The organism is Tateyamaria omphalii, from assembly GCF_014651375.1.
Classification (GTDB): domain Bacteria; phylum Pseudomonadota; class Alphaproteobacteria; order Rhodobacterales; family Rhodobacteraceae; genus Tateyamaria; species Tateyamaria omphalii.
In genome coordinates this window covers 57,672-171,802 of sequence record NZ_BMWT01000004.1, presented here as the reverse complement: position 1 = coordinate 171,802, position 114,131 = coordinate 57,672, and the positions used below count along the sequence as shown (strand labels likewise).

Sequence of the window (114,131 nt, the reverse complement as noted above, 5' to 3'; positions counted from 1 at the left end):
ATAGTCATAGAGCTCAACCCCGGCAGGCGAGCGAAAGGGCATCATGCGGTAGGCATCGGTGTCTACCTTGTCGATGACAGTATCGGTGAAATCCGGATCAGTATTCCCGATCAACGCGTCGCCCCGTTCCACAAGCCAATCCAAATCAGCGTCAGGCACGCCGAGGATGCGGCCCAACATCAGCATGGGCAGGCGTTTGGCAATCTTGTCGACGGCGTCGAACTCGGAATGTTGCAACGCCTCGGCCACGATCTCCTGCGCCAGCTCGCGGATCAGGGGTTCGAACTGGGCGACGACCGGCTTCGCAAAGGCTGGGTTCACGGCGCGCCGGGTCACGGTGTGTTCAGGTGGGTCGGTTTCCTGAAAGGTGCGGCGGGCGAGGTATTCCTCGCGGCTCTGATCTTCGATCCGGATGCCTTGGGCGCTGGAAAAGGTGTTCGGGTCTTTTTGCGCGGCCATGATGTCGGCATATCGGGTGAGGGACCAAAACCCCTTCTGGCCTCCAAACGCCTCCGTCCAGTGCAAAGGGGCCTGTACCCGCATCTGCTCGAACGTCTGGTGCGGCACCCCATCCACGAAACTGTCGTGATCAGCGAGGTTTTTCATGGCGTGCCTCCGAAAAAGCGGGTGGCCCATTCAGCAAACAACGGGCCGTCATTGGTGCGGGTCAGCGTGGCCTCGGCATTGGCCACTTCATCGGCGCTCAGGTACGGTTTGGTGTAGTTCAGCACACACCGCATGAACGGGTCGGAAAACTCCGGATGCGCTTGGGTGGTGAAGATATGGTCGCCCTTGGCAAAACCGGCCACCGCGCATTTGGGCGAAGTGGCCCATCGCGTACACCCATCGGGCAAGGCCGTCACCGCGTCATGGTGAAACTGGTACAGGCCGACGGACGGCATGGCGGGCTGCATCCACGGCAAGGTTTCCGAAACCTCGATTTGATCGATCCCGATGTTCCAATCCTGCCGGGCCACCGCTCCGCCCAACGCCACAGCAATCGCCTGATGTCCGAAACACGCGCCGAGCAGGGGCTTCTTCGCGGCATCGCAGGCCCGGATGAAATCGTAGAGCGGCGGCAGAAAGGCCAGATCATCCAACACACTCAACGGTGAACCTGTGATCAGATAGGCATCCTGCTCCTCTACATCCTGCGGCACCTCGCCCCCGATGGTCATGTAGACGCGGTAAGTGAACCGCTGTTCCTGCGCATCGAACAGATCGCGGAAGCGGTGCGCGTCATCGGGAAAAGCATCGCCAACCTCGACCGACCGGTCATGGTTCACTTGCAGGATACCGAGCTTCAGGCGGGGCATATGTGTTCTTTCCAAAGGCGGGGACGGCGCAAACCGCCCCCGGCTGGTTCAGCGACCGAGGATCTCGTTGATCTCGGCTGACTTGGCACGGTCCGCTTCGATGCGCGCCTGCGCCTCGTCCTGCCCTTGCCAGTAGACCGCGGCCCCCGTCTCGGCCATCAGCGCCTGCGCTTCATCCGAGGCCATGGTCTTGGCCGCGACTTCGGCAATGGTGTCGATCACCTCTTGCGGCGTGCCCTTGGTCACGAACAGTCCGTTCCACAACTCGACATCGTTGACACCGGATTGGGCAGCGATGGTTTCGACCCCGTCGAGCTTGGCGATGGGCTGCGCACCGATATTGCCCAGCACCTTGATGTCATCCAGGCAGGGTTCGATCAGCGCGAGAGTTGTGTTGATCACATCGGCATCACCCGAAGACAGCGTGTTGCAGTCCAGCAGATCAAAGGCGCTGTCATCTGCGAACTCGAACCCCATCTTGGCCGCTGCAGCCATGGACACGGCCGTGGGCGTCAGGCCCGCACCGAAATGGCCCAGCACCACGTCATTGTCCTGCGCATGGGCGGCCAGTTCAGCCATGTTCGAATAGGGGGCACCGCCGGATGCGGCCAGTACGAACGGGTAGGTCAGGAAGATGCCCACAGGCACAAAGCTGTCTTCTTCGATCCCGATATCGATCTGGGGTCCGACGATCGGCACCCCGATCACGAAGGACCCGATGACCGACCCATCATTGGGCGCATTCAGCACTTCCAGCGCACCGGGGAACGGGCCATCCCCGCCGCCGGGACGGTTCACGACCGACGCAGGTTGCCCCGTCGCTTCGGCCATGTCGGCGGCGATCATGCGCGTCAGGATGTCTTCGAAATCACCTGGGGGCCACGGGACAATGAACTGCACCGGACCGGTCGGATACTCTGCCAACGCCGGACCAGTGAGGGCGGCCAAGGCGAAGGCCGCTGAGGTCAAAAGCTTTTTCATGTTACTCTCCCTGAGTTTGTTTTTTGCTTTTGTGGTTAATGTTCAAACCTCTTCGTGCGGAGGCTTTGGGCGATCGTGATACCAATCACGATCAGGATGACAACAAAAAGCGTGCCCGACACAGGCCGGTTGACCAGATCGAAGACGGTCTTGATCTGTCCCGCGCCCGCCGTCAGCTTCTCGATCATGATAGAGCCAAGGACGAGGCCCAGTACGATGGGCACCAGCGGCCAATCAAGACGGCGCAGGATAAAACCCAGATACCCGAAACCAGCGGCGAACATGCAGTCGGCAAAGGAGTTGCGGATGGAAAAGACGCCGACGAAAGCGAGGATCAAGATGAACGCGCCCAGCAGGCGGTTCGGCACATAGATGATGCGCGCGATCCATTTCGTGGACACCAGCAGTGTCAGGATGACCAAGACGTTGATGATCAAAAGCGCGATGAAGAGAGAGAACAGGAAGTCCGGGTTGTTCTCGAAGATATCCGGGCCGGGTTTGATGCCCGCATCAAAGAACACAACCATCATCATGGCCGTCAGCGCCTCGCCGGGCACGCCCAGCGCCAAGAGCGGCACCATGGCGGCAGCGGGCACTGCGTTGTTGCTGGCCTCAGACGCAATCAACCCGTCGGGCGCGCCACGCCCGAACTTACCCGGCTCTTTCGACATGGCCCGTGCTGTGGAGTAGCTGAAGAACTGCGCCACGAACTCGCCCACACCGGGGATGATACCCATGATCGTGCCATAGCCTGCGCTGATCGTGGCCACGGCCGGATGCTTCTTCAGCTCTCCGAACCCGCGCAGCAACCCACCTTTGAGCCGTGCTTCGGGTGGATCAGCATCCTTGCCCGTCAGCAGGAACAGTGCCTGTGAAATGGCAAAAATACCCACGATCACGACGATCAGGTTAAAGCCCGGATACAGGTATTCGACCCCAAAGGTATAGCGGTCGATCTGCTTGAGCGATTGCCGCCCGACCAGTGCAATGAGAAACCCAAGCCCAAAAAGCAGCGCAGCGATCCCCATCGTCTTGCGATGCGCTGCAATCAGCAGAACGGCACCCAAGGCCGCGGCCATGAAGATATCGCGCTGCCCGAACAGCGCGCCCAGATCCCGTAGATATGGGCCAAACAGCATCAGCGCGCCCAGCCCCAGCAGGATAGAAAAGCATCCCCCAAAGAAAGACGCGGAATAGGCCAGCGACAGGCCCCGCGCCGCCTCGCCCCGACGCGTCATGGCATAGCCGTCATAGGTGGTCAGCGCATTCACCGGCGTGCCCGGCGTGTTGATCAGGATGGCCGGGATCGCGCCGCCATACATGCTCGACCCGTAAACACCCAAGAGAAGCACCAGCGACACCAGATCATCCAGAAACACGGTCGCAGGCAGAAGGATCGCAATGGCGATGGCAGGCCCGATCCCCGGCACGGCCCCGATGGCCAACCCACCGACCGACCCGATCAGGATCGCCACCAGCACAGGCAAGCTGGCAAGGTTATCAAGGCCGGCCCAGAACGCCTCCATCAGAACCACACCTGCATGAACGTCTCCATGCGCTGCGGCAGCAGGTCATAAAGCCAGATGTTGACGGGTGTCTTGATCTGCAACCCAGTGCGAAAGACCAGAACGATGGCGAGGCTCGCCGCAAGGCAGATGCACATCCAACGCGCGCCGCGATAGCCAAGGCGCCACGGCAAAAGCGTGCCAAGCAGCAGGGTGGACACCAGATACCCAAGCACTGGCACGAGCAATGTGTAGGCCACGAACCAAACCACATATTCCAGCGCGCGCAGCCACTGACCCAGTTCATAGGCCACGTCGGTTGGCTGCTTGAACCGCTGCCGCCACGCCTGTGCCCGCCACGCCCCGCGCAGGTTCCACAGGGCAGCAGGTACCAAAACCGCCAGACACATCAACGGCGCCACCCAGCTTTGCTTGAGGATGCGGCCCAAGCGCGCCGTCCGTCCCTCCGGCTCGGTTACGCCAAACTGGTCCATCCAGTAGCGCGCCATGTTCTGCGGCAGCTTGCGGTCCTCCCACCCTGTCTGGGTGAAAAAGAACACCAGAAAAAACAGGGCCAGCACCGCCATGAACAGGGAAAAGATCGGATCCCCTCGCCCACGCCGGAAATCCGTAACGTCGGTGACATTGATCCTGGTGTCCGGCGGGCACGCGCTGGCAAAAGCGCGACCCGTGGTCTCTGACCGGATGGGCCGCACCACCGTTGCGCTGCGTGGCGCTGGGGATGCGACCCGAGACTTCAAGCCGCCTCGGCCATGGCCTTCAGGCCTGTTTCGGTCGCGGACAGTATTTTCTGCACATGCCCCGCATCAATGACCAAGGGCGGAGAGAAGATGGCGTTGTTGCCCGATACCCGGATCATCACACCGTCCTCGTAAGCTGCCTTCTGGAACACCAGCGGCAGCGCCTTACCCACGGGGGTCTTTTTGCCACGATCGCTGACAAGTTCGATGGCACACATCAAACCCTCGCCACGGACGTCCCCGATGTGATCATAGCGACCAGCAAGCGCATCAAGCCCCGCCTTCAACTCGGCCCCACGCGCGCTCGCGTTTTCCCATGGCCGGATACGTATCGTCTCTTCCACGGCCGCAACGGCGGCGGCGGCCCCAACGGGGTGACCGGAATAGGTGTAGCCGGAATCGACGGAACCCACCCCGCTTTCATCATCTTCAAAAACCGCCGCGACGTGGTCCGCGATCATCACGGCGCCAAAGGGGAAGTACCCGTTTGTAATGGCTTTTGCCGTACACATCAGGTCCGGTTGCACACCCCAGTGGCGCGATCCTGTCTCGTCCCCTGTACGACCGAATGCGGTGATCACCTCATCCGCGATCAATAGGACACCATGCTTGTCGCAGATGTCCCGAACCAGCGGCATGAAGCTGGGATGCGGCGAGATCACTCCCCCTGCCCCCTGCACCGGCTCCATCACAAAAGCTGCAATGGTGTTGGCGCCCTGAAAGGCAATCTCTCGCTCCAGCATTCCCGCGCTCAGGCGCGCCAGCTCAGCCGGATCATCAGTGCCGAATGGATTGCGGTAGAGATACGGGCCCGGAATGTGAAAACAGCCGGCCATGAGCGGCTCATACGTGTTGCGGAACTTGGCATTGCCATTGACCGACGCACCGCCAAAGTGCGTGCCGTGATAGCCCTTGTCCAAGCTGATGAACTTGGTCCGTGCCTCATCTCCCCGGATGCGGTGGTATTGCCGGGCCAGTTTCAACGCAATCTCGATGCTGTCGGACCCGCCACTTGTGAAAAAACTGCGGGTCATGCCATCCGGGCCAAAAAACTCGGCCAGCAAGTAAGCCAACTCAATCGCCTTGTCGTTCGATGTGCCGCGGAAGGTCGAATAGTAGGGCAGCGCATCCAACTGTCCCGCAATCGCGTCCTTCACTGGCTGACAGGAGTAGCCCAAGTTTACGTTCCAAAGCCCACCGACGGCATCAATGCTGCGATGGCCGTCCACGTCGGTGATGAACACGCCATCGCCGCCTGTTAGGATCGTCGGCGGGTTCGCCATGCTGTCGGCGGGGTGCGCCATAGGGTGCCAGAACTGGCGGGCGTTGTGTTCCTTCAGAAAGTTGCTGTCCTTCATGACGCAGCCCTTTCACGGCTCGGGGTCCAGAGGTCGAGGATATGCGGCGGCACCACGCCGCCCATGGCTTCGGTAATGTCCCGTCCACGCTGCATCAAAAGCCGCGCCAGCCGCGCTTCGGTCCCCTTACCGCCCCGTCCCGTGGGATACGCGATCGAACAGGTGGCGAAAGCACGGGAAGCTCCATCAAAAACCGGGATCGCAACAGAAGAGACGCCAAGGCGCAGGGCATCGCGGTTCCGGGCATAGCCAAGGCTGGCGATCTGTTTCAGCTCTGCTTCAATCTCACGCCGATCTGGCGCCGGAGTTCCCGGCAGACATGTACGCGGATCGGCAATGGCAAGCTCCAGAAGACCACCCGGAGAAAAAGCAAGGTAAGCTTTGCCAGATGCGGTGGCAAAAAGGGGTGGCAGACCATATGCGTCAAAGGCAACGCGCACTGGGTGGTCATGTTCCTCAGCGTGATGAACGTGGACCAGATCGAACCCTTGCACGCGACTGACGTGAACCAGTTCACCAACATCACGGCTCAACACGTCAATCACGCTGCGCACCATCTCGACCTCCGGCACGGTGCGCGCGCGGATCCCCGACAACCGGGTCAGCGCAGGGCCAAGCCTGTAGGCACGGGTCGCCGCATCTTGCTCCAGAAAGCCCGCCCGTTCCAGGGCCACAAGGTGCCGATGCACCGTCGCTTTGTCCCGCCCGGTCAAACGCTGCACGTCCGACAACCCCAGCCGGGGATGCGCGTCACTGAACAGGTCCAAAAGACCAAGAGCCTTTGCAATGGTGGACATGGGATCAAGCTTGACGCACCTGCAATCCCCTTGCAATATATTTTTGCATCCAAGGGTTCATTATATGAACCATTGCCAAAAAAGGACGGCTATGTCTGCGCTTCAGGACAATATTGCAAAACTGGCACCACATCTGACCCGGATTGGTGAAACCGGCATTCTCAATCACATCGCGGGCAAGGCACAACCTGCCGCCACAGGAGACTGGTTCAACACGACCTCGCCCGTCGACGACAGCCAGATTGCGCGCGTGGCCCGCAGCAGCTCCGCAGATGTGGATGCCGCGGCCCAAGCAGCCAAGGCCGCCTTCCCCGCATGGCGCGACATGCCGGCATCTGATCGCAAGCGCATACTGCACGCCATCGCTGACGGGATCGAAGCCCGCGCCGAGGAAATCGCCCTTAGCGAATGCTGGGACACAGGTCAGGCCCTGCGCTTCATGTCCAAGGCGGCACTGCGCGGTGCCGCCAATTTCCGCTTCTTTGCAGACCGCGCGCCCTCGGCACGCGATGGGCAAGCGCTGCCATCGCCCACGCTGATGAACATCACCACCCGCGTGCCCATTGGCGCCGTAGGGGTCATCACACCGTGGAACACGCCGTTCATGCTCTCCACATGGAAAATCGCCCCCGCCCTCGCCGCAGGCTGCACAGTCGTCCACAAACCCGCCGAACTCAGCCCCTGGACTGCTCGTATCCTGATCGAGATCGCAGAAGAGGCAGGCCTGCCACCGGGCGTATGGAACGTCGTCAACGGCATGGGCGAAGAGGCGGGCAAAGCCCTGACCGAACACCCCGACATCAAGGCCATTGCCTTTGTGGGCGAGTCCAAGACAGGATCGGCCATTATGGCGCAGGGCGCGCCCACTCTGAAACGCGTGCACTTCGAGCTGGGCGGCAAAAACCCGGTTGTGGTCTTTGATGACGCCGATCTCGACGCTGCACTCGATGCCGCCATCTTCATGATCTACTCGCTCAATGGCGAACGCTGCACCTCATCCTCACGCCTGCTTGTGCAGGACACCATTGCGGATGACTTCGAGGCAAAGCTCGCAGCGCGCGCCAAGGCCATCAAGGTGGGCCACCCGCTGGACCCGGCAACCGAAATCGGTCCCCTGATCCACCAAGGGCACAGGGCCAAGGTCATGGCCAGCTTCGACATGGCCACGACCGAAGGGGCCACAATCGCGGCGGGCGGCACGCGCGTGGGCGACACCGGTCAATTCGTGGCACCAACCCTGTTCACGAACGCCACCAACGACATGAAGATCGCCCAAGAGGAAATCTTCGGTCCGGTCCTCACCTCCATCCGTTTCAAAACGGAAGAAGAGGCGCTGCAGATCGCCAACGATACGGCCTACGGACTGACAGGCTATGTCTGGACAGCTGATGTGACCCGCGCCATGCGGTTCACCGATGGGCTCGAAGCTGGCATGATCTGGGTGAACTCTGCCAACGTCCGGCACCTGCCCACACCGTTTGGCGGCATGAAAGCCAGCGGCATCGGGCGCGATGGAGGCGACTGGTCATTCGAATTCTACATGGAACAGAAGCACATCGGCATCGCCACCGGTGACCCGAAAATCCCACGTCTGGGTATCTGATGCTTCTTCTGGCTCCAAATACCACAGGGAGTTTGAGGGACAGCGTCCCTCATTCCCAAAAATGAATCGCGCGCGGCGCAGCCGCCCCATTTAGGAACAGCCGATGCCGATCCCCCCGCCCGAGCTTTACCCGCCCTTCAACATCGTGCGGCTTAGCCACGTGGAATACCGGGTGACAGACCTCGCAGCATCGCGTGCCTTCTACGTGGATACGCTGGGCCTTCAGATCACGCATGAAGATGATCAATCGATCTACCTGCGCGCGATGGAGGAACGGGGGCACCATTGCATCATCCTGACCCAAGCGCGCAGCGCCAATGTCGCAAGGCTCGGCTTCAAGCTCTACGACCACGCCGATCTCGACAAGGCCGAGGCATGGTTCCGCGAACAGGGCCGCCCCACGGACTGGATCAACCGCCCCTTCATGGGCCGGGTCCTGCAAACCACCGATCTGTGGGGAATACCTCTCGAATTCTATGTTCAGATGGACCGGCTGCCGACAATGGCACAGAAATATGCGCTCTATCGAGGTGTCAAACCGCTGCGCATCGACCACTTCAACCTGTTTTCATCCGATGTGGACGGGGCCGTGGCCTTCTACACGCAAATGGGGTTCCGCACGACGGAATATACCGAAGATGCAGAGACCGGTAAAACATGGGCGGCGTGGATGCACCGCAAGGGCGGCGTGCATGACATCGCCTTCACCAACGGCACTGGCCCACGCCTGCACCATTCGGCCTTCTGGGTGCCCAACCCGCTCAACATCATCGACCTGCTCGACCTGATGAGCACGACCGGCTACCGCGAAAACATCGAACGGGGTCCGGGGCGGCACGGCATCTCGAACGCCTTTTTTCTCTATGTCCGCGACCCCGACGGACACCGAATCGAAATCTACTGCTCCGACTACCAGACCGTGGACCCCGACCACGAGCCAATCAAATGGGATCTCAAGGACCCGCAGCGCCAAACGCTTTGGGGTGCCCCCGCCCCGCGCAGCTGGTTCGAAGAGGGCAGCCTGTTTGATGGCGTGGACACCTCTGAACCCCTTCTCAAAGCACAGCCCATCGTGGCACCCTGACCCTGGCGGAGGACACCTCCGCCTTACCCCGTAAGGCGCACGTGCCGTGCGCCCCGCCCGAAAGGACGAGACCATGAGCTGGGACGATTTTGCCAAACACGCCAAGGATGCAGCCGATTGGGGGGTGAACTACCACACCACCCTCCGCGACCGCCCGGTACGCGCGCAAACAAAGCCGGGAGAGATCGCCGCACAACTTGCGGACGCACCGCCCGAGGATGGCACCGATCTGGCGGCGATCATGGAAGACTTCGAACGCATTGTGATGCCCGGCATCACCCATTGGCAGCACCCGCGCTTCTTTGCCTATTTCAACTCCAACGCCGCGCCCGCGTCGGTTCTGGCCGAATTCCTGACCTCCATCATCGCGCCACAATGCATGCTCTGGCAGACCTCTCCGGCCGCGACCGAAATGGAAACCCGCATGATGGCCTGGCTGCGTCAGGGTCTTGGCCTGCCGGATGGCTATCAAGGCGTCATTCAGGACAGCGCCTCATCCGCTACGCTCGCTGCCGTCCTCACCATGCGCGAACGCGCGCTGGAGTTTCGCGGCAATATCGAAGGGCTGCACGCGCAGCCTCAACTCCGCATCTATTGCTCGGATCAGGTCCACACCTCCATTGACCGGGCCATCTGGGTCGCCGGCATCGGACAGGACAATCTGGTCAAAATCCGCACAACGGGCGATCTGCGCCACATGGACCCACTGGACCTTGAAGCCGCCATTTCTGAAGACAAGCAAGCAGGTCGCATCCCGGCCGGGATCATCGCAGCCACTGGCGCCACCGGCATGGGCGCCTGTGACGACCTTGAAGCAGTCGCTGCCGTGGCCGAAGAACACGGCATCTACACCCATCTCGACGCGGCATGGGCCGGTACGGCCATGATCTGCCCCGAATTCCGCGCCCTCTGGACCGGCGCCGACCGATTCGACAGCATCGTCTTCAACCCGCACAAATGGCTGGGCGCGCAATTCGACTGCGCCGCGCATTTCCTGCGTGACCCGGACCAGCTGCGCCAGACCCTCGCCATCCGCCCCGAATACCTGAAAACCCACGGGGCCGAGGACATCATCGACTATTCCGAATGGTCGATCCCACTCGGCCGCCGCTTCCGCGCGCTCAAATTGTGGTTCCTGATGCGGCACTACGGGATGGACGGTCTGCGCAGCCGCATCCGCAACCATGTCAAATGGAGTCAGGCCCTATGCGAACGTCTACGGGCACAGGATGATTTCGAGGTCGTCACAGAACCGATCCTGTCACTCTGGACTTTCAAGGTTGCTGGCGCGTCAGACGACGACACCCAGCGCCTTGTGGATGCCATCAACGATGACGGGCGCATCTACCTGACCCAAACGCTTGTGGACGGGCAAAAGGTCATCCGCTTTCAGGCCGGACAGTTCGATTGCGAGGAACGCGATTTCGACACGGCCTTTGACACGATCACCGAAATTGCGAGGGGTCTATGAAATTCGCCACCTACACGATGGCGGGCAGCCAATACTATGGCGCCGTGACGGATGGCGGGATGATCCCACTGTCGCCAAACTTCCCGCAGTGGATCACCTTGCGACACGTGATCGAAAATGACGGGCTGCACGCCCTCGCGAAAGCCGCGCAAGGCTGCACCGCCACGCATCACGATGTCACATATGACATCCCCATCCCCAACCCGGAAAAGATCATCTGCGTCGGCGTGAACTTCCCCGACCGCAATGCCGAATACAAGGATGGGCAAGAAGCACCGCCCAACATGTCCCTTTTTCCGCGCTTCCCGCGCAGCTTCACCGGGCACAACCAACCCGTCATCCGCCCTCCGGAAAGTGAGAAGCTGGACTACGAAGGCGAGATTGCCGTTGTGATCGGCAAGGGTGGACGGCGCATTGCCGAAGCCGACGCCTATGACCACATCGCCGCCCTCACCCTATGCAACGAAGGCACCATTCGCGACTGGGTGCGCCACGCCAAATTCAACGTCACGCAAGGCAAGAACTGGGACGCCTCCGGGGCCATGGGCCCATGGCTTGTCCCTTTCACGGCCGCCGCGCAACTGGACGACATTCGACTGACAGCTCATGTGAACGGCGAGCTACGACAAGACGACCGCACCAGCCGCATGCTCTTCCCGATCCGCCGCCAGATCGCCTACATCTCGACCTTCACCACACTTGTTCCCGGCGACATCATCGTGACGGGGACACCCACGGGCGCAGGGGCACGCTTCGACCCGCCCAAGTTCCTGAAACCCGGCGACGTTGTCGAAGTAACCGCCGAAGGCATCGGCACCCTGCGCAGCGAGGTCGTGGATGAGACCTGAAGACCACAAGGCCGCAGCACAGGCGCTCATCAAAGCGGAACAAACCGGCAAACAGATCGGCCTTCTGTCCGTCGCGCACCCGGACATCACGATGGACGACGCCTATGCCATTCAAGGCGAAGTGGTTGCGGCCAAAGTTGCCGCGGGCGACCCGGTCATCGGCTGGAAAATCGGGCTGACAAGCCGCGCCATGCAGATGGCACTAAACATCGACATCCCCGACAGCGGCGTGCTGACACGATCCATGCAGTTCGACACCGGCGCGACCATTCCCACAGGCCGCTTCATCCAACCACGGATCGAGGCAGAGATCGCCTTTGTCATGAAATCCGATATCGGTGGCGAACACGTGACCCGCGATGAGGTGCTGGCGGCAACGGATTACGTCGCTCCGGCTCTCGAAATCCTCGACACCCGCATCCTGCGTGCTGACCCAACCACAGGCCAACCGCGCAAGGTCTTCGACACTATCGCCGACAACGCTGCGAATGCGGGCATCGTCATGGGCACCGAACGCCACCCGCCTGAAAACCTGCGCTGGGTGGGTGCCATTATGACAGTGGGCGACACGGTTGAGGAAACAGGACTCGGGGCAGGCGTGCTGAACGATCCGGTGGAAAGTGTCGTCTGGCTTGCGCGGCGCATGGCGCTCTATGGCAACACGATCAAGGCGGGCCAGGTGATCCTGTCCGGCAGCTTCATCCGACCCATAGAATGCCCACCCGGCACCGATATCCACGCGGATTTCGGCAGCTTCGGACGTGTCGATCTGAGCTTTAGCTGACCCGCGCCAACAACCGCGCAGCACAGCCGCCCAACGCGACGGTGTCCGACACAAAGAGGAAGGCGGGAATGCGGGCAAACTGCCCGTCGAAACTGTCGTCAGCCCGCAAAGGCGCCAGAACCCGTTGGCGCCGCTCTGGCGCCATCAGGAACTTCGCCAGCGACCCGTTGAAATACAGACCAGCCCGCGGGAAATAGGAATAGGCCAACTCGCGCACCATCAGACCAAAGGCCTCGGTGCAAACCTCCAGCGCCTCACGGGCGCGCGGATCATCGGATTTGGCCAATTGCTCAGCACTGTCCACATCCACACCGATGACATGCGCCAGGCGCAACAGACCCACACCGGAAAACAGGTTCTCAACACTGTCGAAACGCGATGTGTCTGGCATGTGCGCCCCAAGAACTGACATCACGTTGGCTGGAAGGCTGGCATGACCCTGCTCAGAGGTGAACACCGTCCCGCTTTCCATGTTCACGGCAGATACGTTGAACCCCGTACCCAATCCAACCACCAGCGCCTGTCCGGCGCCGCCAAGGGCAGCACCGTCATGCAAGGGTTCAACCGCATCGGGGGCAACGGTCGGCACCGCTTGCCCCAGAGCTTCGAGGTCGTTCATCAGAACCACCTCGTCCGCTCCGAACGCAGCGGCAAGGGCACCCGCATCGAAATCCCAGTTGCGATTGGTCAGACGTGCACGATCGCCCGCCACAGGGCCAGCCACTGCGATCACAACGTGCGACGGCACAGACCGTCCGTCCAGGTAGTGGGTCGCAAGATCAAGGAAACTGCCGAAATCGGCGTTGGGACATTTCACAACCGTGTCCGCGATGACCCCTTCACGGCCCACGAACGCCAGTCGCGTATTTGTTCCACCAACATCGGCGACCAGGCCAATGGCCTGATCGAGCTTCCCTGTGTCTTGCATTACGATTCGCCCGGTTTCTTACCCAAGATGATCATTCCGAGCAGGTCATCGTCCGTCACGTCGGCAACGTCAACAGTCCCCACCAGCTTTCCGTTTTTCATCACGGACGCCCGGTCACACAGCTCCATCACGTCATGGATATCGTGGCTGATCAGGAAGATTCCGATGCCCTCGGCCTTCAACTGCTGGATCAGTTCCGACACCATCTGTGTCTCGTGTGGACCAAGGGCCGCAGTCGGTTCGTCCATGATCAGAATGCGCGCGTTGAAGTACACGGCGCGCGCAATCGCCACGGACTGACGCTGACCACCTGACAAGGCGCTGACCGGGTCCTTGAACTTTTTGAAGTTCGGATTGAGCCGCGCCATGATCTTGCGGGTCTCGGCCTCCATCGCGTCGTCATCGACAAAGCCCATGGCGTTGACCAACTCGCGCCCCAGAAACAGGTTCGACGCGGCATCAAGGTTATCGGCCAGCGCAAGCGTCTGGTAGATCGTCTCGATATTGTAGGTCCGCGCGTCACGCGGGTTGTTAATGGTCGCCTTTTCACCATTTATCCGGATTTCACCGGTATCCATGGCATAGGCACCAGACAGGATCTTGATCAGTGTCGACTTGCCCGCACCGTTGTGGCCGAGCAGCCCCACAACTTCGCCCGGTTTCAGGTCGACCGACACGTGGTCCACCGCCTTGATCCCGCCAAAGCTGATCGAGATGTCCTTCATTTCGACAAGAGGTGTTGTCATATCAAAGTCCTCCCTCAGACGCCTGCGCGACGACGATAAACGATGTCGACCCACACGGCGAAGACCAGCACGAAGCCCACCACGATGTTCTGCAGCGGGGCATCTACACCAACCGAGGCCATGCCCGATTGCAGCGATTGCATGATCAGTGCACCGATCACGGCGCCATAGATCGTGCCCGCGCCACCCGACAGGGCCGTGCCCCCGATGACCGCGGCGGCGATCACGCGCAGCTCGTCCAGCGTGCCAAGACCCACATCAACCGCATTCAGGCGGGCGGATGCGATGATCGACGCGATGCCGGTCAGTGCCCCCATCAGGGCAAAGACCTTGACCGTCAGCAACCGTGTGTCGATGCCCGACAAAGACGCCGCCTCGGGGTTGCCGCCGGTGGCGTAGACATAGCGACCAAAGCGTGTGCGTGTGGCGATGATGGTCATTACGATGGTCACGGCCAGCAGGATCACCACCGGAATGGCGACACCGTGGTTCCAGACCATTCCATCGGTCAGTTCGATACCACGGGCTTCGGTCATGCGACGCATGGCACCACGTGGGATCGGATAGCTGTTCATGATCCAGACAAAGGCGATGATCAGACCCGCGGCCATGGCCATCAGGATCCCTTCGGCCCAGACAGGTTTGACGGTAAAGCCATGGGTCGCCTTGCGACGGCGGCTCATCAGCATGATGCCAACCGCGACTAGGGCTGCGATGGTGCCGAACACCCAGCTCAGCGTCTCGCCCAATGTCCCTTCGGCCCCGCCACCCAGAAGGCGGAAGACAGGATCAAGCGGCGCTTGTGTCTGGCCCTTGGTGACCCACCACATCGCGCCGCGATAGATCAGGAAACCGCCCAGCGTCACGATGAAGGCGGGTACGGTCAGATAACCGATGACCCAGCCCTGCATCGCGCCCAGAACAGCGCCCATCAGGATGGCAGCGATCACGCCGATGACCCAGATCATCGGATGACCAAGCCCCAGCATTGACGGCAACCACTGCACCTGCAGGGCGGCAACTGTCATGCCGATAAAGCCCAGAAGCGAGCCCACGGACAGGTCGATATTGCGTGTGACGATCACGAACACCATACCCGTCGCCATCACGGCAACGGACGCAGTCTGAACACTCACGTTGAAAAAGTTGCGCGGGGACAGAAAGCGCCAGTCGGTAAAGAAACCGAATACGAGCCAGATGACGACAAGCGCCCCGATCATCCCCAAAAGCCGGGCATCAAGGCCCAGCTTGTCCATCATTGATTTGGCCTGGTCGTCCATGTCCCCTGCCCTTTGTTACCCGGTTTCTGCGGCACAACGCATCCGTCCGTGGGAAAGCCCCCGGTCAAATTGTGTCGCAATGTCTGGTGAATGTCTTTGTTCGCCCCGACACGCTGTTGCGCCGGGGCGAGATATCATATGGCCTTACTGGCAAACTGCCAGCGACGACCCGGCGCACAGCGCGTCTTTTTCGATCCAGCCTGCGTCCAGAACGACGTTCAGGTTGTCCGCTGTCACCGGAACCGGCTCAAGGAAGATCGAGGTCATTGTGGTGCCACCGGGCGATGTCCAATCGGCTGCGCCGTCGACATCCTCACCCTTGGCCAGCGACACGGCGATCTCACCTGCGGCTTTGCCCAGTGCGCGTGCGTCTTTCCAGACGGACACAGTCTGCGTGCCGGTTGCAACGCGGTTCAGAGCGGCATGGTCACCGTCCTGGCCGGACACTGGAATACCTTCCATGCCCTGCGCCGTCAGAGCGGCCACAACACCACCCGCGGTGCCGTCATTGGAAGCGACAACCGCATCAACCTTGTTGTCGGCGGCCGTCAGGATCTGTTCCATGTTGCGCTGCGCGTTCGCAGGCACCCAGCCATCGGTATAGGCTTCGCCAACGATGGTGATGTCACCGGCGTCGATGGCCGCTTGCAGCACTTCTTGCTGACCGCCACGCAGGAAGTCCGCGTTCGGGTCGGTGGGCGAGCCCTTGATCATAACGTAGTTGCCCTTGGGCTGCGCAGCCAGAACGGCGCGAGCCTGCATACGGCCAACTTCAACGTTGTCGAAGGTCAGGTAGAAGGCACGCGCGTCTTCGATCAGACGGTCATAAGCGACGACAGGGATCTCTTCGTCGGCTGCGGCCTGAACGGCTGGGCCAATCGAGGACGCGTCTTGCGCCAGAATGATCAGCGCGTTCGCACCTTGCGCGATCAGCGATTCAATGTCTGCCAGCTGCTTGGCGGAAGACGATTGCGCGTCAGCGGAAATGTAGTTTGCGCCAGCGGCGTCCAGTGCGGCCTTGATCGCGGCTTCATCTGTTTTCCAGCGCTCTTCCTGAAAGTTCGACCAGCTCACGCCCACGGTCACTGCATGACCGTCAGCCAGAACCGGCGAAGTAAGCATTGTGGCAGCCGCCAGGGCGCCAAGTAGCGTGCGTCGTTTCATAGGTGTCCTCCCAAAGACATGCCCGTCCGTCACGATTTTGCGGCGGGTGACCCATTGTTAGCAACTTAAATTCGAAAAGCAAATTAAATTGGACAGCTTTCAAAAAAACCGCCATCATCGTTACCAAGGGTCGCAGGCATCGCCCCGCGACGGGAGGAAAAAAGAGAATAAAATCATGGTATTCGGTCATCAGAAGATCGAAAGCAGACGGCTGCTTTTGCGCGAGATCGCGCAGCGCGGGCCCGTCCCACGCATCGATCTTGCGGAACACACCGGCATCAGCCGGGCCACAGTTACGTCCGTCACGGCCGACCTTTTGCGCGGCGGGTTGATCGAGGAAGTGCCCCGCGAATCACGCTCCGACGAATCGGCACGTGGCCGCCCCCGGGTCGATCTGAAGATCGCTGGCGACGCCCATCTGATTGCCGGTCTCAAGGTATCCGACCGGTCCATTTCGCTGGTTCTGATGCGGTTTGACGGCACCCATGTTGCCGACCATGAATGCCCCATCCCGACGGGGCGACTGACACCAGATGATCTGGCCACACATATTCGCGATGGGCTGGCGGCACTGGCTGAAAAGGCAGGCCATGATCGCGGTGATATTTCAGGCGTGGGCGTCGGGCTGGCGGGCGTTGTGGATGCGGATCACGGGCTGGTCTACTGGTCGCCATCGCTGGATCAACGCAACGTTCCCTTCGGTGACGTATTGCGCGACGCGCTTGGTGTGGCCGTCTACCTAGACAACGATGCGAACCTCGTCGCCATGGCGGAACTGACCTTTGGACTGGGCAAATCCCACTCGGATTTCATCGTGATCACCATCGAAAGCGGTGTGGGCATGGGCATGGTTCTGGGCGGCCAGCTCTATCGTGGCACGCGGGGCTGCGGGGCCGAATTCGGACATACCAAGGTGCATCTGGACGGCGCGCTCTGCCGGTGTGGGCAACGCGGCTGCCTCGAAGCCTACGTGGCTGACTACGCCCTGGTGCGCGAGGCTTCCAGCGTTGGCGGTATGAGCCTGACGACGCCGACCAGCCAGGCGGTCAGCACAGTCCTGAAAGCGGCCAAGGACGGCGACGCAACCGCCCGCACGGTCGTCGAACGGGCGGGCAAGATGTTTGCCATGGGCCTTGCAAACCTCGTGAACATCTTTGATCCCGAACTGGTGATCCTTGCTGGCGAGCAAATGCAGTTCGACCACCTCTATGCCGACACGGTGATCGAGGAAATGCGCAAGAGTATCGTCGAAATCGACAAACCCGCGCCCGAAGTCGTGGTCCACAAGTGGGGCAACCTGATGTGGGCAAAAGGGGCTGCGGCCTATGCGCTTGAATTTGTTCAGGACACGGCTGTGGAGGCTCTGGAAGATGCGTGACGGGGCCGGATTCTTCAAAAAATCTGCTCACGGGCAGGTGTACGCTGCTGTACTGCGCGGTGGGCTCGCCGCCCTTTTGCTCTGCGCATCCCAACCCCTTGCAGCAGACGTCCGCTTTTCCCCGATCGACATTCCAAACCACGTCTACGATGGGGGATGGGAACACTTTGTCGGCGGGGGCCTCGCCGTTCTGGACTGCAACGGCGATGCCAGACCCGATCTGGTTGCGGCTGGCGGATCAAACCCGCCCTTGTTGCTCAAGAACATATCTGACGACACCGTGACCTTTGAGCCGATACAGGACCCGGCACTCGATCTGACTGGCACAACCGGGGCCTATCCGCTGGACATCGACAATGACGGTCACCTCGATCTGGTTATGCTGCGTGTTGGCCCCGATACCATCTTGCGGGGGCAAGGCGATTGCAGCTTTGAACCAATGCCCTTTCACTTCGATGACCATTGGAGCACGGCCTTTTCAGCCACTTGGGAGGCGGGCCAGACCGCGCCGACACTCGCCTTCGGTCATTACGTGGACCGCAGCGATCCCGACGGGCCGTTCGAAGCCTGCGACATAAATCACCTGTGGCGCCCGGACGGGGCGACCTATGCAGTAACTGACCTCAGCCCAGGGTTTTGTGCGCTCTCCATCCTTTTCACCGACTGGTCCCGCACGGGCCGCGCTGACCTACGCATGTCGAATGACCGCCACTACTATATTCGCGACGGCGAAGAACAGCTTTGGGCGATGGAAGAGACACCCCGGCTCTACACAGAAGCGGACGGCTGGGCGCGCCACATGCTGTGGGGCATGGGCATAGCCGCGCGCGATCTGGACCGCGATGGACGGGACGAGGTGTACCTCTCCTCAATGGGCGATCAACGGCTGATGAAGCAGGTGGGTGACGGTCCGGGGTTTCAGGATGTGCCTTTTGACATGGGCACCGCAGCTCACCGGCCCTACACGGGCGGCGACGGGCGACCTTCAACCGGCTGGCATATCGCCTTTGGGGACGTGAACAACGATGGTTTTGATGATTCGTTCATCGCCAAGGGCAATGTGCAGCAAATGCCGGGCTTGGCAATGGACGACCCGAACAACCTGTTGATTGGTCAGACAGATGGCAGCTTTGTCGAAGTCGGAGACACGGCTGGGGTCGCATCTATGCACCGGGGGCGCGGCGCGGCCCTTGTCGATTTCAACGGGGACGGGTTGCTTGACCTTGCCGTCGTCAACCGGCGCGCACCGCTTGAGATCTGGCAGAACGTGAGCGAAGCAACAAGAAACTGGCTTTCGGTGTCTGTGATGCAGGAAGGCGCAAACACCCAAGCCGTCGGCGCGTGGATCGAGGTCGATGACGGAGCAACCGTTCAAGCACGCGAGATCACAGTCGGAGGTGGTCATGCAGGTGGTGTGGCGGGGCCGCAGCATTTCGGGTTGGGCGATGCTGAGACGGTACGGTTGCGCGTGCGATGGCCGCATCAGGTTTGGAGCGATTGGCAGAATGTGCAGGCCAACGCCACAGTTGTGTTTGCCCAGTGAACCAAGGGGCTCTGCCCCTCGGCCTGTGGCCTCACCCCTTGGTATTTGCAGTCAGAAGAAGCCGGAACCTCAGTTATTGATCCACCGGTAGACCACTTGGCACCGATGTCGGCACACCCAGCGCACCACGGATGCTTTGTGGATCAGTGAGCGCGTTCAGAAAGGCGAGGATATCGTCCACCTCGTCATCCCGAAGTGCGATTGGCGCCAGATCGTTGGCCGCCGCGATCCGGTCCATCTCGGCCTCGTCGGACAGCACGCGCAAATCGTCAGCATCGAAGCCCGGCATGATCGCCTGAGCAATGTCGTAGCTGCGCAAGCTGGACACAGGGTCAAGATGGTGACGCACGACGGCTTCGAGCGTGGCGTAAGCCCCGCTATGTCCGTACGGTGCTGTTTGCGCAACGTTGCGCAAGGGCGGTGTACGGAAGGCATAGGCGTCTTCCGGATCGCCGGTCACCCGCATTCTGCCTGTATCCTGCGCGTGGCTTTCAAAACGGGCGGCCTTGCCCGGCCCGATCTGTGGCATGGCAATGGCGTGGAAATCATGGTCCGTCTGGAAGCGCCCGGAGTGGCAGGTCGAACATTGCGCCTGGCCATAGAACAGGTCCATGCCACGCATGGCGGCAGGCTCCATCTCGGTCCCGTTGCGCAGATAGAGGTCGAATGGGCTGGCAACCCCACGCCATTCAAAATCAAGGAAGGCGGCGACCGCATCGGAAATGTCAGTGAAGTGGATGGCCCCTTCCCCGATCACCTCATCAAAGCGAGCACGGTATTCCGGGATCGCCTCGATCCGTTGCGACAGCAAATCCCATGCCCCGCCCGGACCGGTGATCAACCCCTGGCGCACCGCCTGAGAAACCTCGTTCTCGCTATAGTGCCCAGCCATCTCATCCGCAGACAGCACCGGAAACATGGATTGGGCGGACAGGGCCGAGGCAAAGCCCATCTCCATCTCCGATCCCAACGGCGTCCGGATACCCGAGGGCCGACCGGCATCCTCCTCCAAGCGACCATCGTGGAAAAACACCGTGAATTCGGTGGCCCCAAGATTGAACAGCGGCGGCGCATTCCGTGGAATGCGCTGTTCGGGCAAGTTCTCCGGGTCCGCCACCCGGTCCGGGCCAAGCCCCTTGGCTCCGTCCCCCAAACCCAGCGACACCCCGTCACCGGTGGCAAAATTCGGATGGTGACAGGTGGCGCAGCTCACCGTCTTCGACCCGGACAGGATCGGATCGTAGAACAGCAAACGCCCCAGTTCGACCTGCGCACTATCGACCGCTGGGAACACAGGTTCCTCAAACGGCAAATCGGCGGCCCACAGCGGGGCCGCCATCACCGCAAAGGCAAGCGCCTTAGACGAAACGCGAGACATAGTTCTCCAAAATCTCCTGCCGACCCGAATGGGGCTGCGGTTCGATCCCGTCGGAAATCACACGATCCGAAATCGACGCCAAATCGCTACCCAGCATCGCCTGTGCTTCGGCACTCTCCCAACCCGCGTACCGAGCCTTCAACGCGTCTTCCAAACCACCATCCTCGATCATCGCAGCCGCAGCTTTCAGACCCCGGGCGCAAATGTCCATGGCACCGACATGGGCGGCAATCAAATCCTCGGCATCCAGCGATTGACGGCGCAGCTTGGCATCAAAGTTCGTGCCCCCCAGCCCAAGGCCACCCGCCTTGAGGATATGGTAGTAGACCAACGCCACCTCGGGCACGTTGTTGGGGAACTGATCCGTGTCCCAGCCGGACTGATAGTCGTTGCGGTTCATGTCGATAGACCCCAGCATTTCGTCAGACGCGGCCACCGCAATCTCATGCTCGAACGAATGACCGGCCAGAATAGCGTGCCCCTGCTCAAGGTTCAGCTTCACCTCATCCTCCAGCCCGTACTTGCGCAAGAATCCGATGCATGTCGCAGCATCGAAATCGTACTGATGCTTTGACGGCTCCTGCGGCTTGGGCTCAACCAGAATCTGACCCTTGAACCCGATCTTGTGCTTGTATTCGACAACCATCGACAGGAAGCGGCCCATGTGGTCCAGCTCCTGCCCCATGTCGGTGTTAAGCAGGGTCTCGTAGCCCTCGCGACCACCCCACAGCACATAGTTCTGGCCACCCAGCTTCAGGGTCGCATCCATGCACCCTTTCACCGTGGCGGCAGCATAGGCAAACACATCCGGATCGGGGTTGGTCGACGCACCAGCCATCCAACGGCGGTGGCTGAACATGTTGGCCGTGCCCCAGAGCAGGCCCACGCCCGTCTCTTCCATTTTCGGGCCAAAGTAGTCCGTGATCTCGTTCAACCGGTCGAGGCTTTCGGAAAACGTCGCCCCTTCGGGCCGCACATCCGCGTCATGCCAACAGAAGTAAGGCACACCAAGGCGCGCAAACATCTCGAACGCCACATCGGCCTTCATCTTAGCGCGGCCCATATCGTCCTGCGGGTGCCATGGGCGGATAAAGGTCTGACCGCCAAAGGGATCGCCACCTTCCCACGCAAAGGAATGCCAATAGGCAACGGCAAAGCGCAGGTGGTCCTCCATCCGCTTGCCCATGACCATTTCGTCGGGGTTGTAGTGGCGGAAGGCCATCGGGTTGGTGCTGTCCGGGCCTTCGAATGTGGCGGGTGGGACGGCGTCAAAGAATCCAGTGGTCATGGCATGGCTTTCAGTTTGGGGTAAGCGCCTGAAAAGGCAGAATAAGCATCGTCATAGGCCGCAACGAGGTCGGCCTGCGGGTGAATTACATCAGCAATCGGCGGCTTGGTCATCACGGTTGCCGGGTCAGCGCCGGTGTCACCGCACATGGCAATCCGGGCAGCACCCAGGGCCGCACCGAACGCGCCCTCATCGGGCCGCTCCAACGGTATGTTCAGGGTCGTGGCCAGCATCCGCGTCCAGTAGTCAGACCGGCTACCGCCCCCGATGGCGAGGGCAGAGGGCAGGTGCGCACCCGTGGCCTTCAGCGCCTCAAAGCTGTCGCGCAGGGCAAAGCTTACGCCGCTCATCACCGCATGGGTCAGGTCTTCGGGGCCCGACGCGATGTCGAGGTCGGTAAACCCGCCACGCACCTGCGCGTCATTGTGCGGTGTACGTTCACCCGAAAGGTAGGGATAGAATTTCACGCTGCCCGGTGCTGCCAGCGTATCACCCAAGGCGGCTGATAACTCACCCGCCCCCTGCCCGGTGATCCTGCTCAACCAGTTCAAACTGTCGGTTGCCGCCAGAACCACACCCATCTGATACCAACGCCCCGGCACCGCGTGGCAGAAGGTGTGCACCGCACTGTCCGCATCGGGTGCATAGCTTCCGCGCCCTGCCAAAACGACGCCAGACGTGCCAAGGGACACAAAACCATCCCCCTCACCCAAGGCGCCCACACCACAGGCGGCCACGGCATTGTCTGCGCCACCCGCGACAACCTTGCAGCCTGCAGGCAGGCCCAGATCAGCCCGCGCCGCCTGCACCTCACCCACAATATCCGTGCCTTCCAGAAGGTCTGGCATCTGGTCACGGGACATGCACCCAAGGGCCAGCAGGTCATCCGACCACGCCCGCGCACCGACATCCAGCCACGCGGTGCCCGCCGCATCCGACATCTCGGTCGCATAGCGGCCCGTCAACCACCACAGCAGGTAGTCCTTGGGCAACATGACCCGGGCCACCCGGGCAAATATGTCGGGTTCATTCTTTGCGACCCAGGCCAGCTTGGGTGCGGTAAAGCCGGGGAATACGATGTTTCCACTCACAGCGCGCGCGATCGGGTCGGCATCCAAGGCCGCCGCCTCGACATGGCTGCGCGTGTCATTCCAAAGGATACAGGGGCGCAGCACGGCACCAGCGCCATCAGCCATGACCGCGCCATGCATATGACCGGAAAAGGACAGCGCCCTGATGGCACCATACGCTGACGGATGCTCTTGCCGCAACGACGCCAGCACAGCGGCGATACCCGCAACCCAATCGGCCGGGTCCTGTTCGCTCCACCCTGCATGCGGGTTCGACACGTCATAGGTCGCATCAGCACTGCCAACGGCGCGGCCATCGCCATCCACCAACAATGCCTTCACGCCCGACGTGCCCAGATCAAGTCCGAGATACATCGACATCCTCCCTTGAACGTACATTTGCTCCATTTAATTCGATTGTCAAACTAATTATGATGTACGCCCCTCAGTTTCTGGATAACACAGAAATGCACCCGTACATTTCAAACCACACAGCGCGGTGCACCTCCATGTGTCCCACCTTCTCTGTTCCAAAAAATCCTCCCCGAAGGGCCCCTTCCCACCGGGTCGCCGGACCGATATATCGCACCCAAACATGCAAGGAGTCCGGCATGACCTTCGACCGCTCGATCAAGATCGCCCCATCCATCCTCGCAGCCGACTTCGCCAATTTTGGCGCGGAATGTGCTGCGGTCGAAGCGAAGGGTGCGGATTGGATTCATGTGGACGTGATGGATGGCCAATTCGTCCCCAACATCACCTTTGGCCCGGCGACGTGTGCCGCGATCCGCCCGCACATCAAGGGCGTGATGGACGTGCACCTGATGATCGCACCGGTCGATCCTTACATCCAAGCCTTCGCCGATGCCGGGGCCGATGTCCTGACCGCCCATATCGAGGCAGGGCCCCACATCCACCGCACGCTGCAGGCCATTCGTGGGGCGGGCATGAAGGCAGGCGTTGCCCTCAACCCCGGCACCCCAGCCGCAGCGGTCGAAGAGGTGATGGACATGGTCGACCTGATCTGCGTGATGACCGTGAACCCCGGCTTTGGCGGGCAAAAATTCATCGACATGACGGCCAAGATCAAAGCCCTGCGCGTGATGATTGGTGACCGCCCGGTGCACATCGAAATTGACGGCGGCGTCGATCCGACCACTGCGCCTTTGGTGGCAAAGGCAGGGGCAGACGTTCTTGTCGCGGGCTCCGCCGTATTCCGTGGCGGCTCCGTGGGTGACCCGGCTCCCTATGGTGAGAACATCCGCAATATTCGCGCCGCGGCTGAGGGCGTCTGGACCTAGTCCAACTGGTCTGAGAACGTCTCGATCAGCTTGTGTTTCAGGATTTTTCCGGTGGGTGCAGCGGGCAGGCTTTGCGCCAACACGTAGCGTGACGGGCGTTTGTACCCTGCCAACCGGTCCTTGACGAAGGCGCGCAGATCTTCCTCTGAAAGCGCGCTGCCGTTCGGAAGCTGAACAAAGGCCAGCACCTCTTCATCCCCGTCCTTCGCTCGCCCGACAACGGCGGCCTGCACGACATCCGGGTGATCGTTCAGCGCAGCCTCGACCTCGGGTGGGAACACGTTGAACCCACCGTGGATGATCAGTTCTTTCGCCCGGCCCAGAATGTGCAATTTACCCTCTGCATCAATCTGCCCAAGGTCGCCTGTCCGCAGCCATCCATCTGTGTCCAACACCTTCGCTGTCTCATCGGGGTTGCGGAAGTAGCCCTTCATTACGTGTGGCCCGCGGGTCAGCACTTCTCCCCCGGGGATGGCCTCATCAATCGCGATCTTAATGCCCGGCAGTGCGGGTCCAACCGAGGTGTCCGGATCGCCAATCCTGTTTCGGGTGGCCGCCGTTCCCGCGGTGCTTTCGGTCATGCCATATCCGTTCTGAATTGCGACCCCATAGAATACTTCGGCCTCACGTTTCCAGGTGGGGTCCAACGGTGCGGCACCGGAGGACACATAGCGCAACGTGTCAGAGCCCAAATCCGACAATCCCAACGTCTTGGCGTGTGCCATAAGAAGGGCGTGCATCTGAGGGACCGCAGAAAACAGGGTGATCCCGTCCCGCAGCGCATCGAACACATCAGCAACGACAAAACGGGGCACCAGCCGTACCGGCGCGCCGGCGTGGATGGCGGCGACGACAACAGAACACAGCCCGAAGACGTGGGTTGTCGGAAGAACGCCATAGATCAGATCATCATGTGTCATCCCGCGCAACTCGGCACTGGTTCTGCCACCGAAACAGACGTTGGAATGGGTGAGCATGACGCCTTTGGGATCACCCGTTGTTCCTGTGGTATAGAGCAGGACGGCGACGTCTTCGTCCCCGGCGAAACTGTCCCCGCGGGGACAGTGTAGAGCAAGCTCACCCCATATGCCGGATATGGTGCCAGCGTCTATATCTGCGATTTCGTTCTGTGCGGTGATGCTGTGCTTCGCAGCATCTGGCGAGACCTGTGTTGTGAAGAACACTGCCTTGGGTTCGGCATGAGCATCGACGCGGGCCAGTTCGGCAGGCGTTTGGCGGGCGTTGATTGGAACAGCGATGGCGCCAAGCAACCACGTGGCAAAGAGCGCTGCAACCTTGGCGGCGCAATTTTCGGAGACGATCATCACGCGGTCGCCTTGCGCGATGCCTTTGCCGCTAAGGACTTCGGCGATTTCGTCTGCGGCAGCGCCCAGCTGAGCATAGGTCAGGTGAGCGCCGGTCGCGTCCTCCACCGCCAGTGCATCCGGTCGGGTTGCGACCTGATGGGCGAGAAGATCATAGACGCTAGGCACCTTTCACCCGCTTGTAGACGCCTGTGGACGTGGCAAGGACGGTACCATTTTCGTCCTCCAATCGGCCTTCGGTAAAGATCGTGCTGCGCCCGCCGCCAGACACTTCGCCCGTGGCCACAACCACTCCACCGCTTGCTGGGGCGAGGTAGTTGGTGGTCATGGTCAACGTGGCCACCTTTGTGCTGCCATCGTCGTTGCCGGTTCGTGCCGCGGCAAAGCCCATGGCGTTGTCGAGCATGGCGGACATGATGCCGCCGTGCAGACCGCCGTGGCGGTTGCCGTGCTGCGCGCCGACATCGAGCCAGCAGCGCGACACGCCGTCCGCTTCCCTTATGTCCACGACGTAGCCGAGCAGCGTCTGCGCCCCGGTTTCGTCGCGGATGATGCCCGGCCCGTTTGGATCGGCATCAGGCGGCAGAGAGTGCAATGAACCGCTCCAGATGGTAGTCCGTATCGCCGAACCGGTGGTCGGCCATGATGATCCGCTTTGCGATGTGGGCCAGTTCGTATTCCTGCGTCATCGCAATGCCACCATGCATCTGGATGGCTTCCTCGGCCACGAGCCGCCCGATGCGCCCCATCAGGTTCTTGCTGGCGGACAGGTGCAGATCGGCGTCCCTATCCGCAACATAACCCGCAGCATTGATGACGGCCGAGCGTGCCTGCTCCATCTCGGTCAGCAGGTCGGACATGCGGTGGGCAAGAGCCTGGAATGTGCCGATGGGCCGCCCGAATTGCTTGCGCGTCATCAGGTAATCCTTGGTCAGCGCAGTTGCCGTGTCCATGGCGCCCAGCGCCTCGGCACATTGGGCGACAATGGCGAGGCGGTTGACCGCCTCAAAATCGCTGAGACCGAGGCCCAAGGCGGTGCCAGGTGTGTTGTCCAGCGTAACTTCTGCCGCGCGCCCTCCGGCAAGAAGCGGGTAACCCTGGATATCGAGACCTGCGGCCCCCTTGTCCACGAGGTAGAGCGCGATGGTGTCGCCATCCTTGGCCGAGACGATCAGGTGATCGGCGGCTTCGGCATTCATCACGACGGCCTTGCGGCCTGTCAGCTTGCCATCGCTGGCCGTCGTGTTGACGTGGTCGAGATCATAGCGGCTGTCAGGCTCACCATGCGCGACCGCGAGGTGCAGCGCGCCACCAATGACCTGTTCGACCATATCGGCCTTGCCTGCGGCGGCGAGCAACCGGCCCCCGATCAAGGCCGAGTCCAGGACGGGTTCGACAACACCTGCACGCCCCAGTTCCTCGAACACAACGGCGATATCAAAGCCTGCGCCGCCAAAGCCGCCCTGATCTTCGGTGAACAGCGCACCGAGCACGCCGAGTTCGGCCAGTTCCGCCCAGATGTCGGGTGAGAAGCCGGTATCGGACTCAAGGATTTGGTTGCGCCGTTCGGTTCCGTATTGTTCCCGCAGGTAGCGCCGCAGAGTGTCCTGCAGCATTTGCCGCTCTTCGGTTAGGTTGAAGTCCATTATGCGCCTCCGCTCATGGTCACTTTGGCGATGATGCCGCGTTGGATTTCGTTGGAGCCGCCGAAGATCGACAGCTTGCGGTTGTTGAAATACTGGCCTGCAACGGGGCCTGCATCGAACGGGTCGGGGATCCGGTCATTGGCGCCCTCGATCGCCTCGGACGCAAACGGCATGGCGTGGGGGCCGACAGCGCGGCGCGCGAGGTCGTTGATTTCCTGACGCAGGATCGAGCCTTTGACCTTGAGCATGGACGCTTCCAAACCCGGCGCTTCGCCTGCTGCCGCTTTCGAGATGATGCGCAGGTTGGTGGTGGCCATGGCGCGCAGGTCAATTTCCACCTGTGCGACGCGGGCCGCGAAGTGGGGGTTTTCCAGAAGCGGCTTGCCGTTGTGATTGGCGGCCTTGGCGATGCGTTTGACCGCCTTCAGCCCGGCCTCGCTCGACCCGACACCGCCGAGGCCGGTGCGTTCGTGCGTGAGCAGGTACTTGGCGTAGGTCCAGCCCTTGTTTTCCTCGCCCACGAGGTTTTCGACGGGTACTTTGACGTCCGTGAACCAGACCTCGTTCACCTCGTGACAGCCGTCCAGCAGGATGATGGGGCGTACTTCGACGCCCGGTGTGTCCATGTCGATCAGGAGGAAGCTGATCCCTTCCTGCTGCTTTGCATCCGGGTCGGTGCGGACAAGGCAGAAGATCATGTTGGCGAATTGGCCCAGCGTCGTCCATGTCTTTTGCCCGTTGACGATATAGTGGTCACCGTCCCGCACCGCCTTGGTTTTCAGCGAGGCAAGGTCGGAGCCTGCGCCCGGTTCCGAATAGCCCTGGCACCACCAGTCAGTGCCATCCAGCATGCGCGGCAGCCAGTGGTCCTGCTGTTCTTTGGACCCGAATTTCTGCAGGACGGGGCCAAGCATTGAGAACCCAAAGGGGACAATGCGGGGGGCGTGGGCAGCGGCGGCTTCGGTGTCGTAGATGTGGCGCTGGACGGCGGACCATTCGGCGCCGCCGTATGCCGCGGGCCAGTTCTGGGCCAGCCAACCACGCGCGTTCAGGATCGCATGCCAGCGTTCCATGTCGTCCTTGGTCAAGTCCCGATCCAGCCGGACCTTTTCAGCGATGTCTTTTGGAAGATCATTCTGCAGGAATGTGCGGATCTCTTCCTGGAAGGCCAGTTCTTCGGGGGAATAGCTCAGGTCCATATCTCAGCCCTTTTTGTTCAGGTCATCGAAGGTTTTGTTGTCGGCCACCAGCTGTTCGAGCAGCGGGGCGGGTGCCCAGAAGTCGGGGTCTTCGGCGGCGTAGGATTTGATGTCGTTGAGGAGCGGCTCAAGCCCCACAATGTCCGCCCATTTGAGCGGGCCGCCCCGGTAGCGAGGGAAGCCGTAACCGAAGAGCAGTGTCATATCGACGTCGAGGGGGCGGCGGGCGATGCCCTCGCCCACGACCTTGGCGCTTTCATTGACCATGGCCGCCATGTAGCGACGCACGATTTCCTCGTGGGTGAAGTCCCGGGGCGTGATACCGAGCCGCGCGCGGTCTGCCTCGATCATTGGCAGCACGTCGGGGTTGGGCACGCGCGCCTTCGGGCCAGCGGCATAATCGTAGTAGCCTTTGCCCGTTTTCTGGCCGAAATGGCCCTGTTCGCAGAGCGTATCGGCGTAGGTGGCATCGCGTTTGGGGGCGTACCCTTCGGCCCGTTTGCGTTTGCGCACGGCCCAGCCGATGTCGAGACCAGCGAGGTCTGCCACGGCGAAGGGGCCCATGGCGAAGCCGAAGTCTTCGAGCGCTTCGTCTATGTCGTAGGGCGAGGCGCCGTCGAGGATCATCTGGTCGGCGGCGGTGCGATAGGTGGCGAGGATGCGGTTGCCGATGAACCCGTCGCAGACGCCCGCGCGGACGCTGATCTTGCCCAGCATCTTGCCCAGCGCGAAGCCGGTGGCGGTGACATCGGGCGCGGTGGCGTCACCCACAACGACCTCAAGCAGCTTCATCACATGCGCTGGTGAGAAGAAATGCAGGCCCAGCACGTCAGCGGGACGCGACGTGGTGGCGGCAATTTCGTCGATGTTGAGATAGGATGTGTTTGAGGCGAGGATGGCGCCGGGTTTGCAGACGCGGTCCAGCTCGGCAAACACCTTTTTCTTGACCGCCATGTCCTCGAACACGGCCTCGATCACCAGATCGACGTCCTGCAGCTTGTCGTAATTGGTCACGACCACAAGCGTGTGCGTCAGGATCTGATCGTGCTGGTTTGGGGTGATCTTGCCCCGTTTCACAGCGCTAGACAGGTTGCGCTCGATCCGGTCGCGGGCGGCCTGCCCGGCCTCGGCGCTCATTTCCAGCATCGTCACTTCCAACCCGGACAAAAGGGCAGCCGTGGCAATACCGGCCCCCATCGTGCCGCCGCCGATCACACCGATGTGCTGGATGCCTCTTGGTTTGACCTCTTTCAGCTCCGGCAGGTTGCCCACCGCGCGTTCCGAGAAAAACGAGTGGATCATGCCCTGCCGTTGATCCGTTTGCATGAGGTCGTAAAAAATCTGACGCTCGGCCTTCAGCCCTTCGGCAAAGGGTTTTTCGACTGCAGCCTGCACCGCACGCACGCACCAAGCTGGCGAAATCTGACCGCGGCCCTTGGCCAGAATGGTTTCGAACGCCCGGTCCCAATCGATTGCCGCAGGCGGGTCCATTTCGGATATCGGGCGGCGGCTTGCGCCTTCATTCAGCAATCGCTGGGTATAGGCGATGCCGTTGGCCTTTGGATCGCCGTCTTCGATCACGTCGATGATGCCCAGTTCATGGGCCTTGCCAGCTCCGATATGCCGGCCAGTGGTCATCACATCCAACGCCGCCTCAACCCCTGTCAGGCGTGGCAGCCGCTGTGTCCCGCCAGCACCTGGGATCAGACCCAAATGCACTTCGGGCAAGCCCACCTTGGCCGAGGGCACCGCGATGCGGTAGTGGCAGCCCAGCGCCACCTCGAGCCCGCCGCCCAAACTGACACCGTGCATGGAGGCCACCACGAGAAGCGGTGACGCTTCGATCCGATTGATCAGGTCAGGCAGGTGCGGCTCAAGCGGGGGTTTGCCAAATTCGGTGATGTCGGCACCGGCAAAGAACGCACGCCCTTCGCCCACGATCAGAACGGCGCGCACGCCATTGTCGGCCTCGGCTTGATCCATGCGGTCCCACAGGCCCTGGCGCACAGCATGGCTGAGCGCGTTCACAGGCGGGTTCTGGACCGTCAGGATGGCGATGTCGCCTTCTCTGGAATAGGCAATCTTGTCGCTCATGGGTCCTCCGCTGGTTCTGAAACACGCGCATAGGTCCTCCACCCTGCGCATGTTTCAGCCTAGGCGTGCACAGAAAAAGGGCAAGCGATTCAAAACACGCCGCAACGTCACTTGGCGCCGATCCGCTCTTCATCTTGCCAGATAAACTCTCCCCGAAGGGCCGCTTTCCACTGGCCCGCCGGTTGCCTAGCTGTCGCGTCGGTAGATGAAACAACGACCAGGAACCGCGCCATCCGGCAGGGGCTGTTCGACCAGATCGTCGAAATACATCCGATCTGACGACACCATCAGTCCGCCCAACGCCAGCAACGGAGCGATGATGGGTGAGACTTTCTGCGCAAAGAGATCGTTCTTTTGTGCATTGTGTCCGCCCAGATCGGCGTGGATCAGAACCGCCGTAGATCCAAAGCGTTCAAGCGCCTGCGGCAAGGTTTCAAAGACGTCGCCCAGCAGAACCATGTCGTCGGGCGGCGTACTGTCAGGGTGGGAAGCCACCGCCCGTTCGAATACATAGATGTCACGGCCCGGCATGATGTGCCGCATGTGATGGTAGGTGCGCCCATTGCCCAAGCCCAGCTCGAACACCGGCCCGTCCATGTCCGCGATGACGTTCGCTGCGTGATCCAGACAGGCCCGTTGGGACACCATACGGTCGACAAAAAGGTCAAGGCGGCTTTGTTGCATGATCATTTCCTTTGCTTTTGCCCTAGATGGGGCAAAAAGTGATCAAGCGGTAGCACATTTGCGCGGCTTTCCCGTGTATGGACGTGATGGATGGAATCGGGTTCACTGATTTCAAGACCTGTGCGCGAAAAAAGGACCATGAATGGCCCCGCTTCTGGAAGTGAAGAATCTGTCGATCGGCTTTGGCTCGGCTCCTCCGGTCGTGGCGGGCGTCAACTTCTCGGTCGCGAGCGGTGAGACGCTGGCGCTGGTTGGTGAGAGTGGGTCTGGCAAGACTTTGACCTGTCGGTCGGTCCTGCGCATTTTACCGAAAACAGCGCAATTGCGTCAGGGGTCGATCATTTTCGGAGAAGGTGACGCGCGGACCGATCTGCTCGATTTGTCGAGCTACAGTATCCGAAGCATTCGTGGCAACCGTATTTCAATGATTTTCCAGGAACCCATGCGGTCCTTGTCTCCGCTACACCGCATTGGCAATCAGGTGTGTGAAGTATTGACCCTGCATCGCAACATGTCGGCGGCAGAGGCCAAGCAGGATGTGCTGGCAACATTCGAACGCGTCGGGTTCGCGGACCCTGAACGCGCTTTCCGCGCCTATCCTTTCGAGATGTCGGGCGGGATGCGGCAGCGCGCCATGATCGCGATGGCCATGGTGGCCAAGCCCGATCTGCTGATTGCGGATGAACCCACCACTGCCCTGGATGTCACCACGCAGGCGCAGGTGTTGGGCCTGATGAAAGATTTGCAGCGCGACACAGGCATGGCGATGATCCTTGTCACCCATGATCTGGGTGTCGTTGCCAACATGGCCGACAGCGTGGTCGTCATGAACAAGGGTCATGTCATGGAAAGCGGTCCGGCCCCCGTTGTTCTGGGCGAGCCGGGCCATGGCTATACACAAAAGCTGTTTGCCGCCGCCCCGATGATCCCGAAGGACCCGAAGCCATCCGAGCCTTTGCCAGCCGAAGATCTGATCCTTGAGCTGAACAACGTGTGCAAGACATACACAGTGCGTGCCGGGGGCTGGCGCGAGAAGAAGAAGGTGCATGCCTGTGTGGACGTCAATCTGAAGCTGCCCCGTGGCAAGACGCTGGCCGTTGTGGGCGAAAGTGGATCGGGCAAGACCACCTGTGCCCGCATCGCGCTGGGGGCAGAAGTGCCGGATGACGGGTCAGAGGTGCTGTTTCGTCCCGAGCAAGGGGCCGATCCGGTTTGCATCAATGCGCTGAGCCGTTCCGACAAGGTGGCCTTTCAGCGGCAGGCGCAGATGGTGTTTCAGGACCCTTATTCGTCGCTGTCGCCGCGCATGCGGGTGCAGGAGGCGTTGACTGAGCCGATGGAAATTCACCGCATTGGCAACCGAATTTCCCGACGCGACAAGGCAGCCGAGATGCTGCGCTGGGTGGGCTTGAACCCCGATATGCTGATGCGCTACCCGCACGCCTTTTCCGGTGGGCAGCGTCAGCGGCTGTCCATTGCCCGTGCGTTGACCTTGGACCCTGTTCTACTGGTCTGTGACGAGCCGACCTCGGCCCTTGATGTGTCGGTGCAGGAGCAGATTCTGAGTTTGCTGGAGCGCATACGGGACGGGATGGGGCTGAGCTATCTGTTCATCAGCCACGACTTGGCCGTTGTCGCCCGCATTGCCGATGAGGTGGCCGTGATGCGTCAAGGTGTCGTTGTTGAGCAGGCTCCGCCGGAGACGCTGTTTTACAACCCGCGCCATCCGTACACCAAGGCCCTGATCGCGGCGCAGCCCGAGCCGGATGTGCAGCGTCCGATTGACTTGGCCGAGGTGTCGCGTGGCGCCGGATCGCCTGCAAGCTGGCCAGATATGTTTCGCTTTGAGGGGCTGGAGGCCCCTGACCTCATCCAGATCGAACCCGGACACAAGGTGCGCTGCCATGTTTAGACGTTTGACAGCTATTGTTCTTGCCGGCGCCATCGCTCTGCCCGCCCTGGCCCGGCCCATCGTGCAAGAAAGTGCGTTTTGGGCACCAGAGGTGAAGAAGGGGCAGATGGATGCGGCCGCGGACCGCGTTCCGGAAGTGCCCCTTGTTGTCGATCTTGAGGCCAAGGGTCGGCAGTTCGGAACCCAGGGCGGCACGTTGCGCACCATGGTCACGCGCACCAAGGACGTCCGCCAGATGGTGGTCTATGGTTACGCCAGGCTGGTCGGCTATGACCACAATTACCAGCTGAAGCCCGATATCCTGCGCGATGTCGATGTCGAAGAGGGGCGCATTTTCACCCTGCATCTGCGGCCCGGTCATCGCTGGTCGGATGGTGCGCCCTTCACCTCGGCTGATTTCGAATATTGGTGGAAGCACGTCGCCCAGAATGCGGAACTGAGCCCAAACGGCCCGCCCGAGATCATGCGCCTGGGCGAAGATATCGCCACGATGACCTTCCCTGATGAGGTAACGGTCGTCGTAGAGTTTCCGGAGGCAAACCCCAACTTCTTGCAGCTGCTGGCCCAGGCCAGCCCGCCCTTCATTTACCGGCCTGCCCATTACCTCAAGCAGTTCCACGTCGCCTTCAATACCAAGGAAGCGATGGAGGAGATGATCGACGCCAAGCGCGTGCGCAGTTGGGCGCCACTGCACAACAAGCTCGACAACCTGTACAAGTTCGACAATCACGAACTGCCAACCTTGCAGCCATGGAAACCGGCATCGACCGGGGCGGCCATGCGGCACCTGTTCGTCCGCAATCCCTATTTCCACCGCATCGATGCGCGCGGTGTGCAACTGCCCTATATCGACGTGGTCGAGATGGACATCGTGGGATCGGGCCTTGTGGCGGCCAAGACCAATGCGGGCGAGACCGATCTGCAAGCTCGGGGGCTCGACTTTCGCGACGTGTCGATCCTGAAGAAGGGAGAGGCAGATGGCGCGCCGTACCGCACCTACCTGTGGTCCAATGGTGCAGCGAGCCAGATTGCCATCTATCCCAACCTGAACTTTGCCGATCCGGTCTGGCGCGAGGTTATGCGCGACGCGCGGTTCCGGCGCGCCCTGTCGCTGGGTATCGACCGGCGGATGATCAACCGCGCGCTGTATTTCGGCCTTGGCAAGGAAGGCGGAATGACGGCGCTTGCCAAAAGCCCATTGTTTGATCCCGCGAACCTGACCCAATGGGCCATCTATGACCCGGACACCGCCAATGTGATGCTGGACCAGATGGGCCTGAACAAACGCACCCCAGCGGGCACGCGCCTGTTGCCGGACGGTCGCCCGATGGAGTTCGTGATTGAAACCGCGGGCGAGCGGCAGGAGGTCGAGAACGCGCTTGCGATCATCACGGACACGTGGCGGGATATTGGCATCAAGCTGATCATGCGCCCGCTGGACCGGGATATCCTGCGCAACCGTGTCTTTTCCGGTGTGACCATGGCCTCGGTCTGGTTTGGCTGGGACAACGGATTGCCGCAACCAAGCACACCACCAACCTACCTTGCCCCGACGGATCAGGTGTTCTTTGCCTGGCCGAAATGGGGCCAATACTACCAGACCCATGGTGCGGCGGGCGAACCGGTGGACCTGGAGGCGGGCAAACGTCTGATGGCGCTGAGCATGGCGTGGCAAAACACCGAAGACCCCGTAGAGCACAGGGAAATCTGGCGCGAGATGCTTAAAATCCACGCCGACAACCAGTTCGGCATCGGTATCCTGAGCGAGGCCCCGCAACCAGTTGTCGTCTCTGACCGCCTGCGGAACGTGCCGGAACAAGGCAAATGGGCATGGGACCCCGGCGCACATTTCGGCGTGCACCGGATTGACGAATTCTTTTTCGCAGACGCTGAACAGATCGCGCAGGTGAGCGAATGATGTTCATCCGCTATGCAGCCTACCGGCTGTTGACGATGGTGCTGACACTGATCGTCGTCTCCATCCTGATCTTCATCATTATCAACTTGCCCCCTGGCGACTACCTGTCGAACCAGATCGCCGAGTTGCGCGCCACGGGCCAAGCCGAAGGTGTCGCCAAGGCAGAGTTCCTGCGCACCGAATACGCGCTCGACCGCCCCTTGTGGGAGCAATACCTGATCTGGGTGGGCGTTGCCCCCGGCCCCCAAGGGTTCTCCGGACTGCTACAAGGAGATTTTGGATGGTCATTCGAGTTTGATGCGCCGGTTGCCGACATCGTTGGTGACGCACTGTGGCTGACCGTGCTGGTCAACCTTGCCGCCGTCTTGTTTGTGTATCTTGTTGCCCTGCCCCTTGGCGTTCTGGCCGCGGCCCGGTCGGCCACATGGGTCGACTACACCACCGCCTTTGTCGGGTATCTGGGCCTTGCTACGCCGAACTTCCTGCTTGCGCTGATCCTGTTTTATTACGGCCACAAGTATCTGGGCCTGCCCATCGGCGGTCTGATGGCGCCCGAATTCGAAGGCGAGCCCATGAGCCTTGCCAAGGTGCAGAGCGTGCTTGTGCACCTGATCGTGCCGACCTTTGTGATCGGCACATCCGGGGCGGCCGCCATGATGCAGCGCCTGCGGGCCAATATGCTGGATGAGTTGAGCAAACCCTATGTCGAAACGGGGATGGCAAAGGGTTTGGCCCCGGCCAAGTTGCTGACCAAGTATCCGCTGCGCATGGCCTTCAATCCGTTTGTGGCCGATATTGGCAACCTGCTGCCCGCCATGGTGTCGGGGTCGGTTCTGGTGTCCGTGGTGCTGGGGTTGCAGACCATCGGACCGGCCTTGCTGACCGCGCTGAAGTCGCAGGACCAGTTCCTCGCCGCCTTTGTGTTGATGTTCGTGGCACTGCTGACCCTTATCGGCACGATGATTTCGGACCTCTTGCTGGTGCTGCTTGATCCGCGCATCCGCTACGGCGCACGGGAAGGATAAGACCATGAGCACCCTGCCCGACGGCCGTTTCATCGACGACGCCCCCTATGATCCTAATGTGGACCTGTCCGCCCCCGAGCGGTCCGACATGGATGCGCCCAACTGGGTTCTGGTGTGGCGCAAGTTCCGCAGGCACAAGCTGGCATTGGTGTCCGGCATCTTCCTGTTTCTGGCCTATTTGGCGATCCCGTTTGCTGGGTTCATCTCGCCCTACACTCCGAATGAACGCAGCGCCGATCACCTGTATCATCCACCGCAAGCCATCAAGTTCTGGCACGAGGGGCAATTTGTTGGCCCCTTTGTCTATCCAACCATCGGGAGCGCTGATCTTGAGAACTTCCAGTGGGTGTACGAGACGGACACCTCGCGCCCAATGCCGCTTCAGTTCTTTTGCGAGCGGACGGAATACAAGCTGTTCTTCCTGATCCCCGCCGACAAGCACCTGTTCTGCGCGCCCGAGGGAGCGACCGTGTTTATCTTTGGCTCGGACCGGCTGGGGCGGGATGTGTTCTCGCGCATCTCCTACGGCGCGCAACTGTCGCTGACCGTGGGTCTAATCGGCATCACCGTGTCTTTTATCCTCGGCATCGGGTTTGGGGCCATTGCGGGCTATTTTGGTGGTTGGGTCGATTGGGTCGTGAACCGCGCCATCGAGATTTTGCGATCCTTGCCAGAACTGCCCTTGTGGCTGGCCTTGTCCGCCGCCGTGCCGTCAAATTGGGGGCCGGTATCTGTCTTTTTCATAATCAGTATCATCCTCGGCCTGCTGGATTGGCCGGGGTTGGCAAGGGCGGTCCGAAGTAAATTCCTCTCGTTGAGAGAGGAGGAATATGTGCGGGCGGCAGAGATGATGGGGGCGAAACCGTCGCGGGTCATCCGGCGGCATTTGTTGCCAAACTTCATGTCGCACCTGATTGCGTCAGCCACCTTGTCGATCCCGGCAATGATTTTGGGCGAGACGGCTTTGTCCTTCCTTGGTCTTGGTTTGCGTGCCCCAGCTGTGTCATGGGGGGTGATGCTGAATGATGCGCAGAACCTGGCGAGCATTGAGATTTACCCGTGGACAGCCATTCCGATGCTGCCGATCATCATTGTCGTTCTGGCCTTTAACTTCCTTGGTGACGGGCTGCGCGACAGTCTGGATCCTTATAACGACTGATGCGGATTGAACGGATCAAGGCGCGGGCGGTGATGGCACCGTTGGCGGTGCCCATCACGACGGCGCAGGCATCGATCCCTGCGGCACCCCTGGTGCTGGTGGATGTGGAGACGGATCAGAGTGTCAGCGGAAGCGCCTACATCTTTGGCTACACCCCACTGATGCTGAAGCCGCTGGTGACCTTTCTGACGGACCTGTCAGAGATGCTGGCTGGGTCCCCAGCTCATCCGGCGGATGTGGATCGACAGACCGCATCGCAGTTCAGGCTGCTGGGGAGGCAGGGGATGGTGGGCATGGCGCTGGCCGGTCTGGACCTTGCGCTGTGGGATGCGCAGGGCAAGGCGGCGGGCCAGCCCGTTTGTGCCTTGTTCGGCGCCACGCCGCACCCCGTGCCGTGCTATGACAGCCAAGGCCTGTTTGTACCAGGTCGCGATGAAGCGCTGATCGAAGCATCGCTGGCGCGTGGATTCACGGCCATCAAGGTCAAGCTGGGCTTTCCGACAGTGGCCGAGGACGTGGCAGCCTTGCGCGTGGTGCGCGACATGATCGGGCCCGAACGGAAGCTCATGCTGGACTACAATCAGGCCTTCGATGCGCCCGAAGCAATCGCCCGCATCCGCGCCCTTGAAGCGGCCGGGTTGGACCTGACATGGGTCGAAGAGCCGGTGCCCGCCGAAGATTTGGCGGGCTACCGATCCGTCCGTGCTGCTGTGTCCACCACCATTCAATCGGGTGAGAATTGGTGGCATCCAGCGGACGCGGCGCGCATGGTCGGAGCCACGGACTACGCGATGCCCGACATGATCAAGATCGGAGGGCTGAGCGGCTGGTTCCGCGCCGCTGCCATGGCCGAGGCTAAAAGCGTTCCCGTCTCAAGCCACCTCTTTGTCGAAGCGTCGGCCCATGCATTGGCCGCCACACCCAATGCACATCTGCTGGAATGGCTGGATGTGGCGGGCGGGGTGATGACCGAATCCTACGCGGTTGAGGATGGCTGCGTGACGGCCCGTGGACCCGGCCTTGGCATCAATTGGGATGAGAATAAGGTCGCGCATCACCGCGTGGAGTAGCGCCGCATCACCCGAAACAATCGAATAAAATTCCGCCTAAAGTCGCCATACTCTCAACAAATTTGCCGCCTATCGCAGTGCCCAAGACACGACGCGCGAGGGCGAGATGGACGCTTTTTACGAACTTCTGGACGGATTCACCGGGTTCCTGTTTGACTGGAATTCGCGTCTCGCGTTGCTTTACCTCTGCCTGACTGTCGCATTGGTTTATGTGATCTGGCGGGTGCGCGGGCGGCCCACATCTTTCACGGCCTTCCTGCTGCCGCGCGCGGTCTATACGCACAAATCGAACCTGGTCGACATCCAGATCTTCCTATTTAACAAGCTGCTGACAGTGTCCGGGTTCTTTGCTGCCGTGACGTTGACGCCGATTGTGACCGCAGGCGCACTGACAATGATGCTGGACGCAACAGGAGGCGACCTAGCCCCCGCCGTAGGTCAGGGCGAATGGGGCAAGCTGGCGCTTGCCACCATGATCATGATCCTGACGCTGGATTTCTGCAAATATTGGGCGCACAGGCTGCACCACGAGAACGCGTTCCTGTGGCCGTTCCATGCCTTACATCACTCCGCCGAAGTGCTGACGCCCCTGACTGCGAACCGGAACCATCCGGTGTTCATCGTGATCCGCTTGTTCATCTATGCCGTTGTCGTGGGATCGGTGCAGGCGTTGATGCTGTTCCTGTTGATGGGCAAGATTGACGTGCTGACCATCGGCAGCGTGAACGCGGGCTACTTCCTGTTCAACGCCTTCGGCGCCAACCTGCGCCACAGCCATGTCTGGCTGAGTTATGGGCGCGTGATGGAGCACATCCTGATCTCGCCGGCGCAACATCAGGTGCACCACTCGAACGACCCCAAGCACTACAACAAGAACTATGGTGAGGTGTTCGCCTTTTGGGATCTGATGTTCGGGTCGCTCTACGTGCCAAAAGAGCATGAAATCCTGAGCTTTGGCCTGTCGGATGAAAACGGTGTCCCGATAGAACAGCCACACCCAACCCTGCGCGCCGCCTTGCTGCACCCATTTGTCGAGGCATGGGAAGCACTGACCAAGGGGACAGATGATCCCTCTGCGCCGCAGAACCGTGAGACTGCGCAATGACACGTGGTCTGTCCCTGTGGCTGGACGCGCTGCGGGTGGCTGCCACCCTGCTCGTGGTGTTTTCCCATGTCGCCTATGCGCGGTTCACGCGCGGGGATTACGAGTTTGTCCGTGATCTGAATGTCGGCAGTGATGCCGTCATCGTCTTCTTTGTCATTTCGGGGCTGGTGATCGCCTTTGCCGCAGAGCGGGACAAGACGCTTGGCACCTATGCGTTCAACCGCTTGACGCGGCTACTGTCCGTGCTGTTGCCCGCGCTTGCGCTGACATTCATCTTGGACCAGATCGGGCGGCCCATGGATGTATCGGCCTATCCAGATCGTTTTTATCAACCCCTTCCCTTGTGGGAGATGTTGGCCCGCGGGCTTACCATGTCCAATGAGTGGGGCCTGTTTGAACGGGTTCGGTTGGGCACAAACGGCCCGCTTTGGTCGTTGAGTTATGAAGCCGCATATTATGTTTTGTTTGGCGTGGCCGTGTTTTGTACGGGTGTGCGCCGGGTTGTCCTGCTGGCGGCGCTGGCCATCGTCTTTGGCCCACGCATCCTGCTGCTGATGCCCGCATGGTTGATGGGCGTCGCTGTCTGGCATTTCGTCAAATCTGGCGGGGCGGCACAGTTGAGCGCTGCAACAGCACGCATTCTCGCTTGGGGTGGTCCGTTGGCTTACATCCTGTGCCAGACCCTGAATGTTCCTGACATCCTTGCGAACGTGACTGCCGCAGCCTTCGCCCCCGGTCACTATCGGTTCATCCTCGTCTTTTCAGATGAATTCATCTGGAACACCCTGATTGGCCTGATGACCGCCCTTCACGTCATAGGTATGGCCCGACTGGCGCAAGGCTACCAAGGCGCCCATCCACATCTGCGCTGGTGGGCCGGAGCAAGCTTTTCGATCTACGTGGTACACTACCCTGTTCTGCACCTGATCGACGCGGCGTTCCCGACCGAAACCATGTCGCGCGATGCCCTGCTGTTCTTTGGCTCTGTTGCCGCCGGGTTGGTGTTTGCACAGGTCTTCGAACGCCCAATTGGGGCCGTTCGTCAAGCTGTTCGAAACGTTGGAGCGCTGTTGCCTGTCACCGGTCGTCGGCAAAATCCGCCGCATCCTCAAGCAACTCTTCTTCCAGAGACGCCTGCGCAGCAGCGGTGATCGCCTTGCGGTCTTCTTCGGTCAGGTCATCGGCTTTCTGCCCATCGGCCAGCCGCACTGTCACCTCACGGTGTGCAAACTTGATGCCCTCGCGTTCAAAGAGTGCGCGGATTTCCTCGTAGACCTTTTTGCGCACCAGCCATTGATCGCCTGGTTTGGTCATGAACTTGACCCGGATGATCATGGCGCTGTCCTGCATTTCGATCACGCCCTGCGACTTGAGCGGCTGGATGAAGTTGTCCCCGATGACCGGATCATCCAGCAGGGCGACCCCCAGCTTCTTGATCAGCTTGCGGACGTGTTCGACATCGGTGTCGTAAGTCACGCGCAAGGGCAGCTTCATGATCACCCAGTCGCGGGAGTAGTTCGTCAGCACCTGGATTTCGCCAAAGGGGATGGTGTGCAGCGCGCCCAGGTGATGGCGCAGTTGGAAACTGCGGACGCTGATGTTTTCCACCGTGCCCTTGACCCCGCCTACGTCGATGTACTCGCCTTTGCGGAAGGCGTCGTCGAACAGGAAGAACGCGCCGGAGAAAATGTCACGCACCAGCGATTGCGAGCCAAAGCCGACAGCCACACCTACGATGCCGGCACCAGCAAAGAGCGGACCGACATTCACCCCCATTTCCATGAGCGTGATCAGCAGCATAGACAGGACAATGACGATCAGGACAAAATTGCGAAACAGCGGCAGCAGGGTGGCAAGGCGGGATGCGGATGAACCGCCGCCTTCATCGCCCAACTCCACTTCCTGCACATCGCCCTGTTCTTCCCTGATCTTGTCGTCAATCCAGATACGGAAGGCGTTGTAGGCAATGTACCCAATGAACAGGATCACGATGATGTCGAGCAGTCGGTCGGTCCAGCTTTCCCCCATCATGGGCGCATCGGGGCTCCAGATCGTGACGAAAGCATAGATCCCGGCGACAAAAGCGAGGATGCCCGCAACCCTTTGTGCCAACCCTTCGAACGTGCTGATCCGAGGGCCTGTGGTCACCGGTGCCGAAACGGGTTCAGCGGCGATCTGGGTCGTTGCGTTGTGCTCTCGCACCAGACGCGCACGGGCGAAACTGCGCTCGATAAAGAAATTGATGACACCAAAGACCACTATGATGGTGGTCAGAATGGCCCATGCCGCTGCCAGAAGCGGCACGCCTTGAGGATCACCAATGACGAGGTGATAGGTCTGGTCACCCCATGCAAACAGGAAATACAACACGGCCAGCGGCCCCCAGACCCGCGCCAGCGTGCGCAGAACCCAGGTTGAATCCGACGGCGCCTTGCCGTTCAGGATCGCACCGGTGATTGCGCGGCCATTGGCGATGACCAGCATGATATTCAGGCACATCACCATCAGGCTGAGCAAAGAGAAGAGAAACACATGGACTTCGCTGTTCAGGCCCAGTTCTTCGATCCAGACGCCGAAGAGGATCGCAAAAAACCCAAAGGCCGCAGCCCCCGACAACCACAGATGCAGTTTGCGCGCGTCGCCATCACTGAACAGCGGGATGCGATACTGTGGCAGATAAGGCGACAGGATCATACGCCACAACCCCGCCACAACCCGAGCCGTGAAGTACCCGATATTGATCAACGTGACGGTGAATTGCATGGCCGCGTCCTCGAGCGGACCAAAGATGATCGCCCCAAGCAGATACGCCACGGCCATTGAAACGAGCGTTCCGACAATCCCCATAAAAAAGCGGAACACGAGGAAGGGCATCTTTTCGACGTAGCCATCCGGCGCGTCGTGAATACGGGCCACGACGAAGCGTTTGGCGATACGTTTTCCAAATATCTGCGCTTCGAACACCATACCGGCAGCGAAGAGCGCCATGCTGATCAGAAGAGCCTTCACGTAGGCAAAGATCGTGCCATCCGGGCTGGTCGCTCGCAGGATATACGCCACCTCGTTGAAAGCTACAGGCAGGTTGAGCAATCGGTCCACCAACGCCGTGCGAAAGGCCACCGCTTCGTCCTGGATCGCCATCAGCGTGGTGCCGCTGCCCGGTGCCTCGTCGAACGTGGCAGGTGTGCCGGTTTGGGTGATCACACGCCCATCGCTGTCGATGACAATGACGTTGACGCCATTCTGTGCAGCACTTTCCATTATATCTGTGATGTCGCCCGGGGCGGTGTCAGTCGCACTGGCCCCCGGCAGCAAACTGCCCAGACCCTGGGCGTGCAGCAATGTGGGAAACAGGAGTGCAAAGCCGATCAGGAGTGGCAGCAAGAGGCGGGAAAGGGAGTATGTCATATGCGATATCGCAGAGCTTTCAGATTTCAGCGAAGCTACGCGACCGCAGGTACGAAGACAATTGCATCTACCTGGACGTGAACATTCGCGACTGGTCTGATACGCGCCAATTTTACAAAGCGTTCCATTTTTGCGATAGCGCGAGCATAGGTGTTCCGCAGGTCAACTGTTGCTGTCTTGGGGAATGCAAACTCTGTGCTATACGCGTCAGAGGGATTCTCTGAGCGTCAAGGATGGTGACGTATGAGGAGACGGGGAAAAGAAGACGACAATGACCCATTCCACTCCTGTTTCACCGACCGCGGTTGGTGCCCGTCCGGGACGTGTTGTGCTGTACAGCCACGATACGTTTGGCTTGGGGCACCTGCGACGCAGCCGCGCGCTGGCATCGGCTCTGACCGAGTCCGGGGTTGCCGAGAGCGCCATCATTCTGACGGGCAGCCCTGTTGCCGGGCGGTTCACGTTCCCACCGGCGGTGGATCACGTGCGCCTGCCGGGTGTCAAGAAACTGGCCGATGGCAGCTATGTCAGCCAGACCGAAGGCATGGATATCGAGGCGACAACCGCCCTGCGCTCTGCGCTGATCGATTCCACCATCGACCAATACGAACCGGACCTTCTGATTGTAGATAAAGAACCGACCGGGTTTCGCGGGGAACTGCTGGACACCCTCAAGCGCCTGCGTGAACGCAGCAAGACCCGCATCGTTCTGGGTCTGCGTGACGTATTGGACGAACCCGACGTGCTCGCCGCTGAGTGGGCCCGCAAGGGTGCTGTTGAAGCAACCGAAGCCTTTTACGACGAAGTATGGGTTTATGGCATGCGCTCGGTTTATGATCCGACTCAGGGTCTGCCCTTGTCTTCTGCGGTTCGCAGCAGGACGGTGTGGACCGGCTACTTGCGTCGCAGCATCGTGGATGCCGCTGAAGTTCCGGATACACCATATATCCTTGTGACCCCCGGCGGTGGCGGCGACGGTGCCGCGATGGTCGATCTTGTTTTGTCGGCATATGAACAGGATCCTGACCTGCATCCTCATGCCGTTTTGGTCTATGGTCCGTTCCTGTCCGGCGAAGTGCGCGAACGGTTCGAAACACGCGTCGAAGCGCTTGGCGGTCGCGTCACCTCAACCGGTTTCGACAGCAAGATCGAGCCGCTGTTTGCGGGGGCCGAAGGCGTGATTTGCATGGGTGGCTACAATACGTTCTGCGAACTTCTGTCGTTTGATCAACGCGCGGTCATCGTGCCCCGCACGAAACCCCGCCTTGAACAGTGGATCCGCGCCCATCGGGCCGAGGAACTCGGGCTGGTCCGGAATCTGGATCGCTTCCGTGAAGGGCTGACCACAGACGCAATGGTTTCGGCCATCCGCGCCCTGCCCCACCAGAAACGTCCGTCCGAAGCAGGTGCTGATGGCCTTCTGGATGGCTTGGACGTCGTCAACGCACGTGCGCGGGCCCTTATGCAGCATTCGTTGACCGACGCCGCAGAATGACATCCAAATCCCCCCGCCTTGCCATCGCTGTCAAAGGCTGGCCGCGTTTGTCCGAAACCTTCATCGCGCAGGAACTGGTGGCGCTGGAAGAAGCGGGGATCGATTTTGCCATTTGGTCCCTGCGCCACCCAACAGACAAGAAAACCCACCCCCTGCATGATCGGCTGAAGGCCGAGGTTCACTACCTACCGGAATACCTCGGTGACGAACCTATGCGCGTGTTGCGTGGCTTGTTATTCGGGGTAACGCATCGCGCGTTCTGGCCCGCCTTGCGCCAGTTTCTGCGCGATCTTGCGCGCGACCGGACCCGCAACCGCGTGCGTCGCTTTGGACAGGCTTGCGTGATGGCTCGCGAATTGCCTGCGGACACCACCGCCCTATACGCCCACTTTCTGCATACCCCGTCATCCGTTGCACGTTATGCCGCGATGCTGCGCGGCGTGCCGTGGTCCTTTTCGGCCCATGCCAAGGACATCTGGACCTCGATCGATTGGGAACTGCAAGAGAAGCTGGACAGCGCAACTGCCGGGGCCGCTTTTGGTGCAACCTGCACGGCGCTGGGGGCAAAGTATTTGAACGGGTTGTCTAAGGACACACCTGTTGATCTTGTCTATCACGGTTTGGACCTGTCACGCTTCCCGCCCGCCCCTGAACGCACCCGGCGCACCCCCACCGACCCGTTTCACATGCTGTCTGTGGGCCGCTTGGTCGAGAAGAAGGGTTTTGATCGGTTGCTGGACGCGATGGCTCTTTTACCTGCAGATATGGACTGGCATTGGACCCATATTGGTGGCGGAACCTTGGCCGACGCCTTGCAACAACAGGCTAAACGTCTGGGATTGTCTGACCGGATCACTTGGCACGGCGCATGCGACCAACCCGAGGTGATCGATGCAATGCGACAGTCCAACCTATTCGTGTTGCCCAGTCGTGTGGCCGCGGATGGCGACCGCGATGGCCTGCCCAATGTGCTGATGGAAGCGGCAAGCCAGAAGCTGCCAATTCTGAGCACCCCGATCTCTGCCATTCCGGAATTCATCGATGACGGAGTGCATGGCATCCTGAGCGGTGATGATCCCGTAACGCTGGCCGACGCGATGGCACGCGTTGCACACGACCCGGCGCTGGGTGTTTCCATGGCCGAGGCTGCACATGCCCGCCTGCATGCGGATTTCACCATGCAGCCCGGCATCGCACATCTTGCCCGGCGCTTGCGCGCCATCATGGGCGCTGCGTGACTGTCGCTTTCTATGCACCGCTGAAGGCACCTGATCATCCGGTGCCGTCAGGTGACCGCACCATGGCGCGCGCGTTGATGACGGCACTGAAGCATGCCGGATTTGTGGCGACTGTCGCCTCGGACTTGCGGATCTATGACCGCGTGGGTGACACCGCATTGCAGACCGATCTGGCCGCGCAGGCAAAGAAGGAAGTTGCGCGCATCCTCTCCGGTCCCGATGCCGGAACCTGGCAATGCTGGCTGACCTATCACAACTATTACAAGGCCCCGGATTTGATTGGCCCACCGGTTGCCCGGGCCTTGGGCATTCCATATGTGCAGGTTGAAAGTACACGCGCACGCAAACGGCTGACTGGACCATGGGCCCGCTTTGCCCAGGCGGCGGAAGCTGCCAGCGATCAGGCCCATACCATCTTCTACGTGACAGCCCGTGATGCGGAAACGCTGCGCCGCGATGCACCGGCTGGTCAGGTTCTGACCCATCTGCGCCCGTTCCTTGATCGCAAGGAATTGCCCGCGCAATCGGACTATTCCGGTGCCATGCTGAGCGTTGGGATGATGCGTGCCGGAGATAAGTTGGGATCCTACAAGCTGATCGCTGACACGCTGGCGCTGCTGGATCCTGCGCTGGACTGGCACCTGGACATCGCGGGCGACGGCCCGGCCGAAGCCGAGGTTGCGACCCTGATGGCCCCGTGTGGCGCGCGTGTGCGGATGTTGGGGGCGCTTCCAGCAGAGGCATTGCAATTGCAATATGAACAGGCCCGCCTGCTATTCTGGCCCGGCGTGAACGAAGCGTTCGGCTATGCCTATCTGGAAGCGCAGGCGGCTGGATTGCCTGTTGTCGCCCAGGACCGACCGGGGGTGCGCGACGTGGTGGCCGGGATGCAACCCGCCGTCGCGGAGGGACCACATGCGATGGCCGCACGGTTGACTGATATGCTGACCAATCGGGCAACGATGGAAACCTTGGGCGCTCAGGCCCGCACGCAAATTGGAGAGCACCATCTTCTGCCCGCTGCCGCTGGAACACTGCGCGCGGCCATCGAGGGAATGACATGATCCGTCTGGCACTTTTGCGTCACGGTCACACCGCATGGAACCGCGAGGGTCGCTTGCAGGGCCGCAGCGATATTCCCCTTGATGACACAGCGCGCCGCGACTTGGCGGGCTTCCGGTTGCCCGATGATTTCCAGAACGCCGATCTGGTGTCGAGCCCGCTGGCCCGCGCCACGGAAACCGCCGAACTGGTCGCCGGACGCACGCCACGTGTCGAACCCTGTTTGATCGAAATGAACTGGGGCGATTGGGAAGGGCGCCATGGTGCGGAGTTGTCTGCTGATGCGACCACTGGATTTCGCCATATCGAAGACTGGGGATGGCACTACTGCCCTCCGGGCGGCGAAAGCCCGGACAGTCTGCGCGCGCGCGTGCGGCCGTGGCTGGACGGGCTGATACGTGACACTGTGGCCGTCTGCCATATCGGTACAATGCGCGTGTTAATGGCCATGGCCACCGGATGGGACTTTGACGGGCCAGCGCCATTTCGGATCAAACGAAACCGCTTGTTCATCCTCCAAGTCGATACCGGCACACTGACACTGTTGCCCGACGCTCAACGGTTAGAGGCGCGCTAATGGAGGTCACGATTGTGGTCACACATCTGCTGGGCACCGGGCATCTGGCGCGGGCACTGACCCTTGGCCGCGCCTTTGTTGCCGCCGGTGATACTGTGACGGTGATCAGCGGGGGCAAACCTGTTCCGCATTTCGACAGCGCGGGCCTTACCCTTGTGCACTTGCCGCCGTTGCAATCGAACGGCACTGATTTTTCGACACTTCTCACCGACGCGGGTGAGGTTGCAGATGACGCTTATCTGGCCGCCCGACAGGCCACATTGCTTGATCATATCGTACAGCAGAGCCCCGACGTTTTGATCACCGAACTGTTCCCGTTTGGCCGCCGTACTTTGAAGGCCGAGTTCCAGGCTCTGCTTGAAGCAGCCGATGGCTTGCCGTCGCGCCCCCTCATCCTGTCATCCATTCGCGACATCCTCGCGCCGCCCTCCAAACCAGCCAAAGTCACCTTTGCCGATCAGTTCGTGGACCGCTTCTATGACGCCGTGCTGGTTCACTCTGACCCCGAGGTCGTGACATTGGACGCAAGCTGGCCCGTGTCGGAAAGGCTGCGCCCCAAACTGCGTTACACCGGTTTTGTGGCGCCCGGCGCGCCAGATATGATTGCTCCTCGCCACAGTGAGATCCTTGTCAGCGCAGGTGGCGGTGACGTTGGCGACAAGGTCTTTGAGGCCGCGTGCGAAGCGGCGAAACTGAATGCCGATCATTCGTGGCGTTTTCTTGTCGGTGGTGACGATGCGCGCCGCACTTTCTGGGCAAACCGCGCCCCGGCCAACGTGGTGGTCGAAGGCCCCCGCCCCGATTTTCGCGAGTTGCTTGTGGGTGCGACCGCGTCAGTGTCCATGTGTGGGTATAACACGGCGCTCGACGTGTTGCAGACCGGCGTTCCGGCTGTCTTTGTCCCGTTTGACGATGGCGGCGAAGTCGAACAGGGGTTGCGTGCGGATGCCCTGGCCACCCTACCCGCCGTGTCGGTGGTAAGGCAGGCGAACCTGTCGGGACCAACGCTGGCAGATGCCATCGGTAAGCTTGCACAGCAGGAACGACGCTCGCCTCGGACGACCGGCATGACGGGCGCCAAAACAAGTGTGGAGATCGTGCACGGACTGCTAGTTGAGGCGTCACATGCAAATTGATTGGACCCCCCTGCGCACCGAACTGGCCGCGTGTCGACACGATGGGCTGCCCGTTCCATTCTGGTGGCGCGACGATGATGCAGTTGCCCCGACTTCTGAACTTGAGCAACTGGAAGACCTGTCTCGAGCGACTGAACTGCCCGTTCACTTGGCGGTCATACCGGCCCACGCAACGGCTGAGCTGGCCGGATGCGTCGATGGTGAGCAATTGATCCCTGTCGTTCACGGATGGGCTCACCAGGATCACAGCGGACCGGACGAGAAGAAGAACGAGTTCCTGACAGATCGACCAGACTTGGCCAATGATAGCGCGCTTGGCTTGGCCCGCATGCGCGATCTGTTTGGCACGCAGTTGCGGCGCATGTTCGTGCCACCGTGGAACCGGGTTCAGCCTGCACTAATCCCCAAACTGCGCGATCAAGGGTTCGAGGTGATATCCACATTCGGGCCGCGCAAAAGCATCAATGCGGCGCCGGGACTGATGCAGATCAATACTCATATCGACCCGATATGGTGGAAGGGCACACGCGACCTCATCGCGCCCGAAACGCTGGTGGCAACGACAGTGGCGCATTTGGCTGCTCGGCGGCAAAGGACTGAAGACTCACAAGAACCTCTCGGTCTTTTGACGCATCACCTGGTTCACACACCCGCGATCTGGGCTTTCACCCAGAGCTTTGTAAACGAAATGCTGTCTGGCGGCGCAACGCCGTGGACGATGGAGACAACGAAATGAGCAGATTGGAATCGATGCGGCGGCGATTGAGCGCGCAGATCGATGGTATCAACTGGGCCGCAAAGAAGATCGCCACGCTGGAAGGCGACGTCCTGGAAATGGGTTTGGGCAATGGCCGGACCTACGATCACTTGCGCCAGGAACTGCCCGATCGCCGCATCTGGGTGGTCGACCGGATGCTGAAATGCCACCCAAGCTGTATCCCCCCAGCCGAAGACTTTCTCGAAGGCGAGGCAGAAGCCATGCTCACCCGGTTGGCCGACCAAGGGCACAAGATGGCGCTTGCGCATTACGACTTTGGCTATGGTGTCAAGGAAAAGGATGTCGAAGAAGGGATGCGCCTGAGCCCCCTGATCGCCGCGTTGATGCAACCCGGCGGTCTGATCCTGTCACAACAGCCACTCGTCGGCCTCGAACAGATCTGCGGACCCGATTCAATCGCGCCTGATCGGTATCTTTTCTACCGTACCGTGTAGTTGCGAGACTGTTTGATCACGATTCCCGTGCGTACTGTTGTCAGACGCTAACAAGGCCTTCTAAGGTCCCAGTGATTCAAGGCCGCACCAAAAGCGGTCAGGACCAACGGGAGTATCAAATGACGATTTTTAAGACGGCCGCCTTGGCCGCCGCTATGGCCGTGCTTGCGACGACCACACTTGCCGCCCCTCTCAAACTCACACCAGCCGATCCGCAGCCGACTGACCTGACGCAGGGCCTTTCTGTGAAGTACTACTTTGATAGCGTGCGTACTCTCAGCGAAGCCGAGCGCGCCTATGCAAAGGCAAAACCCGGCAAGCCACTTGCTGGTTTGGACTATCGTGATACAGCCGAAGGCGACGAAACCTTAACCTCTGGCAAAGCGCACAAGGTCATTGCCGTCATCGAAGGCTATGTCCGCTTTGATGAGCCGGGCACTTACAAAATAGATTTCATGAGCAATGACGGATTGCAGATGAAGATCGGTGGAGAGGAAGTTGTCTATTTTGACGGCGTGCACGGGTGTGACCCCAGCGAGCAGGTTGAAGCCAATGTGCCAGAAGCGGGATGGTACGCGTTGGAAGCGCTCTATTTCCAGCGCAAGGGCACCGCTTGTTTGCTGATGCGGGCAGGGATTGGATCGCCGCAGTGGATGGAAGACGGATCCTTCGGCTACAACTGACCGCTGGTATTTGGTCACCCGACTGGTGCGGGAACAGCGATGCCCGCGCCATTTCAGTTTTGAAGGCGGATATCCTGCAAAACTGCCGATGGCATCCTGGCACTCCGCCAACGGGTACCGGGCCGTTTGACGCACCGGACGCCGCCCGGTTCCCAGCGCGCAAGCAGGGTTGTTTCGGGCATCCAAAGCCGGCCTCCTAAAAGCCACAGAAACACGTGACACCTGCCCCTTGGCGCCAAAGGCTTGTTCAAGATAAGGACAGTGGAACCGCAAGGATCATCGGCCAGACCAAACGCAGTCCCAAGGCGGGTGTGGACCCGCCATACGCAGACTTTGTGTTCCCGATTCTCTCAGCCCGTTATCTGTCGCTGCACCAACCATGTGACTGGGAATGCAGCAAGAAACCCGATGGCCGCTGCAATCAGTATGGGATTGGCGCCGCCATAGCCCATTGTCAGGGCGGCGATGACCCCCGTACCCGCCATGGTAGAGCCGATAAAGATGTGCAGGACAAAGAACAGCATGAAGCGCTGCATGTGGAGCCTCCGTTACTTGCGTTTCAGGCAGTGTGCACGAGGGCTTGGGCATGTGCATTGATGTCGGTCAAACCGTGCAGAGAATTGGCGCCAGAAGAAAGGTCCATGGACAGCGGGAGACAGAAGCACACAGGGCGCGAGGTTTTGATCAGACAACGAAAAGGCGCCAGGTGCGCGAACCGAAATCCGTGCCGTGCCCGAAGACACACCCTGACGCCTCGTTGAACCTCATCATCCCCCCAGAGGGCGACATGTTGGCCCAGCTTGCTCGTGACGTTACCGCCATTCGCCGGGACTGCCTGACAGAAGCCAAACCGCCCCTCGCATCGACCCTGCTGACACCGCCCTTTCGCCACACCCCTTTCGGAGCCACACGATCCGACCTGCATCCAGTTGCCCGTTGATGTCCAAGCTGCACCTTGCGGTCCGTCCTGATCATCTCGTTGCCTCCGGGGCCTTTGCGTCCACCGCGTCGTTCAAGGAACTCTGCGCCGGTAGGTAGAGGTTGGGGCAAAGTGGGTGAGTCGTGCAAAGGAAAAATGACGACTCTGCGAAATTTCTTGGGGATAAGCTGTTGATATTGCTTGTGGATTTCCTGTGAAGAAGCTGGGGATAATGCGGAAATTCGCAATTTCCCAAGGGACTTACGTTTGGTCAGCAATGATGTCTTAGAGCAGAGTATTGCTGTGCCATGCCATACGAAACTTTTCCCCCAAGGCCGGAGCCGACCGACAACACTACTTGTTTTTGGCCAGCGTTGGCCCAAAGAGGATGGATTGTGATTGATCCAAAACGATCGCATTCAAAGCGGTTGCCAGATCGTCCACTGCGTTTGACACTGTTTCGTTCAATAGGTTTGGGTTCCGCCTGATTATGAATGCGGTGTCGCACGCATATGAAACCTGAAGAAGATCTTCATTGCCTTGCTCTCGGATAAAACTGACAAGTTCAGTGATATTCGGGACATCAAAGAAGGTTATGGCTGAAAAGTCATTTGCCGTACCGCGCGCGACTTGCTCACACACAAGGTTGACGAGGGCTTCATCGATACTGCCAACACGCTCACCACCGCTCAGAATTTTTTTGAGCGCGTTCAGCTCAGATTTGACATCTGTCAGCCGGCTTTCCAGTTGCTGTTCAACAGTGGAGATACGTCCACCCAAATCCCTGAGTTCGTTGTCGAGAGTTCGGATCGTGCCATTGGTTGCCAAGGCTGTGCGTCGCGTGTTCTGCAACGAGTTTTCGAGAACTTCAAATTGATAGTTCACCCGCGAAACCTGGTCAGAGAAACTGAACAGAATATCGCGTGCATCCAGGGTCGGCGACCTTCGGTTTGGTGCCGGATCGAGTTGAGACAACTGAGCTTCGTTCCGAATTGAGCGCTCCATGTTCTTGTCGATCTTGAGCGCAACGCCTTTCACCAAAAGCAACTCTGTCTCGATTTTAGCTAAACGCGCTTCGAGATATTTCTCGGCATTTTGAGAACTATAGTTCACAATGTCTGAAATTTGCTGGATTGTCACCAAATCCAGCTGAGCCAATTCAGCCGCGAGAGCAGATCTCACTTGCTCCATATCCACCGCGGGCATACCCGCCAGTTTCACATTCGTTTCGGCTTGCGAACGCTGTAAGGATCTAAGCTCAGACGAAAAATACAGCAGAATAGCTCCAACACCTGCAATCATAGCGGGAACCAGGAAATTTAAAACGACGCCAATGCCTTTAACAAACCGGTCGTTTTCGAATTCGCCTTTTGCCACTACAATGCTCTGAGCTGGTCTAACTATCCATTTTCAGCGCTGAAATAAACGCTTCTTGCGGTATATCAACTTTCCCAAACTGCCGCATCTTCTTTTTACCGGCTTTCTGTTTGTCCAGCAGTTTCCGTTTCCGTGTGGCATCTCCGCCATAGCATTTTGCGGTCACGTCCTTGCGCATTGCCGACAGCGTCTCGCGCGCGATGACCTTACCGCCAATTGCCGCCTGGATCGGGATTTTGAACATGTGGCGGGGGATCAAGTCTTTGAGTTTTTCGACCATGGCGCGTCCGCGCATCTCGGCCCGGTCGCGGTGGACCATGATCGACAGGGCGTCCACCGGCTCATCATTCACAAGGATCGACATTTTCACCAGGTTGTCCGTGCGGTAGCCCGTCAGTTGGTAATCGAAGGAGGCATAGCCCTTGGTCACCGATTTCAGCCGGTCGTAGAAGTCGAACACCACCTCGTTCAGCGGCAGGTCATAGACGACCATGGCGCGGGAGCCGGCGTAGGTGAGATCTTCCTGTATGCCGCGGCGGTCTTGGCACAGCTTCAGCACGTCGCCGAGATAGTCGTCGGGCACGAGGATCGTGGCCTTGATCCGTGGCTCTTCAAGGTGATCCACGTGCGTGAGGTCGGGCATGTCGGCGGGGTTGTGCAGCTCCATCATCGTGCCGTCGCGCATGTGGACGTGGTAGATGACCGAGGGGGCCGTGGTGATCAGTTCGATGCCGTATTCCCGCTCGATCCGGTCGCGGATCACTTCGAGGTGCAAAAGCCCCAGGAAGCCGCAGCGGAAGCCGAAGCCGAGGGCGGCGGAGGTTTCCATTTCGAAGCTGAAGGACGCGTCGTTGAGGGCGAGTTTGTCGATGGCGTCGCGGAGGTCTTCGAACTCGGCAGAGTCCACAGGGAAGAGGCCGCAGAAGACCACTGGCTGGGCGGGTTTGAAGCCGGGGAGCGGTTCGACTTCCTTGCGTTCGTGGGTGATCGTGTCGCCGACGCGGGTGTCGCGGACCTGTTTGATCGAGGCGGTGAGGAAACCGATTTCGCCGGGGCCCAAGGAGTCGACCATCTCCATCTGCGGGCGGAAGACGCCGACGCGGTCCACGTGGTGGATGGAGCCGTTGGAGACGAATTTGACCTTTTCGCCCTTTTTGAGCCGCCCGTCGATGACGCGGATCAGGACGATGACACCGAGGTAGCTGTCGTACCAGCTGTCGACCAGCATGGCCTTGAGGTCGGTGTCGGGGTCGCCCTGAGGTGCGGGCAGTTCGGTGACGATGGATTCCAGCGTCTCCATGATCCCCTCGCCCGTTTTGGCCGACACCGCGATGGCGCCCGAGGCGTCGATGCCGATCACATCCTCGACCTGTTCGGCGACGCGGTCGATGTCGGAAGCCGGTAGGTCGATCTTGTTGAAAACGGGGACAATTTCGTGGTCGGCGTCGATGGCCTGGTAGACGTTGGCGAGGGTCTGCGCCTCGACCCCTTGCGTGCTGTCGACGACCAGAAGTGAGCCTTCGACGGCGCGCATGGATCGGGAAACCTCGTAGGCAAAGTCCACATGGCCGGGGGTGTCGATAAGGTTCAGGACATAGGCCTCGCCATTCTTGGCGGTGTAGTCGATGCGGACGGTGTTGGCCTTGATCGTGATGCCCCGCTCGCGTTCGATATCCATGCTGTCAAGCAGCTGTTCCTTCATGTCCCGGTCGGCCACGGTGTTGGTGGACTGGATAAGCCGGTCGGCGAGGGTCGATTTCCCGTGGTCGATATGAGCGACGATGGAGAAATTGCGGATATGTGAGAGCGGTGTCATGGTTGGGATATGTAAGGGTTTTTGGGGTTGGTCAATGGGTGGTGTGTTGCAGGTGGGGTGTTGGTGTGGGTGAGGTGGATTTTTCGGATTTTGAGGAAGCAAGGAGTTGGTTCAAAACTCAAACCCCAGAAAGACGGTGTATCATAGCAAGCCGCTCGGCTCTGCGTGTGTTTGCGTTGTACTTTTCTGCCTCCGACGAAAGCCCGGAGAAAACTACTCTTTTGGCCTTTAGGGCAGCATTGATCAGCATCGCGCGAGCTTACAAGGGTTCTGCTTTGCACGATGACTTTGGAAAAGCAGCCGTCGCGGTTGGCTACGCCGCAGGAAAATACTGCAAAAAAGAGAGATCAAGTACTAGAGCGCAGTTTGCTGCAGCGTCCATAGGATATGCAGCTAACACAGCTGCCCACTATAACGACTATTCAGATTCTATGGCCGGTCAGGCGACAACGACTGCGGCTACATCCTCTTCGGAGTCACTCGCAGCGGTGGAATTGGATGCACGGACCGGTTCAGCTGCATTGCTAGCGACGCCACTTTGGCATGACGTAGAAGTTCCTCACGACGTCGCAGCCTCGCATCTCGCTTGGCAAGAGTTTCTAACCAATGATCCGCAATGGGCGTTTTGGCTGGATTGGTACTTAGGGGTATGGAACGGCACTTTTCGTGATTGGGGTTTCGCGTCTGAGATCGCAAAAATTGATTCCAGAGTTTGGGATAGTGATGATGCCGTCTCTAAGGTGGCAGAAGCGATCCGGGAGATTGAGGCACGGCTGAAAACACGCGTGGGGCCGCAGCTGGTCAAAACCAGTGACGGGAAATTCGATCTCGAACCCGATCTTCAAATCGCCGATGAACCGATTTCATTTGCGATTGGACAGGTTGAAATTGCATTGCGTGCTGTCTTGGCGACCGATGGGACAAATGGATTTTCCGAAAACTCGGATGAAGCCCGCCTGATCCAAATGGCATGCACCGAATACCGGGATCAGCACAGCAATGTCGCAACTGCTTTCTGGAATGCATGCATGGGGTTGCAACACAATATCGGCGATATGTACCCAGAGGATCGGTCGCTTATTTCCTTAAAAAACACGCTCTATGTTTCTGTTGAGGAGATGTGCGACCATAGCGATCTGATCAGGGATAGGATTGCGCGGCTCGCCGCGTTGGAAACGTGCAGGTATCCTACGCAGGAAGAACGCCAGGCGTTGCGCCAATTGCCGGAGGTGGTCGCTGAGGACACAACGGAGCGGGCCAATGCAGAGATCGCGGCGGCTGTTGATCGTGTGGTCGAAACGGAAAAACCAGCGCGAGTGTGGCGCGCCAAGTTGGTGAATTGGATCACCACGCTAAGCCGTGGGATCGAGCAAGGGCAGAAGACCGAGAAAAAGGTCAATTGGCTGATCGGTTTGGCGCACAAGGTAGCCGGATGGTTTTTGGACGACGATGGACCGGACAGCGACGCGGAGGAATGAGGGCCGCGCCCGAGCCTGGGTGGGCGCACGCAACCTTGCAGCAACGCAAGGCATTGGAGTGCGCAGATCATGGGTTCGGTGCGTGACGTAGACAATGCGCCCTCCCGGGGGAGGGTCGGGCGCGGCCCGGCGGTGCCGCCGGGCAGGGTGGTTCGAACGGGGATACTTTCCTTTAATGTCGTGAACGCAAAAAGGCCCGGTAGCGGCAGGCACAGGGCTGTCGATCCAGTCTTTGTTCTGCAGCGCTTTATGGCTGCCAAGTCCATCCTCCGGTTCACCGGCGTGCCAAGATAAGCCAGATCGACAGGCCGCGGGAGGGCCTGCCCCCTCTCGGCAGATTTTGCTTTGGCAAAATCGCCTGCCGGGCAATGGATGCGCGGCGGCCTATGGCCTTGATTCCGCGCTGTGGTGCTTAAAACGATGGTTGGTTTTAGGGGTCTTTGAGAGGGCCGGCGGGGTGAAACCCCGCCCTACGGTGTTGTGCGAGAATGGACGCTTCCCCCTCTCGTGCGTCGGCTGCGCCGACACCCTGCCGGGGTGACGCGCACTGGCTGTGCCAGTACGCTCAGAGTGCCCGGTCTACTGCATCCGCTGCGCGTGTGATGTCGCGCCCGACGCCTTTGGCTGTTTCGCAGGCAGCAAGTGTGGTGGCGGCCACGATGGCCAACAGGATCAGGCGGGTGCGGTTCATTCTGCTCTCCGATCTTTTGCAAAGGACATAACCAGACGGGCCTGTCTGGTCAAATCAACTGGCTGCCCATCGGCGGGGTTTTTCCTTAAAAGGCTTGGGAATTGATGAAGCGTGGATTGGACCTGCTTGTATTTGGAAGGGCGCTGGCCCTCTCGTGAATCGGCCGACGCCGATACCCTGCCGGGCGACGCGTGCGGCCAAAGGCCGCGTTATGCCCACGGTGTTGAAAAAGGGAATGGATGGGCGCTTGCCCTCTCGTGCATCGGCTAGCGCCGATACCCTGCCGGGCGACGCACGCGGCCTGCGGCCGCGCGCTTGTTCGTGAATTGCCCTTCGCCTATGTTTACGGCATAGTTTTCGCATTCAGAGCGGGCCAACCCGCCACAGCAGGAACGAGCAGACACATGAAACTCTCGACCACGATCATTGCCGGGGCGGCCGCCCTTGGACTGGCCGCATGTGGCGGCGGGTCCTCATATTCCAGCGCGCGGGCCGTTCCCGCGACCCCGGTGCTGTTTGCCACCGGCCCGATCTATTCCGCGTGCCGCAGCGGCGGACGGGACCAGGCCAGCCGGGCACGCTGTGGCTGTGTGCAGGCTGTGGCCAACCAATCGCTGAGCTCCTCGGATCAAAGCCGCGGCGCCGGGTTCTTCAGCAACCCGCAGCAGGCGCAAGAGGTGCGCGTGTCTGATCGCGCCTCGGACGAACGGTTCTGGCGCCGCTGGAAGGATTACAGCGACAGCGCGGCACGGCAGTGTACCTGAGCTAAAGGTCCTTGACCCAGAACTGCAGCGGCTTTTCCGTTTCACCCGCCTGATCAACGTCTTTCCACATGAACTGGGCCACGACGCCAGGCATGCGTTTGTATCCGCGCCCTTCCCAAAAGGGATCGAGAGGGCGGTATGTGCTGGGTCGCAAGGGATGATCCGGTGGTCGCAGGACCGAGGCAAAACACATGTTTGCATAGCCCAGATCGCGCGCATGGGCCTCACGTACATCGAAAAAGCGGTGCCCGACCCCACGACCGCGAAAACGCGGCAGCAGCACGCTTTCTCCGCAATAGAAACAGGCATTCACGTTGAAGTCCGTGCCGTCGAACGCGTCCGAAAACGCGTCGGCATGTTCCGCCAGGGGTGCCGCCGTCGCCGCCCCCACCATCCAGTCGCCATCATAGGCGACCACAACGACCGCGCGGTCACTTTGTTCGTAAACCTCGAGGTAACGCCGTTCGTAAGCGGCGTCGCCTTCATAGAGGTAGGGCCAGTCACGGAACACGGCGAGGCGTAGCTTTGCCACGTCATCCAGCGCCTCGGTCAGGGCCGGCCCGGTCAGTGTCTCGATCCTCATGCCCCGACCTGTTGCACCCAATCCGCAAGGTTGTAGTAGGTGGTCACGCGGGCGATCTTGCCATCGCGGATGTCAAAGAAGGACCCGGCGGGCAGGCAATAGGTCTGGCCGTTTGCCTCGGGTAGCCCTTCATCGGTCTGCAGGTAAGTGCCATTGACGGTGTATTCGGCGGCAGCACGTGTGCCGCCTGCGGCCGAGAACACGATCATATTGGTGAGCGTCTCAGCGTAGCACCGGTTCATGTGGGTACAAAATGCCTGGAACAGCTCTTTGCCTTCACGCACCTGCCCCTCGTTCACATGATGGGCCACGTCATCGGTGAGGCAGTCCAGCATCGCCTCCACATCGCCTGCGTTGAACGCGTCGAAATAGTCGGTCACGATCTGCATCAAGTGCCTTCCCTTGCTGGCCCCCACCGTTCGACGAGGCGGGCGATGATCTGGTCGCGGGCGGCGCGGTAGCTTTCAAGTTTGGCTTCGCGCGTCTCGCCCAGACCGGTTGGGTCAAGGATCGGCCAGTATTCGACCTCGAGATGATAGTAGCGCGTCAGTTCCAGCGCGCGCCGTTGGCTGGCAGGGCTAAGCGCCACGACAAGATCGAAAGACGACAGGTCGTCGCCCCATTCCTCCATCTCGTCAAAGCTGCGGGACCGGTGGCGGCTCAACTCCACATCCAATTCCTGGCAGACGGCAATGGAAAACCCGTCAATCTCCATGTCGTTCTTGACGCCAACGGATTGGACATAGGTGCCTGTGCCATAGAACTTCTTCATGATCCCCTCTGCCATAGGGGAGCGGACCGCGTTGTGATCGCAGCAGAAGAGAATGGATTGCGGCAGCCGGTCCGTCATCTATCCGCCGAAGTGCAGGACACAGATCAGGGTAAAGAGGCGGCGGGCGGTGTCAGTGTCGACCTCAGCCTTGCCTTCGAGGCGTTCTTGCAGAACCCGGCTGCCCTCGTTGTGGATACCGCGGCGGGCCATGTCGATGGTTTCGATCTGGCTGGGGGGCAGCTTCTTGACCGCCTCGAAATAGCTTTCGCAGATCTGGAAATAGTCCTTCACCACCTGCCGGAAGGGTCCAAGGGACAGATGAAACTCGGCCGCCTTCTCATCCGCTTCGGTCGCAACATCAAAGACGAGGCGCTTATCACGAATGGACAGACCCACGTTGTAGGGTCCGGCGGGCACATCCCTACCGTCTCGGCCGGGCAGAACAAAGGTGTTGTCCTCCAGCAGATCGAACATCGCCACCTTGCGTTCCTGTTCGATCTCGGGTGTGGGGGGTGGCAGGTTGGCATCATCCAGCGTGATGCGGGCAATTCGGGTCATGGCGCGGGGCCTTCGGCAACGAAACAATCTTTCGCAATGCTTAGGGTCTGGAACCGCGCAATACAATGCCACAATGCCGCGCAACGCATTTCGCGGCCAAGCGCAGGCATGCTTCTTCTGACTTAAAATACCACGGGGGAGGCGCAGCCGGGGGCTGGCCCCCTTACTCGTTCAGCTTACGCAAGCGCGCGGTCACGGATAGCCCATGCGCCTCAAGGCTTTCGGAAGCAGCCAAACGCTCCGCCCCCGGACCGATGGCGCGCAGCGCGTCTGGCGACATCTGAGCCAGCGTTGTTCGCTTGACGAAATCCATGACCGACAGGCCGGAGGAGAACCGGGCAGAGCGCGCGGTGGGCAACACATGGTTGGGGCCGCCGATATAGTCACCGATGGCCTCGGGCGTCCACTGGCCCAGGAAAATGGCCCCGGCATGGGTGATCTTTTCGGACAGCGTGACGGGGTCTGCGACGCAGAGCTCAAGGTGCTCCGGCGCGATGCGATCCGACAGCTGTGCCGCAACATCAAGATCGGGCACGGTGATGATGGCCCCGAAATCCCGCCAACTGGCCCCGGCGATGGCACGACGCTCCAGCGTTTCCAGCCGTGCATTCACCGCATCCGCCACCGCGGGGCCAAAAGCGGGATCGGTGGTGATCAGCAGCGACTGTGCGCTTTCGTCATGCTCCGCCTGACTGAGCAAGTCGAGGGCAATCCAGTCGGGATCATTGTCACCATCGGCGATCACAAGGATCTCGGAGGGACCGGCGATCATATCGATACCGACCTTGCCAAAGACACGTCGCTTGGCCGCGGCGACAAAGGCGTTGCCCGGGCCGGTGATCTTGTCCACGGGTGCAATCGTTTCTGTACCGTATGCAAGCGCCGCAATCGCCTGTGCGCCGCCAATGCGGTAAATCTCGTCCACGCCGGACAGCTGCGCGGCCAGCAGGACCAGCGGGTTGATCACCCCGTCCGGGGTGGGCACGGTGATGGCAAGGCGCCCTACGCCCGCGACCTTGGCCGGGATGGCATTCATCAGAACCGAGGACGGGTAGCTCGCCAACCCGCCGGGAACGTAGAGGCCCGCCGCCGACACCGGTGTCCAGCGCCAGCCCAGTGTGGCACCTGCATCATCCGTCCACTGCGCATCTTCAGGCATCTGGCGTTCATGGTAAGCACGGATGCGGGCCGCAGCGAGGGCCAGCGCATCGCGATCTTCCTGTCCAACTTCGGCCATGGCCGCGGCCACTTCATCCGCACTGATGCGCAAGGTCTCGGGCGTCAGGGCGATGCGGTCAAAACGTTCAGTTAACTCAATAACCGCGGCATCCCCACGGCTTCGCACGTCGGCGATGATATCGGCCACAACCGCGTCCACATCCGGGCTGTCCTCGCGCTTGGCCGACAGAAGGGCCGCAAACTGCGCTTCGAAATCGGCATCGCTGTAATCAAGAAACTGGGGCATGGATGTCCTTTCCGGCTGAGGCGGGACATAGCGGGCGGGCTGCTTAGGCTCAAGGGGCGGTGCGGACGACACGTCCGCCTTACTTGAGAACACTAAGGCTCATTGATCCCGAGGCGGCAGTCGGAACGTGGTGGCCCTTCGTTCTGCCCACAAGAATTGCAATTCCCAGCCCAGCGTGCCCAATGCTGCGGGCCGCACAAAAGCAGGTTTTCGCCGTACCTCAACACAAGTGCATGCCACACCGATGCCCTTATCACCTCAAGCCATTGCGAGACATGGAGCGAGAGACCAACCACAAAACGAAACCGCAGACCCGTCGCAGGACGTTCAACACCCCACGGACATAGATCACTCGCTCCGGCACGAGACGGTGAAGAGTATCGGCGGATTGCATTGAAAAAACGGGGATGAAGGGGGGGCGACAACAAGAAGACTCCGCGCCTGCAGAGCTACGACAACTCGCTGCCGCGTCTCCAAATCCACATCCTCGCCGAACTCAACAATCCTTTGACGCTTGCCCGCGTGCCAGTTCCGTCCTGTCGGGATATGTGGCAAAGGGCACCCGGCTTTCTTTCTGCGACAGGATATGCCCGGATATCTGGGCAAAACACGCACAATCCACGTCGTAAGAGTTGCTTTCGCAATAAGCCAACTCCTGCCCGACGGTCTCCTCGTACTCTTCCTGACTGACACCGGACCCTACCGAGGTCGCACCACTCGTGAGAGGAGGAAACAAAGAAACGCCGAAGGCCAGCAACAGAAGTATACCGACGACAGCGACGTATCTGAGGTAGTCGTAGACCATTGCATCCCCCTTTCCACTCCAAACTTTCACGAGTAAATGTTAACGAATGATATGAAATCCAGACCCAGTTTATTTAGGATTTGTTGGATTTCACGCTGGCTGGATAGTCTTAGGCGATGGCCTCGTTTTTTGTTCCAAGCGAAGCGAGGTTCGCGGTTCAGGAATTTCAGTTGGTTACAGCGGCGAAGTAACCACGTTATTGGGAATCGCGCGTCCGGGAACCGGAAGGCCTTTTGCACGCTTGCCGTGCCGGCGCGCCTTACATCGAACGAGTAACGGCGTGGACCCATGCCAGATAGTCAGCATTGGCAGTGGCTTCGATCCGGATGATCGGCGGGACGTCATAGGGGTGGAGGGCGCGCACAGCGTCCTCGACCTGCTGGGCGAGGTCGGCACGGGTTTTCAGAAGCAGCGGATGCTCTTGCTCGCGCTGGATGCCACCGTCCCAGACATAAGCGCTCTGGATCGGAGCGTAGCGATTGGCGCAGGCGATGAGCTGCTGATCGAGCAGCGCGTCCGTGATCGCGTCTGCCGTATCGATGGAGGGGCAATTCACCCAGATGTCGATGATGTGCATGACGGGATGGTCGGTTACGCCAGTATTCAGATCAACAGGTAAATTGTGCCTTGCGGAAACGCCCCGCGTTTTCGCCGCCCCGACCGCCCCCATGGGCGGGGGCTGAGTCATTGCTGCTCTCGTTTTTCGGACACTTCAGGGTTTGGTGATTCTTTCAAGGCTTGCTTTTCTTCCGCTGTAACTCTCAATGCAGCAAACTTGGATTGTCGCTTTTCACGTGCCACATACCACTCTTCAAAGAGTATTTCGATCAAATCGATCAGTATCTGTGCCTCTTCTGGCTCAACTGGTATTATAACGTCGATGTCCTTTTCCATGTGAGCGCCGATGTTGCCGAGGCTCCTGACATGATGAAGGCTTTCGATACTATCTTCAGAGACTCCTTTTGGTGCGTCGCCTGAATTTAATAATTCACTTAATTTCTCAATTTCCTTGTAAAGGCTTGGTGCTTTCACTCCGGTGAAGTCACGAACCATGCCCTGCAAACACCTTCTAGCTAGCGTGGCTGACGCTTTTGGGCTCAAGTCTCGAATTCGACATGCTTCCAAGTAATCTTCGCGAATTGGTTGTGGAATGAAATGGGGCTGAGGTTTGGCTGAGCTTTCAGGTATCAACCGCCGTGTCAACAACGGCGCTTCCCTCATAAAATGAAGGTTGCCGAGGCTGTCTTTACCTGCCTTTTTCACATGCACTATGATAGTCGGCTGCAGACAATTAGGATTAGCACAGCAAACTGCTGTGCCATGCAATCCTAGATGTCCCAACGCCGACTTCGACATGTGGAACAGAATTGTTCCAGAGTCTTGATCATTTGAAGTCACTGTTTGTGGTCTATTGCAGTGTGGACAGTCGAAGTTGAAGCTCGCCATTGTGTTACCGCTCAGGATGCTGATGTTTAGTTGGCTCGAAGCCGACAAAACATCGTATCCAAGTAATATGCATTCTTTGTTCAACTGTGAAACGCAGAAATACAAATGCATCAAAACTCAAAGGTTCGTAGTGCCTCCTTGTAGCGCGAACTCGTCAACTAGAACCGAGTGCCGCTACGCGCGTTTGCTACGCAAACACTCTTTCGCGCACGCCTTGAACCCAAACGTAAACCAAAATTGTTCGTCCGCTTAGCGGACAAACTTTTTGTGCTTGAGCCTCTTGGGTTCAAGGGCATCCGGCCCCAACCGGCGCTTTTTGTCTTCCTCGTAGTCCTCGAAGTTCCCTTCGAACCACTCCACATGTGCATCCCCCTCAAAGGCAAGGATGTGCGTGCAAATCCGGTCGAGGAAGAAACGATCGTGCGAGATCACAACGGCACAGCCCGCAAAATCCACCAAAGCGTCTTCCAGTGCCCGCAGAGTCTCCACGTCCAGATCGTTGGTCGGTTCGTCGAGCAGCAGGACGTTGCCGCCCTCTTTCAACAGTCGAGCCATGTGCACGCGGTTGCGCTCACCACCTGACAGCAGCGACACCTTCTTTTGCTGGTCGCCGCCCTTGAAGTTGAACGACGAGCAATAGGCGCGGGAGTTGACCTGCGCGTCGCCCAGCTCGATGATCTCAGCCCCGCCGGAGATGGCCTCCCACACTGTGTCATTCGCTGCGAGATCATCGCGTGATTGGTCGACATAGGACAATTGCACCGTGTCGCCCAACTCAATCGTCCCAGCATCAGGCGTTTCCTGCCCGGTCAGCATCTTGAACAGGGTCGACTTGCCCGCGCCGTTGGGGCCGATGACCCCCACGATGCCGCCGGGTGGCAGAGAGAAGTCGAGCCCCTCGACCAGCAGCTTGTCACCCATGGCCTTGGTCAGCCCCTCAACATCAATCACTTTCGACCCAAGGCGTTGGCCGTTCGGGATGACGATCTGGGCGCGCGTCAGCTTCTCGCGCTCCGACTGCTCGGCCATCTCGTTATAGGCGTTGATCCGGGCCTTGGACTTGGCCTGCCGGGCCTTCGCGCCCTGCCGCATCCACTCCAGTTCGCGCTCCAGCGTCTTCTGGCGGCTCTTGTCCTCGCGCGCTTCCTGCTCAAGCCGCTTGGCCTTCTGCTCCAGCCACGCGGAATAGTTGCCTTCATAGGGAATACCGCGGCCACGGTCGAGTTCCAGAATCCAGCCGGTGATGTCGTCCAGGAAATAGCGGTCGTGGGTGACGATCAGGATGGTACCCTTGTAGTCGATCAGGTGCTGTTGCAGCCACGCGATGGTCTCGGCATCCAGGTGGTTGGTGGGTTCGTCGAGCAGCAGCATGTCGGGCGCCTCGAGGAGCAGCTTGCAGAGGGCAACGCGACGTGCCTCCCCCCCCGAAAGCGTCGTCACATCGGCATCGTCAGGCGGGCAGCGCAGCGCCTCCATCGACACATCAATCTGGCTGTCGAGATCCCACAGGTTCTCTGCATCGATCTGGTCCTGCAGGGCCGCCATCTCGTCCGCCGTCTCGTCGGAATAGTTCATGGCGAGTTCGTTGTAGCGGTCCAAAACGGCCTTTTTCTCGGACACACCAAGCATCACGTTTTCGCGCACGGACAGGGCCGGATCCAACTGCGGCTCCTGCGGCAGATAACCAACCTTCGCACCCTCGGCGGCCCAGGCCTCACCGGTGAAATCCTTGTCCATCCCCGCCATGATCTTCATCAGCGTGGACTTACCGGCACCGTTCACGCCCACAACGCCGATCTTCACGCCGGGCAGGAAGTTCAGGTGGATGTTCTCAAAGCATTTCTTACCGCCGGGATAGGTCTTGGACACACCCGACATGTGGTAGACATATTGATAGGCAGCCATTGCATTCTCCCGGAAAAATCTCTGGTGGATCGTCTACCCGCCACACAGAAAAAGGGCAATGCACCGCCGCATCGGGAATTGTCATTTGGTGAAGCCAACCGACCTATGTTAGCGGTGACAGGCGAAACCTACGGAAGTGTCTGACATGCGGCGGTTTATCCTGCTTGTGACCTGCTGGGTGCTGGGCGGCTGTGCTGTCGGTATCAGCCTTGCACCACCGCCAAACCTGTATCGAAGCGGGCTGAACTACCCTGATGATCTGGTCCCCGCGGTTTGGCGGACGGCCGAGCCCAAGATTTTCTACATGACCGACCGCGCGCTGGATGGAACGACCTATGGATCGGACCGGTCGGATTCGATGGCGTTTGGAGCTGCAACGGTCAAGTTCGGGCGCGATCTGGACTGGGAAGAGTTGCTGGACCGGACGCGCAGCGACTCTGATCAGAATATTTCCAGCCTGTGGGTGCCCGATTTCGAAGAAATTGTGCGGTTCGAAGCCACCCCGCTGCCTTATGCGCGATCAGACGGGGCGCTAAGGCACCTGCAGGACGCGGTCGATACCTATGATGCACAAGCCGCGCGGTTTCAGGCCGTGATCGCGGATGAGATTGCCCAAACCGGCAACCGTAGTCTTTTGGTCTATGTTCACGGCTTCAACAACAACTTCGAGGATAGCCTGACCACGTTGGCAAACCTGTGGCATTTTGCAGGGCGCGAGTCCGTGCCTGTGTCATTCACCTGGCCTGCGGGAAACGGGATTGGACCGCTTGGGTATTTCCGCGACCGAGATGCCGGTGTGTTTTCAGTCCACCACACCAAGGAATTCCTGCGTATGCTGGCCGAGATGCCTGAGGTGGACAGCATCGACATTATTGCCCACTCCCGCGGCACGGACGTGGTGACCACGGCCTTGCGCGAGTTGATGATCGAAGCGCGCGGCGCGGGCATCCATCCCAAAACCATGCTCAAAACCGGGACATTCATCATGGCTGCCCCGGATCTTGATGTCGATATCGTCCGCCAACGCCTTCAGGCCGAGCGCTTTTCAGAGGCGTTTGAACAGATCAACCTCTACATCAACCCCAATGACGGCGCTTTGCGTCTGTCGGCCTTTCTGACCCAGTCGACGCGCCTCGGCGCATTGAAAGGCGAAGACTTTATTGATGGCGAGCTTGAACTGCTTCAGAAGGAAGGGTTGGTGCATTTCATCCGGGTCGAAAACGTGCGAGGCGGTTTTGGCCATGCCTATTTTCGGGACAATCCGGCGGTGTTGTCGGACGTTGTGCTGGCCTTGCGCACGCGGGCCTTTCCCGGGGGCACGTTGCGCCCGCTCGAGCAGGATGAGGATGGCATCTGGGTGCTGCATCCGAACTATCCGCTTGAACGGCTGCCGGACCTTGTTGGTCTCGAAGCCCGCCGGGAACGCAGCGAAGAACGGTGAGCGAGCTTCACGACATGATCTCACGCTGGGCGCAGCCCGGCACGGTGACGTGGATCGGTGTGCGTCCGGCGCGGGCGGCAGACATACAGGTCGTGGACTGGGCCGAGATTTTGGACAGCGGGTTGAGCGGCGATCGGGGACGCGCAGGCAAACGAGCGGTCACATTGGTGCAAGCCGAACACTTGCCTGCCATCACCTCTTACCTGGGACGTGACCAGATTGATCCAGGTTTGCTGCGTCGCAATATCGTGGTGCGTGGCCTCAACCTTGCAGGTCTCAAGGGACGGGAGGTGCAAGTCGGCACAGCCGTGCTGCGCTTTACCACCATATGTGCGCCTTGCAGCCGCATGGAACGGGTGTTGGGCCACGGTGGGTATGCTGCGATGCGCGCGCATGGCGGATGGTGCGCCGAGGTGGTTAAACCCGGCACGGTTGCTCTGGGCAATCACGTGCGGCCAATTGATTGACAAGACGCGGCGTTTCGCGTCCGGTCCTTGGCAATTATCAAGACGGACCTGTACGTGACCCACCCCGCTTTCCCCATGGCCAAACCGGGCCAGATCATTGGCCTTTTGGGCGGCTCTTTTGACCCGGCACATGATGGGCATGCCCACATTACCCGTGAAGCGATGAAGCGCTTTGGACTGGATCGCGTGTGGTGGCTGGTGTCCCCGGGCAATCCGCTCAAATCGCAAGGCCCTGCCCCCCTTCCCAAGCGGTTGGCGCATGCGCGGCAGGTCATGCAACACCCGCGTGTCACCGTGACCGATATCGAAGCGCATCTGGGTACGCGTTACACTGCGCAAACGCTTGCAGCGCTGCGGCAACGATATCGGGGTACGCGGTTTGTCTGGCTGATGGGAGCGGACAACCTGGCTCAGTTTCACCTGTGGCAGGATTGGACGTGGATCATGGAGAATGTGCCAGTGGGTGTTTTGGCACGACCGGGAGATCGGATTTCTGCCCGCATGAGCCCTGCCGCACGGCTTTATCGATCTCGCCGCATCTCAGGGCGTGCCAGCCAGCTTCTGGGTCGCTCGGATGCGCCGGCGTGGTGTTTCGTGAATGTCGCAATGACAGCGCAATCGTCCACGGCGATCCGGGCACAAGGCAAGTGGGCGCCGCCTTCGGATTTGTGATCTTTGCCTGCTTGTTTGCCGGACAAAGCTGCGGTTACATGCGCCCATGTTGCGCACGATTTCGAGACGTTTATTTCTTTCAGCTCTGGCCAGCTCCACGGCCTCGGCCGCCCTTGCCGCCCCTCCGACAGCCTCTTTGCGACCGCAGGCGCGTGGCGGCAATCACTTCAAGAAGGCCATTGCCGATCCACAGGACATCATCGCCAAGGCCAAGCTGGGCGGGCGCGTCTGCTATGCGGTGGCCGACGCCCGGACAGGAACAAAGCTGGAGGGCGGCAACGCCAAGGTGGGCGCACCTCCCGCATCAGTGGCCAAGGCAGTAACCGCGCTCTATGCGTTGGGTGTCCTCGGACACGCCCATCGGTTTAGCACGCGGGTTGTTGCAACTGGCGGCGTGTCGGGCGGCGTGGTCCAGGGCGACCTTGTGTTGGTGGGCGGCGGTGATCCGACCCTTGATACCAATGCATTGGCTGGACTGGCTGCGGCGCTCAAAGCCAAAGGTATCCTCGGGGTACAAGGCGATTTCAAAGTCGCCGACGGCCTGTTCCCAACGGTTCCGACAATCGACAAAGAGCAACCCGATCATGTCGGCTACAGCCCGGCGCTTTCGGGCATCGCCCTGAACTTCAACCGCGTGCATTTCGAATGGAAGCGGCAGGGAAGTGCGTACAACGTCACGATGGATGCGCGGTCGGATCGATACCGCCCGGATGTGGCCATTGCCCGGATGCAGGTGAGCGAACGACGCGCGCCGGTCTATACCTATTCCGATGGCGGACGCACCGACAATTGGAGCGTCGCGCGCGGGGCCCTTGGCAATGGCGGTGCCCGCTGGCTGCCTGTGCGCAAACCTGCGCTTTATGCGGGGGATGTGTTCCAGACGCTCGCGCGATCACAAGGTGTGGTTCTGAAGAACCCCAAGGTGGTCAGCCGTATCCCCCAAGGAACGACACTGGCGACGCATCAGAGCGAAGACCTGCGCACGATCCTGCGCGACATGCTGCGTTTTTCAACGAACGTCACAGCGGAAATGGTGGGGATGGCGGCGACGGTCAAACGCAGTGGTCGGCCGTCATCGCTGCGCGCGTCTGCCTCCGAAATGAACCGCTGGGCGAATGCCGCCCTTGGAACCGCAAAGATGCGATTGGTGGATCATTCCGGTCTTGGCGGCGACAGCGAGATGACGGCAGATGACATGGTCACGGCCTTGGTCAAGGCGCGGCAGAACAACATCCTGCGCCCTATCCTCAAGGCGATCCCCATGCTTGATGAACAGCGCCGCGCGATCAAGAACCACCCGATCGAGGTGCATGCCAAGACAGGCACGTTGAACTTCGTGTCAGGGTTGGCGGGTTACATGACGGCGCGGGACGGGACCGAAATGGCCTTTGCCATCTTCGCCGCAGACGAGGCGACCCGTGCCCGCATCCCCCGCGCCAACCGTGAACGACCGCAGGGCGCACGCAGCTGGAACCGCCGGGCCAAGGCCATGCAGCAGCAACTGATCGAACGCTGGGGCGCGGTCTATGGCAGCTAGGCGGAGGACACCTCCGCCTTACAGTTTTTTCAACACATCATGCGGCTGTTGCGGGGCGCAGTAAGCTGCGCCTTACATGTCGCACCCTGTAAGGCGGATCTTGATCCGCCCCGCACGTCAGGCCGCGTTCTTCATCCGGTTCGTATCAATGATGTCCGCCATCGCCTGTGCTGTGGCCGCCGACAGGGTCCAACCCAGATGCCCGTGCCCGGTGTTGTAGTAGACCCCCGGTTTGGCCCCCGGCCCGACCTTCGGCATCATCGATGGCAGCATGGGGCGCAGCCCCGCCCACGGCACGCAATGCTCGGTCGACACATCGGGAAAGAACGCCTCGCACCATTCGCGTAACGGCCGGATACGATCATCGCGGATGTCCAGATTGTGGCCGTTGAACTCGGCCGTGCCGGCAATGCGGAACCGCCCCCGGCCCAGGCGCGAGGTCACGATCTTGGCTTCGTCATCCAGCAGGCTGACCCACGGGGCCGCAGCCTGGCTTTCGGCATCATCCAGATTGACGGTGATGGAATAGCCTTTGACCGGATAGATGTTCACACGGTCGCCCAGTTGGGCCGCAATGGCACGGCTGCCAACGCCCGCGCAGACCACTATACCGTCAAATTGCTGCGTCTCTGTTGTCCCCGCATGATCCCAGGTCAGGCGAACGCCCGTACCGATGTGCTCAATGTCGGTCACCTTGCACTTGTAATGGAAGGATGTGCCCATCTGTGCACACCGGTCGCTCAACGCACGGGCATATCGGTGAATGTCGCCGGTGAAATCGCTCTCGGTGTAAAAGCCGCCAATCGTGTCGGCCTTCAGGGCAGGTTCCAAACGCTGCACCTCGTCCGCTGACACTTCCCTCCGCTCCAGCCCTGCCTTTTGCAACAATGCGTTCACCCGACGGGCATGATCGAACTCGGACTGCTGGCGGTACACATGAAGGATTCCGCGCCGCTCCATGTCGAAATCAGCGCCCACTTCGCGGGCAAACTCCAGCAGATGTTCCCGTGCGGCAATGGCCAAGCGCGCTGTCTCAACCGTGTTGCGTTCGTAATCAGGGATGTTGCCCATGAATTCCGCCATCCAAGACAGCTTGTGCCAACTGGGTGTCGGGTTCACCAGCAGGGGCGCATCGGATTTCAGCATCCATTTCAACCCCTTGAAGATAGTGCCCCAGCGGGTCCAGACCTCGGCATTGCTGGCCGAAAGCTGACCGCCATTGGCAAAGGATGTCTCCATCGCGGCATAGCGGTTGCGGTCAAACACGCTGACGTCATAGCCGCGGCGGGCCAAGGCATAGGCAGTTGTAATACCGGTGATACCGGCGCCGATCACAGCAATACGGGTCATGGGGATCCTCCCAGTGCACGCAGATTTGGACGCATCCGGCACCGTGCCGGGCAAGCGTCCCCATCTGTCGCGAGACCTGAGAGCTTCACGGACCAACAGGGCCGCTTTCTCCTTCGGTGGGCCGGGCGCGTGACGTCCGACCACTCTCCAGATCGTCACATATGCCACTGAATGGCGGCGCGGCCGGCACGGTTCGTGGTGCCTGAGAGTTTCCGGGGCGTTGCTCCTTCGGCGGCAGCCTGCGCTGCGCTCTCCCATGTCGGCCTCTGCGACTGAGGCGCATATAGGACACCAAAATGAATCGTGCAAAGGAATTGTCATCGCGCCGCATCGATGGCGCGATGACATGCTGTACAGATCGCGATGGCTAACCTTCAGCTCAGGTATCGCCGGCTTGCGCGCACTGGTTCATCCTACCAATTGCCCGAAACGCTGGTGGCGAGGGCCTGGTTTTCTGCGGCCACACGCTGCTGAACGGCTGCGCATGCCTGCAGGTTTCCATCGAGGCATGCCGCATCCAACTGCTCGCGCGCCGCAATTTCTGCCGGCGACTCGCAGGCACTCAAACCAAGTGCGGCAAGAAATAGATATCGTTTCATGTCTGTTACTCTCTCGTTCATGTCATGCCTCACCACTTCAGGGGCCAAGCACGGCATGTTGCGCTTGGCCCCTTGCACGAGGTGAGGGTGCTTCGGGGTAACCGTTTCCGGTTTCTTGAGCCGTGAGTGGCGAAGTTGCTGAGGATGTCTCCCGATCAGTCTTGATGAGATCAGGTATCGAGCAGCCGCCCTGATGCGTCGTCCATCTCAGCAGGGACGGACAGTGTTTTGCGATAGCTTGTCGGTGTTTGGCCCGTGACGCGCTTGAACGCATTGTAAAACGACGAACGCGCGTTGAACCCCACTTCGTAGGTGATCGCCAGAACGGTGTCATCTGTCGTAGACAACAAAGCCTGAGCCTCAGCGATGCGGTACCCGTTCACAAAGTCAAAAAAGCTCTCTCCAATGACCTCACTCAGCGTCTGCGTGACATAGTTTGGCGACGCCCCCACATGGCGCGCCAAAGCCCAAAGTGACAGGTTCGGATCGCGGTGCAGATGATCCTGTTCCATTGCAGCGCGCAGTTTGCGCGCGATCCGGGACGACATCTCGGCACTCAGCGCTGACTTTTCATATTTCGGGCCGCTTTCATCGGGCGAGGCAGGGTTGCCTGTGCCTGGCGACCCGTCATCCCCGATCGTGGGTATCAACGGCGGTTGCTGCCTCAGCCCCCAAAGGGTCATCGACGCAACCAATGTCAGGCTGGCCAATCCCGCAATGACAATAAAGGTGGGCGACATCTCGCTTGCATCAGGGTCCAGCGCAAAAAAGAGAAAAAGAAGCGATTGGATCGTCCAATAGAGCCAACCCAACGCGCCGATCACATAGATCCAACGCAGTTCGTGTTCCTCGGTGCTAGCGTAGTAATCGCGCAGCACCAGACGATACCGCATCATACGGCGCACAATCAGGAACAAGTAGATAGCCATTTGTGGATACACTGCCACCTGGACCAAGATCAGGATCACGGCCACCGGAAGAACCAAGGCAAGCATCCAACCGGACACGGGTGCTGGATTATCCTCAATGAAAAATGCCACCATCTCTGGCGGCAACACCACGACAATCAAACCAACCAAAGCAGCCAGAGCAGCCAATGCAAAGTGGCGATGCAGACGGGGCGGGCACCGCTGAGTCTCGGATGTCAACGCGCAGACGTAGCTCCAGAACAACGGTGCAAGGCACAGCCCACTGGTCACCCACAGAAACGACATGAGCAGTTGAAATCTGTCCCTCGGCATCTCCGACATCAGGCGATCGAAGGCATCCGGGACATTGGCCACCGCAACCGCCACCAGAAAAGCCGCAAAACTCCTGTGCACGTTTCGGTGTTTTTTCTGCAAAAGAGAAAATGCAACGCCAAACAACGCGATGGCAATGGTGGCCGTGGAAACCATTTCTATGAACATCTGATCCATCCCGCACCCTGTCTCAAAACGGGTGCGGAGGCCAGTGTGTGAACCTGTCCTTGGCAGCAAAATCTGTCCGTCCCTGTCGAAAAGGACAGTCACAGCGCAAACGCGTGGAACCCGGGTTCACATCATGCCGCGCGACGCATGGTGTGCCGATCACACCGGACAGACATTTGTGGGGACGGGCGGTGCCAAGCATAGTCAGTCCGCAATCAGCGCTTCCGACATACGCCCGACGGCTCCATTTCGGTTGGTGACCGCGGCCTTGATCCGTCCGGTGCGCAGGTCCGCGGCCATGGTGGAATCGAACCCGAAATTGCGACCATCATGGAAAATGCTAGCATCCTCACCGACAAATACGCCCAGCGCAGATTGTCCGCTGACCGGCGTCACCATGCGGCGCGCGAGTCCCGAAGGCAGGATCGCATTGCATTCATCACGCAGGGAACATGTGATGGCCCCCAGAACCTTGACGAGATCAATAGCCGTCGCCCAAAGGCCCGCAGCAGCGCTTTCGGGATGCCGCATGAACCCACCCGGTACCGGTTGACCATCTTCAAACGATCCATGAGCAAACGCGGCATCCGGCGTTATCGCGAACGTTGCGCGGCCAGCGCCGATCGGCTCCAACACCTCAAACAGTGTGTAGTTTGCAAATCCGATTCCCGTCACGTCCTCGATCAGAGCCTGCAAGACAGTCGTGCCCCCTCCGCTGTATCTGAACCGGCGAAACAGCCGCTGTCGTGTCCGCACAGCCGCGGAATTGGCTGGGGCACGGCCCGACAGGATGTCCATCAGGTCGGGGATGTCTTCATCCGGCCCATATCCTGCAAATCCATGAACTGTCGTTCCCGCAGTATGGGACATCAAATCCGCGGCAGTTGCAGTTTCACCCCGAGGTCCCGCCAGCTGCCAGCGCTCAAGATATCTGTTAACCGGCAGATCAAGGTCGATACGTCCATCTCGGACCAGTGTCATAACGGCCAACGCAGTCACGGTTTTGGCACAGGAAGCAACCTGAAACAGCGTGTCGTTGTCCACGGGTGCTTGTGATGTTGCCATGCCGCCGTAACCCGTTGTCAAACGCCCACCATTTATGTCCGCAATCTGGTAACCGGGAACGCTGCGCGCCGGCTGTTGCTCACGCGATAGGCCGCAAGCGGGCGCTGCCATCGCCGCCAAACCTGTATTGGTGAAAGTACGGCGGGTCATTTTCGAAAGTGTTGTGAGGGCCAAAGGTCGTGTCCAATCGTCGGTTTGAATACAGCCCAGTTGGCCATTCGTATCTTGGATGTCGCCCCGCTCAGCAGGGAAGGACACTGCATTCGCCCAAGCACCCGACATGAACATGCGACAGACCCGCCAGCACAAGGTGACCCGCGCCGACGACGCCCATTGATCTACTTTTACAAAGAAAAATCAACTTCAGGTTGACAGACGAGCCGCCGGTGTGATCCATCCTTGTACGGTGCCGTTTCCAGGCACCTTTGGTAACAAGTTCTGAGGTTTACATGTCAACCATCACAATCACCCTTACTGACGAGTCCGGTCTCACAGCGCCAACAGGTGCTGTTTATGTTGCGGGCTGGATCAATGGCGGCAGCACAGGGTTCAAGGTGCTCGGCAGCGATGGCACTTTCGGTCCGCTCGCGTCCGGCGCTACAACGCTGTCTTTCTACGAGGTTTCCAGTATCGCTTCGGTTGTGCTGAACGAAAGCACCAACGGCAATGATCGGCTGCTGTTCACAGCTTGCCCAACGGCACCGGCCGCACTGAACCTGATCGACAACAATGGTGTGTACGATGACGTCCTTATGTACACGCAATACCCGTACCTTCCGGCCCCCGGCGTTGCCCCCGAAGGCCCTTATGATGTCTTCGAGTTTGGAATGAATGCCGCCTTTGACCTGTCAGCGGTCAATGGCTTTGGGCTGAACCTGCGCTTCTCCGTCCCTGCAAATGGCGGCAATCCGGCACAAAGCTATGGCGTACAAAGCGGCGTCACAAGACAACAGGTCGGACAGGCGTTCACCGCGTTTCTGGCCAATCAAACCGGTATTCCCGGCGCCGCATCATTTTCTGATCTGCTGTATGATGGCCCCATGCCAAACAGCACGTACACACCGCCCATGGTAGACAACCAGTTCTTTGCCATCGCCGATCCCAACGACTTTCTGGCCGCCAGCACCGGGAACTATGCGAATACAACCACCAGCGGGTTGCAGAGCTATTGGACCCAAACCCTTCAGGCCTTCTTTACCGAGGGCAACAAACTGGCCATCAGCATTCCTGTCGCAAGCGCCCCCCACAACGTTTACTCGGGCTATTGCATCACGCACACCAACCCGAACACGGGCACCGACATGCTGGCCTACAAATTGACCAACTCCGCCGGTGACAAAACCTACTATTTCTACAACCCCTTGGGTGCTGACCCGGTCAACAACCCCAACGACTTGCAAGGCGCGCAATACGTGTTCCAACAGGCCTTCACCGACACGTTGACACCCGGCATCGTTGGCGAAAGCGAAGCAATGCTGGTCCAGGATACCATTTGGGAAGCCATCTGCCGCGGAGTGGTGCTGGACGGCACATTCTCCGACGATTTCCTTCCGGAAGACCCGGAATACAGCACCACATTCTGGAATGATCCATCAAGGTGGTACGGCAGCTCTGCCCCCAGCCACCTCTATGCAAAATTCCTGCATTGCAGCGACGTCAATGGCGACGACTACCGGACGAAAGGCACGGATCCGATCATGCTGGGCGGTGCGGCATACGGATTTTCCATGGATGAAACCCCGATCGGTGCCTATTCCGGTGGGCAGGTGCCCTCGAAAACCACGTACAATATCGGGTCGGGCACGGTCGCAGTGACCGTCGGCGCGTGGACCTAGGAACCACAAGACGTTTCTAAATCACCCCCGGCCCCGCGACTTGGGCCGGGGGTATGCGACACCGGCGCACACGGCCAATCCGCTACAATCGGGGTTGTCCGTCTATACAATGCATCGGACACCCGATAAGGGGCGGTCTTTACCCTTGGCAGATACAGGGGCTGCAATTCCGCAGCCGCCGCATTGCCGGGCCGAGATACAGAAAAAACCGCCGTGAAACACACCATCGCCGACGCGCTTGCCCGCAAGGGCTACGACACGCTTACACCGGTCCAACAGGCCGTCACGCAACTCGAACTGGCGGGGCGCGATCTGCTGGTGTCAGCGCAGACCGGGTCGGGCAAAACCATCGGGTTTGGCCTTGCCATTGCCCCCCAACTGCTGGGAACAGAAGACACCTTTGGCCCTTCCGGTGCGCCATTGGCGCTGGTGATCGCCCCGACAAGGGAACTTGCGTTGCAGGTGAAACGGGAACTGGGTTGGCTCTATGCGGATGCAGGTGCGTTCCTCACCTCTTGCGTTGGCGGCATGGATATGAGGGACGAACGTCGGGCACTGGCCCGGGGTGCGCATATCGTTGTGGCAACACCCGGACGGTTGCGCGATCATATCATGCGCGGCTCGATCGATCTTTCGGCGATCCGCGCCGTGGTGCTCGACGAAGCAGATGAAATGCTGGATCTCGGTTTTCGCGAGGATCTGGAATTCATTCTGGACGAAACCCCGGCAGAGCGCCAAACCCTGCTGTTTTCCGCCACCGTTCCGCGCGCAATTGCCAATCTCGCCACGCGGTATCAGCGGGATGCGGAACGGATCAGCACGGTGGGTGAGCGGACCCAGCATGCCGACATCGAATACCGCGCCATGATGGTGGCACCGCGGGACGGCGAGAACGCGATCATCAACGTGTTGCGCTATTACGAAGCGCCGAACGCAATCGTTTTTTGCAACACGCGTGCCATGGTCGCACGGTTGACGGCGCGACTGTCCAACCGTGGATTCCCGGTTGTTGCCCTGTCGGGAGAACTGAGCCAGGGCGAACGTTCAAACGCCTTGCAGGCGATGCGAGATGGGCGCGCCCGCGTATGCGTCGCCACCGATGTCGCCGCGCGCGGGATCGATTTGCCAAATCTCGATCTGGTGATCCACGCAGAATTGCCAAAAACCCACGAAACCCTTCTGCACCGCTCGGGCCGCACCGGGCGCGCAGGCCGCAAAGGGGTCAGCGCGCTGATCGTGGTGCCATCGTCGCGCAAGAAGGCGGAGCGGATCCTGAAGCTTGCGAAGTTGACCGCAGAATGGGTCGGTGCCCCATCTGCTGAAGACGTGACAGAGCGCGATACGACTCGCATGTTTGCAAGCGATGACTGGCAAACCGAGATCGTCGACAGCGAACGCGCATCGGTCGATCAACTTGTTGCACAATTTACGCCCGAGCAGATCGCCGCCGCGTATCTGCGCCAATACAAAACCCGCCATTCCGCACCGGAAGAGTTGGGAATGGTAAACGCCGAAGCGCCGAAACCCCGCGCTGCTTTTGGACCAAGCGTCTGGTTCTCGATCTCTGAAGGGCGCAATCAGAATGCATCGCCGCGCCATTTGCTGCCCATGTTGTGCAAGGCAGGCGACATCACGAAGGATGACATCGGCGCAATCCGACTTGCCGATGACGTATCCTATGTCGAGATTCGCGACACCAGCGCTGCAGGTTTCTTGGCGGCCATCGGTCCCGAGATGAAGATTGAAGGAACCAAGGAGGTTGTACGTCTCGACAAAGCGCCGGACCTGCCCGCCTTTGAACGGCCCAAATCCAACCGTTCCTTCAAAAACAAACCATCCAAAAACAGCGCCGCGCCAATAGATTGGAATGATGCCCCCGCCCCGCGTCGTCGCAAGCCCAAGCCAGAAGATCGCAAAACCGCAAAACCGGCCAACAGGCAGTCCAAGGTCGACGGCCCAGACACTTCCGTGCACGGACCGGCGCGCCGTCGCGGCCCCGATGCATCAGCCGACAAAGGTTCAGCGGAAACTGGCAAGAAGACCCGCAAAGACAGCGGTTTCAAACCGCGCAGTGGCACTCCCAAAGGCCCACCTCCTCCGAAGGGGAAACCCAGCAGCAAGAAAAACCGTGCACGGGCGGCGGCAGCAAAATCCGCCAGAGGTGGAAATGCCGTGCCAAAACGCCGAGCGAAATAGGCAGCACATACGCTGCTCGGAACCATTGCTGTCCGCCGCATTGATGCCGGGACCGGGATGCCCAAATGGCGGGATGTCTTGGGGACGGGACTACAGCGTCAAATGCCGAGCACGTGCACCACGCTCAATGGCGGCGGCATGCAGGCGGTCGATGTTCAGCTCGTACCGCATCTCTTCCAGTAGACGCAGCTCTGCCTCATCCAAAGTTCCATCGGCAGCAGCGACGTCACAGGCAAGGGCATAGGCCGTTTCGAACAAGCGATCCGGCAACGCCTCCCGCACAAGGCCAAAGAGGGCATCAAGCCCGTCTTCCTGTTCAAACAGGTCAAACACCATCTGCGCCATGCGGTTCAACCGGTCGAGGTCGTAGCCCGCAAACACAGGCAGGTTGTTCACGGCCGTGTTGATCTTGACCAGTTCGGCGGTGCGAATGTCTTCATCCGACGCGGACACGGCGATCATCATGGCGACCAGTGCATCCTGCGCCGTGAGGGAGAGTTGTGAAGCGGCCATGATCTGGTGTCCTTTCTTGGTGCTTTGTCCCTCAATATTGACGGCTGGGGCGGCCCGCAATAGGTAGCGGCGGGATTGTCCCTGCGGGGACAGTCAGCCAGGGCCGCGCATAGGGCGCAGGCCCGCCACATGGGATCATATGAGATGTCGAGTTTCCGTGACGCCGCGATGAGCAGCAAAGCCTGGCCGTTCGAAGAGGCGCGCCGCTTGCTCAAACGCTATGAAAAGGCGCCGCCGGAAAAGGGATACGTGCTGTTCGAGACCGGCTATGGCCCCTCGGGCCTGCCCCATATCGGCACCTTTGGCGAGGTGGCCCGCACCACGATGGTGCGTCGCGCCTTCGAGGCGATCTCGGACATCCCGACCAAGCTGATCTGTTTCTCGGACGATCTTGACGGGATGCGCAAGGTGCCGGGCAACGTGCCGAACCCGGAGGTGCTGGAACAGCATCTGCAGCGCCCGCTGACAGATGTGCCGGACCCCTTTGGAACGCATGAAAGCTTTGGCCATCACAACAACGCCATGCTGCGCCGGTTTCTGGATACGTTCGGGTTCGACTACGAATTCTATTCGGCCCGCGAGTTCTATGCCTCGGGCCAGTTTGACGAAATCCTGCTGCGCTGTGCTGAGAAATACGATGATCTGATGAAGATCATGCTGAAGTCGCTACGCGAAGAACGTGCGGCCAGCTACTCCATTTTCCTGCCGCTGCATCCGGAAAGCCGCCGGGTTATGTATGTGCCGATGAAGCATGTGGACGCGGTGAACGGTACGGTCACCTTTGACGACGAGACCGGCAAGGAGTGGACCCTGCCCGTTACAGGCGGCAACGTAAAACTGCAGTGGAAGCCGGACTTCGGCGCACGCTGGGCGGCCTTGGGCGTCGATTTCGAGATGTATGGCAAGGAACACGCCACCAACGAAAAGATCTATGATGCGATCTGTCGGACCTTGGGTGCGCGCCCGCCGAACCACTTCAGCTATGAACTGTTCCTGGACGATCAGGGGCAGAAGATCTCGAAGTCGTCGGGCAACGGGGTCAGCATCGACGAGTGGTTGACCTATGCCTCGACCGAGTCGCTGTCGTACTTCATGTACCAGAAGCCCAAGACGGCAAAGCGCATGTTCTTTGATGTCATCCCCAAGGCTGTCGATGAATATCACCAGCAATTGCGCGCTTACCCGGGACAGGACGACAAGGGCAAGGCGGCCAACCCAGTATGGCACATCCATTCCGGCAACGTGCCGGAAAGCGATATGGTCGTGCCCTTTGCCATGCTGCTGAACCTCGCATCCGTCAGCCAGGCCGAGGACAAGGACAAGCTGTGGGGCTTCATCCGCCGCTATGCGCCCGAGACTGGCCCCGAGACGCATCCCGGCATGGACAAGGCCGTCGGGCACGCGGTGCGCTACTACAATGACTTCGTGAAACCGGCCAAGGTTTATCGCCTGCCGACCGACCAAGAGCGCGAGGCGCTGGAAGCGCTAAAGGCCGAATTGGAAAACTATGACGGGCCGATCGAAGACGAGGCATTGCAGTCGGTTGTCTATGCTGTCGGCCGCGACAGGTTCGACCCGCTGAGGGGATGGTTCACAGCACTTTACGAAGTGCTTTTGGGTGCGTCTCAGGGGCCGCGATTTGGTGGTTTCATTGCCCTTTACGGCGTGCAGGAAACCATTGCACTGATCGAAAAAGGGCTTGCCGGAGAGCTGGTGGGTTGATTTGTCCCCGCGGGGACAAGCTGTTCGATCAGATCATTGAAAATTAACAGAAGTATGAAAGCCAAGCGGGATCAACCGCTTGGTCCACGCACGCTGGATTCAGCCGATCTTAACCGTCGGAAACGCATGCTGCTGCCCGAGAGCGGGCGGCGCTGTTTCTCGCGCCTTGGCCGCAATCTCGGGGACTTTCAAATCGCCATGTTTGAAAAGGATGTCCAGAACCGCACGCATCTGAACGGTCAGGCCCATCCCAGCGCATCCGTTGGGTCGAAGCCTAGTTTGACGTTTCTTCCAAGACGATGACTTCCACACGTCTGTTCGCTTCGCGGCCCTGCGCCGTCAGGTTGCTTGCCACGGGCGACAAGTAGCCCATACCCCCGGATTCGATCCGGTTCGGCGAGACGTCATAGCGTTCAACCAACCGGTTCCGCACAGCATTGGCACGCGCGCGGGACACAGCGATGTTCGCCTCAAGCCCACCCACCGAATCCGTGTGACCGACGATTGCAATCCGCAGGTTGGGACGGTTTTCCATGAGCTGGGCGATTTGTTCGAGTTCGGGCGCCGGACCCTCACCAAGGTTCGTGGTGCCCGTCGCAAAATCAAGGCTGCGCAGAATGGCCGACCCCGATGCAAGCAGCGATTGCCCCAGATCGGTGGTCGATGTTGTGGGAACATCCGCAGTTGGGGATGGGGTTGATGGTATAGCCGTTTCTTGCGCGCCGACCTGCACCACCTGGAGGTAGCCCGCGTCGGGGGCGGTGCTGGTCAGCACCCAGATTGCGTCACCGGTGTCCGGATGCCGCGTGCTGAGAAAATGGTAGGCCCGCACATTCACATACATGTTCGGGGCAGGCAGCACGTCGATGGCAAAGCGGAAGTCAAAGCCGCCGCACGCGTCGGCGTCGCAGTCGAGCAAGGTGTCGTACCCCGCATCTGCAAGCTGCGCGCGCAGAGGAGCCAGGATTTGCAGAGGCGTCAGGCCGGGAGATGGAATGCGGTAGCTGCGCCGCTGCACGGGCCCATCAATGCGCTCTGCCGCCACCTGCCCATCTTCATAGGGTCCGGTGGCAACAGACACGCGATCGAGCACGCTGTCGCGTGCCGCCGTCTGGCGGGCGTTCGAGGGCAATTCCAGTTGCAGGGCCAGTGCTGGTCCTGCAAGCGCGCATCCAACAGCAGTGAGCCAGCCCCGCATCGTCAACGCGCCTGTGCGTGGTATTCAGGGTTGGGCATCATGGCCGTGGCGCTGGCGACCCGGTTCGACATGTTGAAAAACGCAGCCACATTGATCAGGTCCCAGATGTCGCGGTCGGTCAGGCCATGGTCTCGCAGAGCTTGCCGGTCATCTTCCTCGACTTGGGCAGAGGCGAGCGTGACCTTCTCGGCAAAGATCAGCATCGCCCTTTGGCGCGGTGTCACATCCGCCACGCGCCAGTTCATCACCAGTTGCTCGCCCAATTCCGGGTTTCCTGACAGTTGGCGCACCGCAGCCCCATGGGCCGTCAGGCAGTAGTAGCAGCGGTTCGTGGCGCTGACGACGACGGCCACCATCTCGCGCTCCAGCTTGCTCAGCCCGCTATCGGCCAGCATCAGGTCGTTGTAGAGCGCGGTAAAGGCGTTCAGCTTGTCGATATCAAACGCATGCGCTTTCAGCACGTTCGGGACCATGCCCAGCTTGTCCATGCACACATCGAAATACTTTTGCGTGGCCTCGGGCAGTGGATCGACCATGGGAAGGTCGAGGGCGGTGGGCTGGTCTGTCATGTGGTCTCCGGCGCTGTGCGGTAATGATAGCCACAGACCTGTCGGAACCCCAACCCCCGATAAAGCGCATTGGCGGGACCATTCGCCGCTGTGGTCAGCACAGCGATCTGATCTGCGCCGTTTTCCGCCGCCCAGAACGCCGCGCGCCGCATGATCCATTGCGCGACGCCCTGTCGGCGCTGGTGGGCCAGCACTTCGACCGCGTGCACCATGGCGATGCCATCGTGGATTGCGGCAAAGGCGGTGCCTGCTGGCTTGTCCTTGTGCCGGGCGAGGATGGCCGTTTTCACCTTGGCCCGGTGCATCACGGCAAGGCGCGCAGGTCCGATGCCCCCTGCGGCCCAGATATCTTCCATGATTGCCAGAGGTTCCCAGATGGAGAAGGCGGTGACGCGCGGGATCGGGATGTCGGTCAGCGTCGCAACGGGTGCAATGTAGCCGTTCGTGGGGTCAACAATGGTGTAGCCTTGGGCGTCGAGCAGGTGATCAAGCGCGTCTTCGCCCTGTCGGACCATAAAAAGCGGTGTCTGCCCGATGTCCCGCATCGCCGCCTCTGCGGCGCCAAGGTCTGAAACCAGCGCCGCCCCCTCAGCCGTTGCCGCCGAAACCCGTTTTCCACCGCCTTGCCCGTCGCGGATGGCCCACGGGCCGACGCGTGTGACCTTTGCTGCAGGCCATGTGCCATCTATGGCAGCGTAAAACGCAGCCCCGTCAGTCATGCCGGAAAGTGATCCGACAACGCGCTGAGCGCCGCGTCCACTTCGGCCCCATCCGTACCGCGAATGACAACATTGGCCCCAAAGCGCCCGTTCTGGATGAACGGGTATGAGCCGATGCTGAGATCAGGGTGGGCTGCGGCCAATTCACCCAAGGGACCCGCGATATCACCCTCGCCCCGCTCGATCCGCAGGGTTTTCGAGATGAGTGGCGCGCCACCCGTCAAGGTCGGCAGGACAGAGGCGACCATTGCCTGAAACACCGATGGCACACCCGCCATGACGTGAACGTTCTGGATCGTGAAACCTGGCGCGGCCGAGACCGGATTGTCGATCAGGGCAGCCCCATCCGGGATGCGTGCCATGCGCAGGCGCGCGGCATTCAATTCAGTCCCGGATTTTGCATAGTGTTCGGCCAGAATGGCACGGGCGTCATCACGTATGTCGATATGCGTGTCAAAAGCCGCCGCGATGCAGTCAGCCGTGATGTCATCATGGGTGGGGCCGATGCCCCCCGAGGTGAAAACGGTGTCGTATGCGTCTGACAAAGCACGGACGGCTGCAACAATCGCATGCTTGTCATCACTGACAACGCGCACCTCTTTCAGGTCGATGCCGTGTTCGGTCAGTTGGCCCGCAAGATGGTGCATGTTGGCATCGCGGGTGCGGCCCGAGAGAATCTCGTCTCCGATCACCAGCATGGCGGCGGTGGGGTTCGGCATCTTGTGCTTCCTTCTTGCCCCGTCTTGTTGAGGGGCCAATCACGGTATAGGCCTGCCCCCATGCGCTTTCAAACCGAACTTGTGCCCGCCACGCTGATCCGCCGCTACAAACGCTTTCTGGCCGATTGCCGGTTGGAGGATGGGCGCGAGGTGGTGGCCCATTGCGCCAATCCCGGGTCGATGATGGGGCTGGCGGATCCGGGCTTGCGGATCTGGTTGGAGCCCAATGACGATCCCAAGAAGAAGCTGAAATTCGGCTGGCGGCTGGTTGAGCATGAAGGCGGGCATTTCACAGGCGTGGATACCTCTGTGCCGAACAAAGCCCTGCGCGCTGCCTTTGAGGCACGCGAGGTGCCTGGTTTTGAGGGCTACACGACCGTGCGACCCGAACAAAAATATGGCGAGGGCAGCCGGATCGACTTTCTACTGCAAGGCGACGGGCTGCCGGACGCCTATGTCGAGGTGAAATCTGTGACCCTGTCCCGTCAGAACGGTCTGGCGGAGTTCCCCGATTCCGTCACCGCCCGTGGGGCGAAGCACTTGCAGGAACTGTCCCGCATGGTGGGCGCAGGGCATCGGGCGGTGATGCTGTACCTGGTGCAGCGCACCGATTGTGATCGCTTCGCCCTCGCCAGCGACATCGATCCGGGATATGCTGCTGCGTATGCGGCCTCGTCCGGGGCGGGGGTGGAAACCCTATGTCTCAGCTCCCATATTACGCCCGCGGGCGTACAGGTGGGTGCGCCGTTGGCCGTGGTCATCTGACCCACTGGCCCTTATTGCCGCAGTGCAGTATGTTTGACAGATGAACGCTTATGGAGCGCACTTTGGACCGTGATACTCGTGGCCGTCTGACCAAGGACGGTATACGCATCTATGACCCTTCGGACTTTGCCGGGATGCACGCGGCAGGTCGGCTTGCGGCCGAGATTCTGGACGCGATGTCGGCCCACGTGTTTCCGGGCCAGACGACGGGTGCGATCGACAAGGTCATCACCGACATGGTCGAGGCGGCTGGCGCGACCTCGGCCACCATTGGTTACAAGGGGTATCAGCACGCCAGCTGCATCAGTGTGAACCATGTTGTCTGCCACGGCATTCCCGGCGACAAGGTTCTGAAGGATGGCGACATCCTGAACATCGATGTCACGGTCATTGTTGATGGCTGGTACGGCGACACGAGCCGCATGTTCGTAGCTGGCAAACTGCCCCGCAAGGCCGAGCGTCTGATCGAAGTGACCCATGACAGCCTGATGCGTGGGATTGAAGCGGTGAAGCCCGGCAATACGTTTGGCGACATTGGCTATGCCATCCAGAGCTTTGTCGAAAGCCATCGCATGTCCGTCGTGCGCGATTTCTGCGGGCACGGGCTGGGCCGCGTGTTCCATGCGCCCCCTAATGTTTTGCACTATGGCCGTCCAGGCACTGGTGCCGTGCTTGAGCCCGGGATGTTCTTTACCATTGAACCGATGGTGAACCTTGGCCGTCCGGAGACCAAAACGCTGTCTGACGATTGGACCGCCGTGACGCGCGACAAGTCCTTGTCAGCCCAGTTCGAGCATTCGGTGGGCGTGACCGAGGATGGGGTTGAGATCTTTACCCTGTCGCCTGCAGGGACCTTTCACCCGACATATGGCTAAGGGCGGGGCGGACGACACGTCCGCCTTACCAGTCCTGTAAGGGGCAGCTTGCTGCACCTGAAATACATCTGCATGACGCGCTGAGGAAAACCTGTAAGGCGCACCTGTGGTGCGCCGGGCGGAGGGCACCTCCGCCTTACAGCCTCTCAAGCAGCGTGACGTGTGTGCCGCCGAACCGCCGTTGGTCCAGCACCTCGTAACCGTCAGGCGCCATCATCGGAGCGCTTTCTTCCCACACGATCACGGCCTCGGGCGCGCACCAGTCCCGAACCACATTCAACGCCTTCTCTCCCATCCCTTTGCCATATGGCGGGTCGAGAAAGACCAGATCGAACGGCGCGCCCGCCCACGCCATGGCCTGCGTCGCATCGCTGCGCATCAGCTGCGCCTGCTCGCCTGCCTCCAGCTTCTGGATGTTCTGTGTGATCAGCTTTTGTCCAACCCGGCCGTTTTCCACGAACACCGCTGCCTTACCCCCCCGTGACAGCGCCTCGAACCCCAAGGCACCCGTCCCGGCAAACAGGTCCAGCACATGCGCCCCTTCAATCACCCCGCGATGGGTCAGCATGGAAAAGAGGCTTTCGCGCACACGGTCGGGCGTTGGACGCAGATGCGCGCCCGGATCGCCCTTGCCCACGGTCGCCAGAGGCACGCCACGCCAGCGACCCGCAATGATCCTCACTTCAAGAGCGCCTTGAGGTCGCCACCGGGGTCTGCGACCACCGCCGGGTCTGCCGACTTGCCTGCCTCGATCAGCCGTTTGCCGATCATGTAGGCCCGCGGGTCATTGGCCGCGTCCACAGCCAGCAGCCTGTCACCCGCGTAGTACCAGAAGGACTTGGCCACCCCGCCATCCCGCGTCACGACCCGGTCGTAGCCGGTGTTCAGCCCGGCGATCTGCAGTTTCACATCATACTGATCAGACCAGAACCACGGACGGGCGACATAGTCCTTTTCCGCTCCCATGATATTTTCCGCCACGCATTCGGCCTGATCAATGGCGTTCGGGACACTTTCCAGCCGTATGCGGTCGCCGCGATAGGGGAAGGATGCGCAATCGCCCGCGGCCCAGACATGGGGCGCAGAAGTGCGGCCCTGGGCATCCGTGGCGATGCCGTTGTCGATTGTGATCCCGGCGGCTTCTGCCAGTTCGGTGCCCGGCGAAATACCAACGCCTACAATCACAACATCCACGTCCAGTGTCGTGCCGTCCGTCAACTCTGCCCCAGAAACCGTCCCGTCTCCGATCAGCCGCGTCAGGCCCACCCCTTCGCGCAAATCCACGCCATGGCTCTGGTGCAAGTCGCGGAAGTAGTTACTGGTTTCCGCCGCGGCGACCCGCTGCAGGATGCGATCCGCCATTTCAACAAGAACCACGTTCAGGCCAAGCTTGCAGCACACCGCCGCCGCCTCAAGCCCGATATAGCCGCCGCCAACGATCAGTGCCGTCTTGCCCGACTTGCACCACGGCGCCATCATGTCCACGTCTGCAAGATCGCGCACGGTGAAGACACCGTCCAGATCACCACCTATGGCAGCAGGCAAACGGCGCGGAGCGGACCCGGTGGTCAGCACAAGGTCGGTGTATTCCAAAACCTCGTCCCCAACCGTGACTGTCTGGGATGCGGTATCAATGGCCGTCACGGTCTGCCCGGTCCGCACATCAATAGTGTTGTCGGTGTAAAAGCTGTCAGGCCGCAGGAACATCCGCTCCAGCGGCATATCACCCAGAAGATAGGCCTTGGACAACGGCGGGCGCTGGTAGGGCAACGCAGGCTCCGACCCGATCAGCGTCACGCGCCCTTCGAACCCGCCATTGCGCAGTTTGGCAACGCAAGACGACCCCGCCTGCCCTGCTCCGATCACCACAACATGGCTCATGTGATTCACCTTTACCCTCGCCCTTTGCCGTAGTGCAGCCTATATCGCAGAAGAAGACAGACGCAATTCCAAGAAAGGCGCAAACAATGGCAATTTCTGTAGGCGACACGCTGCCCGATGCGACACTTGTTCACCTGGGTGCAGAAGGCCCCGAACAGGTGCAATTGAGCGACAAGACCAAGGGCCGCAAAGTTGTGATCTTTGCCCTCCCCGGTGCCTATACCGGCACCTGCAGCACCGCCCATGTGCCCAGCTTTATCCGAACCAAGGATGGTTTCGACAGCAAGGGCGTGGACGAGGTGATCTGTGTCTCTGTCAACGACCCCTTCGTCATGGGCGCCTGGGGCGAGGCAACAGGTGCCACCAAGGCGGGCATCACGATGCTGGGTGATCCGGATGCGACCTTTACCAAGGCCATGGGCCGTGCGTTCACAGCCCCGCCCGTGGGCCTCTATGATCGTTCGACACGCTACGCGATGGTCGTCGAAGACGGCAAAGTGATCGTGCTGCAGGAAGAAGAAAACCCCGGCGTCTGCGACGTGTCCGGTGGTGAGGCCCTGCTGGAAGCGATCTGAACCCGCGCCAAATCAATATGACGTAAAAGGCCCCCGATCCGGGGGCCTTTTTCATTTGGATCACGTCCACGCGGCCCGCCTTATTCGGCCAAGCTGTCCAACTTGCGAGCCAGTTTCACATCCAGCGGGCTCAGCCCACCCACGTCATGCGTCGTAAGCGTCACTTCCACCCGCTTGTAGACATTGAACCACTCGGGGTGGTGATCCCACTTTTCCGCCCAGATGGCCGCGCGGGTCATCCATGCAAAAGCATCCACGAAGTCGGCAAACTCAAAGGTCTTGTGGATCGCATCGCGCCCGTCGGTCACAGCCCACCCGGTGGCAAGCAGCGGATCCAGCAGCGTGGTCCGCGTCTCCTCACTCAGCTTTTCCATCATTCCTGTTCCTCGATCTGAACCTTCTTGAAAGGCCCGTAATCCGTGAGGATTTCGATCTCCTCTTCCACCGCCTCACGTTCGGCTTCGAGGTAGCGGGCAACCGCGTCGGCAAATCCCGGATCACCCAACCAATGCAGGCTGTGGGTCTGCGTCGGCAGATAGCCACGCGCCAGCTTGTGTTCCCCCTGTGCCCCCGCCTCGACCCGGGCCAACCCGTGTTGTATGGCGATGTCGATGGCCTGATAGTAGCACAGTTCAAAATGTAGGCAGGGGTGATGCTCGATACATCCCCAGTAGCGGCCAAAGAGCGTTTCCGCGCCGAAAAAATTCAACGCACCCGCCACGTAGCGCCCATCTCGTTCGGCAAGAACCAATGCCAAGTCATCAGCCAAAGTCTCGTGCGCGATGTCAAAAAAGCGGCGGGTCAGATAGGGCGTGCCCCATTTGCGCGCGCCAGTGTCCTGATAAAAAATCCAGAACGCATCCCAATGCTCAGGCCTCAGATCATCGCCCGTGAGCACGTGGATGGTGCCGCCGAAATCCTGAGCGCGCTGCCGTTCCTTGCGGATGTTCTTGCGCTTGCGGCTGGAGAGTGAGGCGAGGAAGTCATCAAACGTCTCATACCCGTCGTTCAGCCAGTGAAACTGCTGCGTGGTCCGGGCCATCAGGCCCAGATCAGCGCCGAAGTCCCGTTCTGCTTCTGTACAGAAGGTGACATGCAGTGAACTGAGTTTGTTGTTTTCACCAAGCTGCACCGCGCCAGAGATCAGTCCCCGCATCCCAAGTTCAGGAAAATCCGGATGTGTCAGGAACCGCCGACCGGTGGCCGGTGTGTGAGGCACCGCGATTTGCAGTTTCGGGTAGTACCGTCCCCCCGCTCGTTCGAACGCGTGGGCCCAGTTGTGATCAAAGATGTATTCGCCCTGGCTGTGGCTTTTGGCGTACATCGGTGCAAAGCCGATGGTCTGCCCCGCCGCCATCGCCTGCAGGTATTGCGGTTGCCAACCGGTGCCGGGTCCGACCGAGTTGCTGTCTTCCAGCGCCTTTAGAAAGCGGTACGTGGTGAAGGGATCATTAGGCCGGCCACCATTTGCAGCCTCGGGGCAGGCGCAGGCGTCCCAATCCGTTTCTAAAACGGCGGACAGGCTGGGCAACACACGGATTTCAATTTCTTGTTCGGACACGCAAGTCTTTCCGGGGGTGTTCCCCTGCACTTCGACCACTGAATGTGTGCCGCGCGTGGCGCGGTTCAACCGGGATGGGGGGCAAGGTAGCCTTCGAAGGTCACATTTTCGGCGACCTCGCGCGCTTGTGCTTCTTCTTCAGGCGATCGGATGGTCCAGCAGAGGATGTTGGCACCGGTGGCTTTCAGCTCTGCGACACACAGACGGGCGAGGTCTGCCGCCTCGTGACTGATGAAGGACGCGCCAACCCGGTCGAAATCCGGGATGTCGCGCAGGTGATCGCGTGTCGCGGCATTCAGAGGCCAATCCTCGACAGTGTAGGCACTGGTGACCAATCCACGCGGGATCTCGGGGCAAAGCGCGGCCATGCGCGCCACGCTGTGCGGGTTGAAAGACATGAGGGCTACGGGGCCATCGTACCCTTTCAATGCATCTGCCGTGGCCTGCTCCAGCGGACCGAGATTGTCACCCATCGCGCCGTCCTGATCCTTGATCTCGATCAGCAGCGGAACTTGCCCTGCAACGATCTCAAGTACCTCGGGCAAGGTCGGGATGCCTTCGTCACCGCCTTTGAGTGGCATCTGCCCCAGTGTCCCCGCGGGGACAACGCGCACGGGGCCGGTCCCTTCGGCCAGACGGTCCAGCGCATAGTCGTGAAACACCATCGCCTGATTGTCCGCGCTGAGCTGCACGTCGATCTCGATCCCGTAGCCATGCGCGATGGCCGCGCGAATGGCGGCCCGGCTGTTTTCAGGGCGACCGTCGGTCACGTCATGCAGGGCACGGTGCGCCAGTGGCGCACCGAGAAAGGCGGCAGGCAGGCGCGGGATCATTTGATTTGGAAGATGCCTTCAATCTCGACCGCAACACCCAGCGGGAGAGCCGCCGCAGAAACAGCAGAGCGGCTGTGACGGCCCGCATCCCCAAGCGCTTCTACCAGGAAGTCGGACGCACCGTTGATGACTTTGGGCTGGTCTGTGAAGTCGGCGGTCGAGTTGACGAAACCGGTCAACTTGATCACACGCACAAGCCGGTCGATGTCGCCACCACAAGCGGCCTTCACTTGTGCCAACAGGCTGATGGCACAGGTTTTTGCGGCTGCCGCCCCGGCCTCGACTTCCATGTCGGCGCCGAGCTTGCCCAAGATCAAGCCGTCCGGTCCGTTTGATATCTGGCCCGAGACATAGACGATGTCACCCACTTGCACGAACGGCACGTAGTTGGCGGCCGGTGCAGGGGCGTCGGGCAGGGTCACGCCAAGCTCGGACAAGCGGGATTCGATGGACATGGGACGTCTCCTTTGATCGGTTTGCGCGGACGCTAGACCGACCGCACCGCCGTGAAAAGGCCCGATGTCAGGATTCGCGGAACGCGCGGTTGAAGTAGTCCGCCATCGGCTTGATTAGGTAGGCCAGCGGCGACCGGTCGGCAGTGCGAATGAACGCCTCGACCGGCATGCCGGGGACCAGCACCTGCCCTTCGTTCAGCTTGTCGATCTCTCCAGGGCTCAGCACGATTTCAGCGCGGTAATAGCTGGCGCCGACATTTTCGTCCTCGAACGCATCTGCAGATACCAAGGCCACCTCACCCACCAGTTCAGGTGTTGTGCGCTGGTCAAGTGCCGAGAACCGCAGGTTCACGGCCTGCCCCGTCACAATCTGGTCGATGTGCAGGGGATCCACCCGTGCCGCGATGACAAGGGGACGATCCTGCGGAATCAGGAATAGGACCGGATCAGCGGCGCGCACGACCGATCGCGGCGTTTGCACCCGCATGTTGTAGACAATGCCGGACACGGGCGCGCGGATTTCCATCCGTTCGATATCGGTCAGCAGGGCCTGCCGCTGTTCGATCAGTTCCAGCTCACGCGTACGCAGATCGCGCAGGCGGCTGATCGCCTCTTCGCGCCGCCCGGAGGTCAGGCGCAGCACTTCGATTTCAATCTCTGTGATGCGCTGTTCGGACTGTGCCTTGGATGCGGCAAGTTCCCCGATCTGGCCGTCCAGCGATGCTTGCTGTCTCTGAAGCGCCAGAACACCTGAGGCTTGGGCCAAACCGCGTTCGAGCAGGCTTTGTTGTGCCTCCAACTCCTGCTCAATCAATTCAAGCTGACGGGCAAGCGACAACTCCTGTGCCTCGATCCCTTTGATTTGATTGCGGGTCTGAGCAGCGCGTTCCGCGAGCTGTTCTGCCTGGCTTTCGATGGACTCACGCCGCGCGTAGAAAAGGTTCTCCTGCCCGGTCACCAGTTCCTGAACATCGGGCCAAGTGGCTGCGACCTCGAGCAACTTGGGATCAAAGGTGATCTCGTCCTTGTCGTCCCGCTCGGCCTCGAGCCGTCCGCGACGGGCCATGAATTCATAGAGCTGCCCTTCGACGATGGCCTGGCTGGAGCGCATCTGTTTGACGTCGAGTTGGACCAGCAGGTCGCCCGCTTCGACGCTGTCGCCCTCTTTCACTTCGATCTTGGACACAATGCCGCCCGTCGAATGCTGTATGACTTGCCGGTTCTGATCGACTTCAATCCGACCAGACGCGATGACAGCCCCGGCGATTTCGGTCAGTGTTGCCCACGCAACAAGACCACCCAACAGACCAAAGAGGCCAAAAAAGCCAATGATAAGTGGCTTGGTTGCTGACCAGCGTTTGTCGCTCATGATACCCCTCCTGCGCCTGCGGGTGCACGCTGGATCTGTTCGTGGTTCTTGACCATGGATTTCAACACTTCGTCCTTGGGACCAAAGGCTGTGCCCACACCACCGTCGATGACCAGCAGCAAGTCACATTCCTGGATAGCGGCGGGTCTGTGTGCCATGATAATCACGGAACGCCCATCAGCTTTGGACGCACGGATGGCCTGGTTCAGTGCCATCGTCCCCTCGTTGTCGAGGTTCGAATTGGGTTCATCCAGGACAAGGATCACCGGATCGTCGTACAATGCCCGCGCAAGGCCGATGCGCTGAATCTGCCCGCCCGACAGCCGCTGTTGGCCTGCGTCGATGCGTGTGTCGTAACCATCTGGTAATTCGAGGATCATCTTGTGTGCGTCTGCTTTCTGAGCGGCAGCAACCACTTTGCCATCATCGGGTGCGGTAGAAAGGCGCGCAATGTTTTCAGCAATAGTGCCGTCAAACAACTGAACCCGCTGCGGCAGGTAACCGACATGCATACCCAGAACATCCGGTGCATATTGATCAAGGGCCGCGGCATCCAGACGGATAGACCCGCCCGCCGGGCGCCATACGCCGGTAAGGCAGCGGGCCAGCGTTGACTTCCCTGCCCCGGAAGGACCAATCACGCCCATGGCATGACCGGGCGGCAGATCGAAGTTAAGGCTCCGCAGGGCTGCCGATTTTTCGCCCGGCGGGACCACCGTCAGGCCTTTGGCGACAAGCCGCGCCTTGGGTTTTGGCAGTTCGGTCCGCGTTGGTTCAGGGCCTACGGTCCCCAACAACTCAGACAGGGCACCCCAGCCCTTGATCGCGCGCTGGACAACCGGCCACTGCGTCAGCATCAGTTCGATCGGCGCAAGTGCGCGACCCAAGAGGATGGACCCGGCGATCATCGCGCCCGGCGTCATTTCATTTTGCAGGACCAGATACGCACCGACGCCAAGCATGGCGCTTTGCAAGAACAGGCGCAGCGTCTTGGTCAGCGATGTGAACCCGCCTCCAACATCGGTTGCCTTTATTTGCTCTTCCAAAGCTGTTCCGCGTGCCTTTTGCCAGCGGTCATGCGCAGCACCCCGCATGCCCATGGCTTGCACCATCTCAGCCTCGATCCGCAGCTGGTCTGACATAGAGGATGCCACCTGACCCGCCTGCGCCGCGCGCGCTTGTGGCAACCGCGACAACAATTGGTTGGCCAGTGCAATCAGGATCAGAACCGCACCGCCCGCAAGGGCAAGAAAACCCAGCATCGGGTGAAAGATGAAAATCGCGGCGATGAAGATCGGCGTCCACGGCAAGTCAAAGAACGCCATCAGCACTGGTGATGTGATGAATCGTTGCACGCCTTCGAGATCCGCAAGGCCGGTTTGCGTGCGCAGATCAGGCGCAACGGCAGACTTGCGCACCACGGCATCAAACACCCTGCGGTCCATATCATCCTGGAAACGCGCCCCGACCCGGGCCATGATTCGGCCCCGCGTGAAGTCGAGAATGCCCATGACGCCGTAAAGAAAGACCACCAGAAGTGACAAAGCGATCAGTGTTTCTTCGCTTTTGCTGCCCAGAACGCGGTCATAGACCTGCAGCATGTACATGGGGCCGGTCAGCATCAGCAGGTTCGCAAACAGGCTGAACAGCCCGACTGCCCAGTACAAACCCCTGCTTTTACGGCGCGCGGTACGCAGTTCCGCTTGCCCTCGTTTCGTCAATTCACTTTGCATAGGCACCATTTCGCTTGTTTACCGACCGCCTTTGTATTCACGCCACGATGCCGTATTTTGCCTGTCGCGCAAGTGACACATGTACAAGGTTACCCAACTGACGCTATGGGCATTTGGAATAACCGCATTAATTACGTGTACAGAATATCCAACGGAGATTTTGCTTTGTCTCTTTTTTATCGCGCCCGGCGCGCTGCCATTCTTCTACTCGCTGTCGGATCGCTGGCGGCTTGTGCTACGTCGGACCAGCGGCAGGCGCAACCGGATGGCGTGTTTGATCCGTACGAGGCGCAAAACCGCCGAATCCACGCATTCAATCGTGGTCTGGACCGTGCAGTGGTGCGACCCGCGGCCGTTGGCTATTCGACCGTGCTGCCAGACGAGATCGAGGACAGCATCAGCCACTTTGCCAAGAACCTTGGCGAACCTTCGGTGGTGGTGAACAGCCTGCTTCAGGGCGACGCGCGGGGGGCCGGCATTTCGACCGTTCGGTTCCTGACCAACTCGGTTCTGGGCATCTTTGGCCTGTTCGACGTCGCAAGCGACTTCCAGATTCCACAGCACGATACTGATTTCGGTGAAACGTTGTACGTATGGGGCGTGGGGGAAGGCGCGTATGTCGAACTCCCCCTTCTTGGCCCGTCGACCGCGCGCAACACAACCGGCAAGGTTGTTGACCTGTTCACGAACCCGCTGAGCTATATGGTCGACAGCCCGGAACAATATTACGGGACCGTTGCAGCGGCGGCTTCCGGCCTATCGCGGCGCGGACGGTTTTCCGACACGGTCGATTCGATTCTATATGAAAGTGCGGACAGCTATGCGCAAGCGCGCCTGATCTGGTTGCAAAACCGCCGCTTTGAATTGGGTGACACGGGAAGCGCTGCCGAAATTGACCCGTTTGCCTTGGATACAGAGGGTTTTTAACATGATGATGTACCGACGCCATTTTATCGCCGCAGCAACCAGTGCTGCCACAGTTCTTCCAGCCCTGCCCGCTTTTGCCTTGACCGAAGCAAGTGCAGAGCGACTGATCAATTCGCTTGTCGGCGACATCAACGGTGTCATCGCGTCCGGCAAGGGCGAGAGCGCGATGTTCCGTGATTTTGAACGGATTTTCGCCAAGTATAGCGACACTTCCTACATCGCGGCCTACGCGATGGGGGTCGATGGGCGCAGCGCCTCCAATGGCCAGAAACGGGCGTTTTCCAAAGCCTTCCAGGGCTATATCTCACGCAAGTATGGCCGCCGTTTCCGTGAGTTCATCGGGGGTCGCCTCGAAGTCAAAGGCGTGCGCAAGGTCAAGAACTGGTTCGAAGTTGAAACCACGGCCTTTCTGCGGGGCGAGTCGCCGTTTGCGGTGACCTTCCATGTCTCGGACCGGTCCGGACGTGACCTGTTCTTCAACATGTTCATCGAAGGTGTGAACCTGCTGTTGACTGAGCGGACCGAGATTGGCGCACTGATTGACCGCAATGGCGGCAATATCGATGCCATGATTTCAGACCTGGGCAAACTGGGCTGAGCCAGCCAATCACGGGACGATCAAGCGCAGGCTCCGCATGTTGCGGAGCCTTTCTTACATCAGCGAGTTGCCCGGATCATTGCCTGCCTTACTGTGAACGTCCGCCGCCGAGGATGTCCCGGACAAGCATTTCGATCAGGCCCTCGGTCGTCCGGGGCACTTCCTGTTGTCGCGGTGCCGGTTGAGGGGCAGGTGCCTGAGCTTGTCGTTTTGCGCGCTCCGGCACTTGCAACGGCAACGGACGCGCCGGCACGCCTTCGTGGACACGGACCATGGTTTCACGCCAGATCTCTGCCGGTAACCCACCGCCCGTCACACCGGTCAACGGCGTGTTGTCATCATACCCCATCCAGACGCCAGCGACGTAGTCCGCCGTGAAGCCAATGAACCAGGCATCGCGCGCCACTTGGGTGGTGCCAGACTTGCCAGCGATTTCATAGCCACCGAACTGCGCACGTTTGCCGGTACCCTCGCTTACAACTTTTTCCATCATCCAGATCAGTTCGCGTGCGGCCTGTTCACGGATCACGCGTTCGCCGATGCCACCGCCCGTACCCATCAGCGGTTCGTCGTCACCTTGAAGACGCAAATCGACCAAACCATAGGGGGTGACAGAAGATCCACCGTTCAGAATGCCGGCATAGGCGCCGGTCATGTCAAGAAGAGTACTCTCCGACGCGCCAAGCGCCAGTGCAGGACCATCTGCCATGTCGCCGTCGATCCCGAAATCGCGGGCCACTTGGCGGACAAGGTCACGGCCCACACTTTCGGATACTTTGACGGCGGGAATATTCAGGGAGTCTGCCAACGCTTTGGTCAAGGTCACCCGGCCCGAATAGGTGTTGGTATAGTTGCGCGGGGACCATCGGCCCGATCCAGGGATGTCGAGCGTCAACGGCTCGTCATCGACAAAGTCAAGCGGGGAGTACCCCAATTCCAATGCGACGGCATAGACAAACGGCTTGAAAGAAGATCCGGTTTGCCGTTGTGCCTGAATCGCGCGATTGAAAACACCTGCAACCTGCGTCTCGCGCCCGCCAACCATGGCGCGGACCGCGCCGTCAGCGCTCATTACCACAATGGCAGCCTGGGCCTTGGACCCTTCGCGCACCTTGGTTTCGAACACCTCCTTCAGCGCATCCTCGGCCGCGGTTTGCAGGCGTTGATCCAGCGTGGTGCGGATGATGACGTCTTCGGTTGTGTTGCGGGTGAAAAACTCCGGGCCCGTCGACATGACCCAATCGGCAAAGTAGCCGCCGGCCTTGCGGCGCGCCGCAGGCGACAAGTTGGCGGGGTTCTGCTGCCATTTGGCGACTTCGGCATCGGACAGATAGCCCTGTTCCCCCATCAGACGTAACACCGTCGCTGCCCGTTCTTGCGAGCGTTGCAGGTTGGACGTTGGGGCCATGCGGGACGGCGCGGTCAAGAGTCCTGCAATCATCGCCCCTTCGGACGGGTTCAGCTCCGTTGCGGGTTTTCCAAAGTAGCGTTGTGCCGCAGCTTCGGCCCCATATGCCCCTCCGCCCATATAGGCGCGGTTGAGGTAGATCGACAGGATTTCGTCCTTGGAATACTTCACCTCCATCGCCATGGCGTAGATGGCTTCCTTCGCCTTGCGCTGAAGCGAGCCGCGACGGCAATCGGAGACATAGGCCGCTTCGGATTCCCAGTCGGCCGGATCGTATTCAACGCCAAGGCAAAGCAATTTGGCCGTTTGCTGCGTGATGGTCGATCCACCGTGCCCCTGCAACGGGCCGCGGCCCTCGCGCAGGTTTATGCGCACGGCACTGGCCACACCGCGCGGGCTGACGCCGAAATGACGATAGAACCGTTTGTCCTCGGTCGCGATCACCGCGTTCTTCAACCCCGGCGCCACCGTGTCTGCCATGACCGCACCGCCGAATTGATCACCGCGCCACGCAAATCGATTGCCTTCCCGGTCGAGTAGTGTGACCGACCCTCGTGCCCGGCCATCCAGCAATTGATCCACATCCGGGAGGGTGGTCCAGAAGTAGCCTACAGCCAACGCAATGGCAGCAGTGACCGTCAGCCCTACACGCCATGTGACCCACCAGATCATCCGCATCACCCAGCGAAACAAGCGGACAAAGATATTGCGCGGCGGTTTCTTGGGTGCAGCTCTGCGACGTTTCGCCGGCGTTTTGCGCGCCGGTTTTTTTGCCGGCTTTTTCTGATAGCGGCGATCAGCCACCAAAGGGCGTTTGCCCTTTCTTGAATCACTCATTCTTGACCCCTGCCCGGCCTTATGTTTCCCGCAGTGTATCCCGTTTCAATCGCTTTGCCACGCCCCTGATCGACCAGGTATGGGATTCCTTACCGCCTAATTTTCAGGCAAGTCAGCGGGAATGCGCATTTTTTATGCACAACTCAGCGCCACACAGAAGCTTTAGCCGGCCGAAATCTTTGCCCTGCGCATGCGATGCTCTCTTTTCCCCGCATACCGCAGGGCGACCTGCCAACCAAAGGGGACATGTGGTGAAACTCATCATTGCTACGATCAAGCCGTTCAAGCTGGAGGAGGTTCGCGAAGCGCTGACCGAGGCCGGTGTTCGCGGCATGATGGTTACGGAAATCAAGGGCTTCGGTTCGCAATCGGGCCACACGGAAATCTACCGCGGCGCGGAATACGCGGTGAACTTCGTGCCCAAGGTCAAGATCGAGATCGTGGTCGCCGACGGCATGGCTGACCAGATCGTCGAAACCATCACCAAAACCGCCCAGACGGGCAAGATCGGGGACGGCAAGATCTTTGTCCTTGATGTCCAACAGGCCGTGCGTGTTCGCACTGGCGAAACGAACGAAGACGCCATCTGAGCGCCAGCCATAGGAAGAACACGGACAATGAAACTTACGAAATCTCTGATTGCTGGTGCAGCGCTGACCGCTCTGCCCACGCTCGCGCTGGCGCAGGATGCCGCGCCAGGCTTTGACGAAATCGGCCCGTACATCATGACCACCCTGCTGTTCTGCATGGCAGGTTTCCTGGTCTTCTTCATGGCCGCCGGGTTTGCCATGCTGGAAGGTGGCCTGGTGCGTTCCAAGAACGTCACCATGCAGATGACCAAGAACATCGCGCTCTATTCCATCGCGGCGATCATGTACTGGCTTGTCGGTTTCAACACGATGTACCCGGGCGATTTCAACGGTTACTTCGCCATCGGCGGCCAGACCGTACTGGACCCGGTTGGCGTTGCAGCCGCCGATGCCGCGCTAGACTATGCCTCGATCGGCTCTGACTTCTTCTTCCAGCTGGTGTTTGTCGCAGCTACCGCATCGATTGTTTCGGGCGCACTGGCCGAGCGGATCAAGCTGTGGCCCTTCCTGATCTTTGTCGTTGTTTTGACAGGACTTATGTACCCGATCTCGGGCTCCTGGAAGTGGGGCGGCGGCTGGCTTGATGCTGCTGGTTTCCAAGACTTTGCAGGCTCGACAGTTGTACACTCTGTCGGTGGCTGGGCTGCTTTGGCGGGTGCCATCGTTCTGGGTCCGCGCCTGGGCAAGTACAAAGACGGCCGCGTGAACCCGATGCCTGGTTCGAACCTCGCCCTTGCTACGCTGGGTACGTTCATTCTGTGGCTGGGTTGGTTCGGCTTCAACGGAGGTTCGCAACTGGCGATGGGCACCGTGGGTGACGTATCTGACGTGTCGCGCATCTTTGCCAACACCAACATGGCCGCTGCTGCTGGTGCTGTCACAGCCCTGATCCTGACGCAGGTTCTGTACAAGAAGCCTGACCTCACAATGGTGCTGAACGGTGCTCTGGCGGGCCTTGTGTCCATCACGGCTGAACCGCTTGCGCCCACTCTGTTCGGTGCGCTGTGGATCGGTGCCATCGGTGGCGTGATCGTGGTCTTCACCGTGCCGCTGTTGGACAAGCTTAAGATCGACGACGTGGTTGGTGCGATCCCTGTTCACCTGTTTGCCGGTATCTGGGGCACCATCGCTGTTGTCTTCTACAACAGCGACGCGAACCTGGGCACACAGCTGCTGGGCATCATCTCGTACGGTGTGTTCACCTTCGTCGCTTCGCTGGTCCTGTGGTTCATCCTCAAGGCGGTCATGGGCATCCGTGTCGGCGAAGAAGAAGAGATCACCGGTCTCGACATGTCGGAATTGGGCATGGAAGCCTATCCGGATTTCTCGAAAGGCTGAGGCTCCTTCCTCTCAGTTAGAGAACCGACTGACCGGGCGTCCGCGCCCGGTCTTTTTCATTTGTGAAGAGTGCGTGCGGTGGGCTAGCGCGCGCCACGCGACAGATCATCATGCAGCCGCGCGCCGACATTCTGCACATTTTCAATCCGAAACTGCGTATTTTGCAGCATCGGATTTTGGCTGATTTGCAAACCTTTTAAGGGACCTGCGTATTTTGAGGCTGAAACTGCGCATTTTGCAGGTGGGTACGACGAACACGGGTTAACGCAGCCCTTTCTGCCTGAAATTTATGCGGTGCGTTATGTGGCGCAGCCAGCGTCATTGGCCGCGTCAACGCGTTCCACCCAGCACATTGAACGTTCAAGGTCAGGTGCACATATCGAGATGATTGATTGAACTCGGATTGTGACGGAGGCATAGCGTATGAGGAAACGTCGAGTGATGGCCGCATTTCTGCTTTTGGTGGTTGGTGTCGTCGGGCTTTCAGGTTGTGATGGTCGAAACAACCCTGACAGCATCTTTTATATCCCGGTTGTACGCTAAGGCGGGGACATCTTGCGCTAGGCTCAGTTTGGTTTGCCCCACCCCCAACAAGCCTGATGCGCTAGGCCATATGGTCAAACTTCCGCCGTAGGTTCAGCCCGCCCATTGTCATTCCCGGACCTTCGACCGAAGCTATATCCGTGAAGCTTGGGAGACCGGATATGCGTGCTGTAGGTCGTCTGTTGGGTGGTTTGGCTGTTCTGTTATCGTCGGGCGCTTCACTGAGCGGCGAAACTGCAGTGGATTGGCATGCCATCATGACAGAGGCGGCATGGGATTGGCAGCCCGGTGATCTGATCTTTCGCAATGGGTTGAACAGCATCGACGAGGTGATCCGCAGCGCCGAGGATGCCGACTGGGCGAGTATAGGAATCGTACGACCGTCAACTGGCGGCCCCCGCGTCGTCTATGTGGATGAAACCAGCGGCGTGACCGAGACCATGCTGGACGCGTTTATCGCGGATGTGGGCGAGACAGACTATGCGGTTTATCGCGTCAAGGATGTCACGCCTGAGCTGCTGGACGGTCAGCATATTCAAGGGCCTATCGCAAGCTATACCCTGTTCGTGGCCTATGGCGCGCCATATGACACGCTGTTTCGATTTGGCAACGGTCGCTACTACAACGCCGAGCTTGTGTTTGAGGCATCTCTTAATGCAGGCGTGGTGCTGGGGCAGCCGCGCCCGATAAACGCATTGGCCTCGCCAGAGAGCGCATTGGGACAGCTGCTTTTGAAGGATTGGGCCGAGAACCCCTATTGCGTTGCAACAACGTCGACCGAACAGTGTTGGGAGATGATCAGCGACGCCTTTATCGTGACCCCTGCCAGCATTATCGCGTCCGACAAGCTTGAGCGTGTTTTCCTGAACTAGCCAAACAATTGCTTCGGCGCGCAAATGACACTGAGACCCGGAATATCGGACTGCAGAAGATGATTGAGACAGATCGCCTGATACTCAGAAAGCCCATCGCAGACGACTTCGAACCGTTGGCCGACATGTTCGGCGAGCCGCGTGTCACGGAACATATCGGCGGCACCCTGACCCGAACGGACGCGTGGGCGCGCCTGTTGCGTGATGTAGGACACTGGGCTTTGGAAGGCTTTGGCCAATTCATCATTGCGGACAAGGCAACAGGATCGTTTGTCGGCAAGGTTGGATTTGCGAAATACAAAAGAGATCTGGGGCCACATGCGGATACCGAGATCGAGTGCTCGTGGACCTTGAGGTCGTCATGCCATGGCAAAGGATATGCCAGGGAAGCGGCTGAGGCGGCGCACACGTGGTACAATGCGCATCAGGCCGGCCCAACAGCCTGCATGATTGGCGAGGCGAACGCGGCATCGCTCAGGCTGGCGGCATCGCTGGGCTATGCAGAAATAGATCGCCTTGCGGGCGCAAGCGGCGTGTCCATCGTCTTGCAACGAGATGGATCACGCCGGGACAGTCAGGCTGGGATCAAACCCCAGCCTTGACGATGGCGTCAGCCAGCACAGGAACCGTTTCTGCGTTGAGGCCAGCGATATTCATGCGGCTGTCCCCAACCATGTAGATGCCGGAGTCTTCGCGCATCTTGACCACCAGTTCGGGTGCTGCCCCGAGGCGCGAGAACATGCCCCTGTGCTGGGCGATGAAGCCGAACCGGTTGGAGCCGGAGCGTTGCTCAAGCTCTTTGGCGAGCCGTTCGCGCAGGTCCAGCATGCCGGTGCGCATCTCTTCCAGTTCCGCCATCCAGTCGGTGCGCAGGGCATCGTCATTCAGGATCATCGTCACAAGCCGTGCGCCGTGGTCTGGCGGGAAGCTGTAGTTCTGGCGGTTGAGGAAGTTCAGGGTGCCTTGGGCAATCGCCTTGTCCGTGCCGTTTGCCACGAGCATCAGGATGCCGGTGCGTTCGCGGTAGATCCCGAAATTCTTGGAACAGCTGGCTGCAATCAGGCATTCAGGCACCGCCGCCGCAACGGCGCGTGTGCCTGCGGCGTCCGCATCCAGACCGTCGCCAAAACCCTGATAGGCGATGTCGATCATGGGGGTGGCCCCGGTGTCGTTCAACACCTTGATCACCTCATCCCATTGCGGGCCGGTGAGGTTGGCACCCGTTGGGTTGTGGCAGCAGCCGTGCAGCAGAATCACGTCGCCCTTCTTGGCCGTCTTGAGATCGGCGATCATACCGTCGAAATCGACGCCGCGTGTTTCGTCATCGAAATAGCGGTACATGAACTTTTCCATGCCCAGGTAGTCGAGGATGGACAGGTGGTTGGGCCATGTCGGGTTCGACACGAAGATACGTGCATCGGCATTGGCCATACGGATCAGCTCAAACGCCTGCCGCACGGCCCCGGTGCCACCCGGTGTTGCGACCGAGTTGACCGAGCTGCGCGGCACGGTGTTGCCCAGCACAAGATTGACCATCGCGTCGTTGAAGTCGGGCGCACCGGCAAGGCCCACGTAGGACTTGGTGTCCTGCACCTCCCACAGTTTCTGCTCGGCCGCCTTGATCGCGCGCATCACGGGCGTGTTTCCCGTTGCGTCCTTGTAGACACCGACGCCAAGGTCGACCTTGGCCTCGCGCGGGTCCTCGCGATACATCTGCATCAGCATCAGGATGCCGTCGGGTTTCTGCGCAGTCAGGTGTTCGAACATCAGGCGTCTCCGGTTGCGACGGGGACCATGGGCGACATGCCCCACTCGGCCCAGCTTCCGTCATAAAGTGACCAGCTGTCATGCCCCATACGCTCAAGCGCGAGGGCGAGGATGGCTGCGGTGATGCCCGAGCCACATGTGGTGATGATGGGTTTGCCCAGATCGACACCTGCGCGTTCGAAAGCGGCGCGTGTTGCGTCGGGCGATTTCATCGTCTTGTCATCATTGAGCAGCGTGTCATAGGGCACATTGCGCGACCCCGGCACGTGACCCGACCGCATGCCTTCGCGCGGCTCTGGCGCTTCGCCGCGGAACCGTGCCGCCGCGCGGGCATCTACGACCTGGGTCGACCCCAGTTTCGCTGCCTGACTGACTTGCGTGACATCGCGGACCAGGTGGTTCTGAAACCGTGCCGTCAGATGCCTGTCCTTGATGACAGGCGCCATATCTTCGGTGGGGCGGCCTTCGGCCTGCCATTTCGGCAAACCGCCATCGAGCACAGCCACGTCACGGTGCCCCATCAGGCGGAACAGCCACCACACGCGCGCAGCACTGAGCAGTCCAGCCCCGTCATAGACAACGACCTGATGCCCATCGCCCACGCCCATGGCCCGCATGCGCGACATAAACTTCTCTGGCGGGGGTGCCATATGCGGCAGGTCGGACCGGGCATCACTGATTTCGTCGATGTCAAAGAAGCGGGCGCCCGGTATGTGCGCGGTCTCGTATTCAGCCCGTGCATCGCGGCCCGCATCCGGCAGATACCAGGATGCATCAAGAATCCTCAGGTCGGGATCCTTGAGATGCGCAGCCAGCCAGTCGGTCGATACAAGCGTCTTTGGATCGTCTGACATGGGTGAGTCCCTCCGGGCGGTCAAAAACGCCTTTGACTAACGCCGGAGGGACCAGATTTGCAAGGCCCCGCGTTAGCGGCCCAGTTGCTGGCGCAACGCCCCTACGATGGCCAGAACCGCGCCACCGCCGATGCCACCACCGGCCACTTGTTGCAGGATCCCCGCAAGGTCCATGCCGCCACTGGCGTCCCCTCCCAACATCGACAAGACCGTGCCTCCGATGCCGCCACCAACGATGCCGCTGAGCGAGTTAATAAGAACCCCTTGATTGAGGTTCTTGAGCATACCGCCCGCGGCATTGCCGCCGACCGCCCCGGAGATGAGGCCAATAAGGAGTTCCATGGTGTTCCCTTCCTTGCGGGGGTCGTATTTAACCCGACCCGCACCCCCGTTGCGTACCGGCGGCACTGGGGTAGCGCAGTTTCACAAGATCACATCAGGGGAAAGTGGCGCCTGTTTTCCCACAATTGGACGCAGACGTACGGTCAGCCGCGTTCCTTCAGCAGGCGCTGTTTCTGGCGGTTCCAGTCGCGCTTGGCGGACGTATCCCGTTTGTCGTGCAGCTTTTTGCCCTTGGCGATGCCGATCTTCAGCTTCGCACGGCCCCTATGATTGAAATAAAGCACGAGCGGCACCAGCGTCATTCCTTTGCGCTGGGTGGCGTTCCACAGATTCGACAGTTCCTTGCGACTGACCAGCAATTTGCGCGGACGTCGTTCCTCGTGCTTGAACGATTTGGCCTGATCGTAGGGCGCAATGTAGCTGTTGATCAGCCATAGCTCGCCATTGTCCACATGGGCATAGCTTTCTGCGATGTTGGCCCCACCGGCGCGCAGGGATTTGACCTCGGACCCTTCCAGCACGATGCCGCATTCGAGGTCATCCTCGATTGCATAGTCAAAGCGGGCCCGCCGATTTTCGGCAGCCACCTTGTAGTTGGGGTCTGATTTACCTTGCGCCATGGGCGATGGATGTAGGGGGTTGGCCGAGTACAGGCAAGGGGCCTGCAGGAGTTCATGGAATCTTGGGATTTGCGCAGATAAGATCCGGCTCGGGGAAAGAAACGGAGAACTGGTATGCAGGTCTGGATGGTACTGGCGGCATTTGCCGCCCTGCTGGGCTGTGCAGAGCCTGTACCATCCTCTGGTCAGGCCCGGATCATCGCGACCGGCGACAGCCTGTTGGCGTGGAATGCCGCCTCGAACCGGTCGGTCGTGTCCGCGCTGGAACAGCGCCTGGGAGCGAATGTCATAGATCGATCCGTTGTCGGTGCACGCTACCACTATGTCCTGCCCGTCAGCGGCAGCCTTGGGCTGCGGATCGGCAGTCAGTACGCGTCTGGTCCATGGGACTGGGCGATCATGAACGGCGGCGGCAACGATCTTTGGCTGGGCTGCGGATGCCGCAAATGCGACGGCCAACTGAACCGGTTGATCAGCGCGGACGGCGCACGCGGCACGGTCGTCGACAATGTGCGCAGGGCGCGGGCCGATGGCGCGCGGGTGATCTTTGTCGGTTACCTGCGTACCCCCGGCCAACCGTCGATGATCGACCACTGCCGCGACATAGGCGACGCCTATGAGGCGCGGCTGGCAAAGATGGCTGCGCGTGATGCTGGTGTCACCTTTGTGTCGATCGCCGATCTGGTGCCGCGTGGCGATCTGAGCTTTCACGCAGCCGACCGGATCCACCCCTCCCCCAAGGGCAGCGCAGCCATCGCGGCCCGGATTGCAGCGGTGATGCGGTAAGGCGCACGTTTCCGTGCGCCCCGCGACAGGCAATGGCTGTTCGGTACCCTGACTGTAAGGCGTACGTGTCGTACGCCCCGCAGGTCACAGCCTTATGAAAACGTCTGCTTCAGCGCCGGAATTCGCGACAGGATCAACCAGTCGAACAGCAAAACTGCCAGCAACGTGATCCCGGCCATGGGAAAGGCCAGAGAGATGGCCAGCCCCACAAGCACCGCCCCTTGCCAGAGCGGCATGTCCCGCGGCAGCGCGGGCGCAGCAAGCCGCAGACCGCCCGGGCGTCGTTTCCACCACATCACCACACCTGACACGCACAGAAGCAGGACGGACAGGCAGATCACGGTGTTGGCCAGCACGCTCCACAGGCCCAGCGTGCCCATGTGCAGAGCGATACCCACCGCCATGGCCTTGCCCGCCAGTGAGTAATCCGCGAACTGCACATCGGCGAGGATCTTGCCAGTGTATTGGTCAATATGCGTCGTCCGGTCCGCCATGGGGTTTTCGCTGTCATTGCTCATGCTGTCGCGCGACAGGGTCCAGACGCCGTCGGTCCCGCTGGGCAGGTTCAGCTGATAGCGTGCATCGAATCCAATCTGGCGGGCCAGCATATCCACCGTGTCGAGCGTCACGGGCGTGCCTTCGGGTAGACCGGTGATCCCGGCCTGACTGCCCGACGCCGGCATGGGCGTCTGTTCCAGCGCCCATGGCACTTCCTTGGGGCCGTGGTTCATCGAGGCATGTGTGTCATCGGACAGGGGCACGTTGTCCCATTTCGCGGCCGGAAACTGGCTCCAGGCCTGCACCATCTTCTCGCCCCAGATGCCCGCCCAGGCGAGGCCCGAGATCAGGAAGAACACCAGAAAGACAGAAATCCAGATGCCGAACACGCCGTGCAGCGATTTCCACGTCGCCCGCCCGCGTCCAAACGACGGAACAAGCGCTGCACGCCACCCCGCGCCGCGGGGCCACCACATATAAAGCCCGGTGGCGATCAGGACCATGCCGAGCGAAGCGGCAATCTCGATCATTCGATCGCCGGTCACGCCCAGCAGAAGGCTGCCATGAACGTTGTCGGCAAAGTCGTACCAGCCCGAGCGGCGCGGGAAGGTTTCAAGCACAGCGCCAGTGTAAGGGTCGATGGCGACCATGGTGGCCGCGCCATCCGCATCCACGCGAAAGATGGCGGCGCGGTCATCGCGGCGCGGGGCCACGTATTGCCGCAGTTCACCGCCCGGAATGGCGGCGACGGCGGCTTCGGCCTGTTGAGAGACCGCCAGTGCTGCCTCTTGCGGCACGACGGGAATGCGGTCGCCATCGCGCCCATCAAGGAAAGCGATCCAGAGCATCGCCATGCCGGTGATGGCAAGCATCGCAAAGAAAGGGATGACGTAGAGACCGGCATAGAAATGCCAGCGCCATGCGGCGCGGTAGAGTTTGGAGGACGCGGTTGCGTCTTGCGCCTGTGCAGGCGTGCGGGTTGGGTCGATGGAGACCATGGAAAGATTTCCTCTGTCAGATCAATGTTTTGGATTGGGTCTGTCAGAGAGCTGTGGGCGGCCCCCTTGGCCGGGTGCGATCGGGGCGCAGTTGCGCAACCGCTTGCGAGGTGCGGGTGAGTTTCGGCGCGAAGGCTGAGATGTGAGCCGCCTGTGCCGGGAAATCGATGGCTGGCGCGCGGTCGACCTTGGCCTGACCAGCCCAATCACAAAGCTCGTGCTGTGTCTCAACCGGGTTCCCATCGGCATCGAGCGTCACGGTTGTTGTCTCCAGACCCGTACAGATCACCATCGTGATCGTGCCCGCCTGTGCCTCGGGCATGGTGCCGGGGGCGATCAGCGAAAACAGCGTGAAGAGCAGCGTGACCGCAGCGCGCAGGCCCGTTTTGGCCGTCGAGGTCAGGGTGTGGAAAGGGTGCGCGCTCATGCGCACCGATTATAGAGCAGTCCATCCAAAGCCTACACGCAAAACTGTCGCAGTTGTGGCGGTGGTGTTAGCGAATGATCAAACCAGAAGGTAGACGCCCGTCAGTCGCCCAACTTCTTGTGCACCTCGTCGAGGTCAATCTCGCCAATGGGCATCTTGTTGGACGGATCTTCGAAATCGTATTTGAACACTTCGAAATCGCGTTTGTAGATTTCGTAGACGAGGTGCATCGACAGGTCGTCGAAGTAATCCTCGACCGGGTGGGCGCGCTTGGGCCCGTGCCCTTCGCTTTCGTTGAAGCGGGGGATGTCGGCGATGTTCACGCTGTTGGGCGTTTCGATGGCCTGCATGACCTCTTCCATGCCCTCGTTGAACTTCTCGGTCCAGATGATCTTGTCATAGCGGCCGCCGTTCACGATGAAAGTGCTGACATGGCCGGACATGGCGGACCAGTGAATGTCAGGCTCCATCGGGCGACGCCAGCGAATGGTGTCGCGGGCAAAGAGCAAAAAACGGCGGAACGACTTGATCTGATCAAACTCCTGCTTGCCGTCATCGCCACCCACTTCGATCCCGTATTTCTGGATCAGGAGGGGCACGAGGTTGCCGCGGTAGCGTTTGCCGTTGCGCTGGATGCCGCAGATCTTGTCAAAGAAGGACGACAAGATGCGGGTGTAGGGATTGCGGACACAGGTGAACGCGTAAGAGCCGTGGGATTTCACGTTGTCCGTGATGATTGGCTGGCTCGCATCCAGCGCCCATTTGTGCATACCGCCCTGGGCGTCGTGGATATCGCCATCAAAGAATTCGCCGTGATCGGAATAGAACATGATCTGCCCGATGGTCGAACACGCGCATTTCGGCACCACGCGGTACACCACGCTTTCGCTTTCCGTCATCCAGGTCCCCGGGAACCCCATACCACTCGCCCTTTTTACTTGCTGCGATCCTTGTCGCCCGCGTTATCGCGCAAAAAAGCAAAGAAATCCTGTTTATTCAATCTCTCCTTAGCTTTATCACCGTAAACAATCGCGCGTTAAGAGGCAGCAAAGTTTCCTAAATGGCAAAAATCGCCTACATCCTGCTGTGTCACAAAGACCCGGATGCCATCATCAAGCAGGCGGAACGGCTGACGGCTGCGGGCGACTATATGGCGATCCATTTTGATGCCCGTGCCAGCGGCGCTGCCTTTGCCAGGATACGCGCCGCCCTCAAGGACAACCCCAACGTTGTCTTTGCCCATCGTCGCATAAGGTGCGGCTGGGGCGAATGGAGCCTTGTGCAGGCCACGCTCTATGCTGTTGAAAGCGCGGTCGAGGCATTCCCGCGCGCCACGCATTTCTACATGCTGTCAGGTGATTGCATGGCGATCAAGTCGGCGGAGTACACGCACCGCTTCCTCGATGACAACGACGCTGATTTCATCGAGAGCTTTGATTACTTCGAAAGTGACTGGATCAAGACCGGGATGAAAGAAGAGCGGCTGATTTATCGCCACTTCTTCAACGAACGGACCCAGAAATGGCGGTTCTATACCAGCTACCACACGCAACAACGTTTCGGGATCAAGCGCGAGATTCCATCTGACATTCAGGTGCAGATCGGCAGCCAGTGGTGGTGTCTGCGGCGTCGGACCATTGAGTGGGTTCTGGATTTCACCCGGCAGCGGAAGGATGTGATGCGCTTTTTCCGGACCACGTGGATTCCGGATGAGACATTCTTTCAGACCATCGTGCGACATGTGGTGCCCGAGGACGAGATCCGCACGCGCACGCTGACCTTCCTGATGTTCACCGATTACGGCATGCCGGTCACGTTCTATGATGACCATTATGACCTGCTGCTGAGCCAGGATTTCCTGTTTGCCCGCAAGATCAGCCCAGAGGCAAAAGACCTGAAGCGCCGCCTCGGCCTTTTGTATGCAGCCGAGAATGTGCAGTTCCTGATTTCGAACGAAGGGGCGAGCCTGTTCAAGTTCCTGACTGGACGGGGCCGGATCGGGCGCAGATTTGCGACCCGGTTTTGGGAAACCGAAAGCACGCTCGGCCGCAATCGCGAATTGCTGATCATCGTGTGCAAGAAATGGCACGTAGCCAAACGGCTGCTCGAGCGCATCCGGGCCACGACCAATGTGCCCGCCATCGAATACCTGTTCAACGAAGAGCATACGCCCCTGCCCGATCTGGGCGGCATCCAGAAGACGCTGGAAAAACGGACCCGCCACCGGCGGGCCTTGATGCGGATGCTGTTTGACTATTTTGACACGGATCGCCTGATCGTCTGTATGGATCCGGGCAACCTGGACCTGTTGCAGGACTTTGCAGGCGACCGGTCGATCACGCGGATGCTGGAAATTCAGTGCGCCTTCACCGATGACTATCTGATCGGGCATGCCATGCGTGTGGGTCTGGCTGGCGAACAGACCAGCATCGAAACGCTTGAACGCTTGTTGCCAACGATCCGCAATGACATGACATTCGAATCCGATCGCATCCGCGACGCGGATTTCGAGCATTTGAACCGGATGGTCGAAACCGCGGACATTGAGGACAACGCATCGAGCCTGTCGCAGTTCCTGAGTGTGCCGGTGGACAAGGCCCGCGAGATTGCATCCGTCGACTACTTGTTTTCCGACTAGCCTGCGTCTTTGCGGTCGCGCTGACCCGGCCGGTTGCCTATAGACGCTGTCATGTCCACCGAAATCACAGCCCCGATCTTTACCATCACCTTGCCGGGGATGGAGGATACGCTCGCCGACGAGGCCCGCGCGTTTGGCTTTGATGTGCAGGGGGTGACCCCGGGGGGCGTTTTTATCGGTGGTGGGTGGTCAGAGGTCTGGCGCGCCAATCTTGAATTGCGCGGGGCCACGCGGGTGTTGTGGCGCATGGGGTCTTTCATGGCGTTCCATCTGGCCCAATTGGACAAGCGTGCCCGCAAGTTCCCCTGGGGTGAGGTTTTGCGCGCCGATGTTCCCGTGCGGGTCGAGGTTGCGACATCGCGCAAGTCCAAGATTTATCATGCGGGTGCTGCGACCAAGCGGGTCGAGACGGCGTTGGTTGAAAGCGCGGGCATGACTGTGGCCAGTGAGGCGCCGGTCACGCTGAAGATCCGCATCGATGACAACCGGGTTACGATCAGCGTGGATACGTCAGGCGAGCCCCTGCACAAGCGCGGCCACAAGGAGGCGGTCGGCAAGGCCCCCATGCGCGAGACCCTCGCGGCGCTGTTCCTGCGCCAATGCGGCTATGACGGGACACAACCCGTGTTTGATCCGATGTGCGGGTCGGGCACCTTTGTGATCGAGGCCGCCGAGATGGCCGCGGGTCTGCAGGCCGGACGGGCACGCGGTTTCGCCTTTGAGCATCTGACCGGGTTTGACGCGGCTGCGGTTGACGCGCTGCGCACATTTGAGCGGCGGGGCGCACCACAAGTGCGCCTTACCGGGTCGGACCGGGATCAGGGTGTGATTGCTATGGCCCGCGCCAATGCCGAACGGGCAGGCGTCGCTGATCTTGTATCCTTTGAGACCGGAAATGCAGGTGACATTGCCCCGCCGGACGGCCCACCGGGATTGGTGATCGTGAACCCACCCTATGGCGCCCGGATCGGCAACAAGAAGGCCCTCTACCCGGTCTATGGCCGGTTGGGTCAGGTGCTGGCCGAGCGGTTTTCAGATTGGCAGGTCGGTATTGTCACCAGCGAAGCATCGCTGGCGAAGGCGACCGGGCTGTCGTTTGAGCCGGAGGGACCGAGTATTGCCCATGGTGGGTTGCGGGTGAAGCTCTGGCGCACCGGGCCGCTGCCGTAAGGCGCAGGTATCCTGCGCCGGGTGGGGCGGATCGAGATCCGCCTTACGAATAGATGCGCCTGTAAGGCGGAGGTGTCCTCCGCCCTATTTCGACTTCCAGGTGTCCAGCCAGCGGCGGATGCGCCCGTGCCGTTCCGACACAGCATCGCCTGCGGCTTCCCAACTGTCCTGTATTTCTTCCAACCTTGGGTCGATCCGTGCCCGGCGGAACCGACGCCAGCGCACCCATATCGCGTAGAAAATCGCCGCAATGATCGTAAGGACGATGATGTTAACCCACGGGATGCCCTTGGACGCGTCCGGTCCTTCGACCTGACGCAGCGAGATCGCGTTGGGGAAGATTGTTAGAAACTCGTTCCGCCAGCCGTAATGGGTCAGCACGTACCATTCCGGCGCGTCGCGGGTTGATACGGAATCCGCCGCCTCAGTGTACAGGTTCGACGTGTCGAACTTGAAGTACGGTGGCCAGCTCCAGCCCGTATCTTCGTTCCGGTAGACCATGGGCCGCCCATTGGCACGCACCGTCTGGATGAACTGCACATCGCGGTTGATCAGCCCATCGGATTGCGTGTCAGGACGCGACCAGAACATGCGCGTCCAGTCCCCGAGCTCTTGCCGTTCTTCATAGGTGTTCACGATCCGCACGATGTCGCGCTGGGGCAGCGTGTAGTGCAGCACCGCACCCACCAAGACCCAGAACGCAATCAGTAATGTCCAGCCGATGTAACGCATAACGTCCCCTTCAGGCGAAATTCACAAGATAGATGATCAACCCCACAAGGAAGATCGGCACGATATAGACGCCGAGGATCAGCTTTCGCCGGAGCGACCCGTTATAGTCAGCAAGTCCGTCTTGCACATATGCCTCGCGGGGACCGGGCTTGTCACCCGCGTCCCATTCCGCCTCAAGCCTGTCACGCGCCCGTGCCCGAGAATAGAGCGACAGGCAGACATAGATCACCGTCAGCACGACAAACGCGATCAGGAACAGTCGGGCCAGTACCATTGTCTTACCTCCTCACCGCGCCCCAGGGACCAACCCGCTCAATCAGATCGCGGGGCTGTGGGGCCGGCTCCATAGGCGCGTCATGGCCAAAAAGGGCCTGACGCGCGCCAACCTTGTCGGCCTTGTACTCGGCCTCGAGATATTGCGCGACATATTCCTTTTTCGCCTCCGGCCATGTGGCATAGGTGGCATAGAATGCCTGCTTGTGACAGATAAAGAGCTGGCGCACGTCGCGCGGGCACAGTTCGGCCAGCAGCATATTGACCAAATCCGCGTCGGGCGTATCCGCCGCCCGTAGCGTGTAGAAATAGGCCGGGTGTTGTGAACTGATCCGGGGCCACTTACCGCCGTTTTCCGCCCAGTTGACCAAATCGGCCAGTCCGCGAAACTCGTCGGACAACAGGTGCGCATGGTCGCGGGCCAGCCTGCGCATGTCCCGCCGCGTCGTTCCGGCAAGGTCCACGCCAGCCTCGGTCACAGCAGAGACGAGGATGAAATCCATCTTTTGCCGCAGGATCGCGGCCCCGTTGATGCCCCGCACTTTGACCACCGGTTCGACCAGATCGTTGTATTCGAGGAACTTGGCGATGCGGTTTCGCTCGGTCAGGTCGAACGTGTACTTGGTTGGCACGTCTTCGGGCTTTTGGGTCGCTGCGATGGTCGCTGGGTGATCAAGCGTCTGGAAGATGTAGAGCCCGCCGAAATGGGATGTCCAGAAGTTGCCCTTATCCATCTTCAGCGGTTTCAGTTTGACCGGGTTGCGGGTGACATCTCCGGTCTGACCCGCAAGCTGGATCATCTCGCCGATCAGCACGTCATCAAACCATGCGTCATCCTCGGACAGGAACCTGTCAACCTTGCCCGCCAGCCTGTCGGCATTGCGCACTGTGCCGCGCGTGGTATCCGCCTCGACCGTGATAGCACGCAGATCGAAGAGCCGTGCGGGATGGCTGATGTCATAGACGGTGTTGACCAGTTCACCCGCCACCGCGTCGCGAGCGGTGAGGGCAAAAAGCGCCGCCTCGTTTTCCGCGATGAACCGTTTGAGGATGCCGTGTGAGGTGGAAAATTTCGCGTCGAGCAACGGGCATTTACGCTGCTCGGTGCTCAGCAGGATGAACTGCCGGTTGACCCCGTTGTGGTTGAGGTAAAGCGGATCGTTCAGCTCGTTCCCGACCTCGGGCGAGTAGCCGGAGATGTCGATGTAGAAATCGGTGAGGGCGGTGCGCTTGCCTGTGAGGTGTTCGAGCGCGCGGTTGTAGCGTTCGACCAACGCAGGTGAGGCCACGTGGAAGAGATTGCCGAACATCAGGCCGCGTTGGATCAGGCGGATCATGGGCGGGTCCCCCTGAGTTGCGCCAGCCGGATCATCAGCACGCCTACGCTAGGCATGGAAAGTGACAGGAGGGCGTTGCCAAAGCCTGCGTCCCCGCTGGGGCCGAGGATAGGGAGCGGAAGGCCGATGGCTTGGATGAGGAGAACCATCACCGCAGCGATCCCGATGATGGCGCTGGTGCAGACCATGCCGAACAGGAACTCCGGCAATGGCAGCGCACGCTTGATGTAGGGCGGCAAAAGCCATGCTGCGACCACGATCAGACCCATGGCGATGATACCGGTCAGGATCATGTGCGCCTCCCCAAGCGGAAGATCAGCGGGGTAGCGAGGGCCAGCAGCGGCAGGGCGAAGCTGCGAAAGGTGATCTGGAGGTTGTAGCCGATATAGGCGGCCCAGGAGTTATTGAAGAGCAGCATGGTTTCAGAGAGCGGCGTGCCTTCGAAGCCCATGGCGGTGTAGATGGCGGCTTGGGTGAGGAACAGGAGCGCTGCGGCGGCGAGTAAACCGAAGACGCCCCAGCGGAGGGGGAGGACAGTGCCGAGGACGAGGGCGGCTGCCGTGATGATCCAGAGTATCAAATGTTGTCCTCCGAAATTGGTGCATCATTCGGACTGTAGGTGCCCGGCATCGCCGGGCCGCGCCCGACCTCCCCCCCGGGAGGGCGCATCGTTGATGTTGCGCGCCGAGCGGTCGAACTGCGAAGTGCATATGCTTCGCAATGCACCAATGCAATTTGCGCCCACCCGAGGTCGGGCACAGCCCGGCTTGTGTTGCTCCTCAAATCCATAGCTCTACGCGTCCGTCCCGGACTTAAACCCCAAGAGGGCTGCAGGAACCACAAGAAAGGCCATGAGCCCGGCTTGCAATGCGGCATGCGACACGTGGTCCCGAAACGTTGGTGGGTCACCGATGAAGAACCCAACGGGATTGAACACAAAGAATGACAGAACAAATCCAACCCCGATCAGAACAACAGCAACCGCAGCAAGCATCCTAGCAAAACCAAAGCGAGACCCCCTCTTGGCAATAGAAGTGGCATGGTTCCCAAGAAGAACCGCCAATGGGATCGACAAAATGATCGGCACTACCAGGACAATCAACCCAATCAAGGCTTTGTCCCCAAATACCGCTTCTTCGCCTCTTCCTGCCGCCTGAAGTCCCGCACCATCGCCTCGATCGCCACTTCATCCGACTTGTCCGCATAGCGGAACTCGCTGTCGGCGTAGCGGTTGATCTCCTGCACCACCATGTCGACCGTGATCGGCACGCGCAGGTCTTCGATCATCGCCTTCTTTTCGTCGTAGGCTTTGAACAGGAACAGCTCGGGGTTCTCCATCCATTCATCGGGCAGTTCGAAGTCCATGGCGCGGACCTTGACCGCATCCGTGATGTTCTTGATCGCGCG

General features: G+C 60.1%; 112 protein-coding genes and 2 riboswitches (2 of these 114 cut by a window edge). Of the genes, 45 read left to right on the top strand and 67 right to left on the bottom strand.

Annotation, left to right across the window (positions count from 1 at the left end; translation table 11 throughout):
- The 7 genes in view from IE087_RS14870 to IE087_RS14840 are tightly spaced (at most 48 nt apart) and all read right to left on the bottom strand, a layout consistent with a single transcriptional unit that may run on beyond the window.
- A protein-coding gene (locus IE087_RS14870) for a cytochrome P450 (RefSeq protein WP_229801398.1) crosses the window boundary here: on the bottom strand, positions 1–606 show its start. The gene continues 615 nt to the left of window position 1, outside the view; only the first 606 of its 1,221 coding nucleotides appear in the window; the start codon lies at positions 604–606; its stop codon lies beyond the left edge, outside the window.
- Positions 603–1,316, bottom strand: a complete 714-nt coding sequence (locus tag IE087_RS14865) for a type 1 glutamine amidotransferase (RefSeq protein ID WP_189370155.1) — start codon at positions 1,314–1,316, stop codon at positions 603–605. Before IE087_RS14865 ends, IE087_RS14870 begins: the two co-directional genes overlap by 4 nt.
- A 48-nt stretch (positions 1,317–1,364) precedes the next feature.
- Positions 1,365–2,297, bottom strand: a complete 933-nt coding sequence (locus IE087_RS14860) for a tripartite tricarboxylate transporter substrate-binding protein (RefSeq protein WP_189370154.1) — start codon at positions 2,295–2,297, stop codon at positions 1,365–1,367.
- A gap of 35 nt (positions 2,298–2,332) precedes the next feature.
- Complete coding sequence (locus tag IE087_RS14855) at positions 2,333–3,823, bottom strand: tripartite tricarboxylate transporter permease (protein ID WP_189370153.1); 1,491 nt, start codon at positions 3,821–3,823, stop codon at positions 2,333–2,335.
- A complete protein-coding gene (locus tag IE087_RS14850; protein WP_189370152.1) occupies positions 3,823–4,563 on the bottom strand; it encodes a tripartite tricarboxylate transporter TctB family protein in 741 nt (246 codons plus the stop codon). The genes IE087_RS14855 and IE087_RS14850 overlap by 1 nt, the downstream gene beginning before the upstream one ends.
- A complete protein-coding gene (locus tag IE087_RS14845; RefSeq protein WP_189370151.1) occupies positions 4,560–5,921 on the bottom strand; it encodes an aminotransferase class III-fold pyridoxal phosphate-dependent enzyme in 1,362 nt (453 codons plus the stop codon). Before IE087_RS14845 ends, IE087_RS14850 begins: the two co-directional genes overlap by 4 nt.
- Positions 5,918–6,718, bottom strand: a complete 801-nt coding sequence (locus IE087_RS14840; protein WP_189370150.1) for an IclR family transcriptional regulator — start codon at positions 6,716–6,718, stop codon at positions 5,918–5,920. Before IE087_RS14840 ends, IE087_RS14845 begins: the two co-directional genes overlap by 4 nt.
- Positions 6,719–6,809: 91 nt before the next feature.
- On the opposite strand from IE087_RS14840, the gene hpaE reads away from it, so the two are divergent.
- From hpaE to hpaH, 5 genes are all read left to right on the top strand, one after another.
- Positions 6,810–8,321 (top strand): 5-carboxymethyl-2-hydroxymuconate semialdehyde dehydrogenase, encoded by a 1,512-nt coding sequence (gene hpaE, locus IE087_RS14835; RefSeq protein ID WP_189370149.1) that lies wholly within the window; start codon positions 6,810–6,812, stop codon positions 8,319–8,321.
- A 103-nt stretch (positions 8,322–8,424) separates the two neighbouring features.
- On the top strand, positions 8,425–9,405 hold the full coding sequence (gene hpaD, locus IE087_RS14830; protein WP_189370148.1) for a 3,4-dihydroxyphenylacetate 2,3-dioxygenase: 981 nt from the start codon (positions 8,425–8,427) through the stop codon (positions 9,403–9,405).
- Between the two features lie 73 nt (positions 9,406–9,478).
- Positions 9,479–10,876 (top strand): pyridoxal phosphate-dependent decarboxylase family protein, encoded by a 1,398-nt coding sequence (locus IE087_RS14825; RefSeq protein ID WP_189370147.1) that lies wholly within the window; start codon positions 9,479–9,481, stop codon positions 10,874–10,876.
- The gene (locus tag IE087_RS14820) at positions 10,873–11,724 is read left to right on the top strand and encodes a fumarylacetoacetate hydrolase family protein (RefSeq protein ID WP_189370146.1); all 852 of its coding nucleotides are present in this window, start codon (positions 10,873–10,875) and stop codon (positions 11,722–11,724) included. The genes IE087_RS14825 and IE087_RS14820 overlap by 4 nt, the downstream gene beginning before the upstream one ends.
- Entirely contained in the window at positions 11,714–12,508 is a 795-nt protein-coding gene (gene hpaH / locus IE087_RS14815) for a 2-oxo-hept-4-ene-1,7-dioate hydratase (protein WP_189370145.1), read from the top strand. The genes IE087_RS14820 and hpaH overlap by 11 nt, the downstream gene beginning before the upstream one ends.
- Here the strand turns inward: hpaH and IE087_RS14810 are convergent.
- The 4 genes from IE087_RS14810 to xylF form a co-directional block, all read right to left on the bottom strand.
- Positions 12,501–13,436 (bottom strand): glucokinase, encoded by a 936-nt coding sequence (locus IE087_RS14810; RefSeq protein ID WP_189370144.1) that lies wholly within the window; start codon positions 13,434–13,436, stop codon positions 12,501–12,503. The genes hpaH and IE087_RS14810 overlap by 8 nt on opposite strands.
- Positions 13,436–14,182 carry an ATP-binding cassette domain-containing protein gene (locus tag IE087_RS14805; RefSeq protein WP_189370143.1) on the bottom strand — a complete coding sequence of 249 codons (747 nt, stop codon included), beginning with the start codon at positions 14,180–14,182 and terminating at the stop codon, positions 13,436–13,438. Before IE087_RS14805 ends, IE087_RS14810 begins: the two co-directional genes overlap by 1 nt.
- Before the next feature lie 14 nt (positions 14,183–14,196).
- Complete coding sequence (locus IE087_RS14800) at positions 14,197–15,462, bottom strand: sugar ABC transporter permease (protein ID WP_189370142.1); 1,266 nt, start codon at positions 15,460–15,462, stop codon at positions 14,197–14,199.
- 144 nt (positions 15,463–15,606) lie between these two features.
- Positions 15,607–16,584 carry a D-xylose ABC transporter substrate-binding protein gene (gene xylF, locus IE087_RS14795; protein ID WP_229801419.1) on the bottom strand — a complete coding sequence of 326 codons (978 nt, stop codon included), beginning with the start codon at positions 16,582–16,584 and terminating at the stop codon, positions 15,607–15,609.
- A 217-nt stretch (positions 16,585–16,801) separates the two neighbouring features.
- Here xylF and IE087_RS14790 point away from each other — a divergent pair, with 217 nt between their 5' ends.
- Together IE087_RS14790 and IE087_RS14785 are read left to right on the top strand one after the other, a co-directional pair.
- Entirely contained in the window at positions 16,802–18,004 is a 1,203-nt protein-coding gene (locus tag IE087_RS14790) for an ROK family transcriptional regulator (RefSeq protein ID WP_189370140.1), read from the top strand.
- Entirely contained in the window at positions 17,997–19,547 is a 1,551-nt protein-coding gene (locus IE087_RS14785) for a CRTAC1 family protein (protein WP_189370139.1), read from the top strand. The genes IE087_RS14790 and IE087_RS14785 overlap by 8 nt, the downstream gene beginning before the upstream one ends.
- Before the next feature lie 73 nt (positions 19,548–19,620).
- On the opposite strand, the gene IE087_RS14780 is transcribed toward IE087_RS14785, so the two are convergent.
- From IE087_RS14780 to xylB, 3 genes are read right to left on the bottom strand one after another with little or no spacing between them, the layout of a single operon-like run.
- Entirely contained in the window at positions 19,621–20,925 is a 1,305-nt protein-coding gene (locus tag IE087_RS14780; protein WP_189370138.1) for a cytochrome-c peroxidase, read from the bottom strand.
- A complete protein-coding gene (xylA, locus tag IE087_RS14775) occupies positions 20,906–22,213 on the bottom strand; it encodes a xylose isomerase (protein ID WP_189370137.1) in 1,308 nt (435 codons plus the stop codon). Before xylA ends, IE087_RS14780 begins: the two co-directional genes overlap by 20 nt.
- Entirely contained in the window at positions 22,210–23,658 is a 1,449-nt protein-coding gene (xylB, locus tag IE087_RS14770; RefSeq protein ID WP_189370136.1) for a xylulokinase, read from the bottom strand. The genes xylA and xylB overlap by 4 nt, the downstream gene beginning before the upstream one ends.
- Positions 23,659–23,894: 236 nt before the next feature.
- Between xylB and rpe the strand changes: the two genes are divergently transcribed.
- Positions 23,895–24,584 carry a ribulose-phosphate 3-epimerase gene (rpe, locus tag IE087_RS14765; RefSeq protein ID WP_189370135.1) on the top strand — a complete coding sequence of 230 codons (690 nt, stop codon included), beginning with the start codon at positions 23,895–23,897 and terminating at the stop codon, positions 24,582–24,584.
- Here the strand turns inward: rpe and IE087_RS14760 are convergent.
- From IE087_RS14760 to IE087_RS14735, 6 genes are all read right to left on the bottom strand, one after another.
- The gene (locus IE087_RS14760; RefSeq protein WP_189370134.1) at positions 24,581–26,077 is read right to left on the bottom strand and encodes a class I adenylate-forming enzyme family protein; all 1,497 of its coding nucleotides are present in this window, start codon (positions 26,075–26,077) and stop codon (positions 24,581–24,583) included. The genes rpe and IE087_RS14760 overlap by 4 nt on opposite strands.
- The gene (locus IE087_RS14755) at positions 26,070–26,504 is read right to left on the bottom strand and encodes a PaaI family thioesterase (protein ID WP_229801397.1); all 435 of its coding nucleotides are present in this window, start codon (positions 26,502–26,504) and stop codon (positions 26,070–26,072) included. The genes IE087_RS14760 and IE087_RS14755 overlap by 8 nt, the downstream gene beginning before the upstream one ends.
- Positions 26,485–27,555 (bottom strand): acyl-CoA dehydrogenase family protein, encoded by a 1,071-nt coding sequence (locus IE087_RS14750; protein WP_189370133.1) that lies wholly within the window; start codon positions 27,553–27,555, stop codon positions 26,485–26,487. The genes IE087_RS14755 and IE087_RS14750 overlap by 20 nt, the downstream gene beginning before the upstream one ends.
- Entirely contained in the window at positions 27,555–28,754 is a 1,200-nt protein-coding gene (locus tag IE087_RS14745) for an acyl-CoA dehydrogenase family protein (protein ID WP_189370132.1), read from the bottom strand. The genes IE087_RS14750 and IE087_RS14745 overlap by 1 nt, the downstream gene beginning before the upstream one ends.
- A 3-nt stretch (positions 28,755–28,757) precedes the next feature.
- Complete coding sequence (locus IE087_RS14740) at positions 28,758–30,848, bottom strand: 3-hydroxyacyl-CoA dehydrogenase NAD-binding domain-containing protein (RefSeq protein ID WP_189370131.1); 2,091 nt, start codon at positions 30,846–30,848, stop codon at positions 28,758–28,760.
- Between the two features lie 186 nt (positions 30,849–31,034).
- Positions 31,035–31,538: a class I SAM-dependent methyltransferase gene (locus tag IE087_RS14735; protein WP_189370130.1), complete on the bottom strand. Its 504-nt coding sequence runs from the start codon at positions 31,536–31,538 to the stop codon at positions 31,035–31,037.
- A 136-nt stretch (positions 31,539–31,674) separates the two neighbouring features.
- Here IE087_RS14735 and IE087_RS14730 point away from each other — a divergent pair, with 136 nt between their 5' ends.
- The 7 genes from IE087_RS14730 to IE087_RS14700 all read left to right on the top strand — a co-directional run bounded on the left by IE087_RS14730 (position 31,675) and on the right by IE087_RS14700 (position 40,872).
- A complete protein-coding gene (locus tag IE087_RS14730) occupies positions 31,675–33,444 on the top strand; it encodes an ABC transporter ATP-binding protein (protein WP_189370129.1) in 1,770 nt (589 codons plus the stop codon).
- Positions 33,437–35,362 carry an ABC transporter substrate-binding protein gene (locus IE087_RS14725; protein ID WP_189370128.1) on the top strand — a complete coding sequence of 642 codons (1,926 nt, stop codon included), beginning with the start codon at positions 33,437–33,439 and terminating at the stop codon, positions 35,360–35,362. Before IE087_RS14730 ends, IE087_RS14725 begins: the two co-directional genes overlap by 8 nt.
- Positions 35,359–36,387: an ABC transporter permease gene (locus tag IE087_RS14720; protein WP_189370127.1), complete on the top strand. Its 1,029-nt coding sequence runs from the start codon at positions 35,359–35,361 to the stop codon at positions 36,385–36,387. Before IE087_RS14725 ends, IE087_RS14720 begins: the two co-directional genes overlap by 4 nt.
- 4 nt (positions 36,388–36,391) lie before the next feature.
- Complete coding sequence (locus IE087_RS14715) at positions 36,392–37,546, top strand: ABC transporter permease (RefSeq protein ID WP_189370126.1); 1,155 nt, start codon at positions 36,392–36,394, stop codon at positions 37,544–37,546.
- The gene (locus IE087_RS14710) at positions 37,546–38,616 is read left to right on the top strand and encodes an enolase C-terminal domain-like protein (RefSeq protein WP_189370125.1); all 1,071 of its coding nucleotides are present in this window, start codon (positions 37,546–37,548) and stop codon (positions 38,614–38,616) included. Before IE087_RS14715 ends, IE087_RS14710 begins: the two co-directional genes overlap by 1 nt.
- Positions 38,617–38,722: 106 nt before the next feature.
- The gene (locus IE087_RS14705; protein ID WP_189370124.1) at positions 38,723–39,721 is read left to right on the top strand and encodes a sterol desaturase family protein; all 999 of its coding nucleotides are present in this window, start codon (positions 38,723–38,725) and stop codon (positions 39,719–39,721) included.
- The gene (locus tag IE087_RS14700) at positions 39,718–40,872 is read left to right on the top strand and encodes an acyltransferase family protein (protein WP_189370123.1); all 1,155 of its coding nucleotides are present in this window, start codon (positions 39,718–39,720) and stop codon (positions 40,870–40,872) included. The genes IE087_RS14705 and IE087_RS14700 overlap by 4 nt, the downstream gene beginning before the upstream one ends.
- Here the strand turns inward: IE087_RS14700 and IE087_RS14695 are convergent.
- On the bottom strand, positions 40,799–43,129 hold the full coding sequence (locus tag IE087_RS14695; protein ID WP_189370122.1) for a mechanosensitive ion channel family protein: 2,331 nt from the start codon (positions 43,127–43,129) through the stop codon (positions 40,799–40,801). The genes IE087_RS14700 and IE087_RS14695 overlap by 74 nt on opposite strands.
- A 271-nt stretch (positions 43,130–43,400) precedes the next feature.
- Between IE087_RS14695 and IE087_RS14690 the strand changes: the two genes are divergently transcribed.
- From IE087_RS14690 to IE087_RS14655, 8 genes are all read left to right on the top strand, one after another.
- Entirely contained in the window at positions 43,401–44,624 is a 1,224-nt protein-coding gene (locus tag IE087_RS14690) for a glycosyltransferase family protein (protein ID WP_189370121.1), read from the top strand.
- Positions 44,621–45,862, top strand: coding sequence for a glycosyltransferase family 4 protein (locus tag IE087_RS14685; protein ID WP_189370120.1), 1,242 nt, complete (start codon positions 44,621–44,623; stop codon positions 45,860–45,862). Before IE087_RS14690 ends, IE087_RS14685 begins: the two co-directional genes overlap by 4 nt.
- A complete protein-coding gene (locus IE087_RS14680; RefSeq protein ID WP_373296517.1) occupies positions 45,859–46,926 on the top strand; it encodes a glycosyltransferase family 4 protein in 1,068 nt (355 codons plus the stop codon). The genes IE087_RS14685 and IE087_RS14680 overlap by 4 nt, the downstream gene beginning before the upstream one ends.
- Positions 46,923–47,501 (top strand): histidine phosphatase family protein, encoded by a 579-nt coding sequence (locus IE087_RS14675; protein ID WP_189370119.1) that lies wholly within the window; start codon positions 46,923–46,925, stop codon positions 47,499–47,501. The genes IE087_RS14680 and IE087_RS14675 overlap by 4 nt, the downstream gene beginning before the upstream one ends.
- Positions 47,501–48,637, top strand: a complete 1,137-nt coding sequence (locus IE087_RS14670; protein WP_189370118.1) for a glycosyltransferase family protein — start codon at positions 47,501–47,503, stop codon at positions 48,635–48,637. Before IE087_RS14675 ends, IE087_RS14670 begins: the two co-directional genes overlap by 1 nt.
- On the top strand, positions 48,627–49,373 hold the full coding sequence (locus tag IE087_RS14665) for a polysaccharide deacetylase family protein (RefSeq protein WP_189370117.1): 747 nt from the start codon (positions 48,627–48,629) through the stop codon (positions 49,371–49,373). Before IE087_RS14670 ends, IE087_RS14665 begins: the two co-directional genes overlap by 11 nt.
- Positions 49,370–49,849 (top strand): class I SAM-dependent methyltransferase, encoded by a 480-nt coding sequence (locus IE087_RS14660; protein WP_189370116.1) that lies wholly within the window; start codon positions 49,370–49,372, stop codon positions 49,847–49,849. The genes IE087_RS14665 and IE087_RS14660 overlap by 4 nt, the downstream gene beginning before the upstream one ends.
- Before the next feature lie 119 nt (positions 49,850–49,968).
- Positions 49,969–50,532 carry a PA14 domain-containing protein gene (locus IE087_RS14655; protein ID WP_189370115.1) on the top strand — a complete coding sequence of 188 codons (564 nt, stop codon included), beginning with the start codon at positions 49,969–49,971 and terminating at the stop codon, positions 50,530–50,532.
- Positions 50,533–50,882: 350 nt separating this feature from the next.
- Here IE087_RS14655 and IE087_RS14650 read toward each other — a convergent pair whose 3' ends face one another.
- Positions 50,883–51,068 carry a CTP synthetase gene (locus IE087_RS14650; RefSeq protein ID WP_189370114.1) on the bottom strand — a complete coding sequence of 62 codons (186 nt, stop codon included), beginning with the start codon at positions 51,066–51,068 and terminating at the stop codon, positions 50,883–50,885.
- Positions 51,069–51,289: 221 nt separating this feature from the next.
- Here IE087_RS14650 and IE087_RS14645 point away from each other — a divergent pair, with 221 nt between their 5' ends.
- Positions 51,290–51,472, top strand: coding sequence for a hypothetical protein (locus IE087_RS14645; protein ID WP_189370113.1), 183 nt, complete (start codon positions 51,290–51,292; stop codon positions 51,470–51,472).
- Positions 51,473–51,805: 333 nt separating this feature from the next.
- Here the strand turns inward: IE087_RS14645 and IE087_RS14640 are convergent, their stop codons facing one another.
- Both IE087_RS14640 and lepA read right to left on the bottom strand, forming a co-directional pair.
- Positions 51,806–52,828 carry a hypothetical protein gene (locus IE087_RS14640; protein ID WP_189370112.1) on the bottom strand — a complete coding sequence of 341 codons (1,023 nt, stop codon included), beginning with the start codon at positions 52,826–52,828 and terminating at the stop codon, positions 51,806–51,808.
- Between the two features lie 19 nt (positions 52,829–52,847).
- The gene (lepA, locus tag IE087_RS14635; protein ID WP_189370111.1) at positions 52,848–54,644 is read right to left on the bottom strand and encodes a translation elongation factor 4; all 1,797 of its coding nucleotides are present in this window, start codon (positions 54,642–54,644) and stop codon (positions 52,848–52,850) included.
- Positions 54,645–54,709: 65 nt separating this feature from the next.
- On the opposite strand from lepA, the gene IE087_RS14630 reads away from it, so the two are divergent.
- Positions 54,710–56,122 (top strand): hypothetical protein, encoded by a 1,413-nt coding sequence (locus tag IE087_RS14630; RefSeq protein WP_189370110.1) that lies wholly within the window; start codon positions 54,710–54,712, stop codon positions 56,120–56,122.
- A gap of 565 nt (positions 56,123–56,687) precedes the next feature.
- Here the strand turns inward: IE087_RS14630 and IE087_RS14625 are convergent.
- Positions 56,688–56,813, bottom strand: a complete 126-nt coding sequence (locus tag IE087_RS14625) for an entericidin, EcnA/B family (protein WP_189370109.1) — start codon at positions 56,811–56,813, stop codon at positions 56,688–56,690.
- 404 nt (positions 56,814–57,217) lie between these two features.
- Here IE087_RS14625 and IE087_RS14620 point away from each other — a divergent pair, with 404 nt between their 5' ends.
- Entirely contained in the window at positions 57,218–57,577 is a 360-nt protein-coding gene (locus tag IE087_RS14620; RefSeq protein WP_189370108.1) for a hypothetical protein, read from the top strand.
- Position 57,578: 1 nt separating this feature from the next.
- Here the strand turns inward: IE087_RS14620 and IE087_RS14615 are convergent, their stop codons facing one another.
- The 9 genes from IE087_RS14615 to ettA form a co-directional block, all read right to left on the bottom strand.
- Complete coding sequence (locus IE087_RS14615; protein ID WP_189370107.1) at positions 57,579–58,160, bottom strand: GNAT family N-acetyltransferase; 582 nt, start codon at positions 58,158–58,160, stop codon at positions 57,579–57,581.
- Complete coding sequence (locus IE087_RS14610; protein WP_189370106.1) at positions 58,157–58,549, bottom strand: ketosteroid isomerase-related protein; 393 nt, start codon at positions 58,547–58,549, stop codon at positions 58,157–58,159. Before IE087_RS14610 ends, IE087_RS14615 begins: the two co-directional genes overlap by 4 nt.
- Positions 58,549–59,010 carry an arsenate-mycothiol transferase ArsC gene (locus tag IE087_RS14605; protein WP_189370105.1) on the bottom strand — a complete coding sequence of 154 codons (462 nt, stop codon included), beginning with the start codon at positions 59,008–59,010 and terminating at the stop codon, positions 58,549–58,551. Before IE087_RS14605 ends, IE087_RS14610 begins: the two co-directional genes overlap by 1 nt.
- Complete coding sequence (locus tag IE087_RS14600) at positions 59,011–59,490, bottom strand: UPF0262 family protein (RefSeq protein ID WP_189370104.1); 480 nt, start codon at positions 59,488–59,490, stop codon at positions 59,011–59,013.
- Positions 59,491–59,653: 163 nt separating this feature from the next.
- A complete protein-coding gene (gene hisD / locus IE087_RS14595; RefSeq protein ID WP_189370103.1) occupies positions 59,654–60,955 on the bottom strand; it encodes a histidinol dehydrogenase in 1,302 nt (433 codons plus the stop codon).
- Between the two features lie 496 nt (positions 60,956–61,451).
- Positions 61,452–61,760: a hypothetical protein gene (locus IE087_RS14590; protein ID WP_189370102.1), complete on the bottom strand. Its 309-nt coding sequence runs from the start codon at positions 61,758–61,760 to the stop codon at positions 61,452–61,454.
- 259 nt (positions 61,761–62,019) lie between these two features.
- Positions 62,020–62,448, bottom strand: a complete 429-nt coding sequence (cutA, locus tag IE087_RS14585; RefSeq protein WP_189370101.1) for a divalent-cation tolerance protein CutA — start codon at positions 62,446–62,448, stop codon at positions 62,020–62,022.
- On the bottom strand, positions 62,445–63,023 hold the full coding sequence (locus tag IE087_RS14580) for a DUF4145 domain-containing protein (protein ID WP_229801396.1): 579 nt from the start codon (positions 63,021–63,023) through the stop codon (positions 62,445–62,447). The genes cutA and IE087_RS14580 overlap by 4 nt, the downstream gene beginning before the upstream one ends.
- A gap of 432 nt (positions 63,024–63,455) precedes the next feature.
- Positions 63,456–65,111 carry an energy-dependent translational throttle protein EttA gene (gene ettA, locus IE087_RS14575; RefSeq protein WP_189370100.1) on the bottom strand — a complete coding sequence of 552 codons (1,656 nt, stop codon included), beginning with the start codon at positions 65,109–65,111 and terminating at the stop codon, positions 63,456–63,458.
- A 145-nt stretch (positions 65,112–65,256) separates the two neighbouring features.
- Between ettA and IE087_RS14570 the strand changes: the two genes are divergently transcribed.
- From IE087_RS14570 to dacB, 4 genes are all read left to right on the top strand, one after another.
- The gene (locus IE087_RS14570; protein ID WP_189370099.1) at positions 65,257–66,552 is read left to right on the top strand and encodes an alpha/beta hydrolase; all 1,296 of its coding nucleotides are present in this window, start codon (positions 65,257–65,259) and stop codon (positions 66,550–66,552) included.
- On the top strand, positions 66,549–67,019 hold the full coding sequence (locus IE087_RS14565; protein WP_229801395.1) for an MOSC domain-containing protein: 471 nt from the start codon (positions 66,549–66,551) through the stop codon (positions 67,017–67,019). Before IE087_RS14570 ends, IE087_RS14565 begins: the two co-directional genes overlap by 4 nt.
- Before the next feature lie 75 nt (positions 67,020–67,094).
- Complete coding sequence (locus tag IE087_RS14560; RefSeq protein ID WP_189370438.1) at positions 67,095–67,691, top strand: nicotinate-nucleotide adenylyltransferase; 597 nt, start codon at positions 67,095–67,097, stop codon at positions 67,689–67,691.
- Between the two features lie 46 nt (positions 67,692–67,737).
- Positions 67,738–69,228 carry a D-alanyl-D-alanine carboxypeptidase/D-alanyl-D-alanine endopeptidase gene (gene dacB / locus IE087_RS14555; protein ID WP_189370098.1) on the top strand — a complete coding sequence of 497 codons (1,491 nt, stop codon included), beginning with the start codon at positions 67,738–67,740 and terminating at the stop codon, positions 69,226–69,228.
- Positions 69,229–69,345: 117 nt separating this feature from the next.
- Here the strand turns inward: dacB and IE087_RS14550 are convergent, their stop codons facing one another.
- The 4 genes from IE087_RS14550 to IE087_RS14535 all read right to left on the bottom strand — a co-directional run bounded on the left by IE087_RS14550 (position 69,346) and on the right by IE087_RS14535 (position 73,801).
- A complete protein-coding gene (locus IE087_RS14550) occupies positions 69,346–70,578 on the bottom strand; it encodes a D-amino acid dehydrogenase (RefSeq protein WP_189370097.1) in 1,233 nt (410 codons plus the stop codon).
- A 54-nt stretch (positions 70,579–70,632) separates the two neighbouring features.
- Positions 70,633–70,739: riboswitch (glycine riboswitch) on the bottom strand.
- Positions 70,740–70,757: 18 nt separating this feature from the next.
- A riboswitch (glycine riboswitch) is annotated at positions 70,758–70,845 on the bottom strand.
- 146 nt (positions 70,846–70,991) lie between these two features.
- Complete coding sequence (locus tag IE087_RS14545; RefSeq protein ID WP_189370096.1) at positions 70,992–71,177, bottom strand: hypothetical protein; 186 nt, start codon at positions 71,175–71,177, stop codon at positions 70,992–70,994.
- A 170-nt stretch (positions 71,178–71,347) separates the two neighbouring features.
- On the bottom strand, positions 71,348–72,595 hold the full coding sequence (locus IE087_RS14540) for a helix-turn-helix domain-containing protein (RefSeq protein WP_189370095.1): 1,248 nt from the start codon (positions 72,593–72,595) through the stop codon (positions 71,348–71,350).
- A 195-nt stretch (positions 72,596–72,790) separates the two neighbouring features.
- Complete coding sequence (locus tag IE087_RS14535) at positions 72,791–73,801, bottom strand: serine hydrolase domain-containing protein (RefSeq protein ID WP_189370094.1); 1,011 nt, start codon at positions 73,799–73,801, stop codon at positions 72,791–72,793.
- 299 nt (positions 73,802–74,100) lie between these two features.
- Here IE087_RS14535 and IE087_RS14530 point away from each other — a divergent pair, with 299 nt between their 5' ends.
- A complete protein-coding gene (locus IE087_RS14530; protein ID WP_189370093.1) occupies positions 74,101–75,486 on the top strand; it encodes a hypothetical protein in 1,386 nt (461 codons plus the stop codon).
- A gap of 213 nt (positions 75,487–75,699) precedes the next feature.
- The gene (locus IE087_RS14525; RefSeq protein ID WP_189370092.1) at positions 75,700–77,682 is read left to right on the top strand and encodes a DEAD/DEAH box helicase; all 1,983 of its coding nucleotides are present in this window, start codon (positions 75,700–75,702) and stop codon (positions 77,680–77,682) included.
- Positions 77,683–77,772: 90 nt separating this feature from the next.
- Here IE087_RS14525 and IE087_RS14520 read toward each other — a convergent pair whose 3' ends face one another.
- The gene (locus IE087_RS14520; RefSeq protein WP_189370091.1) at positions 77,773–78,195 is read right to left on the bottom strand and encodes a tellurite resistance TerB family protein; all 423 of its coding nucleotides are present in this window, start codon (positions 78,193–78,195) and stop codon (positions 77,773–77,775) included.
- 144 nt (positions 78,196–78,339) lie between these two features.
- Between IE087_RS14520 and IE087_RS14515 the strand changes: the two genes are divergently transcribed.
- Positions 78,340–79,917, top strand: a complete 1,578-nt coding sequence (locus IE087_RS14515) for a lysine--tRNA ligase (protein WP_189370437.1) — start codon at positions 78,340–78,342, stop codon at positions 79,915–79,917.
- A gap of 99 nt (positions 79,918–80,016) precedes the next feature.
- Here IE087_RS14515 and IE087_RS14510 read toward each other — a convergent pair whose 3' ends face one another.
- From IE087_RS14510 to IE087_RS14490, 5 genes are read right to left on the bottom strand one after another with little or no spacing between them, the layout of a single operon-like run.
- Positions 80,017–80,166, bottom strand: coding sequence for a hypothetical protein (locus IE087_RS14510; RefSeq protein WP_189370090.1), 150 nt, complete (start codon positions 80,164–80,166; stop codon positions 80,017–80,019).
- Between the two features lie 25 nt (positions 80,167–80,191).
- A complete protein-coding gene (locus IE087_RS14505; RefSeq protein WP_189370089.1) occupies positions 80,192–81,115 on the bottom strand; it encodes an OmpA family protein in 924 nt (307 codons plus the stop codon).
- Between the two features lie 2 nt (positions 81,116–81,117).
- Positions 81,118–81,684 (bottom strand): peroxidase-related enzyme, encoded by a 567-nt coding sequence (locus tag IE087_RS14500; RefSeq protein ID WP_189370088.1) that lies wholly within the window; start codon positions 81,682–81,684, stop codon positions 81,118–81,120.
- Positions 81,681–82,403 carry a GNAT family N-acetyltransferase gene (locus tag IE087_RS14495; protein WP_189370087.1) on the bottom strand — a complete coding sequence of 241 codons (723 nt, stop codon included), beginning with the start codon at positions 82,401–82,403 and terminating at the stop codon, positions 81,681–81,683. The genes IE087_RS14500 and IE087_RS14495 overlap by 4 nt, the downstream gene beginning before the upstream one ends.
- Positions 82,400–83,122, bottom strand: coding sequence for a competence/damage-inducible protein A (locus IE087_RS14490; protein ID WP_189370086.1), 723 nt, complete (start codon positions 83,120–83,122; stop codon positions 82,400–82,402). Before IE087_RS14490 ends, IE087_RS14495 begins: the two co-directional genes overlap by 4 nt.
- Before the next feature lie 60 nt (positions 83,123–83,182).
- Between IE087_RS14490 and sfsA the strand changes: the two genes are divergently transcribed.
- Positions 83,183–83,887, top strand: a complete 705-nt coding sequence (gene sfsA / locus IE087_RS14485) for a DNA/RNA nuclease SfsA (RefSeq protein ID WP_189370085.1) — start codon at positions 83,183–83,185, stop codon at positions 83,885–83,887.
- 50 nt (positions 83,888–83,937) lie between these two features.
- Positions 83,938–84,762: a type I methionyl aminopeptidase gene (gene map / locus IE087_RS14480; protein WP_189370084.1), complete on the top strand. Its 825-nt coding sequence runs from the start codon at positions 83,938–83,940 to the stop codon at positions 84,760–84,762.
- Between the two features lie 136 nt (positions 84,763–84,898).
- Here the strand turns inward: map and rsmD are convergent, their stop codons facing one another.
- Positions 84,899–85,444 (bottom strand): 16S rRNA (guanine(966)-N(2))-methyltransferase RsmD, encoded by a 546-nt coding sequence (gene rsmD, locus IE087_RS14475; protein ID WP_189370083.1) that lies wholly within the window; start codon positions 85,442–85,444, stop codon positions 84,899–84,901.
- Positions 85,441–86,643, bottom strand: a complete 1,203-nt coding sequence (locus tag IE087_RS14470) for an NAD(P)/FAD-dependent oxidoreductase (RefSeq protein WP_189370082.1) — start codon at positions 86,641–86,643, stop codon at positions 85,441–85,443. Before IE087_RS14470 ends, rsmD begins: the two co-directional genes overlap by 4 nt.
- 86 nt (positions 86,644–86,729) lie before the next feature.
- Between IE087_RS14470 and IE087_RS14465 the strand changes: the two genes are divergently transcribed.
- Entirely contained in the window at positions 86,730–87,218 is a 489-nt protein-coding gene (locus IE087_RS14465; protein WP_189370081.1) for a peroxiredoxin, read from the top strand.
- A gap of 80 nt (positions 87,219–87,298) precedes the next feature.
- Here IE087_RS14465 and IE087_RS14460 read toward each other — a convergent pair whose 3' ends face one another.
- The 6 genes from IE087_RS14460 to IE087_RS14435 all read right to left on the bottom strand — a co-directional run bounded on the left by IE087_RS14460 (position 87,299) and on the right by IE087_RS14435 (position 93,169).
- Entirely contained in the window at positions 87,299–87,595 is a 297-nt protein-coding gene (locus tag IE087_RS14460; RefSeq protein ID WP_189370080.1) for a 4a-hydroxytetrahydrobiopterin dehydratase, read from the bottom strand.
- Entirely contained in the window at positions 87,592–88,779 is a 1,188-nt protein-coding gene (locus IE087_RS14455; protein WP_189370079.1) for a GNAT family N-acetyltransferase, read from the bottom strand. The genes IE087_RS14460 and IE087_RS14455 overlap by 4 nt, the downstream gene beginning before the upstream one ends.
- A 65-nt stretch (positions 88,780–88,844) precedes the next feature.
- Positions 88,845–89,612: a glycerophosphodiester phosphodiesterase family protein gene (locus IE087_RS14450; RefSeq protein ID WP_189370078.1), complete on the bottom strand. Its 768-nt coding sequence runs from the start codon at positions 89,610–89,612 to the stop codon at positions 88,845–88,847.
- Positions 89,609–90,067 (bottom strand): RidA family protein, encoded by a 459-nt coding sequence (locus tag IE087_RS14445; protein ID WP_189370077.1) that lies wholly within the window; start codon positions 90,065–90,067, stop codon positions 89,609–89,611. Before IE087_RS14445 ends, IE087_RS14450 begins: the two co-directional genes overlap by 4 nt.
- A gap of 67 nt (positions 90,068–90,134) precedes the next feature.
- Positions 90,135–91,436: an HlyD family type I secretion periplasmic adaptor subunit gene (locus IE087_RS14440; RefSeq protein WP_189370076.1), complete on the bottom strand. Its 1,302-nt coding sequence runs from the start codon at positions 91,434–91,436 to the stop codon at positions 90,135–90,137.
- Positions 91,433–93,169, bottom strand: a complete 1,737-nt coding sequence (locus IE087_RS14435) for a type I secretion system permease/ATPase (protein ID WP_189370075.1) — start codon at positions 93,167–93,169, stop codon at positions 91,433–91,435. The genes IE087_RS14440 and IE087_RS14435 overlap by 4 nt, the downstream gene beginning before the upstream one ends.
- A 165-nt stretch (positions 93,170–93,334) precedes the next feature.
- Between IE087_RS14435 and IE087_RS14430 the strand changes: the two genes are divergently transcribed.
- Together IE087_RS14430 and IE087_RS14425 are read left to right on the top strand one after the other, a co-directional pair.
- On the top strand, positions 93,335–94,096 hold the full coding sequence (locus IE087_RS14430; RefSeq protein WP_229801394.1) for an MlaA family lipoprotein: 762 nt from the start codon (positions 93,335–93,337) through the stop codon (positions 94,094–94,096).
- 7 nt (positions 94,097–94,103) lie between these two features.
- Positions 94,104–94,694 carry an MlaC/ttg2D family ABC transporter substrate-binding protein gene (locus IE087_RS14425; RefSeq protein WP_189370436.1) on the top strand — a complete coding sequence of 197 codons (591 nt, stop codon included), beginning with the start codon at positions 94,104–94,106 and terminating at the stop codon, positions 94,692–94,694.
- A gap of 88 nt (positions 94,695–94,782) precedes the next feature.
- Here IE087_RS14425 and IE087_RS14420 read toward each other — a convergent pair whose 3' ends face one another.
- On the bottom strand, positions 94,783–96,939 hold the full coding sequence (locus tag IE087_RS14420) for a transglycosylase domain-containing protein (protein ID WP_189370073.1): 2,157 nt from the start codon (positions 96,937–96,939) through the stop codon (positions 94,783–94,785).
- A 251-nt stretch (positions 96,940–97,190) separates the two neighbouring features.
- Here IE087_RS14420 and IE087_RS14415 point away from each other — a divergent pair, with 251 nt between their 5' ends.
- The 4 genes from IE087_RS14415 to IE087_RS14400 all read left to right on the top strand — a co-directional run bounded on the left by IE087_RS14415 (position 97,191) and on the right by IE087_RS14400 (position 100,884).
- On the top strand, positions 97,191–97,529 hold the full coding sequence (locus tag IE087_RS14415; RefSeq protein ID WP_189370072.1) for a P-II family nitrogen regulator: 339 nt from the start codon (positions 97,191–97,193) through the stop codon (positions 97,527–97,529).
- 27 nt (positions 97,530–97,556) lie between these two features.
- The gene (gene amtB / locus IE087_RS14410) at positions 97,557–98,867 is read left to right on the top strand and encodes an ammonium transporter AmtB (protein ID WP_189370071.1); all 1,311 of its coding nucleotides are present in this window, start codon (positions 97,557–97,559) and stop codon (positions 98,865–98,867) included.
- Positions 98,868–99,571: 704 nt separating this feature from the next.
- A complete protein-coding gene (locus IE087_RS14405; protein ID WP_189370070.1) occupies positions 99,572–100,282 on the top strand; it encodes a YiiX/YebB-like N1pC/P60 family cysteine hydrolase in 711 nt (236 codons plus the stop codon).
- A gap of 59 nt (positions 100,283–100,341) precedes the next feature.
- Entirely contained in the window at positions 100,342–100,884 is a 543-nt protein-coding gene (locus IE087_RS14400) for a GNAT family N-acetyltransferase (protein WP_189370069.1), read from the top strand.
- Here the strand turns inward: IE087_RS14400 and IE087_RS14395 are convergent.
- The 4 genes from IE087_RS14395 to smpB all read right to left on the bottom strand — a co-directional run bounded on the left by IE087_RS14395 (position 100,868) and on the right by smpB (position 103,865).
- Positions 100,868–102,049, bottom strand: a complete 1,182-nt coding sequence (locus tag IE087_RS14395; protein ID WP_189370068.1) for an amino acid aminotransferase — start codon at positions 102,047–102,049, stop codon at positions 100,868–100,870. The genes IE087_RS14400 and IE087_RS14395 overlap by 17 nt on opposite strands.
- Complete coding sequence (sseA, locus tag IE087_RS14390) at positions 102,049–102,903, bottom strand: 3-mercaptopyruvate sulfurtransferase (protein WP_189370067.1); 855 nt, start codon at positions 102,901–102,903, stop codon at positions 102,049–102,051. The genes IE087_RS14395 and sseA overlap by 1 nt, the downstream gene beginning before the upstream one ends.
- A gap of 72 nt (positions 102,904–102,975) precedes the next feature.
- Entirely contained in the window at positions 102,976–103,245 is a 270-nt protein-coding gene (locus IE087_RS14385; RefSeq protein WP_189370066.1) for a hypothetical protein, read from the bottom strand.
- Positions 103,246–103,388: 143 nt separating this feature from the next.
- Complete coding sequence (gene smpB, locus IE087_RS14380; RefSeq protein WP_189370065.1) at positions 103,389–103,865, bottom strand: SsrA-binding protein SmpB; 477 nt, start codon at positions 103,863–103,865, stop codon at positions 103,389–103,391.
- Positions 103,866–103,979: 114 nt separating this feature from the next.
- Here smpB and IE087_RS14375 point away from each other — a divergent pair, with 114 nt between their 5' ends.
- The gene (locus IE087_RS14375; RefSeq protein WP_189370064.1) at positions 103,980–104,651 is read left to right on the top strand and encodes an SGNH/GDSL hydrolase family protein; all 672 of its coding nucleotides are present in this window, start codon (positions 103,980–103,982) and stop codon (positions 104,649–104,651) included.
- 92 nt (positions 104,652–104,743) lie between these two features.
- Here IE087_RS14375 and IE087_RS14370 read toward each other — a convergent pair whose 3' ends face one another.
- The 3 genes from IE087_RS14370 to IE087_RS14360 form a co-directional block, all read right to left on the bottom strand.
- On the bottom strand, positions 104,744–106,147 hold the full coding sequence (locus tag IE087_RS14370; RefSeq protein WP_189370063.1) for a PepSY-associated TM helix domain-containing protein: 1,404 nt from the start codon (positions 106,145–106,147) through the stop codon (positions 104,744–104,746).
- Positions 106,148–106,190: 43 nt separating this feature from the next.
- A complete protein-coding gene (locus IE087_RS14365) occupies positions 106,191–106,574 on the bottom strand; it encodes a hypothetical protein (RefSeq protein ID WP_189370062.1) in 384 nt (127 codons plus the stop codon).
- Positions 106,575–106,675: 101 nt separating this feature from the next.
- On the bottom strand, positions 106,676–107,494 hold the full coding sequence (locus IE087_RS14360; RefSeq protein ID WP_189370061.1) for a sulfotransferase family protein: 819 nt from the start codon (positions 107,492–107,494) through the stop codon (positions 106,676–106,678).
- Between the two features lie 140 nt (positions 107,495–107,634).
- On the opposite strand from IE087_RS14360, the gene IE087_RS14355 reads away from it, so the two are divergent.
- On the top strand, positions 107,635–109,212 hold the full coding sequence (locus tag IE087_RS14355; protein ID WP_189370060.1) for a DUF5928 domain-containing protein: 1,578 nt from the start codon (positions 107,635–107,637) through the stop codon (positions 109,210–109,212).
- 51 nt (positions 109,213–109,263) lie between these two features.
- Entirely contained in the window at positions 109,264–110,382 is a 1,119-nt protein-coding gene (locus tag IE087_RS14350) for a THUMP domain-containing class I SAM-dependent RNA methyltransferase (RefSeq protein WP_189370059.1), read from the top strand.
- An 84-nt stretch (positions 110,383–110,466) separates the two neighbouring features.
- Here the strand turns inward: IE087_RS14350 and IE087_RS14345 are convergent, their stop codons facing one another.
- From IE087_RS14345 to IE087_RS14315, 7 genes are all read right to left on the bottom strand, one after another.
- Positions 110,467–111,114: a DUF1523 family protein gene (locus IE087_RS14345; RefSeq protein ID WP_189370058.1), complete on the bottom strand. Its 648-nt coding sequence runs from the start codon at positions 111,112–111,114 to the stop codon at positions 110,467–110,469.
- A gap of 10 nt (positions 111,115–111,124) precedes the next feature.
- The gene (locus IE087_RS14340; RefSeq protein ID WP_189370057.1) at positions 111,125–111,388 is read right to left on the bottom strand and encodes a hypothetical protein; all 264 of its coding nucleotides are present in this window, start codon (positions 111,386–111,388) and stop codon (positions 111,125–111,127) included.
- Positions 111,389–111,392: 4 nt separating this feature from the next.
- Positions 111,393–112,724 (bottom strand): DUF6638 family protein, encoded by a 1,332-nt coding sequence (locus tag IE087_RS14335; protein WP_189370056.1) that lies wholly within the window; start codon positions 112,722–112,724, stop codon positions 111,393–111,395.
- Entirely contained in the window at positions 112,721–113,017 is a 297-nt protein-coding gene (locus tag IE087_RS14330; RefSeq protein WP_189370055.1) for a hypothetical protein, read from the bottom strand. The genes IE087_RS14335 and IE087_RS14330 overlap by 4 nt, the downstream gene beginning before the upstream one ends.
- Complete coding sequence (locus IE087_RS14325) at positions 113,014–113,304, bottom strand: hypothetical protein (RefSeq protein WP_189370054.1); 291 nt, start codon at positions 113,302–113,304, stop codon at positions 113,014–113,016. Before IE087_RS14325 ends, IE087_RS14330 begins: the two co-directional genes overlap by 4 nt.
- Before the next feature lie 213 nt (positions 113,305–113,517).
- Positions 113,518–113,718, bottom strand: a complete 201-nt coding sequence (locus IE087_RS14320) for a hypothetical protein (RefSeq protein WP_189370053.1) — start codon at positions 113,716–113,718, stop codon at positions 113,518–113,520.
- A 113-nt stretch (positions 113,719–113,831) separates the two neighbouring features.
- Positions 113,832–114,131: the final stretch of an AAA family ATPase gene (locus IE087_RS14315; RefSeq protein WP_189370435.1), read on the bottom strand. The gene runs 1,635 nt beyond the window's last position; 300 of the gene's 1,935 nt are visible here — the last part of the coding sequence; its start codon lies off the right edge, out of view; its stop codon occupies positions 113,832–113,834.

Bases quoted from the DNA above. Each gene is read 5' to 3' on its own strand.
- IE087_RS14820 (WP_189370146.1), top strand. From the start codon at position 10,873: ATGAAATTCGCCACCTACACGATGGCGGGCAGCCAATACTATGGCGCC.
- IE087_RS14750 (WP_189370133.1), bottom strand. From the start codon at position 27,555: ATGGACTTCAACCTAACCGAAGAGCGGCAAATGCTGCAGGACACTCTG.
- IE087_RS14705 (WP_189370124.1), top strand. From the start codon at position 38,723: ATGGACGCTTTTTACGAACTTCTGGACGGATTCACCGGGTTCCTGTTT.
- IE087_RS14495 (WP_189370087.1), bottom strand. From the start codon at position 82,403: ATGACTGACGGGGCTGCGTTTTACGCTGCCATAGATGGCACATGGCCT.
- IE087_RS14540 (WP_189370095.1), bottom strand. From the start codon at position 72,595: ATGGATCAGATGTTCATAGAAATGGTTTCCACGGCCACCATTGCCATC.
- IE087_RS14710 (WP_189370125.1), top strand. From the start codon at position 37,546: ATGCGGATTGAACGGATCAAGGCGCGGGCGGTGATGGCACCGTTGGCG.
- IE087_RS14650 (WP_189370114.1), bottom strand. From the start codon at position 51,068: ATGCAGCGCTTCATGCTGTTCTTTGTCCTGCACATCTTTATCGGCTCT.
- IE087_RS14670 (WP_189370118.1), top strand. From the start codon at position 47,501: ATGGAGGTCACGATTGTGGTCACACATCTGCTGGGCACCGGGCATCTG.
- IE087_RS14790 (WP_189370140.1), top strand. From the start codon at position 16,802: ATGGTATTCGGTCATCAGAAGATCGAAAGCAGACGGCTGCTTTTGCGC.
- IE087_RS14720 (WP_189370127.1), top strand. From the start codon at position 35,359: ATGATGTTCATCCGCTATGCAGCCTACCGGCTGTTGACGATGGTGCTG.
- ettA (WP_189370100.1), bottom strand. From the start codon at position 65,111: ATGGCTGCCTATCAATATGTCTACCACATGTCGGGTGTGTCCAAGACC.
- IE087_RS14445 (WP_189370077.1), bottom strand. From the start codon at position 90,067: ATGTCCATCGAATCCCGCTTGTCCGAGCTTGGCGTGACCCTGCCCGAC.
- IE087_RS14800 (WP_189370142.1), bottom strand. From the start codon at position 15,462: ATGGACGACCAGGCCAAATCAATGATGGACAAGCTGGGCCTTGATGCC.
- IE087_RS14395 (WP_189370068.1), bottom strand. From the start codon at position 102,049: ATGTTCGAACACCTGACTGCGCAGAAACCCGACGGCATCCTGATGCTG.
- IE087_RS14620 (WP_189370108.1), top strand. From the start codon at position 57,218: ATGAAACTCTCGACCACGATCATTGCCGGGGCGGCCGCCCTTGGACTG.
- IE087_RS14745 (WP_189370132.1), bottom strand. From the start codon at position 28,754: ATGGACCTGAGCTATTCCCCCGAAGAACTGGCCTTCCAGGAAGAGATC.
- hisD (WP_189370103.1), bottom strand. From the start codon at position 60,955: ATGCCCCAGTTTCTTGATTACAGCGATGCCGATTTCGAAGCGCAGTTT.
- IE087_RS14405 (WP_189370070.1), top strand. From the start codon at position 99,572: ATGCGTGCTGTAGGTCGTCTGTTGGGTGGTTTGGCTGTTCTGTTATCG.
- IE087_RS14735 (WP_189370130.1), bottom strand. From the start codon at position 31,538: ATGATCATGCAACAAAGCCGCCTTGACCTTTTTGTCGACCGTATGGTG.
- IE087_RS14545 (WP_189370096.1), bottom strand. From the start codon at position 71,177: ATGAAACGATATCTATTTCTTGCCGCACTTGGTTTGAGTGCCTGCGAG.
- hpaD (WP_189370148.1), top strand. From the start codon at position 8,425: ATGCCGATCCCCCCGCCCGAGCTTTACCCGCCCTTCAACATCGTGCGG.
- IE087_RS14385 (WP_189370066.1), bottom strand. From the start codon at position 103,245: ATGGAACTCCTTATTGGCCTCATCTCCGGGGCGGTCGGCGGCAATGCC.
- IE087_RS14460 (WP_189370080.1), bottom strand. From the start codon at position 87,595: ATGATGGAAAAGCTGAGTGAGGAGACGCGGACCACGCTGCTGGATCCG.
- IE087_RS14715 (WP_189370126.1), top strand. From the start codon at position 36,392: ATGAGCACCCTGCCCGACGGCCGTTTCATCGACGACGCCCCCTATGAT.
- IE087_RS14600 (WP_189370104.1), bottom strand. From the start codon at position 59,490: ATGACCCGAATTGCCCGCATCACGCTGGATGATGCCAACCTGCCACCC.
- IE087_RS14615 (WP_189370107.1), bottom strand. From the start codon at position 58,160: ATGAGGATCGAGACACTGACCGGGCCGGCCCTGACCGAGGCGCTGGAT.
- IE087_RS14535 (WP_189370094.1), bottom strand. From the start codon at position 73,801: ATGACCCGCCGTACTTTCACCAATACAGGTTTGGCGGCGATGGCAGCG.
- IE087_RS14675 (WP_189370119.1), top strand. From the start codon at position 46,923: ATGATCCGTCTGGCACTTTTGCGTCACGGTCACACCGCATGGAACCGC.
- map (WP_189370084.1), top strand. From the start codon at position 83,938: ATGGAGCGCACTTTGGACCGTGATACTCGTGGCCGTCTGACCAAGGAC.
- IE087_RS14695 (WP_189370122.1), bottom strand. From the start codon at position 43,129: ATGACATACTCCCTTTCCCGCCTCTTGCTGCCACTCCTGATCGGCTTT.
- IE087_RS14700 (WP_189370123.1), top strand. From the start codon at position 39,718: ATGACACGTGGTCTGTCCCTGTGGCTGGACGCGCTGCGGGTGGCTGCC.
- IE087_RS14360 (WP_189370061.1), bottom strand. From the start codon at position 107,494: ATGGGGTTCCCGGGGACCTGGATGACGGAAAGCGAAAGCGTGGTGTAC.
- IE087_RS14570 (WP_189370099.1), top strand. From the start codon at position 65,257: ATGCGGCGGTTTATCCTGCTTGTGACCTGCTGGGTGCTGGGCGGCTGT.
- cutA (WP_189370101.1), bottom strand. From the start codon at position 62,448: ATGACTCAGCCCCCGCCCATGGGGGCGGTCGGGGCGGCGAAAACGCGG.
- IE087_RS14785 (WP_189370139.1), top strand. From the start codon at position 17,997: ATGCGTGACGGGGCCGGATTCTTCAAAAAATCTGCTCACGGGCAGGTG.
- IE087_RS14725 (WP_189370128.1), top strand. From the start codon at position 33,437: ATGTTTAGACGTTTGACAGCTATTGTTCTTGCCGGCGCCATCGCTCTG.
- xylA (WP_189370137.1), bottom strand. From the start codon at position 22,213: ATGACCACTGGATTCTTTGACGCCGTCCCACCCGCCACATTCGAAGGC.
- IE087_RS14355 (WP_189370060.1), top strand. From the start codon at position 107,635: ATGGCAAAAATCGCCTACATCCTGCTGTGTCACAAAGACCCGGATGCC.
- IE087_RS14515 (WP_189370437.1), top strand. From the start codon at position 78,340: ATGTCGAGTTTCCGTGACGCCGCGATGAGCAGCAAAGCCTGGCCGTTC.
- IE087_RS14730 (WP_189370129.1), top strand. From the start codon at position 31,675: ATGGCCCCGCTTCTGGAAGTGAAGAATCTGTCGATCGGCTTTGGCTCG.
- IE087_RS14605 (WP_189370105.1), bottom strand. From the start codon at position 59,010: ATGACGGACCGGCTGCCGCAATCCATTCTCTTCTGCTGCGATCACAAC.
- IE087_RS14425 (WP_189370436.1), top strand. From the start codon at position 94,104: ATGTACCGACGCCATTTTATCGCCGCAGCAACCAGTGCTGCCACAGTT.
- IE087_RS14340 (WP_189370057.1), bottom strand. From the start codon at position 111,388: ATGGTACTGGCCCGACTGTTCCTGATCGCGTTTGTCGTGCTGACGGTG.
- IE087_RS14320 (WP_189370053.1), bottom strand. From the start codon at position 113,718: ATGCTTGCTGCGGTTGCTGTTGTTCTGATCGGGGTTGGATTTGTTCTG.
- IE087_RS14335 (WP_189370056.1), bottom strand. From the start codon at position 112,724: ATGATCCGCCTGATCCAACGCGGCCTGATGTTCGGCAATCTCTTCCAC.
- IE087_RS14685 (WP_189370120.1), top strand. From the start codon at position 44,621: ATGACATCCAAATCCCCCCGCCTTGCCATCGCTGTCAAAGGCTGGCCG.
- IE087_RS14490 (WP_189370086.1), bottom strand. From the start codon at position 83,122: ATGCCGAACCCCACCGCCGCCATGCTGGTGATCGGAGACGAGATTCTC.
- IE087_RS14780 (WP_189370138.1), bottom strand. From the start codon at position 20,925: ATGTCTCGCGTTTCGTCTAAGGCGCTTGCCTTTGCGGTGATGGCGGCC.
- IE087_RS14740 (WP_189370131.1), bottom strand. From the start codon at position 30,848: ATGAGCGACAAGATTGCCTATTCCAGAGAAGGCGACATCGCCATCCTG.
- IE087_RS14470 (WP_189370082.1), bottom strand. From the start codon at position 86,643: ATGAGCCATGTTGTGGTGATCGGAGCAGGGCAGGCGGGGTCGTCTTGC.
- IE087_RS14370 (WP_189370063.1), bottom strand. From the start codon at position 106,147: ATGGTCTCCATCGACCCAACCCGCACGCCTGCACAGGCGCAAGACGCA.
- dacB (WP_189370098.1), top strand. From the start codon at position 67,738: ATGTTGCGCACGATTTCGAGACGTTTATTTCTTTCAGCTCTGGCCAGC.
- xylF (WP_229801419.1), bottom strand. From the start codon at position 16,584: ATGCTTACTTCGCCGGTTCTGGCTGACGGTCATGCAGTGACCGTGGGC.
- IE087_RS14400 (WP_189370069.1), top strand. From the start codon at position 100,342: ATGATTGAGACAGATCGCCTGATACTCAGAAAGCCCATCGCAGACGAC.
- IE087_RS14805 (WP_189370143.1), bottom strand. From the start codon at position 14,182: ATGACAACACCTCTTGTCGAAATGAAGGACATCTCGATCAGCTTTGGC.
- amtB (WP_189370071.1), top strand. From the start codon at position 97,557: ATGAAACTTACGAAATCTCTGATTGCTGGTGCAGCGCTGACCGCTCTG.
- IE087_RS14345 (WP_189370058.1), bottom strand. From the start codon at position 111,114: ATGCGTTACATCGGCTGGACATTACTGATTGCGTTCTGGGTCTTGGTG.
- IE087_RS14330 (WP_189370055.1), bottom strand. From the start codon at position 113,017: ATGATCCTGACCGGTATCATCGCCATGGGTCTGATCGTGGTCGCAGCA.
- IE087_RS14450 (WP_189370078.1), bottom strand. From the start codon at position 89,612: ATGATCCCGCGCCTGCCTGCCGCCTTTCTCGGTGCGCCACTGGCGCAC.
- IE087_RS14665 (WP_189370117.1), top strand. From the start codon at position 48,627: ATGCAAATTGATTGGACCCCCCTGCGCACCGAACTGGCCGCGTGTCGA.
- xylB (WP_189370136.1), bottom strand. From the start codon at position 23,658: ATGTATCTCGGACTTGATCTGGGCACGTCGGGCGTGAAGGCATTGTTG.
- IE087_RS14655 (WP_189370115.1), top strand. From the start codon at position 49,969: ATGACGATTTTTAAGACGGCCGCCTTGGCCGCCGCTATGGCCGTGCTT.
- IE087_RS14550 (WP_189370097.1), bottom strand. From the start codon at position 70,578: ATGACCCGTATTGCTGTGATCGGCGCCGGTATCACCGGTATTACAACT.
- IE087_RS14560 (WP_189370438.1), top strand. From the start codon at position 67,095: ATGGCCAAACCGGGCCAGATCATTGGCCTTTTGGGCGGCTCTTTTGAC.
- IE087_RS14500 (WP_189370088.1), bottom strand. From the start codon at position 81,684: ATGACAGACCAGCCCACCGCCCTCGACCTTCCCATGGTCGATCCACTG.
- IE087_RS14865 (WP_189370155.1), bottom strand. From the start codon at position 1,316: ATGCCCCGCCTGAAGCTCGGTATCCTGCAAGTGAACCATGACCGGTCG.
- hpaE (WP_189370149.1), top strand. From the start codon at position 6,810: ATGTCTGCGCTTCAGGACAATATTGCAAAACTGGCACCACATCTGACC.
- IE087_RS14505 (WP_189370089.1), bottom strand. From the start codon at position 81,115: ATGCGGGGCTGGCTCACTGCTGTTGGATGCGCGCTTGCAGGACCAGCA.
- IE087_RS14365 (WP_189370062.1), bottom strand. From the start codon at position 106,574: ATGAGCGCGCACCCTTTCCACACCCTGACCTCGACGGCCAAAACGGGC.
- IE087_RS14435 (WP_189370075.1), bottom strand. From the start codon at position 93,169: ATGCAAAGTGAATTGACGAAACGAGGGCAAGCGGAACTGCGTACCGCG.
- IE087_RS14810 (WP_189370144.1), bottom strand. From the start codon at position 13,436: ATGCAAGACACAGGGAAGCTCGATCAGGCCATTGGCCTGGTCGCCGAT.
- IE087_RS14420 (WP_189370073.1), bottom strand. From the start codon at position 96,939: ATGAGTGATTCAAGAAAGGGCAAACGCCCTTTGGTGGCTGATCGCCGC.
- IE087_RS14860 (WP_189370154.1), bottom strand. From the start codon at position 2,297: ATGAAAAAGCTTTTGACCTCAGCGGCCTTCGCCTTGGCCGCCCTCACT.
- IE087_RS14840 (WP_189370150.1), bottom strand. From the start codon at position 6,718: ATGTCCACCATTGCAAAGGCTCTTGGTCTTTTGGACCTGTTCAGTGAC.
- lepA (WP_189370111.1), bottom strand. From the start codon at position 54,644: ATGACACCGCTCTCACATATCCGCAATTTCTCCATCGTCGCTCATATC.
- sseA (WP_189370067.1), bottom strand. From the start codon at position 102,903: ATGTCAGACGATCCAAAGACGCTTGTATCGACCGACTGGCTGGCTGCG.
- IE087_RS14520 (WP_189370091.1), bottom strand. From the start codon at position 78,195: ATGGCCGCTTCACAACTCTCCCTCACGGCGCAGGATGCACTGGTCGCC.
- IE087_RS14845 (WP_189370151.1), bottom strand. From the start codon at position 5,921: ATGAAGGACAGCAACTTTCTGAAGGAACACAACGCCCGCCAGTTCTGG.
- IE087_RS14465 (WP_189370081.1), top strand. From the start codon at position 86,730: ATGGCAATTTCTGTAGGCGACACGCTGCCCGATGCGACACTTGTTCAC.
- IE087_RS14825 (WP_189370147.1), top strand. From the start codon at position 9,479: ATGAGCTGGGACGATTTTGCCAAACACGCCAAGGATGCAGCCGATTGG.
- hpaH (WP_189370145.1), top strand. From the start codon at position 11,714: ATGAGACCTGAAGACCACAAGGCCGCAGCACAGGCGCTCATCAAAGCG.
- IE087_RS14610 (WP_189370106.1), bottom strand. From the start codon at position 58,549: ATGCAGATCGTGACCGACTATTTCGACGCGTTCAACGCAGGCGATGTG.
- IE087_RS14855 (WP_189370153.1), bottom strand. From the start codon at position 3,823: ATGGAGGCGTTCTGGGCCGGCCTTGATAACCTTGCCAGCTTGCCTGTG.
- sfsA (WP_189370085.1), top strand. From the start codon at position 83,183: ATGCGCTTTCAAACCGAACTTGTGCCCGCCACGCTGATCCGCCGCTAC.
- IE087_RS14530 (WP_189370093.1), top strand. From the start codon at position 74,101: ATGTCAACCATCACAATCACCCTTACTGACGAGTCCGGTCTCACAGCG.
- smpB (WP_189370065.1), bottom strand. From the start codon at position 103,865: ATGGCGCAAGGTAAATCAGACCCCAACTACAAGGTGGCTGCCGAAAAT.
- IE087_RS14690 (WP_189370121.1), top strand. From the start codon at position 43,401: ATGACCCATTCCACTCCTGTTTCACCGACCGCGGTTGGTGCCCGTCCG.
- IE087_RS14440 (WP_189370076.1), bottom strand. From the start codon at position 91,436: ATGAGCGACAAACGCTGGTCAGCAACCAAGCCACTTATCATTGGCTTT.
- IE087_RS14590 (WP_189370102.1), bottom strand. From the start codon at position 61,760: ATGGTCTACGACTACCTCAGATACGTCGCTGTCGTCGGTATACTTCTG.
- IE087_RS14350 (WP_189370059.1), top strand. From the start codon at position 109,264: ATGTCCACCGAAATCACAGCCCCGATCTTTACCATCACCTTGCCGGGG.
- IE087_RS14375 (WP_189370064.1), top strand. From the start codon at position 103,980: ATGCAGGTCTGGATGGTACTGGCGGCATTTGCCGCCCTGCTGGGCTGT.
- IE087_RS14660 (WP_189370116.1), top strand. From the start codon at position 49,370: ATGAGCAGATTGGAATCGATGCGGCGGCGATTGAGCGCGCAGATCGAT.
- IE087_RS14510 (WP_189370090.1), bottom strand. From the start codon at position 80,166: ATGGGCCTGACCGTTCAGATGCGTGCGGTTCTGGACATCCTTTTCAAA.
- rpe (WP_189370135.1), top strand. From the start codon at position 23,895: ATGACCTTCGACCGCTCGATCAAGATCGCCCCATCCATCCTCGCAGCC.
- IE087_RS14625 (WP_189370109.1), bottom strand. From the start codon at position 56,813: ATGAACCGCACCCGCCTGATCCTGTTGGCCATCGTGGCCGCCACCACA.